This window comes from Mycolicibacterium parafortuitum (assembly GCF_002086815.1).
Lineage (GTDB): Bacteria > Actinomycetota > Actinomycetes > Mycobacteriales > Mycobacteriaceae > Mycobacterium > Mycobacterium parafortuitum.
In genome coordinates this window covers 1-88,985 of record NZ_MVID01000027.1, presented here as the reverse complement: position 1 = coordinate 88,985, position 88,985 = coordinate 1, and the positions used below count along the sequence as shown (strand labels likewise).

83 protein-coding genes and 1 pseudogene are annotated in these 88,985 nt (G+C 69.4%); 57 read left to right on the top strand and 27 right to left on the bottom strand.

Annotation, left to right across the window (positions count from 1 at the left end):
- Positions 1-106 precede the first annotated feature (106 nt).
- The gene (locus BST38_RS23625; RefSeq protein ID WP_133057259.1) at positions 107-832 is read right to left on the bottom strand and encodes a helix-turn-helix domain-containing protein; all 726 of its coding nucleotides are present in this window, start codon (positions 830-832) and stop codon (positions 107-109) included.
- An 854-nt stretch (positions 833-1,686) separates the two neighbouring features.
- On the opposite strand from BST38_RS23625, the gene BST38_RS23620 reads away from it, so the two are divergent.
- From BST38_RS23620 to BST38_RS23600, 5 genes are all read left to right on the top strand, one after another.
- The gene (locus tag BST38_RS23620; protein WP_165761638.1) at positions 1,687-2,940 is read left to right on the top strand and encodes an ABC transporter substrate-binding protein; all 1,254 of its coding nucleotides are present in this window, start codon (positions 1,687-1,689) and stop codon (positions 2,938-2,940) included.
- A 69-nt stretch (positions 2,941-3,009) separates the two neighbouring features.
- Positions 3,010-3,870 carry a branched-chain amino acid ABC transporter permease gene (locus BST38_RS23615; RefSeq protein ID WP_133057258.1) on the top strand — a complete coding sequence of 287 codons (861 nt, stop codon included), beginning with the start codon at positions 3,010-3,012 and terminating at the stop codon, positions 3,868-3,870.
- A complete protein-coding gene (locus tag BST38_RS23610) occupies positions 3,867-4,895 on the top strand; it encodes a branched-chain amino acid ABC transporter permease (RefSeq protein WP_083145918.1) in 1,029 nt (342 codons plus the stop codon). Before BST38_RS23615 ends, BST38_RS23610 begins: the two co-directional genes overlap by 4 nt.
- Positions 4,879-5,664 (top strand): ABC transporter ATP-binding protein, encoded by a 786-nt coding sequence (locus BST38_RS23605; protein ID WP_083145930.1) that lies wholly within the window; start codon positions 4,879-4,881, stop codon positions 5,662-5,664. The genes BST38_RS23610 and BST38_RS23605 overlap by 17 nt, the downstream gene beginning before the upstream one ends.
- Entirely contained in the window at positions 5,654-6,364 is a 711-nt protein-coding gene (locus BST38_RS23600; RefSeq protein WP_083145917.1) for an ABC transporter ATP-binding protein, read from the top strand. Before BST38_RS23605 ends, BST38_RS23600 begins: the two co-directional genes overlap by 11 nt.
- Before the next feature lie 87 nt (positions 6,365-6,451).
- On the opposite strand, the gene BST38_RS23595 is transcribed toward BST38_RS23600, so the two are convergent.
- Positions 6,452-7,294 (bottom strand): cupin domain-containing protein, encoded by an 843-nt coding sequence (locus BST38_RS23595; protein WP_133057257.1) that lies wholly within the window; start codon positions 7,292-7,294, stop codon positions 6,452-6,454.
- 328 nt (positions 7,295-7,622) lie between these two features.
- Between BST38_RS23595 and BST38_RS23590 the strand changes: the two genes are divergently transcribed.
- From BST38_RS23590 to BST38_RS23520, 15 genes are all read left to right on the top strand, one after another.
- A complete protein-coding gene (locus BST38_RS23590; RefSeq protein WP_083145929.1) occupies positions 7,623-9,617 on the top strand; it encodes an acetoacetate--CoA ligase in 1,995 nt (664 codons plus the stop codon).
- A complete protein-coding gene (locus BST38_RS23585; RefSeq protein ID WP_083145915.1) occupies positions 9,614-10,309 on the top strand; it encodes an HAD family hydrolase in 696 nt (231 codons plus the stop codon). Before BST38_RS23590 ends, BST38_RS23585 begins: the two co-directional genes overlap by 4 nt.
- Positions 10,310-10,587: 278 nt before the next feature.
- Complete coding sequence (locus BST38_RS23580; RefSeq protein ID WP_083145914.1) at positions 10,588-11,577, top strand: aromatic ring-hydroxylating dioxygenase subunit alpha; 990 nt, start codon at positions 10,588-10,590, stop codon at positions 11,575-11,577.
- Positions 11,578-11,824: 247 nt separating this feature from the next.
- Positions 11,825-12,493, top strand: a complete 669-nt coding sequence (locus BST38_RS23575; protein WP_165761637.1) for a cupin domain-containing protein — start codon at positions 11,825-11,827, stop codon at positions 12,491-12,493.
- A gap of 56 nt (positions 12,494-12,549) precedes the next feature.
- Complete coding sequence (locus BST38_RS23570) at positions 12,550-13,437, top strand: nitrilase-related carbon-nitrogen hydrolase (RefSeq protein WP_165761636.1); 888 nt, start codon at positions 12,550-12,552, stop codon at positions 13,435-13,437.
- The gene (locus BST38_RS23565; protein WP_083145911.1) at positions 13,434-14,300 is read left to right on the top strand and encodes an FAD binding domain-containing protein; all 867 of its coding nucleotides are present in this window, start codon (positions 13,434-13,436) and stop codon (positions 14,298-14,300) included. Before BST38_RS23570 ends, BST38_RS23565 begins: the two co-directional genes overlap by 4 nt.
- Entirely contained in the window at positions 14,297-16,738 is a 2,442-nt protein-coding gene (locus BST38_RS23560) for a xanthine dehydrogenase family protein molybdopterin-binding subunit (RefSeq protein ID WP_083145910.1), read from the top strand. Before BST38_RS23565 ends, BST38_RS23560 begins: the two co-directional genes overlap by 4 nt.
- Positions 16,739-16,746: 8 nt before the next feature.
- Complete coding sequence (locus BST38_RS23555) at positions 16,747-17,247, top strand: (2Fe-2S)-binding protein (RefSeq protein WP_083145909.1); 501 nt, start codon at positions 16,747-16,749, stop codon at positions 17,245-17,247.
- Positions 17,244-19,607: a xanthine dehydrogenase family protein molybdopterin-binding subunit gene (locus BST38_RS23550; RefSeq protein ID WP_083145908.1), complete on the top strand. Its 2,364-nt coding sequence runs from the start codon at positions 17,244-17,246 to the stop codon at positions 19,605-19,607. Before BST38_RS23555 ends, BST38_RS23550 begins: the two co-directional genes overlap by 4 nt.
- A gap of 43 nt (positions 19,608-19,650) precedes the next feature.
- Complete coding sequence (locus tag BST38_RS23545) at positions 19,651-20,478, top strand: cyclase family protein (RefSeq protein WP_083145907.1); 828 nt, start codon at positions 19,651-19,653, stop codon at positions 20,476-20,478.
- A 32-nt stretch (positions 20,479-20,510) separates the two neighbouring features.
- The gene (locus BST38_RS23540; protein ID WP_083145906.1) at positions 20,511-21,224 is read left to right on the top strand and encodes an SRPBCC family protein; all 714 of its coding nucleotides are present in this window, start codon (positions 20,511-20,513) and stop codon (positions 21,222-21,224) included.
- Positions 21,221-21,787 (top strand): carboxymuconolactone decarboxylase family protein, encoded by a 567-nt coding sequence (locus tag BST38_RS23535; protein ID WP_083145905.1) that lies wholly within the window; start codon positions 21,221-21,223, stop codon positions 21,785-21,787. The genes BST38_RS23540 and BST38_RS23535 overlap by 4 nt, the downstream gene beginning before the upstream one ends.
- Before the next feature lie 14 nt (positions 21,788-21,801).
- Positions 21,802-22,764, top strand: a complete 963-nt coding sequence (locus BST38_RS23530; protein ID WP_165761635.1) for a zinc-binding dehydrogenase — start codon at positions 21,802-21,804, stop codon at positions 22,762-22,764.
- Positions 22,761-23,717 carry a PDR/VanB family oxidoreductase gene (locus BST38_RS23525; protein WP_237160898.1) on the top strand — a complete coding sequence of 319 codons (957 nt, stop codon included), beginning with the start codon at positions 22,761-22,763 and terminating at the stop codon, positions 23,715-23,717. Before BST38_RS23530 ends, BST38_RS23525 begins: the two co-directional genes overlap by 4 nt.
- Positions 23,718-23,728: 11 nt before the next feature.
- Positions 23,729-24,244: a nitroreductase family protein gene (locus BST38_RS23520; protein ID WP_083145902.1), complete on the top strand. Its 516-nt coding sequence runs from the start codon at positions 23,729-23,731 to the stop codon at positions 24,242-24,244.
- A 9-nt stretch (positions 24,245-24,253) separates the two neighbouring features.
- Here the strand turns inward: BST38_RS23520 and BST38_RS23515 are convergent, their stop codons facing one another.
- The 14 genes from BST38_RS23515 to BST38_RS23455 form a co-directional block, all read right to left on the bottom strand.
- On the bottom strand, positions 24,254-26,335 hold the full coding sequence (locus BST38_RS23515; RefSeq protein ID WP_237160897.1) for an acyltransferase family protein: 2,082 nt from the start codon (positions 26,333-26,335) through the stop codon (positions 24,254-24,256).
- 140 nt (positions 26,336-26,475) lie between these two features.
- The gene (locus BST38_RS29450; protein WP_165761633.1) at positions 26,476-26,646 is read right to left on the bottom strand and encodes a hypothetical protein; all 171 of its coding nucleotides are present in this window, start codon (positions 26,644-26,646) and stop codon (positions 26,476-26,478) included.
- Between the two features lie 58 nt (positions 26,647-26,704).
- Entirely contained in the window at positions 26,705-27,784 is a 1,080-nt protein-coding gene (locus tag BST38_RS23510) for a sulfate/molybdate ABC transporter ATP-binding protein (protein ID WP_083145901.1), read from the bottom strand.
- Positions 27,785-27,794: 10 nt separating this feature from the next.
- The gene (locus tag BST38_RS23505) at positions 27,795-28,565 is read right to left on the bottom strand and encodes an ABC transporter permease (protein ID WP_083145900.1); all 771 of its coding nucleotides are present in this window, start codon (positions 28,563-28,565) and stop codon (positions 27,795-27,797) included.
- A 35-nt stretch (positions 28,566-28,600) separates the two neighbouring features.
- On the bottom strand, positions 28,601-29,374 hold the full coding sequence (gene modA, locus BST38_RS23500; protein ID WP_083145899.1) for a molybdate ABC transporter substrate-binding protein: 774 nt from the start codon (positions 29,372-29,374) through the stop codon (positions 28,601-28,603).
- Positions 29,371-29,811 (bottom strand): TOBE domain-containing protein, encoded by a 441-nt coding sequence (locus BST38_RS23495; RefSeq protein WP_083145898.1) that lies wholly within the window; start codon positions 29,809-29,811, stop codon positions 29,371-29,373. The genes modA and BST38_RS23495 overlap by 4 nt, the downstream gene beginning before the upstream one ends.
- A 60-nt stretch (positions 29,812-29,871) precedes the next feature.
- The gene (locus BST38_RS23490) at positions 29,872-31,038 is read right to left on the bottom strand and encodes a PP2C family protein-serine/threonine phosphatase (protein ID WP_110781896.1); all 1,167 of its coding nucleotides are present in this window, start codon (positions 31,036-31,038) and stop codon (positions 29,872-29,874) included.
- Complete coding sequence (locus BST38_RS23485; RefSeq protein ID WP_083145896.1) at positions 31,035-31,826, bottom strand: alpha/beta fold hydrolase; 792 nt, start codon at positions 31,824-31,826, stop codon at positions 31,035-31,037. The genes BST38_RS23490 and BST38_RS23485 overlap by 4 nt, the downstream gene beginning before the upstream one ends.
- Positions 31,827-31,865: 39 nt before the next feature.
- Positions 31,866-33,134 (bottom strand): DUF4032 domain-containing protein, encoded by a 1,269-nt coding sequence (locus tag BST38_RS23480; RefSeq protein ID WP_083145895.1) that lies wholly within the window; start codon positions 33,132-33,134, stop codon positions 31,866-31,868.
- A gap of 20 nt (positions 33,135-33,154) precedes the next feature.
- Positions 33,155-34,354 (bottom strand): ABC transporter ATP-binding protein, encoded by a 1,200-nt coding sequence (locus tag BST38_RS23475; RefSeq protein WP_083145894.1) that lies wholly within the window; start codon positions 34,352-34,354, stop codon positions 33,155-33,157.
- 4 nt (positions 34,355-34,358) lie between these two features.
- Positions 34,359-35,186 (bottom strand): carbohydrate ABC transporter permease, encoded by an 828-nt coding sequence (locus tag BST38_RS23470; RefSeq protein WP_083145893.1) that lies wholly within the window; start codon positions 35,184-35,186, stop codon positions 34,359-34,361.
- On the bottom strand, positions 35,183-36,115 hold the full coding sequence (locus BST38_RS23465; RefSeq protein WP_083145892.1) for a carbohydrate ABC transporter permease: 933 nt from the start codon (positions 36,113-36,115) through the stop codon (positions 35,183-35,185). Before BST38_RS23465 ends, BST38_RS23470 begins: the two co-directional genes overlap by 4 nt.
- A complete protein-coding gene (locus tag BST38_RS23460; RefSeq protein WP_237160896.1) occupies positions 36,112-37,464 on the bottom strand; it encodes an extracellular solute-binding protein in 1,353 nt (450 codons plus the stop codon). Before BST38_RS23460 ends, BST38_RS23465 begins: the two co-directional genes overlap by 4 nt.
- Positions 37,465-37,526: 62 nt before the next feature.
- Positions 37,527-38,576 (bottom strand): LacI family DNA-binding transcriptional regulator, encoded by a 1,050-nt coding sequence (locus tag BST38_RS23455; RefSeq protein ID WP_083145891.1) that lies wholly within the window; start codon positions 38,574-38,576, stop codon positions 37,527-37,529.
- Between the two features lie 113 nt (positions 38,577-38,689).
- On the opposite strand from BST38_RS23455, the gene BST38_RS23450 reads away from it, so the two are divergent.
- Positions 38,690-40,339 carry a glycoside hydrolase family 13 protein gene (locus BST38_RS23450; protein WP_083145890.1) on the top strand — a complete coding sequence of 550 codons (1,650 nt, stop codon included), beginning with the start codon at positions 38,690-38,692 and terminating at the stop codon, positions 40,337-40,339.
- Positions 40,340-40,388: 49 nt separating this feature from the next.
- Positions 40,389-41,378, top strand: a complete 990-nt coding sequence (locus BST38_RS23445) for an Acg family FMN-binding oxidoreductase (RefSeq protein ID WP_083145889.1) — start codon at positions 40,389-40,391, stop codon at positions 41,376-41,378.
- 11 nt (positions 41,379-41,389) lie between these two features.
- Here BST38_RS23445 and dosR read toward each other — a convergent pair whose 3' ends face one another.
- The 3 genes from dosR to BST38_RS23430 are packed head-to-tail and all read right to left on the bottom strand — an operon-like array spanning position 41,390 to position 43,878.
- Positions 41,390-42,028, bottom strand: a complete 639-nt coding sequence (gene dosR / locus BST38_RS23440; RefSeq protein ID WP_083145888.1) for a hypoxia response regulator transcription factor DosR/DevR — start codon at positions 42,026-42,028, stop codon at positions 41,390-41,392.
- A 39-nt stretch (positions 42,029-42,067) separates the two neighbouring features.
- Positions 42,068-42,892, bottom strand: a complete 825-nt coding sequence (locus BST38_RS23435) for a universal stress protein (protein WP_083145887.1) — start codon at positions 42,890-42,892, stop codon at positions 42,068-42,070.
- Positions 42,886-43,878: an Acg family FMN-binding oxidoreductase gene (locus tag BST38_RS23430; RefSeq protein WP_083145886.1), complete on the bottom strand. Its 993-nt coding sequence runs from the start codon at positions 43,876-43,878 to the stop codon at positions 42,886-42,888. The genes BST38_RS23435 and BST38_RS23430 overlap by 7 nt, the downstream gene beginning before the upstream one ends.
- 113 nt (positions 43,879-43,991) lie before the next feature.
- On the opposite strand from BST38_RS23430, the gene BST38_RS23425 reads away from it, so the two are divergent.
- Together BST38_RS23425 and BST38_RS29810 are read left to right on the top strand one after the other, a co-directional pair.
- Complete coding sequence (locus tag BST38_RS23425) at positions 43,992-45,704, top strand: GAF domain-containing sensor histidine kinase (RefSeq protein WP_083145885.1); 1,713 nt, start codon at positions 43,992-43,994, stop codon at positions 45,702-45,704.
- 310 nt (positions 45,705-46,014) lie between these two features.
- Entirely contained in the window at positions 46,015-49,665 is a 3,651-nt protein-coding gene (locus BST38_RS29810) for a hypothetical protein (protein ID WP_165761632.1), read from the top strand.
- 97 nt (positions 49,666-49,762) lie between these two features.
- Here the strand turns inward: BST38_RS29810 and BST38_RS23415 are convergent, their stop codons facing one another.
- Complete coding sequence (locus tag BST38_RS23415; protein WP_083145926.1) at positions 49,763-50,479, bottom strand: GAF and ANTAR domain-containing protein; 717 nt, start codon at positions 50,477-50,479, stop codon at positions 49,763-49,765.
- Between the two features lie 135 nt (positions 50,480-50,614).
- A complete protein-coding gene (locus BST38_RS23410) occupies positions 50,615-51,112 on the bottom strand; it encodes a DUF1990 domain-containing protein (RefSeq protein WP_083145883.1) in 498 nt (165 codons plus the stop codon).
- 37 nt (positions 51,113-51,149) lie between these two features.
- Here BST38_RS23410 and BST38_RS23405 point away from each other — a divergent pair, with 37 nt between their 5' ends.
- From BST38_RS23405 to pdxT, 12 genes are all read left to right on the top strand, one after another.
- Positions 51,150-52,010, top strand: a complete 861-nt coding sequence (locus BST38_RS23405; RefSeq protein ID WP_110781891.1) for an aldo/keto reductase — start codon at positions 51,150-51,152, stop codon at positions 52,008-52,010.
- A gap of 37 nt (positions 52,011-52,047) precedes the next feature.
- A complete protein-coding gene (locus BST38_RS23400; protein WP_083145925.1) occupies positions 52,048-52,683 on the top strand; it encodes a PaaI family thioesterase in 636 nt (211 codons plus the stop codon).
- Entirely contained in the window at positions 52,680-53,102 is a 423-nt protein-coding gene (locus tag BST38_RS23395; protein ID WP_083145881.1) for a TIGR02611 family protein, read from the top strand. Before BST38_RS23400 ends, BST38_RS23395 begins: the two co-directional genes overlap by 4 nt.
- Positions 53,103-53,174: 72 nt before the next feature.
- Entirely contained in the window at positions 53,175-55,244 is a 2,070-nt protein-coding gene (gene thrS, locus BST38_RS23390; RefSeq protein WP_083145880.1) for a threonine--tRNA ligase, read from the top strand.
- A gap of 1 nt (position 55,245) precedes the next feature.
- Positions 55,246-55,794 (top strand): ATP adenylyltransferase, encoded by a 549-nt coding sequence (locus BST38_RS23385; RefSeq protein ID WP_083145879.1) that lies wholly within the window; start codon positions 55,246-55,248, stop codon positions 55,792-55,794.
- Positions 55,791-56,462, top strand: a complete 672-nt coding sequence (pgsA, locus tag BST38_RS23380; RefSeq protein WP_083145878.1) for a phosphatidylinositol phosphate synthase — start codon at positions 55,791-55,793, stop codon at positions 56,460-56,462. The genes BST38_RS23385 and pgsA overlap by 4 nt, the downstream gene beginning before the upstream one ends.
- On the top strand, positions 56,459-57,415 hold the full coding sequence (locus BST38_RS23375; RefSeq protein WP_083145877.1) for a phosphatidylinositol mannoside acyltransferase: 957 nt from the start codon (positions 56,459-56,461) through the stop codon (positions 57,413-57,415). Before pgsA ends, BST38_RS23375 begins: the two co-directional genes overlap by 4 nt.
- A 31-nt stretch (positions 57,416-57,446) precedes the next feature.
- Positions 57,447-58,577, top strand: coding sequence for a glycosyltransferase family 4 protein (locus BST38_RS23370; RefSeq protein WP_083145876.1), 1,131 nt, complete (start codon positions 57,447-57,449; stop codon positions 58,575-58,577).
- An 11-nt stretch (positions 58,578-58,588) separates the two neighbouring features.
- Positions 58,589-59,617: an NUDIX hydrolase gene (locus tag BST38_RS23365; protein ID WP_420872570.1), complete on the top strand. Its 1,029-nt coding sequence runs from the start codon at positions 58,589-58,591 to the stop codon at positions 59,615-59,617.
- 65 nt (positions 59,618-59,682) lie between these two features.
- Positions 59,683-60,588 (top strand): pyridoxal 5'-phosphate synthase lyase subunit PdxS, encoded by a 906-nt coding sequence (gene pdxS, locus BST38_RS23360; protein WP_083145874.1) that lies wholly within the window; start codon positions 59,683-59,685, stop codon positions 60,586-60,588.
- 17 nt (positions 60,589-60,605) lie between these two features.
- Positions 60,606-61,454 (top strand): acyl-CoA thioesterase II, encoded by an 849-nt coding sequence (gene tesB, locus BST38_RS23355; RefSeq protein WP_083145873.1) that lies wholly within the window; start codon positions 60,606-60,608, stop codon positions 61,452-61,454.
- Positions 61,451-62,038: a pyridoxal 5'-phosphate synthase glutaminase subunit PdxT gene (gene pdxT, locus BST38_RS23350; protein WP_083145872.1), complete on the top strand. Its 588-nt coding sequence runs from the start codon at positions 61,451-61,453 to the stop codon at positions 62,036-62,038. The genes tesB and pdxT overlap by 4 nt, the downstream gene beginning before the upstream one ends.
- Before the next feature lie 6 nt (positions 62,039-62,044).
- On the opposite strand, the gene BST38_RS23345 is transcribed toward pdxT, so the two are convergent.
- A complete protein-coding gene (locus BST38_RS23345) occupies positions 62,045-63,256 on the bottom strand; it encodes an acyl-CoA dehydrogenase family protein (protein ID WP_083145871.1) in 1,212 nt (403 codons plus the stop codon).
- A gap of 212 nt (positions 63,257-63,468) precedes the next feature.
- Between BST38_RS23345 and BST38_RS23340 the strand changes: the two genes are divergently transcribed.
- Positions 63,469-64,224, top strand: coding sequence for a YebC/PmpR family DNA-binding transcriptional regulator (locus tag BST38_RS23340; RefSeq protein WP_083145870.1), 756 nt, complete (start codon positions 63,469-63,471; stop codon positions 64,222-64,224).
- Positions 64,225-64,233: 9 nt separating this feature from the next.
- Here the strand turns inward: BST38_RS23340 and BST38_RS23335 are convergent, their stop codons facing one another.
- On the bottom strand, positions 64,234-65,337 hold the full coding sequence (locus tag BST38_RS23335; protein ID WP_237160895.1) for a polyprenyl synthetase family protein: 1,104 nt from the start codon (positions 65,335-65,337) through the stop codon (positions 64,234-64,236).
- A 233-nt stretch (positions 65,338-65,570) separates the two neighbouring features.
- Here BST38_RS23335 and BST38_RS23330 point away from each other — a divergent pair, with 233 nt between their 5' ends.
- The 11 genes from BST38_RS23330 to BST38_RS23280 all read left to right on the top strand — a co-directional run bounded on the left by BST38_RS23330 (position 65,571) and on the right by BST38_RS23280 (position 75,675).
- Entirely contained in the window at positions 65,571-67,034 is a 1,464-nt protein-coding gene (locus BST38_RS23330) for an amino acid permease (protein WP_083145869.1), read from the top strand.
- A complete protein-coding gene (locus BST38_RS23325; protein ID WP_083145868.1) occupies positions 67,031-67,726 on the top strand; it encodes an SDR family NAD(P)-dependent oxidoreductase in 696 nt (231 codons plus the stop codon). Before BST38_RS23330 ends, BST38_RS23325 begins: the two co-directional genes overlap by 4 nt.
- A 2-nt stretch (positions 67,727-67,728) precedes the next feature.
- Positions 67,729-68,433, top strand: coding sequence for an SDR family NAD(P)-dependent oxidoreductase (locus BST38_RS23320; protein ID WP_083145867.1), 705 nt, complete (start codon positions 67,729-67,731; stop codon positions 68,431-68,433).
- Positions 68,434-68,446: 13 nt separating this feature from the next.
- On the top strand, positions 68,447-69,409 hold the full coding sequence (gene speB / locus BST38_RS23315; protein WP_083145866.1) for an agmatinase: 963 nt from the start codon (positions 68,447-68,449) through the stop codon (positions 69,407-69,409).
- Positions 69,406-70,311: a polysaccharide deacetylase family protein gene (locus tag BST38_RS23310; protein WP_083145865.1), complete on the top strand. Its 906-nt coding sequence runs from the start codon at positions 69,406-69,408 to the stop codon at positions 70,309-70,311. The genes speB and BST38_RS23310 overlap by 4 nt, the downstream gene beginning before the upstream one ends.
- Positions 70,308-71,351, top strand: a complete 1,044-nt coding sequence (locus tag BST38_RS23305; protein ID WP_083145864.1) for a Rieske 2Fe-2S domain-containing protein — start codon at positions 70,308-70,310, stop codon at positions 71,349-71,351. Before BST38_RS23310 ends, BST38_RS23305 begins: the two co-directional genes overlap by 4 nt.
- Entirely contained in the window at positions 71,348-72,292 is a 945-nt protein-coding gene (locus BST38_RS23300; RefSeq protein WP_083145863.1) for a PDR/VanB family oxidoreductase, read from the top strand. Before BST38_RS23305 ends, BST38_RS23300 begins: the two co-directional genes overlap by 4 nt.
- A gap of 56 nt (positions 72,293-72,348) precedes the next feature.
- The gene (locus tag BST38_RS23295) at positions 72,349-73,596 is read left to right on the top strand and encodes a PucR family transcriptional regulator (protein WP_083145862.1); all 1,248 of its coding nucleotides are present in this window, start codon (positions 72,349-72,351) and stop codon (positions 73,594-73,596) included.
- A gap of 188 nt (positions 73,597-73,784) precedes the next feature.
- Positions 73,785-74,018, top strand: a complete 234-nt coding sequence (locus BST38_RS23290) for an FmdB family zinc ribbon protein (RefSeq protein WP_237160894.1) — start codon at positions 73,785-73,787, stop codon at positions 74,016-74,018.
- A gap of 10 nt (positions 74,019-74,028) precedes the next feature.
- Positions 74,029-75,285 (top strand): formamidase, encoded by a 1,257-nt coding sequence (gene fmdA / locus BST38_RS23285; protein WP_083145861.1) that lies wholly within the window; start codon positions 74,029-74,031, stop codon positions 75,283-75,285.
- Positions 75,286-75,351: 66 nt separating this feature from the next.
- Entirely contained in the window at positions 75,352-75,675 is a 324-nt protein-coding gene (locus BST38_RS23280) for a hypothetical protein (protein ID WP_083145860.1), read from the top strand.
- Here BST38_RS23280 and BST38_RS23275 read toward each other — a convergent pair.
- The gene (locus tag BST38_RS23275) at positions 75,659-76,504 is read right to left on the bottom strand and encodes an alpha/beta fold hydrolase (protein ID WP_083145859.1); all 846 of its coding nucleotides are present in this window, start codon (positions 76,502-76,504) and stop codon (positions 75,659-75,661) included. The genes BST38_RS23280 and BST38_RS23275 overlap by 17 nt on opposite strands.
- Positions 76,505-76,566: 62 nt before the next feature.
- Here BST38_RS23275 and BST38_RS23270 point away from each other — a divergent pair, with 62 nt between their 5' ends.
- From BST38_RS23270 to BST38_RS23245, 6 genes are all read left to right on the top strand, one after another.
- Positions 76,567-77,178, top strand: coding sequence for a TetR/AcrR family transcriptional regulator (locus BST38_RS23270; RefSeq protein WP_083145923.1), 612 nt, complete (start codon positions 76,567-76,569; stop codon positions 77,176-77,178).
- A 72-nt stretch (positions 77,179-77,250) separates the two neighbouring features.
- On the top strand, positions 77,251-77,844 hold the full coding sequence (gene ruvC / locus BST38_RS23265; RefSeq protein WP_083145858.1) for a crossover junction endodeoxyribonuclease RuvC: 594 nt from the start codon (positions 77,251-77,253) through the stop codon (positions 77,842-77,844).
- Complete coding sequence (gene ruvA / locus BST38_RS23260) at positions 77,841-78,428, top strand: Holliday junction branch migration protein RuvA (RefSeq protein ID WP_083145857.1); 588 nt, start codon at positions 77,841-77,843, stop codon at positions 78,426-78,428. The genes ruvC and ruvA overlap by 4 nt, the downstream gene beginning before the upstream one ends.
- 4 nt (positions 78,429-78,432) lie before the next feature.
- Positions 78,433-79,500, top strand: a complete 1,068-nt coding sequence (gene ruvB / locus BST38_RS23255) for a Holliday junction branch migration DNA helicase RuvB (protein WP_083145856.1) — start codon at positions 78,433-78,435, stop codon at positions 79,498-79,500.
- 25 nt (positions 79,501-79,525) lie between these two features.
- On the top strand, positions 79,526-79,912 hold the full coding sequence (locus tag BST38_RS23250) for a DUF1304 domain-containing protein (protein WP_083145855.1): 387 nt from the start codon (positions 79,526-79,528) through the stop codon (positions 79,910-79,912).
- A gap of 72 nt (positions 79,913-79,984) precedes the next feature.
- Positions 79,985-80,638, top strand: a complete 654-nt coding sequence (locus BST38_RS23245; protein WP_083145854.1) for a hypothetical protein — start codon at positions 79,985-79,987, stop codon at positions 80,636-80,638.
- Between the two features lie 7 nt (positions 80,639-80,645).
- Here the strand turns inward: BST38_RS23245 and car are convergent, their stop codons facing one another.
- Positions 80,646-84,140 (bottom strand): carboxylic acid reductase, encoded by a 3,495-nt coding sequence (car, locus tag BST38_RS23240; RefSeq protein WP_083145853.1) that lies wholly within the window; start codon positions 84,138-84,140, stop codon positions 80,646-80,648.
- Between the two features lie 346 nt (positions 84,141-84,486).
- On the opposite strand from car, the gene BST38_RS23235 reads away from it, so the two are divergent.
- Complete coding sequence (locus BST38_RS23235) at positions 84,487-84,777, top strand: hypothetical protein (RefSeq protein ID WP_133057256.1); 291 nt, start codon at positions 84,487-84,489, stop codon at positions 84,775-84,777.
- Here the strand turns inward: BST38_RS23235 and BST38_RS23230 are convergent.
- The gene (locus BST38_RS23230; RefSeq protein WP_083145852.1) at positions 84,765-86,198 is read right to left on the bottom strand and encodes a gamma-aminobutyraldehyde dehydrogenase; all 1,434 of its coding nucleotides are present in this window, start codon (positions 86,196-86,198) and stop codon (positions 84,765-84,767) included. The genes BST38_RS23235 and BST38_RS23230 overlap by 13 nt on opposite strands.
- A gap of 14 nt (positions 86,199-86,212) precedes the next feature.
- Positions 86,213-87,556 carry a 4-aminobutyrate--2-oxoglutarate transaminase gene (gene gabT, locus BST38_RS23225; protein ID WP_083145851.1) on the bottom strand — a complete coding sequence of 448 codons (1,344 nt, stop codon included), beginning with the start codon at positions 87,554-87,556 and terminating at the stop codon, positions 86,213-86,215.
- 370 nt (positions 87,557-87,926) lie between these two features.
- Between gabT and yajC the strand changes: the two genes are divergently transcribed.
- Together yajC and BST38_RS23215 are read left to right on the top strand one after the other, a co-directional pair.
- Entirely contained in the window at positions 87,927-88,268 is a 342-nt protein-coding gene (yajC, locus tag BST38_RS23220) for a preprotein translocase subunit YajC (RefSeq protein ID WP_083145850.1), read from the top strand.
- 71 nt (positions 88,269-88,339) lie between these two features.
- Positions 88,340-88,985, top strand: a pseudogene (locus tag BST38_RS23215) (protein translocase subunit SecD); the annotation flags it as partial.

The following is an 88,985-nucleotide window of genomic DNA, read 5'->3' as shown; positions in this document are numbered from 1 at the left end:
CCTCGACCGGCTGGCCCTTGGCCCGCGAAATCACACCACGCACTGTCTGAGTCATCTCATACCTCTCCACTGAATGAAACGGGTTGGCCCGACCGGCATCCGGCGGTCAGTGGCCGTGACTGTTCGATACCGACACCTGCGCGATCAACAGCGCCTCCGCGGGTTCGGCGCCATCGTTGGCGAACCGATGCGGGCAGTCGGCGTCGAGCCGGATCGAATCGCCGGCGTCCAGGTCGTGGCGCGCGGTGCCACTCTGGACGGTCAGGCGCCCGGCTTGGACCACCACGATCTCCTGGCCCTCGTGCCGGACGAGTTCCGTGCCGGTGTGCGCTCCGACCGCGAGCTTCAACGCCGCCACTTCGAGGCCGTGCTTTCTGCTGCGCTGGATCACCCGCCGGGTGACCCCGGGCCCGAGGGTGAGTTCCTGTTGATCGGCATAGCGAACGAGCGACAGCTCCGGACCTTTGGCGGGATGGAAGAGGTCTCCGATTGCCACGTCGAGTGCCGAGGCCACCGCGACGAGCGAACCGACGGACACGCCGGTCTTGCCCCGTTCGAGCATCGACAACATCGATGCGCTCAAACCGGTCGCCGCTGCGATGTCCACGAGCGTGAGACCCGATTCCATCCGGATACGCCGGATCTCGGCACCCAGGCGACGGTTCGTCATTTCCGAGGCGGTCTGGATGTCGAGGAACGCGCTCTCGTCAGGCACGCTCATATGTCTCCCGCGCTGTTTACCGAGGCTGAATTTATCTAGCAGAGTTTCACTGTAGCTGAGAAGCTCTGGCGCTGTCGCCGTGTCCGGGCGAAGGCGCGGGCGAGGTTTCACGGACACTTCTGCGCTGCGATCCCGCCGACAAGATTCAATAGGACTGATGTCGATGCCCCCGCAGCCAGACACAAGGCGCCTTCAGTGGGAGTGCAGTCCTGCTACCCGCCGACCCGGGACTCGGATCCATCCGGCACGCCGCCGCGGGCCACTCGTCCGGCCTGACGGCCCCGGGCGGCCGGTGTCGGCCGTCCGGCGCAGTAGCCGGTGACAGACGGCCGCACTACCTTCAGTGCGACTCAATCCACCAGCCGGTCCGGCGTTGTGGGTCATCCCGGTCGGCAACCGAAGTCCCGGACCGGTCGGCACGGTTGCGGGTGTGGTGCGACCGACCGTGTCACCCCTGCGGGAGAAAACGGCGGGACGAGATTCGACGCTGCTTTGACAGCTGTTTCCAGTCGATTCCACCGGTATCGGGATCCGTGGGTCGCTGACCGGGCGAGTTGCGGATGTCCGACGAGGCACCCCGGTCATGCCGAAGCGGCCGGGACGTCCGCTCTGACGTAAAAAATGTGTAACCATTTCAGTTCGGATGAAGTTGGGCGCGCACGGTTCGCCGCGTGGCGATGCCCGCCCGTGCACGCCGCGAATGCGTGGCGTTCGATGTTCGGTGGGTGTCTGCGACCTGCTAAAACGGCTGGCCGACGCGCCGGGCGGGGAGCCTTGCGATCTGCGTCACACTGACCTATTCTTTCAACCGGCTTGAAGTTGCGGGTGTGCAGGTCGCGTTTTTCTCGGTTCGATTGATGCTCGAAATCCTGCGCGAGTTTCAATCACATTGTACGCTCAGCAACATCACAGCGGGCCCCGTTCGGTCCAGCCGTGTTCCACGAACCAGCGTCGGAGGTCATGAAGTGAAGTTGAAATCTTGCTGTCGCGTCATCGGAGTCGGGGCCGCGTTGAGCCTCGTCCTGACTTCCTGCGCCGACGGAGACGACCGCGGTAGCCAGTCCTCCGGCGGATCCTCCAGCGGTGACATCGTCTTCGGGCAGCTCATCGGTGTCACGGGCGACTACGCGCCGTTCACCCCGCCGGCGATCTCTGCCGCGAAGATCGCCGTCGACGAGATCAACGACGCGGGCGGCGTGATGGACCGCAAGGTCGTGCTCGTCACCGAGGACAACCGCTCGACCGTCGACGGAGCCGTCGCCGGCTTTTCGAAGCTGACCACCGTCGACAAGGCCATGGTCATGGGCAGCCTCGAATCGGACGGGCAGGTCGCGCTCTTCGACCAGATCCAGCAGCGCCAACTGCCCAACATCTGCTCCTCCTGCGGCACCACCTTCCTCGACGAGCGCGGCGGCAAGTTCTCCTTCCGTGTCACCGCGTCCGACAGCGACGCCGGCATCATCGTCGCCCAGGTGGCGCGCGATGCGGGGGTCAAGAAGCTCGCGATGATCGTGCAGAACACCGAAGGCGCCTCCGGCCCCGCCGAAGTCGCGACCGAGGCCTTCGAGAAGGCCGGCGGCACCGTGAACGCGGTGACCATCGAACCGGGCGCCTCGTCGTACAACAGCGAGGTGGCCAAGGCGCTCGAATCTCAGCCGGACGCACTGTATCTGGCTGCCGGCGTGGAGGCGGGAATCCCGATCCTGCGTGAGATCAACCGGCGCGGCTACGACATCCCGATCTATGTCTCACCGGATCTGATCACCGACGAGGTCGCCGCACTGCCCAACGCCGGGCAGCTCACCGCCGCGCTGACGGCGTTCGACGTCGACAGCCCTGCCTACAAGTCCTACGCGGAGCGGTTCCGCGCCGCGACCGGCGGAGACCCGGAACCCGGCATGTACGACGCGAACAACTACGACCAGTACGTGCTGTTCGCGCTGGCCATGGAGGCCGCACAGAGCACCAACGGTGCCGACGTGGCCGCCCGCATCGTCGACGTGGCCAGCGCACCGGGCAAGAAGGTGTACTCGTTCGCCGAGGGCAAGGAAGCTCTCGCCAACGGTGAGGACATCGACTTCGACGGCGCCTCAAGCACTCTCGACATGAACGAGTTCGGCAACCTGGAGTCGCCGATCCTCGCGGTCCTGAAGGTCAAGGACGGCGTTTGGACGCCGGGTGAGCAGGTCGAGGTCGATCCGGCGCTGCGCCCAGAATGACCACGGCGCCGGGGCGGTGCCCCCACCCCCAACCGCCCCGGCTCCGTCCACCCTTGGAAAGGTAATTCGTTGGACAACCTGCTATTTGGGTTACTGACCGGCAGCATGCTGGCGGTGGCGACATCGGGCTTCGCGCTGCTGCGCAACACCGAGCGCTTCCTGCACATCGCGCACGGACAGTTCATGGCCCTCGGCGCCCTGCTCGCGGTCGCGCTCGGCGAAGCCCTCGGGGTCGTCGGCGGCATCGCGGCGGCGATCGCGATCACCTCCGCACTGGCCGTCGTATCGGGCAAGGTGTTCTTCGACCCGGTGAAGCACCGGGGCGGGAACGTCCTGCTGTTCACCTCGGTGGGTCTGGCGTTCGTCACGTACGGCCTGATGATCGCCGTGTTCGGCACCGACCTCCGGGTCTTCTCGATCGAACTCGGCGCCGCGCGCCAGGTCGGGCCGTTCAACGTCGCGCCCGGCGAGATCGTGATGCTGATGGTGGCCGTCGTCGTGATCGGCGGGCTCTGGCTACTGCTCGGCCGCACGGGGGTGGGCCGCGACATCCGCGCGGTGGCGTCCAACCGGGAACTGGCCCAGATCCGGGGCGTGGCGATCGGCCGGGTGAGTACCACCGTGTGGGCGATCTCCGGTGCGCTGGCCGCCGTCGCCGGCATCATGACCGGCATCCTCGGCTCGGTGTCCACCGAATCCGGTTGGGGCTACATCCTTCTGGTCCTTGCCGCCGCCGTGCTCGGCGGCACCGGCAACATCCTCGGCGTCATCGCCGCCGCACTGGTGCTCGGCATCGTGATGGACATGAGCTCGCTGGTCATCGACACCGCCTACCGGCCGATCGTCGCGTTCGCGATCCTGATCGGCGTGCTGCTGATCCGCCCGCAGGGCCTGTTCTCGTTCCAGTCCCGTAAGGAGGCGGCGGCATGATCTCGATCGAGTTTCTCGTCACCATCGCGACCCTGGCCTTTGTGTTCGCGATGGCCGCCCAACTGCTGAACCTCGAAGCCGCCTGGGGCGGTATGTGGGATCTCGGCATCGCCGGGCTGATCGGGGTCGGCGCGTACTCCTACGTGCTGCTGACCACCTCGCCGGATGCGCTGGTGCCCGGGCTCGGGCTGGCGTGGCCGCTGGGCATGCTCGGCGCGGGGCTCATCACCGCCGCGATCGCGATCGTGATCGGCTGGCCCGCACTGCGGCTGCGCGGTGAGTACTTCCTGATCACCACCTTCGCGTTCGCGGAGATCCTGCGCCAGATCATCGTCATCCGGCGCGACATCACCGGCGGCACATTCGGCCTCACGACGATCGTCAGGCCGTTCGAGTTCGAGTTCACCATCGACGGCTATCCCTATGTGCGCCTGGCGATCACGGTGTTGCTGACCGCGGTGGTCTGGTTGATCTGCTCCAGGATCGCCACGTCGTCCTACGGCGCGACCCTGCGCGCCGCGCGGGACAACGAGCCGCTGGCGATGGCGATGGGCAAGAACATCAAGTCGCTGCGGCTGTCCACCTACGCGACCGTGGGCCTGATGTGCGGGCTGTTCGTCGGTCCGGCCTACTCGTGGATCCTGGGCGCCCTGGTGCCGTCGGTGTTCAGTTCGCACCTGACGTTCACCCTGTGGGCCGGATTGGTCATCGGCGGGCTGGGCAGCCGGTTCGGTCCCATCGTCGGCGCGCTGCTGCTGACCGGCGCCAGCGAGATGGTCCGGCTGGTCAGTGTGCCGCCGGAGCTGTCCAATCTGCACGCGGCGGCGCACCCGCTGCTGGTGGGTCTGCTGCTGATCGCGGTCCTGCGCTGGCGTCCCGACGGATTGCTCAGCGAGGGCGGGACATTCGCGCGGCTGCGGCGGCGCCACACCAGACCGGGTCCCGCTCCGGCCGCAGTACGGGCCGACGCGGCCGCAGTGTTCACACCGATTCTGACCGGGAGTGCGAATGACCAAAACGCCTGACCTTCAGGTCATCGGTGTCAACAAGACCTTCGGTGGTGTCCAGGCGCTGCGCGACGTCGACATCACGATCTCAAGCGCGGAGATCACCGCGCTGATCGGACCCAACGGCGCGGGCAAGACCACCCTGTTCAACGTGATCTCGGGGTTCGGCACGCCCTACACCGGGCGGGTCGTGTTCGGCGGCACCGAGCTGACCGGCCTGCCCGCCCACAAGGTCGCGCGCGCGGGACTGGTCCGTACGTTCCAGACACCGGTCGGCTTCGCCTCGATGACGGTGGTCGAGAACGTCGCGCTGGCGCTGACCGGAAACGCGCTGGATCACCCCTGGTCGCCGTTCGTGAGCTGGACGAAAGACCGCAAGCGTCGCCGGGAGGCACACGACGCGGCCTGGGCTCAACTCGAGCAGGCCGACGCCGCGCACCTCGGAGACCGTGCGATGAGCGATCTTTCGCCGGGAGACGCCAAACTCGTCGAGATCCTGCGTCAGCTCGCGCTCGCACCGCGCATGCTGCTGCTCGACGAGCCGGCCGCCGCGATGACGGTCAACCAGATCGAGGTGCTGTCCGGAATCATCCGGGGGATCGCGGCACGCGGCATCGGCGTCCTGGTCATCGATCACAATCTGAGCTTCGTGCTGGAACTGGCCGCCAAGGTGCACGTGCTGGAGACCGGTGCGGTGATCGCGTCGGGCACCCCCGAGCAGATCGGCAGCGATCCCAACGTCAAACGTATCTATCTCGGCGGAGCGGAGGAATCCGATGTTGCTTGAAACGGACGGATTGAGTACCGGGTACGGCCCGCTGACGGTGGTCCGCGACGCGACGCTGCGGGTCGCGGCGGGCGAAATCGTCGCGATCGTCGGGCCCAACGGTGCCGGCAAGTCCTCGCTGATGAAGTGCATCGCCCGGTCGCTGCCGGTGATGGGCGGCACCCTGCGATTCGACGGCAAGGACCTCGCGTCGGTGCCGCAGAACCACATCGCCGATCTCGGTATCGGCTATGTTCCCCAGCAGGGCAACGTGTTTCCCGAGCTCTCCGTGCAGGAGAACCTGCAGGTGTCGTGTCGCGGAAGTCTGTCCGAGGCACGCGCGACCACCAAAGAGGTGCTGGCGCAGTTCCCCCGGCTCAACGAGCGCATCAAGCAGGCGGCGGCGACGCTGTCCGGCGGTGAGCGGCAGATGCTCGCGATCGCCTGCGCGCTGGTGAGCTCGCCGTCGCTACTGATGCTCGACGAGCCGACCACCGGGCTCGCACCGCTGATCGTGCGCGAGCGTATCGCCGACATCCAGCGGCTGCGTGATCGTGGAGCGGGCGTGCTCTGGATCATCGAGGAGCACCCCCGGATCTGCCTGCCCGCGGTCGACCGGGTGCACTTCATGTCCGACGGCACACTCGCACCCGCCGTCGATGCGAGTGCGCTGCTCGAAGAAGGTGCACTCGAGGAGCTGTTCTTCGGCGTCGCGCACTGAGCCGGTACCCCGACAACGAAAGGGCCGCCCGTCGGAATTCGACGGGCGGCCCTAACGTGTCGTACGCGGGCTGTACTCGGCTGCCGCCTACCGTGCCAGGCCGGGCGCCGGAAGTGATGTCCCCGGCGGCAATTCGATCCCGTCCACATCGACACCCGCGGCGCGCAGCATGTCGACGTCGGCCGGGCACGGCCCGCCCACACTGACCACCCGCTCGCCGCGGTCAGCGGCCACCGCATGCCAGAAGCCGATCTCGATGTGGATGGTGTCGCCGGGCCCGAACTGCAGTTTCTCTCCGGTGGTGACGTTCTCGGCGGTGCCGTGGCCCTCCAGGATGTGGATGGTGTCCTCGGAGTAGGCGTGCACGTGTTCCCTGTTGCGCTCGCCGGGCTGCAGCACGACGTAGTTCATGTTGGCCGCCACGGCGCCGATCCCGAGCCACACCACCAGGCGGGCGTCCTGGGAGATGAACGGCACCAGCAGGCCGGGGGAGTCGCGATGATGCACCGAGATCTCGGGCCACACCTCCGCCGACTCGGACGCGACGACCGGTGCGCCGGTGATCGGCGACCCGGACGGGCACGGTCCGCCGACGATCCGCGTGCCTGCCAGCCCGCTCAAGCGGTACGGGGTTCCCGGGCGCACGTGCACCATGGATCCCTCGACGAGGTCCTGGGAACTGCTGTCGCTGCCATGGATGACGGCGCCGACGCCACCGACGACGTAATACGCGGCCTCGGAGGTGTGCGTGAGCTGCGTGGTTTCGCCGTCCTCGACGAACTGGACGTCATAGAGGCCCCGGCATTCGGCGCCCGCGCGCGGACCGACGATCTCGCGCCACGTTCCGCCGACGAGTAAGCCCTGGTCGGGACCCCATTGCTCGCGGGTGATGACCCTCATTCCCGCAGGTGCACTCTGCTGTTCAGCCACGGCGTAAGCGTAACATCGGTTTCAATAGGATCAAATAAGTTTCTGGAGTGCTGAACTTCACTGTGTTCGCCGTCCGCGCCGGCACCACCTCGCCGAGGGGCCCACGTCGAAAAGGTCAGTGTGCCTTGGTGGACGGTGTGCCGGTGCCGGCGGGAGCGGTCGCGCGCGGAAACCGCGCGGCGTGCCACCGCACCGCGGCATTGTCACGCCGAGCTTCGCCGGAGCCGGGCAGTTCGGTGCTACCGGGGGCCGCATCAGTTCATCTAGATTGAATCCTGTTTCATAGCACTTACTGCGACCGCGCCCGGCCATGAAGGAGAACGCCCCCATGGACTCGTCCAGCACTCCCGGATCGGAACCTGCGGTGCTCTGGCGTCCCGACCCTGACACGGTGCGCGACACCGCGCTGGTCCGCTTCACCCGGTGGGCCAACATGTGCCGTGACACCCAGATCACCGACGAGTTGGATTACGGCGCGTTGCACGCATGGTCGGTGCGTGATCCGGAGGGTTTCTGGTCCGCGGTCGCCGGCTTCTGCGAGGTCGTGTTCCACGATGCGCCGCAGCGCGCCCTCGGCGGCACGGAGATGCCCGGGGCGCAGTGGTTCCCCGGGGCCACCCTCAACTACGCCGAGCACGCGTTGACCGACGCGCCGGGCCGGCACGACTTCGACACCGCCGTCGAGTTCTCCCGCGAGGACGGAGTCGAACGCACGGTCAGCTACGGCGAACTGCGCGATCTGGTCGGGCGGGCCCGCGCCGGCCTGATCGCCGCAGGCGTCGGCCGCGGGGACCGGGTGGTGGCGCTGGCGCCGAACTGTGTCGAGACGCTGGTGATGTTCCTGGCGGCGGCTTCCCTCGGCGCGATCTGGTCGTCGTGCTCGCCGGACTTCGGCGCGCGTGCGGTTCTCGACCGGTTCGCCCAGATCGAACCCGCGGTGCTGCTCGCCGTGGACGGTTACTGCTACGGCGGCAAGAGGTTCGACATCCGGGACCGGCTTGACGCGTTGCGTGAGCAACTGCCGACGGTGCGCACCACGGTGCTGGTGCCCTACCTCGACCCCGCCGCCGAACTGGCCGGGGCGACGAGCTGGGCGGATTTCACCGCCGCGGCGGGCGCGCTGGAGTTCGATCCGGTGCCGTTCGACCACCCGCTGTGGGTGCTGTACTCGTCGGGCACCACAGGCCTGCCCAAGGGCATCGTCCAGGGGCATGGCGGAATCGTGGTCGAGCACCTCAAGGCGCTGCGTCTGCAGAATGATCTGGGACCCGGCGACCGGTTCTTCTGGTTCACCACCACCGGCTGGATGATGTGGAACTTCCTCGTCGGCGGACTGCTGGTCGGCGCGACGATCGTGCTCTACGACGGCAACCCCGGCCACCCGGACATGACGGTGCTGTGGGCGCTGGCCGAGAAGCACAAGGTGCGCCTGTTCGGGGTGTCGGCGCCGTTCGTCCACGCATGCATGGATGCCGGGATCAGCCCACGCCGCGACTTCGACCTGTCGGCCATGCGGGCGCTCGGCTCGACCGGTTCCCCGTTGTCGGTCAACGGGTTCCGGTGGATCGCCGAACACGTCGGGGAACACGTCCAGATCTCCTCGATCTCGGGCGGGACCGATGTGTGCACCGCGTTCCTCGGTGCGGCGCCGACCGTGCCGGTGTGGCTGGGCGAGCTGTCCTGTGCCGCGCTCGGCGCCGACGTGCGCTCCTTCGACGAGAACGGCGCCGATCTGCACGGTGAGGTGGGGGAGCTGGTGCTGACCCAGCCGATGCCGTCGATGCCGGTGATGTTCTGGAACGACCCCGACGGCGAGCGGCTGCGCGCGGCGTACTTCGAGGACTATCCGGGATACTGGCGGCACGGGGACTGGGTGATCGCCACAGAGCGCGGCTCGTACGTGATCCAGGGCCGCTCCGACTCGACTCTCAACCGCGGCGGGGTACGGATGGGGACCGCCGACTTCTACGCGGTGGTCGAGGGTTTCGCCGAGGTCGCGGACTCGCTGGTGATCGACACGACCGAACTCGGCGACGAGTCCGAGGGCGAACTGCTGTGCTTCGTGGTGCTCGCCGCCGACGCGGCGCTGCAGGCCGTCGAGCCGGCGCTGCGGACCGCGCTGCGGCGGGAACTGTCTCCGAGGCATGTACCGGACCGGTTCATCGAGATCACCGCGGTGCCGAAAACCCTCAGCGGTAAGAAGTGCGAGGTGCCGGTGAAGAAGATCCTCTCCGGCGTCGACCCCGAGAAGGCCGTCAGTCGCGAGGCCCTGCAGGACCCCGACGCGCTGGCCCCGTTCCTGGCGCTGGCGTCGGAGAGATGAGCGGGGGCGACCCCGGACTGCAGGCGGTTCTGTTCGACCTCGACGACACCCTGCTCGACCATCGCGGTGCGGCCGCGGACGCCTTGCGCGCGTGGGGCGTTCACGCTGGGCTCGCGATGCCCTACGGCGAGCTGGTCACGACCTGGCAGGTACTCGAGTGGCAGTACTACGACATGTATCAGCGCGGGCAGCTCAGCAGGACTGAACAGCGGCGGGCCAGGGTGCGGGCACTGCTGAGCCCGCGCGAGCTGACCGACGGCGCCGCCGACGCGCTGTTCGAGGCGTACTGGGGCTTCTACCGGGCGGCGTGGCGTCCGTTCCCCGACGCCGAGCACGCGGTGAGCCGTGCGCTGGAGGCCGGTCTACGGGTCGGGATCCTGACCAACGGCGACGCCCGTGACCAGCGACGCAAGGTCGAGGCCACCACGCTGGCCGGCTTCGCACTGCCGGTGTTCGCGTCGTCGGAGCTGCCCGGCGCCAAACCCGATCCCCGCGCGTTCGAGTTCTCCTGTCGTGCAATGGGTGTCAGCACCGGACAGTGCCTGATGGTGGGGGATTCGCTGGTCAACGACATCGAGGGGGCGCGGGCCGCGGGACTCCCGGCGGTGCTGCTGGACCGCTACGGTCCCGACCGGCCTGCGCCGACCGGGTACGCGATCGTGCGCGGGCTCGGTGAATTGCGCTTCGGATAGCTTGCGAGCCCCCGGCCGCTGGCATAAACTTCAAACTCGTTGAAGTATTGGGGGTGTTTCACCCCCTAGCTGCAGCTCAGCTGTAACCACACTGAAACTCGACACTGCTGATTCGGTGTTCTGCCGGAGGTGAAGTGATGCAGGGTGTCCCGCGTTCCGCGCTGTTCCGCCGGGGTCTGGTCGACGGCGGCGATTGGCGGTTGATACCGGGCGGCGGCCGCGTTCCGGCCGCGCGATGACCCGGCCCACCCCTTCTCTCGCCCACAGGAGTTCAGTCCATGTCACAGTCCGCGCTCGCCGGCTTCTGGCACCCGATCGCCACCGTCGACGACATCACCGACCAGCCGAAGCGTTTCACCCTGCTCGACGACTACGTCGTCGCCTTCCGCGATGAAGGCGGTGTCGCGGCATTCCGCGATCTCTGCGTCCATCGCGGCGCGGCCCTGTCGCTCGGCTGGGTCCGCAACGGCACGCTGGTGTGCCCGTACCACGGCTGGCAATACGACCGCTCGGGGGCGTGTGTGCGGATCCCGTCGCGCCCGGCCGATGCACCGATCCCGTCGACGGCCCGCGCGAAGGCCTATCGGGTGCAGGAGAAGTACGGTCTGGTCTGGGTGGCGATGGACGAGCCGCGCGCCGAGTTTCCGGCGTTCCCCGACGATGTCGACACCCCGTCGTGGAAGTACTTCCTGTCCTACCGAGAGGTGTGGAAGACCTCCGCGGCGCGCGCGGTCGAGAACTTCATGGACTTCTCCCACTTCCCCTACGTGCACGAGGGCCTGCTGGGCACCGAGGAGACCGCGGAGATCGCCCCGTACACGGTCGAGAAGCGCGACAACGGACTGCATTACTGGCTCGAACAGGAAGAGCCGAGCGATCTCTACGGGGCGGGCGGCACGCAGAAGGTCCGCTACGAGTACACGTTGGTGGTGCCGTTCACCATCCATCTCAAGAAGATCGAGATCGGCACCGGGCGGGAAACCGTCATCACGCAGTTCACGCTGCCGATGACCGAATCGACGACCGAGCTCTTCGTCGTGATCGCGCGTAACCACTCTCACGACGAGCCGGACAGCAAGTTCGGTGATTTCACCACCACGATCATGGAGCAGGACCGCACCATCGTGGAGAGTCAGCGGCCGGAGAAGCTCCCCGAATCCTTGCGTGAGGAACTACATATCAAGGTTCCCGATGCCGCCAGCCTGTTGTACCGGCAGCGGCTGGCTTCGCTGGCCAAGGTCGAGGCGTTCGGGCCGTACGGCGCGTGAGCCGGTCGGGCCCGTTCGCGGGCCCGAATTCGGGCTGGTCTCGCGGCGAAACCCGCCTGAGGCGGGGCCCGGCGACGGAATTTTTCCGTATTTTGCCTGCGTGACTTGCAGGCAATACCGGCTCTTTCACGTACGCTGAAACACGCTGAAACCGCCCGTTCTCGCCACGAAGCCCATCGGAGAGCCCATGACTCCTTCTCGATCCGCTGCACCGGCCGGCAGGCGCAGCGCCGCGGGGAACCCCGGCGTGCGAAAAGCGGGGAAGTCGGACAAACCGGCGGGCAAATCCGACCGGCCGGTCAAGCACAACGGGAACGGTGCCGCGGCGGGCGCGGCAGCGCCCGAGCGTGATTCCGACGCCGCCGAGCAGACGATGCTGCTCGTCGGGGCGCGGATCCGTGCGATGCGGTTGCGCCAGCAGTTGACGCTGCGCGACGTCGCCGAACGCACCGGGGTCAGCGTCTCGATGCTGAGCATGCTGGAGCGCGGCGTGTCCACCGCGTCGGTGGGCACCCTCGTCGCGGTCGCGTCGGCGCTCGGCGTGCACATGTACGACCTGTTCGCCCACAAGGACGGCGCCGACGGGTCGCCGGTGACCCGGTTGTCCGAGCAGACCGTGGTGCGGATGGGCGAGGGGACCACACGCCGCGTCGCCCACAACGACGCCGCGGCAGGGCTGGAGTTGGCGATCAACCAGTACGACATCGGCGGCGCCAGCGGGCCGTCGGCCACCCATCACGACGGACGCGAGTTCGGCGTGCTGATCTCCGGGCAGCTCACGGTCGAGCTCGACGGGCAGAGCCATGTGCTGGAGCCCGGCGACGTCATCGCCTATTCGTCGGATCGCCCGCACCGCATCGCCAACACCGGCGACGAGCCCGCGGTCGCGGTGTGGGTGAACCTCGACGACAACTGACGTGACTTTCAACTCCACTTAATGACTTCGACTGTATTGAATGTTACGCTCGCCGTGTGACGGATCGACGGACGCACTCACGGCGTGAGCAGGGCTCGCTCACGGTCGCGCTCGAACAGATCGATGTCGCCGTCGGCGCCGTCGAGGGCAATCGTGGCACCGCGCTGAACCGGGCGCGCGCCGCGTTCACCGGCGGCGCCGATCTGGTGGTGCTTCCGGAACTCGCGATCAGCGGCTACGTCGTCGACCGAGACCTCGCCGCCGAGGTCGCCGAACCGCTCGACGGTCCCACTGCGGCCCAGTTCATCGGTCTGGCAGGCGAATTCGACGGTTTGGTGACCTACGGGTTCTGCGAACGGGCGGGCACGGAGCTGTACAACACCGTCGTGGTCGTCGACGGATCGGGGCCGGTGCTGCACTACCGCAAGCTCCATCTGTTCGACCGGGAGAAGGATGTCTACACCCCGGGTGATCTCGGACTTCCGGTGGCGGACACGGCCTTCGGGCGCATCGGGGTGTGCATCTGCTACGACCTGCGCTTCGTCGAGGTGTTGCGCGCGCTGTCGCTGCGCGGCGCGGACCTGGTGCTGGCACCGGCGGCGTGGGTCGGCGGCTTCGACCGCACCGTACCGGTGACAGGTGGCACCAGACACGTGGATTCGGTTCTCGCGCAAGCGAATCTCGACCAGGTCGCGGTGGTCGCGGTGTCCCAGGTGGCCGGTGCCGCACGCGGTGGGCCCGCCACCCTCGGCGGCTCGGTGGCCTGTGACGCCTACGGTGAACTGCTCACCGGTCCGCTGTCGCGTACCGCGGCGGATTCGGCGACCGCCGTCATCGACATCGAGGCGGTCCGTGCCGCGCGAGTGCGCGGCGAGCGGATCCGTCCCCGCGACGACCGGCGTACTGACGTCTACGCCCTGAACTACGGAGGGGATGCCTGGTGAAACCGCGGTCCTTCACCTACCACGCGCCGACGGATCTGGAAGAGGCACTGGGCATCCTGGCCGCCGATCCCGACGACGCCAAGGTGCTCGCCGGCGGGCAGAGCCTGGTGCCGATGATGAATTTCCGGTTGGCCAGCCCCGCGCAGCTGGTCGACATCAACCGGGTGCCCGGGCTCGACGGAATCGAGACCGTCGGCGACCGTGTGGTGATCTCGACGCGGACCCGGCACATCAAGGTCCAGAACAACGCGGTGCCCGGCCCGCTGGGCTCGCTGCTGCGGCGGGCGGCCGCGCATGTCGGGCACCTGCCGATCCGCACCCGCGGCACGTTCGGCGGCTCCATCGCGCACTGCGACGCGGCGTCCGAGTGGTGTCTGGTCGCGTCGCTGCTGGACGCCGAGATGACCGCGGTGAGCCTGGCGCGCGGACAACGCACCATCGCCGCCGCCGACTTCTTCCAGTCGATCTTCACCACCGCGCTGGAACCCGACGAGATCCTGCTGTCGGTGTCGCTGCCCGCCCTCGATGACACCTGGCGCACGGGAATCGCCGAATTTGCCAGGCGGGCAGGCGATTTCGGTGTCGTGACCGCGACCGCGGCAGTCCGTGTCGTCGACGACGTGGTGACCGAGGCCCGGGTCAGCCTGGGCGGGGTCAGTGAGGTGCCGTTCCGCAGCGAGGCGGCGGAACGCACGCTGCTGGGCCGGCCGCTGACCGAGGAGGCGCTGGTGGCGGCCGCCGACGCCGCCGCCGAGGAGGTGGACCCGCCGAGCGACACGCACGGCGATGCCGCGTATCGCCGCGATCTGGTGCGTGCGCTGCTCCCGCGCGCACTCGGCGAGGCGACGACGGTCGGGGCATGATGGCCGCCCCCACCGAACCGGGCACCTGGACCGGGCGGGCCCTGCCGCGGCTGGAGGATCCCGCCATCGTGCGCGGCTGGGGTACCTACGTCGCCGACATCGCGTCCCGCAACGCCGGTTGCGCCTATGTGCGCTTTGTCCGCAGCACCGTGGCCTCGGGCCGCATCCTGTCGATCACCGCACCGCCTGGCGTCACGGTGTTCACCGGCCGCGACCTCGCGGACGTCGCGCCCATCGAGGCCGCGCTGCACCGCCCCGACTTCGTCGCGGTCGGTACCCCGATTCTGGCCACCGACGTCGTCCGCTTCGTCGGCGAGCCGGTCGCGTTCGTGGTCGCCGACAGCGATGCCGCCGCCGAGGACGCCGCCGAACTCGTCGACGTCGACATCGAGCCGCTGCCCGCGGTCCTGTCGGCGCCCGACGCGCTGGCCGAAGGCGCACCGCTGGTGCACGATTCGGTACCCGCCGATCACCAGAACGCACCGAACACGATGGTCGACGGCCGCGTCACCACACCCGGCGCAGCGGAGGCGTTCACCCGCGCCGACGCGATCGTGCCGGTGCGGGTCAGCTCCGGACGGCAGAGCGCGATGCCGCTGGAGGCCAGGGCGTCGCACGCGGCCTATGACCGCGCCGACGGTCGCATCACCCTGCATTCGACGCTGCAGATGCCGCACATCACGCGCACCGGCATCGCCGACTGCGTCGGAATGGCCGAAGACGATCTGCGGGTGGTCGCGCCCGACGTCGGCGGCGGATTCGGCGCGAAGATGACGCTGGCCCGCGAGGACGTCGCGCTGGTGTGGGCGGCCCGCACGCTGCGCCGCGACCTGGCCTGGATCGAGACCAGGGAGGAGAACTTCCTGGCGGCCTGGCACAGTCGCGAACAGGTCTACGACATCGAGGGCGCCTTCACCGCCGACGGTGAATTGCTGGCCCTGCGTGGCGATCTCATCTGCGACGTCGGAGCCTACTGCTGCTACCCGGTGACCTGGGCGGTGGAGCCGCTGATGGCACTGGCCGAACTGCCCGGACCGTACAAGGTGGCCGAGTACGACGTGCGCTCGCGCGCCGTCGCCACCAACAAATGCCCGATCGCCCCATACCGCGGCGTGTCGCGGCCGATGCAGGTGCTGGCCATGGAACGGCTGATGGACCGCGCCGCGGCGCACCTCGGCATCGACCGGGTCGAGATCCGGGACAAGAACCTGATCTCGGAGTTTCCGCACCGCGCCCCGACCGGGCTGGTCCTCGACGCGGCGTCGCACCGCGAGACGCTCGCCGAGGCGGCGCGCCTGGCCGACCTCGACGATTTCGCGGTGCGGCAGGAACAGGCCCGTAGGCAGGGTCGCTATCTCGGAATCGGGTTCTCCTGCTTCGCCGAACGCACCGGCTACGGCACACCCGCCTTCGCGGCGCGCTCGCAGCCGTTCGGCCTGGACCCGACCAAACCGGCGCCGGTCATCACTCCCGGCTTCGAACGCGTCATCCTGAACATGGACCCGTCCGGCGGCCTCACCCTGCGCATCGGCGCATCGCCGCACGGACAGGGGTTGAAAACGACACTGGCGCAGGTGGTCTGCGACGAGCTCGGGATGCGCCCGGACCAGGTCAGGGTGATCGCCAGCGATACCGACGCGACCCCGTACGGTTGGGGCAGCTACGCGAGCCGGGCGATGGTGATCGCCGGAGGCGCGTCGCTGATCGCGGCGCGCGAACTCGCCGAACGCATCCGCGGGCTGGCAGCCGACCGGCTCGGCGGCCTGCCCGACGACATCGTGCTGGAGGACGGGACGGCGCGGCTGCGCGGCGGCACGGAGGCGGTCGAGCTCGCCGTGATCGCCCGCGACACCTACCATTCCAGCCATCTGATCCCGGACAAGGGCCAGCCCGCGCTCGAAGCGGTCGGCACCTACGACCCGTCGGGCACCTTCGCCAACGCGTGTCACGTCGCCGAGGTCGAGGTCGACCCGCAGACCGGTCAGGTCCGGGTCACCCGGTTCCTCGTCGCCGAGGATGCCGGCAGGTTGATCAACCCGGCGATCGTCGACGGGCAGATCCACGGCGGCGTGGTCCAGGGCATCGCCAACGCACTGTTCGAGGAACTGATCTACGACGACCGCGGCGTGCTGGTGACGACCTCGCTGATGGACTTCCTGCCGCCGACGGCCGCCGAGGTCCCCGACATCGAGATCTCCCATCTGTACACGCTGTCCCCGGCGTCGCTGACCGGGGCCAAGGGCGTCGGCGAGGGCGGCACCATCGGTGCGCCTGCCGCCATCGCGAACGCGATCAGCGACGCCCTGAGTCCGCTCGGTGTCGGGGTGTTCCACCTGCCCGCGACCCCGCACCGGATCCGGTCGGCGATCCGAGAGGGTCGCGACATCCGACCGGCGCCCCATCCGTCCGATGCTGCCGTCCCGGCGCCCCAGCAGTAGGAGAGCACATGACGTCACTTCGCCTCTACGTCAACGGCGACCGCTACGACATCGACGTCGAACCGCGCCGGACGCTGGCCGATGCGCTGCGCGACGACTGCGGCCTGACCGGTACCCACCTGGGCTGCGAGCACGGCGTGTGCGGTGCGTGCACCGTGCTGCTGGACGGCCAGCCGATCCGCGCGTGCCTGATGTTCGCGGTGCAGGCCGAGGGTGCCTCGATCCGCACCGTCGAGGGACTGGCCCCCGACGACACCGCCCTGCATCCGGTGCAGCAGGCGTTCTGGGACAACCACGGGCTCCAATGTGGTTTCTGCACACCGGGATTCCTGACCCTGATCGCCGGCTACCTGGAGGAGCACCCCGACGCGGGCGAGGACGAGTTGCGCGACGTGCTGTCGTCGAACCTGTGCCGCTGCACCGGATACCAGAACATCCTCAAGTCCACGCTGTGCGCGCAGCGCGCGATGCGCGGTGACGAACCGGCCGACGCCGAGACCTCCGCATGATCGGGGCCCGCGCCAGGCGCATCGAGGATCCGGTGCTGCTCCGCGGGGCGGGCCGGTTCGCGGCCGACACCAGCCACAGCGGCGAACTGCACATGCGGGTGGTGAGATCGCCGATCGCGCACGGCCGCATCGTGTCGGTCGACGTGTCCGCGGCGCTGCTGCTCGACGGGGTCGTCGCGGCGTGGTCACACGAGGACATCTCCGGCCTGCCCGCGATCGCGTTCCGGCTCACCCCGCGCGACGAACTGCTGCCGTACCGCCAGCCCGTGCTGGCCCGGCGGTTCGTGCGTTACGTCGGCGAACCGGTCGCGGTGGTGTTCGCCACCTCGGCGTACCTGGCCGAGGACGCCGCCGAGCTCGTCGAACTCGACATCGAGGCGCTGCCCGCGCGCATCGACGCGGATCTGGACCCGATCACCTGGGTCGACGGCGAGCAGGCCAGCTGGGCCGCGGGAACGGGCGCGCAACTGGGCGAACAGGATTCCGAGGCGACGTGTTTCGTCGAGGAGTACGGCGACGTGGACGCCGCGTTCGCGGCCGCGGCGGCGCTGGTCGCGGCGGGCACACACCGCATCGTCGAGATGGACGCGCGAATCGGGCGGCACACGGGTGTGCCGATGGAATGCCGAGGTCTGGTGGCCCGGTTCGACGACGCCGACCAGCAGCTGGTCATCGACGGCGCGGCGAAGGTGCCGTTCTGGAACCGCGAGGCCATCGCGGCGATCACCGGGCTGCCGCCGCATCAGGTGGTGGTCCGCGAGACCCACGTCGGCGGCGGGTTCGGCCCCCGCGGCGAGCTCTATCCCGAGGACGTGCTGGTCGCCGTCGCGGCGATGCGATTGCGCAGGCCGGTCAAGTGGATCGAGGACCGTCAGGAACATCTCGTCGCCACCAATCACTCACGGGGACAGCACCATCGGCTGCGTGCCCTGGTGCGGGTCTCGGACGGGTGGATCGAGGCCATGGAGGCCGACTTCATCCTCGACCAGGGCGCCTACGTGCGCACCCACGGTGCCACCGTCGCGTCGCTGACCGCGTCGATGCTGCCCGGGCCGTACGTGATCCCGCACTTCCGGGCCACCGCGCACGTGCGCCTGACACACAAGACGCCGGCGGGCACCTACCGGTCGCCGGGTCGGTACGAGGGCACGTTCGCCCGCGAACGTCTGGTCGACAAGATCTGCAGGGAGCTCGGGCTCGACCCCGCCGAGATGCGCCGCAGCAACTTCATCCCGGCGGCGCAGATGCCCTACGAACGTCCCATCCAGGCGATGGGCACCCACCTGGTGCACGATTCGGGCGACTACGAGCTGCTGCTGGACAAGGTGGCAACGGAGTTCGATTTCGCAGGCATCCGCGCCGATGTCGAGAAGCGGCGCGCGGCAGGGGAACTCGTCGGCTTCGGATTCGGGTTCTTCGTCGAGAAGAGCGGTATCGGTCCGTTCGAGGGCGCCCGCGTCTCGGTCGACGTCAGCGGCAAGGTCACCATCAGCTGCGGCGCGTCCTCGGTGGGGCAGGGGGTCGACACCGTGCTCGCGCAGGTGGTCGCCGAGAGGCTGCGGATCCCGCACGACACGATCCGGGTGGTCCGGGGCCGCACCGACCAGTTCGAGTACGGTCGGGGAGCGTTCGCGACGCGGCTGGCGGTGATGGCCGGATCGGCGGCCAAACATGCCGCAGACGCTCTGGCCGACAAGGCCATCCGGGTGGCCGCCCACCACTTCAAGGTCAGCACGGAAGAGGTCGACATCGCCGACGGCGCGGTCGCCGTCGTGTCGGACCCGTCGCGGGTACTGACCTTCGGCGAGGTCGCCCGGCTGCTCGAACCCGTCAACGCGGGCGAGATGAAGGAGGACCCGGGGCTGTCGGCCGACGGCTGGTTCCGGTCCGACCACATGACCTACCCGTACGGCCTGCACGCCGCGGTGGTGTCGATCGACCGCGGCACCGGCAACCTGGCCGTGGAACGGTTCATCGTCGGTTACGACGTCGGTCGCGCGCTGAATCCGACTCTGGTGGAAGGCCAGATCGCCGGAGGCGTCGCCCAGGGGCTCGGGGGAGCGGTCTACGAGGAGTTCCTGTACGGCGAGGACGGCACCCCGCAGTGCACCACGTTCATGGACTATCTGATCCCGACACTGCTCGAGGTGCCCGACGTCGAGACGTTGATCACCGAGGACGCGCCGAGCCCGATCAACCCGCTCGGGGTCAAGGGCGCCGGCGAGGGCGGCACCACGGCCGTCGGCGCCGCGATCGCGTCGGCCGTCGACGACGCCCTGCGGATACCGGATTCCATTGTGTCGGTGCCGATCCGGCCGGATCTGGTGCGTCGTCTGGCGAAATCAATTTCAGTGACATAGAATCAACTTCAATACAGTTGATTCGGTTTGAGCGGAGAAATACATGCGCATCGTCGATCTGACCCATCCGTGGGGCCTGCACACCCCGGGCTGGGTGGGCTATCCGGGCAACAAGATGTACTACACCCAGAACCTGCAGACCAACCAGATCGTCTCGCAGCGCATCGAGGCCTCGCTGCACTCCGGCACCCACCTCGACGGCCCGATGCACGGCACCGACGGCGGTCTCGACATGGCCTCGCTGCCGCTGGACTACCTGATCCATCCGGGTGCGATCGTGGACGTCTCGGACGTGGTCAGCGACTGGGATCTGATCGAGCCCGAGCACATCACCTCCAAGGTCGAGGTGAAAAAGGGTGACATCCTGATCATCCACACCGGCTGGATCGACTACTACCAGGGCATGCCGAAGCAGGATCTGGTGCGCTACTTCACCATGCACCCGGGCGGCAGTGTGCGACTGGCCCGCTGGATGGCCGAGATGGAGATCCGTTGGTGGGGAATCGATGCCGGCTCGGGCGATCACCCGATGAACACCACGATCCGCAACATGCGCCCGGATCTGCTGAAGAAGTTCGAAGAGCACGTCGGCATGACGTACTCGGAGTTCTTCGGCGGTGAGTACGAATACACCCATCACCTGTCGGGTCGCGAGGTCAAGTCCGACATCTTCCCGATGCACCACCTGGCGTTCCAGGACGGCTGCATCCATGCCGAGAACGTCGGCGGCGACCTCAAGACGGTGCTGAACCAGCGCGCCATCATCGGTGCGTTCCCGTGGAAGATCGAGGGCGGCGAGGCCTGCCCGTGCCGCATCATGGCGTTCTTCGACTGCGGCGAGGACGAAGTCATCGAGGGTTTCGCGGGCTGAGCCCAGCCCCGGACCGATCAGGAAGGCCCCCAATGGCAATGCAGCTGAAGAACCAGTTCGAGATCGACGCCGACCTGGACCAGACCTGGAATCTGCTCACCGATCTGGAACGGATCATGCCCTGCATGCCGGGGGCCGCCCTGGACGGCGTGGACGGGGAGGACTTCCTCGGCAACGTCAAGATCAAGGTCGGTCCGATCGGCGCGCACTTCCGCGGGACAGCGCGGTTCCTGCAGAAGGACGACGCCACCTACAGCGCGGTGATCTCGGCGTCGGGCAAGGATCCCAAAGGGCAGGCGGCCGCGAACGCGAAACTGCATGCGTGGCTGGAGCCGGTCAGCCCGACGCGCACCCGGGTGCTGATCGACACCGACCTCGACATCAGCGGCCGGATGGCGCAATTCGGCCGCGGCGCGATCGCCGACGTGAGCAACCGGCTGATCGGGCAGTTCGTCTCCAACATCTCCGGTCTGCTGACCCAACCGGCGGCCCCGGCGGCGGGCGCGCCGCCGGTATCGGCGAACGGCACCGCGCCGTCGGCTCCGGCGTTCACGCCCGCGCCGGCCGGCGAGGCCAGCATGAACCCGATGGAGTTCATCCTGCCGATGGTCAAGGAACGCTACGGGCAGGCGTTGATCGGCGGAGTGCTCGGATTCGTGTTGAGCTGGTTGGTGTTCGGCCGCAAGGTGAACAAGACGCCGCGGTATCCCTACCTGCCTTACCCGTATCCGCAGGGTCCTCAGTGAGCCGGCGGCTGCACAATCTGACACCCGGTGAACTCACCGAAGCCCAGCGCGCCGTCTACGACGGCATCACCGGCGGTGACCGGCTCAAAGGCACCCAGCATTTTCCCGTTGTGGCGCAGGACGGTTCGCTGACCGGTCCGTTCGGCATCATGCTGCACGCCCCCGGTGTCGGCGACGTGCTGCAGCAGCTCGGCGCCGCGATCCGTTACCGCACCGGGCTGACGGCGCGGGTGCGCGAGATCGCGATCCTGCTGGTGGGTGCCGCGATGGGTTCGGAGTACGAGTGGTGGGCCCACGAACGGGTGGCGCGCGCGGTCGGTTTCACCGACGACGAACTTGAGCAGCTGTCGGCCGGGGGTTTCGACAGCCGCGATCAACAGGAGCAGGCCGCCGCGGATCTGTGCCGCACGCTGATCTCCGGTGCGGCCGTGGCCGACGACGACTACGCCCGCTATCGCGACGTTCTCGGCGTCGAGGCGGTCATCGAGCTGACCACCCTGGTCGGTTACTACCGGACCCTGGCGCAACTGATGGCGGTGTTCGACATCGGCATCCCCGAATGAATCGAGGAAAACCCATGGTGCGACAGGTGATTCTGGACGACACGCGGGCCGTGCGCATCCGCGAGACCGACCTTCCGCCCGCCGGTGAAGGCCAGGTGCGGGTGCGGGTGTCCCGTGCCGGCGTCAACTTCTGGGAAGTGATGCAGCGCCACGGCCGTGTCCCGCTGCCGGAACACCGGGTGCCTGGCCTCGAAGGCGTCGGCGTGGTCGACGAGGTCGGCGCAGGCGTCACCGGTCTGGCACCGGGCCAGCGTGTCGCATGGTCGAAGGTGCCCGGCAGCTATGCCGACGTCGTCGCGGGCCCCGCGGTCTCGTTCGTCGCGGTGCCGGACGCGGTGTCCGACGACACCGCCGCCGCGCTGCTGTTCCAGGGGCTCACCGCGCACTACCTGTGCCAGGACGCGTGGCAGGCCGGCCGCGGCGACACCGCGATCGTCACGGCCGCCGCGGGTGGCGTCGGTGTGCTGCTGACCCAGTTGCTGGTGGCCCGGGGTGTGCGGGTGATCGGGGTGGTGTCGAAACCGGAAAAGGCCGACACCGCCATCCGGGCCGGCGCCGCGACGGTGCTGACCTACAGCGACGACCTCACCGGTGAGGTCCGGGCGCTGGCCCCCAACGGTGCCGCGGTGGTCTACGACGCCGTCGGTGCCGGGGTCGCCGAACCGCTGCTGGGCACCCTGCGTCCGCGCGGGGCGATGGTGCTCTACGGCGCGGCATCCGGCCGGGAAGCCGACATCACCGCCGCGAACCTCGTCGCGGGCTCGTACTTCTTGACCCGTGCGGCGGGCCGGGACTACCTCGGCGAGCCGGCGGCCGTCGCCGAGCGCTCCGCGGTGCTGCTCGGCCTCGCCGCCCAGGGTGTGCTCAATCCCGTTGTCGGTGCCCAGTTCTCACTGAGCGAAGCAGGCGCCGCATGGGACGCGCTGGAATCCCGGTCCACGGTCGGCAAGCTGCTGCTGGCCCCGTCCGCCCCGTGAGCCGCCCCGCCGAGTTCGAGGCCGACGTCACGGTCGTGGACAAGGCCGCGCGGGCCGACGGCGTCGTCACGCTGACCTTGCGCAGGGCCGACGGGCAGCCACTGCCACGTTGGACGCCGGGTGCGCACGTCGACCTGATCCTCGACGGTGCGCCGACCCGGCAGTACTCGCTGTGCGGCGACGCCGACGACGAGGACACCTGGCGGCTGGGCATCCTGCGCGACCCCGACAGCCGCGGCGGCTCGCGGTACGTGCACGACAGCCTCGCCGTCGGCGACCCGGTGCGGATCCGGGGCCCGCGCAACAACTTCGAACTGGTCGAGGCACCGTCCTATCTGTTCATCGCCGGCGGGATCGGCATCACCCCGATCCTGCCGATGATCAGCGCGGCGCAGGCCGCCGGTGCGGACTGGAGGCTGGTCTACGGCGGGCGGCGGCGCGCCTCGATGGCCTTCCTCGACGAACTCGCGGGGTACGGCGACCGGGTGTCGGTGCACCCGCAGGACGAGACCGGTCTGCTGGATCTCGACGCGCTGCTGGCCGCGCCGAGACCCGGCACGCTGGTCTACTGCTGTGGCCCCGAGCCTCTGCTGGTGGCGGTCGAACAGCGTTGTGCGGCTTGGCCGTCGGGTGCACTACAGGTGGAGCGTTTCACCGCCCGGGCGGCGGCCGAACCTGTCCGGTCCGAGGCGTTCGAGGTGGAGCTTCGCTTGTCCGGCGTGACCCTGACGGTCCCTCCGGACCGGTCGATCCTCGACGTCGCCATCGACGCCGGCGTCGACCCGCTCTACTCCTGCGCGGAGGGTACCTGCGGCAGCTGTGAGACCGTGGTGCTCGACGGTGAGCCCGAGCATCGCGACTCGGTGCTGACCGCGGCGCAGCGCAGCGCCGGCGACTGCATGATGATCTGTGTATCGCGGTCGCGCACACCGCGGCTGGTGCTCGAACTGTAGAGGAGAGATCTGTGCAAACCTGGGATGCGGTCCGTGCCCGGCGCAACATACGGACCTACCGCGACGACCCGGTGGCCGAGGCCGACCTGCTCCGCATCGTCGAGGCGGGCTGGCGGGCGCCGTCGGCGAAGAACCGCCAGCCCTGGGATTTCGTGATCGTCACCGATCGCGCGCAACTGCAGGACCTCTCGACGGTGTGGCAGGGTGCCCGCCATATCGCGGCGGCACCCGCGGCCATCGCGATCGTGGCCCCGGAACCGCCCGACGAGCGCCGTCGCGTCGTCGACCAGTACGACCTGGGCCAGGCCACGATGGCGATGGCGATCACCGCCGCCGATCTCGGTATCGGCACCGCGCACTCGTCGGTGGGGGAGCAGGACAGGGCCAGGGCGATTCTCGGTGTGCCGGACGACCATTTCGTCGCATACCTGCTCGGTGTCGGCTATCCGGCCGACCGCCCGCTGAAGCCGATCAACAAACCCGACCGCAGGCCGTTCGACGAGGTGGTTCACCGCGGACGCTGGTGACCGCCCGCGTCACCACCACCCGGTGGCCGCGGCGATCTGGCGGCCGAGTTCCTCGGTCATCGTGCGCACATAGGTCGCCGAGAGGTGATGCGAGTCGTGGTAAACCAGGATGTTGCCCTCGGTGACCCGGCAGTGCTCGGCGTCGCACACCGCGTCGGTCATGTCCAGCGGGTGCAGCAACGGATAGTCCGCCGCGGCCTCCAGCGTCGGATTGATCTCCGACAGCGCCCAGGACCGGTCCACACCGCAGCTCACCGAGTCGCCGCCCCGGGACAGGCAGTCCGTCGGGTCCTTGAGCCAGCCGTTGCGGATCAGCCACGGGGTGTCCCGCATGCCGAGAATGCTGATCCCGTTGCTGGACAACGCATCCCACACGCCCAGGTAGCTCTCCGGTACCAGATCGCCGGGCCCGCTCACATTCGGCCGCGTCGTCGTGGTGAACACGTAGTCGGGGCGATCGGTGATCAGCTTCTCCATCGCGTGCTGGTTCCACTCGTGACACTGCGGATAGTCCTTGTCCGACAACGCGATCGTGGGCACCATCTCGGTGGTCAGCGGGCAACCCATCTTCAGGTAGGTGACCACCCGGAAACCGTGTTGCATGCCGAGGATGTCGAGCGCGGTGATCCAGTGTTCGGCGTGCGAGCCGCCGGCCAGGGCGATGGTCCGGGCGGCATCCGGATCGCCGTAGATGCAGTTGATCAGCTCCGCGGTGACGAAATCGCTGATGCAACCGTCCTTGGTGGTGGCCGGGATGTCGTCGGCGGCTTCCAGCACCGTCGGCCGGATGGGCAGTTCGGGCACCCGCATCTGGCCGGTCAGCGCACGCGCGCCCGGATAGTCGCGTTCGGGAAGCTTCGCGAGTTCGTCGCCGCTCGCGCGCTGCAGCACGACATGCTCGCGCCACCCGAACGACGTGACCGTCAGCGCGACGGCGAGCAGCACCACCGACGATCCGAGCGCGACCGTCGGACGGCGCATCCAGCCCCAGTCCCGGACGGCCCGCTCGGCCGGCTCGTCGACGTGCCGCAGCGGATTCTCGATGAGCCGGTAGGTCAGGTAGGCCAGGATCAGCGACACGGCCAGCACGCCGAGCCCGTCGAGGACGCCGACGTGGGGTTTGCCGGTGTGCACCAGCCAGAAGATCAGCAGCGGCCAATGCCACAGGTACAGCGAATAGGCCATCGCACCGAGCACCACGAGCGGGCGCGACCCCAACGCCCGCAGCACCGGCGATTCGGCCGCCGGCCGCCCGGCACCTGCCGCGATCACCAGCAGGGTCGCCCCGACAGGCACCAACGCCCACGGGCCGGGGAACTCCTGTGCGCCGTCGATCAGCACGCCACACGACAGGATCGCCGCGACGCCGACCACCGCGGCGACGGTGCGCAGCCACGTCGGCATGACCAGTCGGGAGAACACGAGCGCGGCAAGCACTCCGGCGAGCAGTTCCCAGGCCCGCGCGAAGCTGTCGTAGTACGCCGATGCCTGGTTCTGCCCGTGCGCGACGGTCGCGTACCAGAACGACGCGACGGTCAGCGCGGCGAACACCACGCCGAGCACGGCCTTCAGATGGGTGCCGACGAGCCGGCGCAGCACGAACGCCAGGCCGAGCGTGGCGGCCAGCATCGCGATGTAGAACTGCCCTTGCACCGACATCGACCACAGGTGTTGCAGCGAGCTGACGGCCTCGCCGGCCCTGGTGTAGTCGGCTGCCGCATCGGCGAGGTACCAGTTCTGGTAGTAGCCGAGGCTGGCCAGGCTCTGATCGGCGAACGACTCCCAGCGGGTCTCCGGCTGCAGCGTCACGGTCAACACCGCGGCGCCGCCGAGCACCACGATCAGCGCGGGTAACAACCGCCGCGCCAGCCGTCGCAGCATCGGCAGCGGCGACAGCGACGCCTCGGGCGACAGTGCCCGGTTGAGCACCATGCCGCCGAAGAAGTACCCGGACAGCACCAGGAAGACGTCCACCCCGCCGGAGACGCGGCCGAACCAGATGTGGAAGACCGCGACCAGTGCGATCGCGACCCCGCGCAATCCGTCGAGGTCATCGCGGCGGCGGCGGACAGTCGAGGTCGCAGTAGCCAACCCGCCCGACACCGTCACCGCCTCACTGATTCCAATCGACACACGCGCCGGGTCAGCGTCACCGGCCGATGTTGGGCAGTAATTTACCGATTCGGCCGCGATGTGCCTATTCGGCGGCGCCGCTGTGTCGGCGGGTGAGGCTAGCCGCCGACGTTGTCATGGGGTGCGACGACGAAGGACAGCCCGCCGTCCTCCCTGGTTCCGTGCTTCGGTTCGATCGGGGTTTCGCGTCCGCACACCGGGCAGGTGGCCGCCCGGTCCGGCGGCGGATCTCCCGGCAGTTCGCGGCCGCTGCCCGCACACTCGTGCATGGATGCTCCTCGGTCGTGGTTCGACGGTCCGGCAGCCGGGATACCCGCCGGGAGCGCTTCACCCACCCCCCGGCACGGCGGGATGCAACCCCACCTCCTGGGCCTTGACGACGAAATGGACCGTCTGACCGGGCGCGAGTTCGAGGTCGGCGGCCGCGGCGGCGGTGATGTCGGCCGCCGGCCCGGCGCCGCCGTCGGGCAGGTCGACGCTGCGCACCCGCACCAGTGCGCCGTGCATCTCGATCTCGGCGATCTGCACAGCGATCACGTTCCGGGGGCTCGCGTGCGGTGCGTCCAGGTGCACTGCGACCGCGTTCGGTGCGAACAGCGCGACCGCGGGCGCCCCGGCCTCGACGTCACCGGTCCCGTGGATGTGGGTGTTCCAGCTCGTCCGCAGCACCCCGGGCCCGACCACGGTGCCCGGGATCAGGTTGACGCCCGCGATGCGCGCGGCGAAACCGCTGCGCGGCGCGGTCAGCACCGCCCGCGCCGGGCCGTTCTCGACGATCCGGCCGTCCTCGACGACCACCACCCGGTCCGCGATGGCCAGCGCGTCGAGCAGGTCGTGGGTCACGATGACCGCCGCCCGTTCGCGCAGCACATCGCACAGCAGCCGGCGCAGCCCGGGCGCGGCGGCGACGTCGAGTGCCGCCATCGGTTCGTCCAGCAGGAGCAGCCGCGGTTCGGCGGCCAGGGCGCGGGCGACCGCGACCCGCTGCGCCTGCCCGCCCGACAGCTGGGCGGGCCTGCGGTCGGCCAGGTCGGCCGCGCCGACCGCGGCCAGCCAGCGTTGCGCGGTGGCCCGCGCATGCCTGCGGGACTGCCCGCGGCAGCGCGGGGCGTAGCCGACATTGGCGGATACCGACATGTGGGGGAACAGCATCGCCTGCTGGCCGAGCATCGCGACCCCGCGGGCATGCGGCGGGGTGAACACGCCGGTCGCGGTGTCGGTGACCACCCGTCCGGCCACCTCGACGCGCCCGTCGTCGGGGCGCAACAGACCCGCGACCAGCTGCAGCAGGGTGGACTTGCCCGCGCCGTTGGGCCCGAGCACGGCGACCACCTCACCGTCGTCGACGTGCAGGTCGAACTCGACGCCGCGCTGCTGCAGGCGGGCCCGCACCCGCGCCGCGCTCACAGGGCCCTCCTCATAGGGGCCCCGCCAGCCGCCTGCTCGCCGACGCGACCACGATCAGCGCGGCCACGACGATCAACAGCAGCGACAGCGCGACCGCGGCGTCGGCGTCGGTCTCGCGTTGCAGATAGATCTCCAGCGGAAGCGTCCTGGTGACCCCCTGCAACGATCCGGCGAACGTCAGCGTCGCGCCGAACTCGCCGAGGGACCGCGCGAACGCCAGCACCGCGCCCGAGATCAGGCCCGGCAGGACCAGCGGCAGGGTCACCGTCCTGAGCACGGTCGTCGGGCCGGCGCCGAGGGTCGCCGCGATGTGCTCGTAGCCGGCACCGGCCGAGCGCAGCGCGCCTTCGAGGCTGACCACCAGGAACGGCAGCGATACGAAGGACTGCGCGAGCACGACGGCGGTGGTCGAGAACGCGATCCGCAGCCCCAGCACGTCGAGCTCCCGCCCGAGCAGGCCCTGCCTGCCGAACGTGTAGAGCAGCGCGATGCCCCCGACGACCGGCGGCAGCACCAGCGGCAGCAGCACCAGGGCCCGCAACACCTTCTGGCCCGGGAACCGGCTCCGTGCCAGCACCAGCGCCATCGGGACACCGAGCGCCACGCACACCAGGGTGCTGATCGTCGCGGTCCTCACGCTGAGTAGCAGCGCCGCTCGCGACGACTCCGACGTGATCAGCGGGATGAACCGGGCCCAGTCGATCCGCAGCAGGATCGCCACCAGCGGCACGACGACGAACATCGCGCCGACCGCCGCGGGGAGGTAGATCCAGGTGGGCATTCCGACCCGGGTGGGGCCGCCGTGCCACGCAATCCTCACGGGGCCGCGAAACCCGCCGCGGCCAGCGCCTGCCGGCCCGCCGGGCCGGTCACCAGGTCGACGAACGCCTGTGCCGCCTCCGGGTCGGCCGCACCGGCCAGCGCGGCGATCGGATAGGTGTTCACCGCGCCCGCGGCTTCGGGGAACGCCACCGTCGTGACGCGGTCCCCGGCGGCCGCGGCGTCGGTCACATAGACCACCCCGGCGTCGGCCTGACCGGAGGTGACCTTGCCGAGCACATCGGTGACCGCGGATTCCTCACTCACCGGGGCGAGTTCGACCCCGGCGAGCTCTTCGACCTTTTCGGTCGCCGCCCCGCACGGCACCTGCGGCGCGCAGACCACCACCAGCGCCCCTGGCCGGGCGAGGTCGGCGAACGATGCGACGTTGCCGGGGTTCCCGGGCTGCGTCACGATGGTCAGGGTGTTCGCGGCGAAGTCGACGGGAACGCCGGATACCAGGCCGGCATCGACCACCTTGCCCATGTTGGCGGTGTCCGCCGAGGCGAACACATCGGCCGGGGCGCCCTGGCCGATCTGGGCGGCGAGGTCGGAGGAGCCGGCGAAGTTGAACGCGACCGTGGTTGTGGGGTGGTCGTTCTCGTATCGGGCCCCGAGTTCGGTGAACACCGTCTTCAGTGATGCGGCGGCGAACACCGTCAGGGTGCGGTGCTGCGATCCCGTCGGCTCCGATGCTGTCGGCTCCGAGGTCGCGCAGCCCGCCACGAGCAGGGCTGCCAGCGCAGTGGCGCCGAGCGGGCGCAGTCTCACGCGCCGGCCCCCGGGGTCTCGACGATCACCGTCGTCGCCTTGACCACCGCGACCGCGACCACCCCGGGTTCGAGCCCGAGTTGGCGCACGGATTCGGTGCTCATCAGCGACACGACGGTGAACGGACCGCACTGCATCTGCACCTCGCTCATCACGGTGTCGGCGGTGACCTTGGTGACCAGCCCGACGAGCCTGTTGCGCGCCGAACTTCCGCCGCCGAGGGGATCCGGTGGCGGTGAGGCGTGGTCGCGGGCGAAGTCGGCGAGGACTCGGCCGTCGATGACCTTGCGTCCCGACTCGTCCTTGAAGGAGGCCAGGCTCCCGCTGTCGATCCAGCGCCGCACGGTGTCGTCGCTGACACCGAGCAGCGCCGCGGCGTCTCTGACCTTGATCGCCGGCACAGATCGCCTCCCGTCTTGTCCGCATTTGCGGAGCATTCGGGTCAATCAAACCATGTCTGCGGAACACTGCGCCCGAAGCATCCGCAGCAGCGGATCTCAGCGCGGGACGCTCAGCGCGATCACCGCGGCGTCGTCCTCCAGCCCGGCGCCGAAGCTGTCCAGCAGACCGCGGATCGCGTGCACGAACGCGCCGGCGTCGGTGGGCGTGTGCGTGCGGGCGAAGTCCAGCAGCGCGTCATCGTCGTCGAAGCGCCGGGTGCGCCCCGTCCTGGCCTCGGTGAGGCCGTCGGTGTACATCACCAGCGTGTCCCCGGGGCGCAGCAGCACCGAGGTCGACACGAACCGCGGATTCCTGATCAGACCTACCGCCTGCCCGCCCTCGGTCGACAGGTAGCGCGCGGGACCGTCGGCCGGCAGCAGCAGTGCGGGCGGATGCCCGCCGGTGGCGATCTGAACCTCGAAACCGTTGGCCACCACGGTGATGACACCGAAGATCACCGTGCAGAACCGGGGGTCGTCGCTGTGGAACTCGTGACTGAGCACCGCGTCGAGGGTGTGCAGCACCGCGACCGGGTCGCGGTCGTTGACCGCCGCGGCGCGCAGGGTGTACCGGGTCAGCGACGTGACTGCGGCCGCGCCCGCCCCCTTGCCCGACACGTCGCCGAGGAACATGCCCCACCGGTCCTCGGCCATCGGGAACAGATCGTAGAAATCGCCGCCGACGTCGTCGGGTGAGGCGGTGTGGTAGTGCGCGGCCGCGGTCAGCCCGGAGGGCGGGGACAGGGTCGGCGGGATCAATGACCGCTGCAGGGTGGCGGCCAGCACCTGCGCGCGCTCGCGCTGAAGCTCCGCGCTGCGCCGCGCTTCGAGCAGTTCGCGTTCATACGAACGACGTTCGCGCGCATCCTGGACCGCGATCCGCAACGCGGTGACCGCACCGGCCGCATCGCGCTTGACGTTCGCGGTGACGAACACCGGCAGCCGCGTCCCGTCTGCGGTCAGCAGATCCGCGGTGACACCGTCGAGCGACCCGGTCATGTGCAGCACCGAGACGAAATGCGTCTCGTAGTTGATCCGGCTGCCCGCGCTGAGCAGGTCCGAGAACGCGCGGCCGGTGAGATCACCCGGGCGGTGTCCGACCCACGCCCCGAAAGTCCGGTTGCAGCAGACGATGTCGCCGTCGGGTGTGGTCAGCAACAGGCCGCACGGCGCGTCGTCGAAGAAGTCGTCGACCGGGTCGGGCGGGTTCGCGCTGTGCGTCACAGCGTCGAGGCGAAGTCCGTGATGGCGGCCGCCGTCGCCTGCGGCGCGCTCAGGTGCGGGCAGTGTCCGCTCGCGTCCAGCGTCACCAGGGTGCTTCCCGGGATCTGTTCATGGCAGAAGGCGCCGACCCCTCGCGGGGCCAGCGTGTCCCGGGCACACTCGACCACCACCGTCGGCACACCGACGCGCGCCAGATCCGCCCGGTTGTCGGACAGGAACGTGGTGCGCGCGAACGCCAGCGCCCGGGCCGGGTCGGTGCGGCAGAACGCATCTCCTAGTTCGGTTTCCAGTTCCGGACGCTCCGGGGTGCCCATGATCACCGGCGCCATGACACGCGACCAGCCGAGGTAATTGCTCTCGATGGACTCCAGCAGCTCGTCGATGTCCGGCCGGGAGAAACCGCCCCGATAGCCGTCGTCGTCGAGGTAGCGCGGCGACGGGGTCAGCAGCACCAGCCCGGCGAAGCGTTCCGGCTTCGCGGCCGCAGCCAGCACACCCATCATCGCGGCCACCGAGTGGCCGACGAACACGACGTCGGCCAATCCCAGCTCCTCGACGATGTCGTCCGCGTACTGCTGCAGGTCGGCGTACCGCTCGGCATCCCACGCGTCGGCGTCGGAGGACCCCGATCCGACGTGGTCGAACAGCACGACCCGGAATCTGTCGGTGAGCAATGGCACGACCAGCCGCCACAGGTTCTGGTCGCATCCGAAGCCGTGGGCCAGCATCACGGGACGTCCGTCCGGACGCCCGACCTCGCGGACGCTGTTCTTGGCGCGGACGTTCATGGTTGCGATGATCGCACCCCGCGTCGCCGGCCGATGACCCTAATCGTCATCGAGGTCGTCCAGCACCGAGAACGGCTGGGTCGGTTCCTCGACGACCACCAGTTGCGCGGCCGATTCGGACGGAACGCTCTTGCGTGCCAACGCCTGCAGCGCATGCTCGGTGCCCACGTCGCGCCCGGCTCGTTCGGACAGCAGCCAGCGCACCTCGAGCAGGTCGCAGTAGGCCTGGATCGGGGTGCCGGTCCGGCCGACAGCGGTGTGCGCGCGGTGCATCATCGGCGTCGCCACCTCCATCACCCACAGCTGGGCGGCCGTGCGCTCGTCGACGTCCTGCCCCGATTCCCGGCACAGCTGCGCCTGATACGCGTGCAGGTCGCCGAGCAGGATGCGGGCCTGCCCCTCGCCGACGTCGAGGCCGGTCAGCCGGCGCAGTTCGGTGGCGTGGAAACGGCGATCGCCGACCGCGACGTGCAGGCGCAGTTCGTCGGCGCCCGCGGCGACCGGCTCCATCGACACCTCGTCGACGGCGAAGCCGAGATCGTTGAGCCTGCGGATGGTGCCCTCGACGCGGTAGCGGTCGGAGAACCCGAACGTCGGTTTCGAGTGCAGCAGGTCCCACAGTTGGTTGTAGGTGGTGCGGATCTCCAGCGCCTCCTGGATGAAACCCGGCTGCAGATCCGGTCTGTCCAGCCGGGCCGCGATGTCGAGCAGTCCCGCGGCGACGTTCTCGACGGTGATGTCGATGTCGTGGGTGCGCTGCCCGTCGGACAGGGTGGGATGCACCTCGCTGGTCTCGGCGTCGACCAGGAACGCCTGCAGCACCTGCCCGTCGCGGACGAACAGCGTGTTGGCCAGCGAACAGTCGCCCCAGAACACCCCGTGCCGGTGTAGTTCGACGAGCATGGTGGCCATCGCGTCGTACAGCCGGGCCCGGTGCTTGGGCACATCGGGGGACAGCCGCATGAACAGCCGGCGGTACTGCCACGACCCGGCGAGGTAGCGGGTCAGCAGGATCGCGGTGTCGAACTCGGGCTGGAACACCAGTCCCGCGGGCAGCACGGCATTGAGGGACATCTCCTCGAGACGGCTGAGCACCCGATACTCCCGGGCGGCGATGCGCGGCGGGAGTTCCTTGAGCGCCCACAGCGCGCCGTCGGATTCGACGAACCGCACCAGGTGACGGCTGGGTCCGACCGCCAGATCACGCAGTGCGACGCCGGGGGCCGACCACTGCTCCAGTGGCCGGTCCCACGGCAGCGCGACGAGGCCGGGGTACGGGGCCCGCAGCCGTAATTCGGGAGCGGCCATCGGTGGAAGCCGCCGTCGGCTCAGCCGGCGGTCGCCGCGTGGCGCCCCTGCGACTGAGTGACCTTGGTCAGGTTGTCACCGGACTGCGGGTCGAACAGGTGCAACCGCTCCGAGTCCAGCCACAGCGTCGCCTTGTCGCCGGACCGCACCCGGCTCAGCGGGTCGAGCTCCACGCAGATCTGCGTGCGCAGCTGCTCGCTGTCGAGTTCGCTTGCCAGCTCGGCCAGTTGACCCGAGATCTCCGGGGTCGCCTCGAACGGCACGAATGCGTACTGCTCGTTGCCCAGCCATTCGGTCACGTCGATCTCCACCTCGAAGGTGACTCCGCGCGAAGCCTTGTCGCTGTCGACGAACTCGGCATCCTCGAACGCACCCGGCCGGATCCCGGCGATGTATACCTTCCCGTCCTCCACGGTGCCCCGCCACTCGTCGCGCAGTGGGACGGTCGTGAACGGCAATTCGATCTCGTTGCCCTTGATCCGCGCCGGCACGAAGTTCATCGGCGGGGAACCGATGAAGCCGGCCACGAACAGGTTGACCGGCTGGTCGTAGAGTTCGCGTGGACTCGCAACCTGTTGCAGCACACCCTTTTTCAGCACTGCGACCCGGTCGCCGAGGGTCATCGCCTCGGTCTGGTCGTGGGTGACGTAGACGGTCGTGACCCCGAGTTTGCGCTGCAGGCGCAGGATCTCGGTGCGCATCTGACCGCGCAGCTTGGCGTCGAGATTGGACAGCGGCTCGTCGAACAGGAACGCGTCGGCCTCACGCACGATCGCCCGGCCCATCGCGACGCGCTGGCGCTGGCCGCCGGACAGGTTGGCCGGCTTACGGTCCAGATGTTCCTCGAGTTCGAGCGTCTTCGCCGCCTCGGTGACCCGCGCGCGGATCTCCTCGTCGGAGAGCTTGCCCGCCAGCCGGAGCGGGAACGCGATGTTCTCGAACACCGTCAGGTGCGGGTACAGCGCGTAGTTCTGGAACACCATCGCCAGGTTGCGGTCGCGGGGCGCCATGTCGTTGACCCGCTTGTCGCCGATCAGCATGTCGCCGGAGGTGATGTCCTCCAGGCCGACGATCATCCGCAACAGCGTGGACTTGCCGCACCCGGACGGACCGACCAGGATCACGAACTCGCCGTCGGCGATCTCCAGGCTGACGTCGTTGACGGCCGGATAGCCGTCCCCGTACTTCTTGACGATATTGCGCATCGTGATTGCTGCCATGGGGTTATCCCTTCACTGCTCCGGAGGTGAGGCCGGCGACGATGCGCCGCTGGAAGATGAGGACCAGGATCACGACGGGGATCGTCACGATCACCGACGCGGCCATGATGTACGGGACGGGGGATTCGAAATACGACGCGCCCTGGAAGAACGCCAGCGCCGCCGGTACCGTGCGGGCGTTGTCGGTGGACGTCAACGAGATCGCGAACAGGAAGTCGTTCCAGCAGAAGAAGAACGTCAGGATCGCGGTGGTGAACACCCCCGGCGCCGCCAGCGGCACGATCACCTTCCGGAACGCCTGCCACTGGGTGGCGCCGTCGACCTGCGCGGCGTGCTCCATCTCCCACGGGATCTGACGGAAGAACGCCGACATCGTCCAGATCGACAGCGGCAGCGCGAACGTCAGGTACGGGATGATCAGGCCGAGCCACGTGTCGTAGATCCCGAGGCCGCGCCACATGTCGAACAGCGGGCCCACCAGAGCGGCCTGCGGGAACATCGCGATGCCCAGCGCCAGCGACAGCAACACCTTCTTGCCCGGGAACTCAAGGCGGGCAATGGCGTAGGCGGCGAACATCGCGATGATCACCGAGATCACGGTGGCGATGATCGCGATGCCGATCGAGTTGATCAGCGCCCGGGTGAACAGCGGGTTGCTGAAGATCACGCTGAAGTTGTCGAGGGTGAACTTGCTGGGCAGGAACGTCGGATTTCCCGACACGATGTCCGACGGCGGTTTGAACGCCAGGCTGATCATCCACAGCATCGGCACGAAGCTGTAGATGACGATGACGATGCCGGCGATCGTCCACCACTTGGTGTTCTTGGTCACTGGTCACCCCTGACTTGCGAGAGGTCGGTTTTGAAGACCTTGATGAATATCCACGCGATCGCGACGACGGACAGGAACAGCAGCACCGAGACCGCCGATCCCATACCGAGGTTCACCAGAGTGACGTTCTGGCGGTAGGCCAAGAACGAGATCGTCTCGGTGTTGTTGGCGCCCGCGGTCATCACGTACGGGTTGTCGAAGATGCGCCATGCGTCCAGCGTGCGGAACAGCAGCGCGACCATGATCGCGGCCTTCATGTTCGGCAGCGTGATCTTCCACAGCCGCTGCCACGCCGTGGCACCGTCGACCTTGGCGGCCTCCTGCATGTCCTCGGGGACCTGCACCAGGCCGGCGAGCAGCAGCAGCGAGATGAACGGTGTGGTCTTCCAGATCTCGGACAGGCAGATCACGAAGATCGCCGACCAGCGGTCGCCGAACCAGTCGAAGTCGGTCAGGTTCAGCCACTGGTTGACGAACCCGGAGTCGATGGCGAAGGCATAGCGCCAGATGAACGCCGAGACCACGGTGACGATGCCGTACGGGATCAGGATCGCCGTGCGCAGCGGCCCGCGGCCGCGCACGATGCGCAGCATCACGAACGCGAACCAGAACCCGAGGACCAACTCGATGGCCACGGTGACGACGGTGATCGCGAGCGTGGTGACGAAGTCGTTCCACCAGATCGGATCGGTGAGGATCACCAGGTAGTTGCTCAGCCCGACGAAGCTGCGGCCCTCGGGGTCGGTGAGCCGGAAGTTGTACAGCGACAACACCAGTGCGTAGCCCAGCGGGTACGCGGTGACGAGCAGCATCACCACATACGAGGGCAGCGTCAGGTAGATGCCGAGCTTGCGCTCGCCCTTCGCGCGTTCACTGACCGCGGGTTTACCGGGGTCCTTCTGGATGGGGGCATCAGCCAGGGCGGTCACAGCAGCCGCCTCCCCGCCAGCACGTCAGCCATGAATTGGTCTGTCCTTTCCGGAGTCTCGGAGGTCACCGAAGCGGGCGGGTGCCAGGTCTGCTGGATGGCCCCCGAGATGTCGGTGTAGAACGGGGTCGGCGGGCGCGGGCCGCCGTCACCGATGGATTCGCGGATCAGGTCGGCGTTGTCGTAGGTGGCCCGGATCTCCGGGTTGTCGTAGGACGCGGCGTACGGCGAGGGTTCGCTCTCGTCGAGCATGTACTGGGTCGCCTTCGGCTCGGCGTTGATGCACTCGACCAACGCGACCGCCTGCTCGGGGTACTTGGTGTAGGCGCCGATGCCGAGGTTGGCCCCGCCCAGCGGCGGCGCGCTCGGACGGTCCGCCGAGACCCGCGGATAGCGGGCCCAGCCGATGTCGTCGACGACCTCCTGCGGCAGCGTGCCCTCCTCGGCGGCGCTGCGGGCGGCGGCCAGCACGTAGGGCCAGTTGACCATGAACATGCCCTGCTCGGATTGGAAGTTGGCGCGCGCCTGTTCCTCTGACGCGTTGGACAGATCGGTCGGCGCGGCCGGGGACCGGCCGAGGTTGCCGACGATCTCGGCGGCCTTCAGCCCGGGCGGGGTGTTCAACGAGGGCTTGGCGTTGCGGCCGGCCTCCACGTCCTCCAGCAGCGCGCCGCCGCCGGAGAGCACCAGTGCGTTGATCAACACCGTGTAGCCCTCGTAGCGCTGCGCCTGCACGGCGATCTTCTTCTTCTGCCCCACAGCGGCTTTGAGCATCTCGTCCCACGTGAACGTCGGCGAGGTCGGGTCGACGCCGGCAGCCGCGGCGGCCGACTTGCGGTACCAGAGCAGCTGGGCGTTGGTCTTGTAGGGCGTGCCGTAGAGCGTGTCCTCCCAGATCCCGGTCTCGATCGGGGCGGGCAGCATCCCGGCGGTCAATCGCGCGGCCTCCTCGTCGGTGTAGGGGCGGAGGAAGCCGGCGTTGGCGAACTCGGCGGTGAACACCACGTCCATGCTGACCAGGTCGATCGACGAATCGCCGGCGGCGAGGCGGCGAACCATCTGCTCGCGCTGCGCGGTCGCGGTGCTCGGCAGCGACTCGATGCGGACCTGATAGGCCCCGCCGGACGCGTCGGCGCACTCCTGGGCGCGGGCGACCGAGCCACCGTTGTCGGGAAGGATGTACCAGGTCAGCGTCGGGGGACCACCCTGACTGCCACAGGCGGACAACAACGACGCCGCCACAAGGGGCGCACTGGCCAGCGCGATTGCGCGACGTCGTCGCCCGCGGGCGAACAGATTTCGTTTCATCACGTCCTCGTCTATGAAGTTGTGGTCTCCGATGAGGGCCACGGGCAGCACATTCGGTACCGTGAGAGTGTGTCACACCTCACAAGCTCGGTGGGGGAGCGGTCTCAGCGCGGCGGGGCAGTGGATCCTCGGATGACCAGTCGGGTGGGCAGGGTGGTCGCAGCGTTTACCCGCTGCGCGGACGCCGAAACGGTAGCCGCCCCGCCGAGTTGGGTCAGCACCGCCTGTGCGGCGATGCGGCCCTGATCGCGAACGGGTTGCGCGACGGTGGTCAGATCGTTGACGTCCGCGGACGGGTGATCGTCTACCCCGATCACCGAGATCTGGTGTGGGACAGCGACTCCCGCACGACGCAAGGTCCGCAGCGCACCGAGGGCGATCTCGTCGGAGTGGCAGAACACCGCGGTCGGCGGCTCGGTGCGGCTCAGCAACTCCTCCATGCCCCGGGAGCCGCCGTCGATGCTCCACTTCACCGTGACCACGGTGGGGTCGGCGAGCCCGGCCTCGCGCATCTGCCCGTGGAACCCGTCGATGCGGGCCTGGTCGGTCGCCCACGGGGTGTCGGTGTCGTCGGGGTCCGCCGGGCCGGCCTGGATCATCGCGATGTCGCGGTGGCCGATCCGCAGCAGGTGCCCGACGGCCTGTCTGGCCGCGAGTTCGTCGTCGATACCGATCCACACCCGCGCGCCGACGTCCCGGTGGCCACCGACGAACACCGCGGGCACCCCGAGCTGATCGATGCGGGTGCGCTCCCGGCTCGACAGCGGCAGGGACACCACGATGACCGCGTCGACCTTGCGGCGCAACGGCAATGCCTCGAAGAACCGGTGCCGCGCGGCCGGGTCCGGCAGCGTGCACAACACCAGATCGATGCCGACGGTGTCGAATTCGTCGGCGATCCCGGCCACGATCGTCGAGTAGAACCACGCGTCCACCCGGGGGACCACCACGCCGACGCGGCCGGTGGGTCCGCCGGACAGCCGCGACGCCTCCGGGGAGATCACGTAGGACAGCTCGCGCGCCGCGGACAGGATGCGGTCCCTGGTCGCCGGGGATACGCCCGGTTCGCCGCGCAGTGCGCGCGACACCGAGGCGATCGACACACCGCAGCGCGCCGCGACGTCGGTCATGTTGACCGTCTGCTTCGGGATCATCAGACGACGACAGTAACGTAATTATTTACGTGACGCGATCGACGATTGACACTTCGGCCTACAAGGCCGAGTCTGGTGCCGTAAACGTTTACGCATCCCGCCGAGGAGTTCCCGTGGCACCCGAGTCGTCGTGGTGGCAGACCGCCGTCGTCTACCAGGTCTACATCCGCAGCTTCGCCGACGGCGACGGTGACGGGATCGGCGACATCAAGGGTCTGGCGGTCCGGCTGCCGTATCTCGCCGCGCTCGGCGTCGACGCGATCTGGATCAACCCGTGGTATCCGTCCCCGATGGCCGACGCCGGCTACGACGTCGCCGACTACCGCGACATCGAACCGGCCTACGGCACCCTCGACGAGGCGCAGGCGCTGATCGCCGAGGCGCACGGGCTCGGCATCCGGGTGATCCTCGACATCGTGCCCAACCACACCTCCGACCGCCACGCGTGGTTCCGCGCGGCGCTCGAGGGTGACCCGGCGGCCGCCGAGCGCTATCACTTCCGTCCGGGCCGGGGCGCACACGGCGATCTGCCGCCCAACGACTGGCAGAGCGTGTTCGGCGGCCCCGCATGGACGCGGGTCGCGACGGGACCGCTGAAAGGCCAGTGGTACCTGCACCTGTTCGCCCCCGGTCAGCCGGACCTGAACTGGGACAACGGCGAGGTGCGGGACGAGTTCGAGGACATCCTGGCGTTCTGGTTCGACAGGGGTGTCGACGGGTTCCGCATCGACGTGGCCCACGGGTTGATCAAGGCGCCGGGCCTGCCGGATGGGGCGCAGGCCGACACCGCGCAGACCATGCTGCAGGTCGAGGGCGCACACCCGGCGTGGGATCAGGACGGCGTGCACGAGATCTACCGGGGCTGGCGCCGGGTCGCAGACCGGTACAGCCCGGAGCGGATCTTCATCGCCGAGGCGTGGGTGCCCAGCAACGAGCGGCTGGCCCGGTATCTGCGGCCCGACGAACTGCACACCGCGTTCCAGTTCGACTTCCTGCGCTCGCCATGGCGGGCCGACGCGCTGCGCTCGGTCATCGACGACGCGATCGGCTCCGCCGCGTCGGTCGGGGCACCGCCGACATGGGTGCTGTCCAACCACGACGTGACCCGGACGGTGACGCGGTTCTCCCGCAGCCAGCCCGAGCATCTGATCGAGACCGACTGGGAGCGCGCCCGCTGGGCCGGCGAGGAGCCGGATCACGCGCTGGGCCGCCGCCGTGCCCGCGCGGCCGCGCTGATCCAATTGGCGCTGCCGGGCACCGCATACGTGTACCAGGGTGAGGAACTGGCCCTTGAGGAGATCGAGGATCTCCCCGCCGAGGTGCGTCAGGACCCGACCTGGGCGCAGTCCGGATTCACCGATGTCGGGCGCGACGGCTGTCGTATCCCGCTGCCGTGGAACGACGACGACAGGACCTACGGGTTCGCGGCCGATCCGGCCGCGGTGACGTGGCTGCCGCAACCGGGACACTGGGCGCAGCACAGCGTCGAGGCGCAGGACCGCGATCCCGACTCGACGCTGAACCTGTACCGCGCCGCCCTGAAGCTGCGTCCCGCGCTGTGGCGCGACGCCGGTGAGGTCAAGTGGCTCGACGCGGGCGCGGGCGTGGCGGCGTTCGAACGCGGTGGGGCGCAGTGCTGGGTCAACACCGGCACCGAGTCGGTGGACCTCCCGGCCGGCACCTCGGTGGCGCTGGCGTCGTGGCCGGGCGTGGACACGGTGCTGCCGCCGGACACCGCGGTGTGGTTGCGCACCGCTGGATAGAGGTCTTTATGCCCTCAACAACGGGGCCGTCGCGGCGCACTCTGGGGGTATGAACGCCCACTTCCCGGACACCGAGACGCTGCGGTCGGCGCTGTCGCTGGCCAATCGCGCGCCGTCGGTGCACAACTCGCAGCCGTGGCAGTGGCGGCTGGGATCGCAGCGCGTGCATCTGTACGCGAACCGGGATCTGTTGCTGCCCCACACCGACCCCGACGCGCGTGACCTGATGCTCAGTTGCGGTGCGGCCCTGCATCACTGTGTGGTGGCGCTGTCGGCGCTGGGGTGGCAGCCCAAGGTGCACCGGTTGCCGAACCCGGCCGATCCGGACCATCTGGCTTCGCTGGAGCTGCGGCCCTATCCGGCAGCCGATCTCGACGTCACGCTGGCGGCCGCGATCCCGCGGCGGCGGACCGACCGCCGCTACTACAGCGCGTGGCCGGTCCCGAAAGGCGATATCGCGCTGATGGGTGCGCGCGCTGCCCGTGCCGGTGTCGCGCTGCGCCGCGTCGACGACCTCGCCGGCCTGACCCGGCTGGTCAACGAGGCCGCGTTCCAGCACCGGGCCGACCACGGCTATCTCGCCGAGTTGGCCACCTGGAGCGGGCGGTACGCCGCGACGGCCGGGGTGCCGGCCAAGAGCGTGCCTGCCGGTACAGCGGGGGCGGTCCCGGCCAGGGCGTTCGCCGGCGGGGTGCTGCATCAGACGCCGAACACCGCACCGGACGACGACAAGGCCGCGGTGCTGGCCCTGGGCACGGTGGGCGACGACCGCATGTCCTGGCTGCGGGCCGGTGAGGCGACCAGCGTGGTGCTGCTGACCGCGACCGCGCTGGGGTTGGCGAGCTGCCCGGTCACCGAGCCGCTGGAGGTCGCCGACACGCGGGAGGTGGTGCGGCGCGACGTGTTCGGCGCCGATGGGTATCCGCAGATGCTGCTGCGGGTCGGCTGGGCTCCGGTCAACGCCGATCCGCTGCCGTCGACACCGCGCCGTGATCTGGCGGAAGTCGTTACGGCACTGGACGGGTCGCCGCTTTTCTAGTCGCCGCTTTTCTAGTCGGAGTGACGGTCGAGCTTCGAGACGAACACGGCCGCCTGCGTCCGGCGTTCCATCCCGAGCTTGGCCAGCAGGCGCGATACGTAGTTCTTGACGGTCTTCTCGGCCAGGAACATCCGGGCCGCGATCTGCTTGTTGGTCAGCCCTTCACCGAGCAGGTCGAGCAGCACGCGCTCCTGTTCGGTCAACCCGGACAGCGGATCGGTGCGTTCGCCCTTGCCGCGCAACTTGGCCATCAATGCCGCCGCGGCCCGGTTGTCGAGCAGGGAGCGTCCGGCGCCGACCTCTTTGATCGCGCGGGCCAGCTCCATGCCCTTGATGTCCTTGACCACATAGCCGCTGGCGCCCGCCAGGATCGCATCCAGCATCGCCTCGTCGGAGGTGAAGGACGTCAGCATCAGGCAGCGCAGATCGGGCATCTGGGACAGCAGGTCCCGGCACAGTTCGATACCGTTGCCGTCGGGCAACCGCACGTCGAGCACCGCGACGTCCGGTTGCAGCACAGGGATGCGGGTCATCGCCTCGGCGACCGAACCGGCCTCGCCGACGACGTCGAGTTCGGGATCGCTGCCGAGCAGGTCGATCAGGCCACGCCGGACCACCTCATGGTCGTCTACCAGGAACACCTTCACCATGTCGCGACGTCCTGCTCTCCACTGCTCGGCACCGTTCGTTCACAGCGCGCGCGGCGCCTCGCACAACAGTATCGAGCAATCGGTGTCGCGCAGGGCGGTGTTGCCCGGCGCGCCGACAAGCGGCGTGACCCCGCCGGGGCGTTGCCGGCCCGCGACCAGCAGTTGCAGTGACGCGCCGTGGGCGGCGAGGTAGTCCAGGGTGTCGGCGCCGGTGGGTACCGCGCTGATGTCGAGATCCGGGTAGCGGCGCCGCCATTCGTCGAGCCGGCGTTCCCAGCGTGCCGCGGCGTCACCGTGCCTGCGGGCCGGGGTGAGGACCCGGACCGGGGCATGCCTGCGTCGCGCCTCGTCGAGCCCGCGCTGCAGCACGGTGTCGCTCGAAGCGGGGCCGGCGATCTCGATGACCACGGCACGGTCCGAGCAGCTGTGGGGCCGGTGTGCCCGCACGATCGCGACCGGGCAGTGCGCGGCCGCCGACAGCGCCGCGGCCGTCGAGCCGATCCTGCCCTGTGTCGAATGCCGGAGCCCGCGCGCCCCGACGCACAGCAGCGTCGCGCCGCCTGCCGCTTCCAGCAGCTTCTCGACGGGTCTGCCCTGCAGGATCTCCATCTCGATGGTCACCGGTTTCTCGGTGGACTCGACCGCGGTCAGCGCGTAGCGCATCGCGAGATCCGCGGTGGCCAGTCGCCGGGCCTGCTGCTGCGGGTCCACGTTCTGCTGGTCGTGTGTGTCGACGACGTAGACCAGTCGCAGCGTCAGGTTGTGGTCGGCTGCCTGGTCGACCGCCCACAGCGCGGCGTCGACCGCCGCGGGGGAGCCGTCGATGCCGACGACGATGCGGGGGGAGCCCGAAACGTTCAACATGGTGCACCTCTGCGTATTTCGAGCACTTCGGAGACCGGCCGGCGCGGGGTCGGCGGTGGGGCCGCGTCGAGCGCGGGGGCCCTGCCGACGCGGACGAGCACCTGCGGGATACCCGCGGTCGAGATCGCCGCCGCGACGACGTCGCGGCCCTCGGGGATCTCGGTGATGTGGGTGACGGTGCAGGTCGCCATCCCGGTCGCGGTCGCGTCCAGGAGCAGTGCAGACAGCGCCTCGCCGCACCGCAGTACGCTCTCGGCGGTGTCGTCGGCGGTGCACAGCACCACGATCCCGGCGCGGTCCACGGCGACGTGGTCGCGGCGCTCGGGCTGGCTGGTCACCGGGAACATGCGACCGACGCCCACCCGGTCACTCTCGGCGGCCGACACCAGTGCGCTCCGCGGTATCCCCCCGTCGGCTACGAAATCTGATGTCCACCAACGAAGTTCGGAATGATACTCGGTGTCGTAGAGGCGTAGCGCCTCGGCCAGATGGGAGGTCTCGGCCAGCAGGTCGCGTTGGTCTTCGGCGACGGTGTCGATCTGGACCGTCACATGTTCGCTCGGGCTGCCGAGGATGTCGTCGAATTCCTCGTCGTCGGGGGCGTTCAGCGGCAGTCGGTCGGTGCGGCGCAGCAGGATCGCGTCGGCGCGGCGGCGGTGCTCGGCGGAGACCTCCGGGGCGGGGGAGAACTCGATGCTGGCGATGTGGCGCGGGTCGGACGGTTCGGGCAGGCGCCGCACCGAGGTGGCCCATCCGGCGGCGGCCATCGCGACCCGGAAATGGTCGAGGACGGCACCGCAGCTGATCAGCGCCTCGCGTCCGGTGGAATCGGCCGCGCGGATCGTCCGGTCGGGATCGGCGTAGAGCTCGATGGTGGACTCGGTGGCGACCCACCGCCATGGCTGGCTGTTGTGCAGGGACGGTGCCCGGCATGCGATCGTCACCGCGTCGACGATCGTCGCGGTGGGGAGCTGCTGCTCGGGCATCCTGACCTCCGTCTGTTCGCTTCCGACGATCCTCTCCGAGGGCTTGCGCGCGACAGGGCCAATAGTCCTCAGTATGTCGCGGATCGCGCCGGTGGTTCGGGCACGATGGTGGCGTGACCCCTACCGATCCGCCCGACGCCGGCGACGGCACGACCCCGCTGCGGGACACTCTGTCGCAGCTGCGGCTGCGAGAACTGCTCACCGAGGTGCAGGACCGGGTCGAGCAGATCATCAAGGGCGGCGACCGGCTGGACGGACTGGTCGAGGCGATGTTGTCGGTGACCTCCGGGCTGGAGCTCGACGACACCCTGCGCACGATCGTGCACACCGCGATCGATCTGGTCGACGCGCGGTACGGCGCGCTCGGCGTGCGCGGCTACGAACACGAACTGGTCGAGTTCGTCTACGAGGGCATCGACGAGGCCACCCGCGAGCTGATCGGTCATCTCCCCGAGGGTCGCGGCGTGCTCGGTGTTCTGATCGACGACCCGAAACCGATTCGGCTGGAAGATATCTCGCGCCATCCCGCGTCGGTGGGGTTCCCGCCGAACCATCCACCGATGCGCACGTTCCTCGGTGTCCCGGTGCGCATCCGCGACGAGGTGTTCGGCAACCTATACCTGACCGACAAGATCGGTGGGCAGCCGTTCAGCGAGGACGACGAGGCGCTGGTGCAGGCGCTGGCCGCGGCGGCCGGTATCGCGATCGACAACGCCCGGCTCTACCAGCAGGCGAGGGCACGGGAATCCTGGATCGCGGCGACCCGCGACATCGGCACCGAGTTGCTGTCGGGGATCGACCCCGCCGGGGTGTTCCGGCGGGTGGCCGACGAGGTGCAGAAGCTCAGCGGCGCGGCGACCACGCTCGTCGCGATCGCCGGCGAACACGACGGGCCCGACGCCGAGGTGGCCGAGCTGTCCGTCGTCGCGACCGCCGGAGCGGCGCCGGCCGACCCGCTCGCGCCGATCGCGGTGTCCGGCACCGCGATCGGGGACGCGTTCGTCCGTCGGACGCCGGGTAAGTACTTCGGTCGCGACATCGGCACCGGCGCGGTGGTGGGCCCGGCGCTGGTCCTGCCGCTGCGCACCCCCGACACCGTCGCCGGGGTGTTGATCGCGCTGAGACCCGTTGGCGGGCAACCGTTCCGCGACGACGATCTGGACATGATGGCGGCGTTCGCCGACCAGGCGGCGCTGGCGTGGCAGCTGGCCAGCGCGCAGCACCGGATGCGGGAGCTGAGCATCCTGACCGACCGCGACCGCATCGCCCGTGATCTGCACGATCACGTGATCCAGCGGCTCTTCGCCGTCGGGCTGTCTCTGCAGGGCACCATCGCGCGGGCGCGGTCGGGGGAGGTGCAGCAGCGGCTGTCCGACTGCGTGGACGATCTGCAGGAGGTCATCCAGGAGATCCGCACCTCGATCTTCGACCTGCACGGCGGCTCGGCGGGGGTCACGCGGCTGCGACAGCGTCTCGATGAGGCGGTCAACGCGTTCCCCGGTTCCGGGGTGCGCACGTCGGTGCAGTACGTCGGCCCGCTGTCGGTGGTCGACGCGACGCTGGCCGACCACGCCGAGGCGGTGGTCCGCGAGGCGATCAGCAACGTCGTCCGGCACGCCGGCGCCGGCGCGGTCACCGTGACCGTCACCGTCGACGACGACCTGTCGATCGAGGTCACCGACAACGGCAGCGGGATGCCCGCCGATGTCACCGGCAGCGGATTGGTCAACCTTGCGCGCCGCGCCGACGAGGTCGGCGGCAGCTTCTCGGTGCGAAGCGCCGACGGCGGCGGGACGACGTTGTCGTGGCGCGCACCGCTGCCGTGACCCGCGCCGCTGCGGTGACCCGCGGCGGGCTTTTCTTCGCTGACCGGATGACCGCGCGCGATCTTCCCAGTTCGACGGCCCGAGCTCGGGGTGTGGTCGGCCGCGGGGGCCGGTGACGGGACCGCTTCTCCTTGGCAACGGTTGGATAACACCCCATCTGTCGCGTCGGCGAATCTGCGAATTGTCGGTTCAGTAAGCCCCAGTAACTACGCGCGTGTAATTCGCGGCTCGACCGCAGAAGGACTGGGAGCACATGTCTCGGACGAAAAAGAGCATCGTCGTTGTCATGATGGGCAGCGCGGGATTGTTCTTGAGCGCCCCCCTGATGGGTCCCGCGGCAAATGCGCAACCGGCCCGCGGCGGCGTGCCCTGCGTCGGGATCCTGCAGCAGATCGTGTCCCGCCCCGGCGAGATTCCGCAGGCACTGACCGATACCGCCCGTTCGCTGACCACCCCCGGTGAGCCCGCTCCGCCGGTGGTGAGGCCGCCTGCCGGAGGGCCGGTGTCGGCCGGGACGCCGCCGGTGCCGGGTCGGCCTCCGAGTTCGACGGTCGTCCCGTCGTCGGGTTCCACCCCGCCCGTCCCGCCGTCACCCGGAACTCCAGTGGTGACCAACTCCGGCGGCGGCACACCACCGGTTCCGCCGGTTCCCGGCGCTCCGGCCGGAACTCCGGTCGGCAACCCTGGCGTGCCCACCCCGCCGGTTCCGGGTGCGCCCGTGTTCGGTGACGGCGGCGCCGCGTTGCCGCCGCTTCCGCCGGCTCCCGCCGTTCCCGCCGGTGTGCCCGTCGGTGCCGGCGGCCCGCCCGCCCCACCGGTTCCCGGTGGCCCGGCCGCCGTGCCCGCGGGCGCCGCGCTGCCCGCTCCTCCCGCCGGCGCGCCCGGCGCCCCGGTGTTCGGTGAGGCCGGTGCGGTTGCGCCGGTTCCCGGTGGCCCCGAGGCCGGCGCCCCCGTGGGCGCCGGAGCAGGCGGTGGCGGCGGAGCCGGTGGCCCGGGTGTCGGCGGCGGTGCGCCGGTCGAGGGTGCCGCGGGCGCGGTGCCTCCGGGCGGTGCGCCGGTCGCCGCGGCTGCCGGTGAGGCGCTGCCGCCTGCCCCTGCTCCCGGTGCGCCGGTGTTCGGTGACGCCGGAATCGTGCCGCCGCCGGCCCCGCCCGTCCCCGGTCTGCCGGTCGACGGCCAGGGCGGCGTCCTGCCGCCCCCGGCTCCCGGTGCCCCAGGTGTTCCGGTGGTCGGCGACGGTGGTGTGGTGACCCCGCCCGCGCCGGGTGGGCCGGGTGTGCCGACTGTCGGTGACGGTGGTGTGGTGACGCCTCCGGGACCGGGCGCCCCAGGTGTTCCGGTGGTCGGCGACGGTGGTGTGGTGACCCCGCCCGCGCCGGGTGGGCCGGGTGTGCCGACTGTCGGTGACGGTGGTGTGGTGACGCCTCCGGGACCGGGCGCCCCAGGTGTTCCGGTGGTCGGCGACGGTGGTGTGGTGACCCCGCCCGCGCCGGGTGGGCCGGGTGTGCCGACCGTTGATGACGGTGGTGTGGTGACGCCTCCGGGACCGGGCGCTCCGGGCGCCCCCGTGAGCGACGAGGCCGGCGTGGTGCCGCCCGGTACGCCCGGCGCTCCGGGTGTGCCGACCGGTGGAGACGGGTCTGTGGTGACGCCTCCGGCACCGGGTGCCCCCGGCACCCCCACGGTCAACACGGTGGAGACGTTCTCGCCGCCGGCCCCGCCCGCCCCGGGAACCCCGTCGTCGAGTTCGATCGAGACGTTCTCACCGCCCGCGCCGCCGTCGCCGGGCACCGGGACGGACTCCGTGGTCGAGATCTCGACCCCGCCGCCGCCGAGTGTGCCGGGTATCCCGTCGGAGGGGTCGACGACCTACACGACCCCGCCGACCCCGGAGATCACGTTCAATCCGTCCAACGCGGGCATCGACATCGGCACCCCGCCGGCCCCGGGTGCCCCCGGCGCGCCGCTGGAGGCCAGCGCGAACTTCACCACCCCGGGCGTTCCCGGGGTACCGGGAACCCCGGTGACCTCCTCGGTCGACGTCGCGAACGAGGGCGCCATCGAGATTCCCGCGGCGCCGATCGAGCGCTCGATGACCATCACGACCCCGGGCACCCCGGGTGGGCCGGGCGCGCCGGTCGAGACCGCGGTCGACGTGGCGACCCCGGGTGCGCCGGGTGCCCCCGGCGCACCGGTGGAGACCGGCATCGAGATCCCGACGCCCGGTGCCCCGGGCACGCCGGGCACCCCGGCCGAGGGCGGGACCGACATCGTGCACCCCGGCGCTCCGGGTACTCCGGGTGCTCCGGTGGTGGGTGAGGCCGGTGCGTCGACGCCTCCTGCACCGGGCGTCCCCGGGGTGCCAGGTAGCGGAGACGGTGCTGTGGTGACGCCGCCGGCACCGGGTGGTCCCGGTGCGCCCGTGGTGGGTGAGGCGGGTGTGTCGACGCCTCCTGCGCCGGGTGTTCCTGGGGTGCCCGCTGGTGGTGACGGTGCTGTCGTGACCCCGCCGGCGCCGGGTGCTCCCGGTGTCCCGGTGGTGGGTGACGGTGCCGTGGTGACGCCGCCGGCGCCGGGTGTTCCCGGTGCTCCGGTGGTGGGTGAGGCCGGCGTCGCGACGCCGCCCGCTCCGGGTCTGCCCGGCGCCCCGATCGTCGACGAGGCAGGACTGGCCGCTCCTCCCGCGGCAGCGCCGGTGGGCGCGCCGCTGGATGCCGCCGCGGGTGCCGTGGCTCCCGGCGGTGTACCGGTGTTCGGTGAGGCCGGTGCGGTTGCGCCGGCGGGTGGTGCCGTGATCGAGGGTGCCGCGGGCGCAGGTGGTGGCGCGGGTGCCGGCGGTGGCGCCGGTGGTGCCGCCGGCGGTGCCGGCGGTGAGGGCGCTCCGCTCGCCGCGGCCGGTGGTGCCGCCGCGGGGGACGCAGGTCCGGCCGCCGCGGGAGTCCCGGCCGGTGGGCCGGGCGGTGCGCCCGCCCCGGGCGCACCGGTCTTCGGTGAGGCCGGTGCGGTGACGCCGCCGGCTCCCGGCGTCCCCGGGGGTGCGGGTGCGGTGCCCGCCGGTGTGGTGACGCCTCCGGCTCCGGGTGTTCCGGGCGGTGCGGGTGCGGTGCCTGCCGGTGTGGTGACGCCTCCGGCTCCGGGTGTTCCCGGTGGCGTCGATGCGGTGCCCGCCGGTGTGGTGACGCCTCCGGCCCCCGGTGTTCCGGGTGTGCCGGTGGTCGGTGACGCGGGTGCGGTGACGCCGCCGTTGCCGGGTGTTCCCGGTGGGGTGGACGCGGTGCCCGCGGGCGCCGGAACCCCGCCCGCCCCAGGCATTCCCGGTGCGCCGGTCTTCGGTGAGGCCGGTGTGGTGACCCCGCCGACCCCGGGTGTTCCCGGCGGCTCGACGACGGTTCCCGGCGGCGCGGGCACGCCCCCGACGCCGGCTCTGCCGCCCGGGTCGACCAACACCTACATCAACTACCCGGCGCCGCCGGTGCCGCCGACCCCGCCGAACTCGACGTCGGTCACGGCAGGCGCACCGGGCCAGCCGTTCCCCGGCACCGCGGGCAACACGCTGACCCTGTCGGATCTGCTGACGCCTCCGGGTCTGGCCCGGACCGTGCAGAACACCGCGTCGTCGGTGATGGGCATCGTGCCTCCGGGCACGCCGCCGGTGCCGGGCGGTTCCGGCGCGGTGAGCGTCTCGGTTCCCGGGGTCCCCAGCCCGATCGCGCCGCTGGCCGCGACGAGCCTGTCGAACCTGATCTCGCCGCCGTCGCTGACGATCCCGTCGATCCCAGGTCTGCCGGTCCCGCTGCCCAACGAGGTGCCGGTTCCGTCCGATCTGCTCTGTGTCGGCACGGATTGGTCGGCGTCGCAAGGGGATTCGGCCGCCACGCCGGGCAATGTCGAGATCCCGCGGCGCGTGACGACCGGCGGCGCACCGGCCGGCGACCGCCGCGACCGCTGGGACACCCAGTAGCGCGGCTCGGGACGACCCGACCCGGCGGCGTCTGAGACGGCGACCAACTCAGACGCTGCCGGGTCGGGCACCCGATGCGGTCGGTCGTCGGCGGGGCTCAGGCCCCGTCGGCGACGGGCGTCTGAGCCTGGGCGACCAGATCGGCGGCCACCTTGCCCAACGGGACATTGGAGTTCTGCGAGAGCTTGCGCAGCAGCTCGAACGCGCGCACCGCGTCGACCCGGTAGCGCTCCATGATCATGCCCTTGGCCTGACCGATCACATCGCGGCTGGCCAGGGCATTGCGGAACTGGTCCTCGCGGCGCGCCGAATTCCACGCGACCGAGGAGTGTGCGGCGAAGATCAAGCCCAGCGTGCGGGCCTCCTGGCTGAACGCGTCCGGTTCCTCGGAGTAGATGTTCAGCGCCCCGAGCGTCTCGTCGGCGATGAACAACTGGAACGCCATGATCGACCGGATCGGAGTCTCGGCGAGCGCGTCACGCCGGTAGTTCGGGAAACGAGTCTCGGTTTCCAGGTCGCGGACGTGGACCGTCTTCTCCTCCCACGCCGCGGTCAGGCACGGGCCTTCCAGGTGGCGCTGCTGGATCTTGTCCAGCAGCAGCGGCCAGTGATGAGTGGTGGCCGGGGTCTCGACACGTTTGGCACTGCGGGTCAACGTGATTCCGGCGTACATCGCGCCCGGGATCTCCATGGCCGCGTGCTCGGCCAGCTCGGCGACCACCGTGTCCGAATCGGCCTCGGGCCGGTTGTGCAGACCCTGGACCAGTTCGGCCACCCGCAGATGCGTGGCCTCCACATCGGCTCGATCGCTCACCGTCACCGTCCGATTCTTGCGTCAATAAGGGTCTACAGGCTACCGCTGGGCGCCGTCATCTACGTGCGCGTCGGAGACCTCCAGATTGTGACCGTCCGGGGCACGTGAACGCCAATCGCTGACCTGCGGCAGCGCTCACAACGCCCGCAGATAGCGGTCGGTGACCACACGCTGCACGAGCGAGGTCACCGGCGAACCCAGCCGGCTCCACCACGTCGCGTGCCGGGAGAACGCCGCCACCTCGGCGTGCACCTCCTCGGTGCCGGGGTCGAAGCGCACCAGGAACAACTCCTCGCCGCATTCGGCGTGCCCGGGCAGCGTGCCGTAGGCGAAACCGCGCCGGTGCTGCTCGTCGACGACATAGACCACCCGGCACGGTGCCACCACCGGTCCCAGGTGCACCAGCACGTCGGCGCCGACCTGTGCGGCCGGGGCGGTGGCCTCCACCCGAAGGCCCGCGCCGCGCAGCATGCCCCACCGCAGGCCCTCGGCCGCGGCCTGTTCGAAGCGGGTGCGCCCGCGCCCGATCACCGCGGACTTGCGCACGTGGTGGTATCCGGCGGGCAAGGCGCCCGCGGTCGCTCCGACCTCCCGGTACGTCAGCGATCGGGCGGAGAGGTCGGCAAGCTTCACGGTGTCAGCTTGTCACCAGCGGCGTACCGTCGCTGCGGTGACCTCCGCGACATCTGACACCCTCACCCTCGGCGGCGACCTGGCCGTCCACCGGCTCGGTTTCGGGGCGATGCGGATCACCGGAACCGGTGTCTGGGGCCCGCCGGCAGACCGCGACGAGTGTCTTCGCGTGCTGCGCCGCGCCGTCGAGCTCGGCGTCGATTTCATCGACACCGCGGACTCCTACGGTCCCTACATCTCCGAGGAACTGATCCGCGAGGCGCTCTACCCGTACGACGGCGTCGTCATCGCGACCAAGGCCGGACTGCTGCGGACCGCCCCGGACGTCTGGGAGCCCCTCGGGTTCCCGGCCTACCTGCGCCAGGAGTGCGAGATGAGCCTGCGCAGGCTCGGCGTCGACACCATCGACCTGTTCCAGTTGCACCGCATCGACGCGAAGTTCCCCCTCGAAGACCAGATCGGGGAGCTCGTCGCGCTGCAGCAGGAAGGCAAGATCCGTCACATCGGTGTCTCGGAGGTGACGGTCGAGCAGCTGGCCGCCGTGCGGGCGATCACCCCGGTCGCGTCGGTGCAGAACATGTTCAACCTGACGATGCGCGCCGCCGAACCGGTGCTCGACGTGTGCGAGGCCGACGGCATCGCGTTCATCCCGTGGTTCCCGCTGGCGGCCGGGCCGCTGGCCGCACCGGACGGTCCGCTGCAGCGCATCGCGGCCGAGCACGACGCCAGCCCGTCACAGCTCGCGCTGGCCTGGCTGCTCAAGCGGTCCCCGGTGATGGTGCCGATCCCGGGCACTTCGCGGGTCGCGCATCTGGAGGAGAACGTGGCCGCTGCGCGGATCGAACTCACCGATGCCGAGTTCGACACCTTGAGCGAAGCCGGTGCTGCCCAAGGGTGAGCAGGCCGGCCGCGCGGACACCCAATACGGTGGGCGGGTGAGCACCGACAATGCCGCCGCCGCCGACGTGCACCCGGGTGGGGGATTCAACCCGCCCGAGCCGACCAACCGTGGCGGACCGGACTACGGCAGGTTCGTCGAGGCGGTCCGCACACTGCAGGACCACGCCCGTGGCGCCGACGCCCCGGACGCCGTGATCACCGAGGCCGCCGACCTGATCGAGAAGGCTTGCGCGCTGTTGGCGCCGTACGACGCCGACGAATGGTCGTCGCCGTCGGGCCGGCGAATGGATCTGCCCAACCGCGGCAACATCCTGAGTCCGCCGATCGAGCTGCATGTGACCGACGACGGCCGCATCGCCGGCACCGCCCGGTTCCGCCGCTACCACCTCGGCCGCAACGGCGCCGCGCACGGCGGCGCGGTGGCGCACCTGTTCGACTCGCTGCTCGGCTTCACCGCGTTCAAGCTCAGCGGCAGCAAGGCCCAGCGCACCGCGTTCCTGCACGTCGACTACCGCAAGATCGCGCTGATCGGGGCGCCGCTTCAGGTCGAGGCCCGCATCGACGACATCGTCGACCGCAAGATCTTCGTCTCCGGACGACTCCTCGACGGTGAGCACGTCCTCGCCGACGCACACTCGCTGTTCGTGAAGCTCAAGCCCGGACAACCATGATCGACCGGCCCGGATTCGCCCGGCGGTGGGCGCGCTGGCGCGACCGCCTGCGCGCGCGGCGCACCGCCGATCTCGTGTACCGCACCGCCGTCGGAGTCGTCGGGCTGGCCGTCCTCGCCGTCGGCATCGTCGCCATCCCGTATCCGGGCCCGGGCTGGGCCATCGTGTTCGTCGGGCTGGCGATCCTGGCCACCGAGTTCGAATGGGCCAAGCGGTTGCTGCACTACGCGCGGCGGCGCTACGACGCGATGATGGACTGGTTCAAACGCCAGGGTCTGTGGGTGCAGCTGCTCGGGGCGCTGTTCACCTGTGCAGTGGTGGTGGGCACACTGTGGTTGCTGGGTGGGCTCGCTTTCGTGGGCAGGCTGTTCGGCATCGAGCACAGCTGGCTGGATAGCCCCATTGGTATCGGGGGCTGACCCGGAGCCCCGATAGCATGGTCGCGGTCGTTCGCGACCATGACCGGTGTACCGACAGTTTGGAGAGCCCCGATGAGCGCCCCAGCCCGCCCCGCCCCGGCAGCCCCGATCCGGGTCGCAGCCGGGACGACCGCCGGGCAGGCGGTGCGCGACGCCGGCTTGCCCTCGCGCGGCGCTTCCGACGCCGTCGTCGTGGTCAAGGACCCCGACGGCCGCCTACGGGATCTGTCCTGGGTGCCCGACGCCGACGTCGACGTGGTCCCGGTCGCCGCCGACACCGACGAGGGCCGCAGCGTGATCCGGCACTCCACCGCGCACGTGCTCGCGCAGGCGGTGCAGGAGATGTTCCCCGAGGCCAAGCTCGGCATCGGGCCGCCGATCACCGACGGCTTCTACTACGACTTCGACGTCGCCGAACCGTTCACTCCCGAGCACCTCGAGGCGCTCGAGAAGAGGATGCGCAAGATCGTCAAGGACGGCCAGCTCTTCGAGCGCCGGGTCTACGCGTCCAAGGACGAGGCCCGCCACGAACTGGCGAACGAGCCGTACAAGCTCGAGCTGATCGACGACAAGTCCGGAGCCGACGACCCCGAGGTCATGGAGGTCGGCGGCGACGAGCTCACCGCCTACGACAACCTGAACCCGCGCACCCGCGAGCGGGTGTGGGGCGACCTGTGCCGCGGACCGCACATCCCGACCACGCGGTTCATCCCGGCGTTCAAACTGACCCGCAGTTCGGCGGCGTACTGGCGCGGTGATCAGCGCAACGCCAGCCTGCAGCGCATCTACGGCACGGCATGGGAATCGCAGGAGGCCCTCGACCGTCACCTCGAGCTGATCGAGGAGGCGCAGCGCCGCGACCACCGCAAGCTCGGGGTGGAACTCGACCTGTTCAGCTTCCCCGACGAGTTGGGTTCGGGCCTACCGGTTTTCCATCCCAAGGGTGGAGTGGTGCGCCGCGAGTTGGAGGAGTACTCGCGCCGCAAGCACATCGAGGCCGGCTACGAGTTCGTCAACACCCCGCACATCACCAAAGAGCAGCTCTACATCACCTCGGGGCACTTGGAGTGGTACGCCGACGGCATGTACCCGCCGATGCACATCGACGCGGAGCTCAACGACGACGGCACGGTGCGCAAACCCGGCCAGGACTACTACCTGAAGCCGATGAACTGCCCGATGCACCATCTGATCTTCCGGTCGCGGGGCCGGTCCTACCGCGAACTTCCGTTGCGGCTCTTCGAGTTCGGCAGCGTGTACCGGTACGAGAAGTCCGGCGTGGTGCACGGCCTGACCCGGGTGCGCGGCATGACGCAAGACGATGCGCACATCTACTGCACGCGCGAGGAGATGCGCGACGAGCTGACCCGGCTGCTGCAGTTCGTGCTCGACCTGCTCGCGGACTACGGTCTCGACGACTACTACCTGGAGTTGTCGACCAAGGATCCGGACAAGTACGTCGGCTCCGACGAGATCTGGGACGAGGCCACCGAGACCCTGCGGGAGGTGGCCGAATCGTCGGGTCTGCAGCTGGTGCCCGATCCGGGCGGCGCGGCGTTCTACGGGCCGAAGATCTCGGTGCAGGTGCGTGACGCGCTGGGCCGCAACTGGCAGATGTCGACCATCCAGCTCGACTTCAACATGCCCGACCGCTTCGAGCTCGAATACACCGCGGCCGACGGAACCCGCAAGCGCCCCGTTTTGATCCACCGCGCGCTGTTCGGGTCGATCGAACGGTTCTTCGGAGTGCTCACCGAGCACTACGCGGGGGCGTTCCCGGCCTGGCTCGCGCCGGTTCAGGTGGTCGGGATCCCGGTGGCCGACAACCACATCCCGTATCTGGAGGACGTGGTCGGGCAGCTGCGGGCGGCGGGTCTGCGCGCCGAGGTCGACACCAGCGACGACCGGATGGCCAAGAAGATCGTCAACCACACCAACCAGAAGATCCCGTTCATGCTGCTCGCGGGCGACCGCGACGTCGAAGCGGGGGCCGTGTCGTTCCGGTTCGGCGACCGCACCCAGATCAACGGGGTGCCGCGCGAGGTGGCCGTCGAGGTGATCGCCGACTGGGTGCGACGCCGCGAGAACGCCGTGCCCACAGCCGAACTCGTCGACGTCGGCGATCGTGCAGAGCGGGGGTGACGTGGATCCGGAGGATACGATCGTAGACCGCGGCGTCGGCGATCCAGATCGTTTACAGCGGCTCTGGACGCCGCACCGGATGACCTACATCGTCGATGCGGTCAAGCCCGGATCGGCGGCCTCGTCGGAGCCGTTCACCGACATCCCGAACATGTCCGACGAGGACGGCCTGGTCGTCGCCCGCGGCGACCTGGTGTACGCGGTGCTCAACCTCTACCCGTACAACCCGGGGCACCTGATGGTGGTGCCGTACCGCCGTGTCGCCGAGCTGGAGAACCTCACCGAGGCCGAGAGCGCCGAACTGATGGCGTTCACGCAGAAGGCCATTCGCGTGATGAAGGCCGTCTCACGGCCGCACGGTTTCAACGTCGGCCTCAACCTCGGGACCTCCGCGGGCGGTTCGCTGTCGGAGCACCTGCACATGCACGTCGTGCCTCGCTGGGGCGGGGACGCCAACTTCATCACCGTGATCGGCGATTCCAAGGTCATCCCGCAGCTGCTGCGCGACACGCGGCTGCTCCTGGCGACCGAGTGGGAAAACCAGAAGTGAGCAACTTCTACCTGATGACCCGGGCGGCGTACACGAAGCTGTCGCGCCCGGTGGCCAAGGGTGCGCTGAAGGTGGGTTTGACCCCGGACAGCGTCACGATCCTGGGGACCGCGGGATCAGTGCTCGCCGCGCTGACCCTGTTCCCGATCGGGCAGCTGTGGTGGGGCGCGGTCGCGGTCTTCGTCTTCGTACTCGCCGACATGCTCGACGGCGCGATGGCGCGCGAGCGTGGCGGCGGCACCCGCTTCGGGGCGGTACTGGACGCGACGTGCGACCGGATCAGCGACGGTGCGGTGTTCTGCGGCCTGCTGTGGTGGGCGGCGTTTGGGCTGCACAGCCCCGAACTGGTCGTCGCCACCATGATCTGTCTGGTGTCGTCGCAGGTCATCTCGTACATCAAGGCGCGCGCGGAGGCCAGCGGCCTCTCCGGGGACGGCGGTCTGATCGAACGGCCCGAACGGCTGGTCATCGTGCTGACCGGCGCCGGCCTGTCCGGCTTCCCGCTGTTTCCGGTGCCGTGGCTGCTGCATGTCGCGATGTGGGTGCTCGCGGTGGCCAGCCTGGTGACCGTCGGCCAGCGGCTGCACAGCGTGCGGACATCCGAGGCGGCGATGGATCCGCTGGTGGTGCCCGATTCCGGCGCGAAGCCCGAAACCACGGAGCAATGACCGCGGACACCGGTGGGTCCGGGCACGGTGGCACGGGGCTGTTGTCGCTGCCGTCGGCACTGGCCGGTCAGCTCAGCGACCTCGGATACGCCGCCGGTTGGCGGCTGGTCCGGGCGGCGCCGGAGGTCGTCGCGCGCAACACGTTTCAGGCCGGGGCGCGGTGGGCATCGCGCAACGGCGGGCCCGAACAGTTGCGCAAGAACCTGGCGCGGGTGATCGGCACCACCCCGCAGCAGGTCCCGGCTTCGCTGATGCGGGCGTCGCTGGCGTCCTACGCGCGCTACTGGCGTGAGGCGTTCCGGCTGCCCGCGATGGACCACACCCGGCTGGGCGCCGAGCTGTGGGTCGAGGACATCGGCCTGGTGTGGGAGGCGCTCGAGCGCGGCCGAGGCGTGGTGCTGGCGCTGCCGCACAGCGGGAACTGGGACATGGCCGGGGTGTACCTGGTGCAGAACCACGGCCCGTTCGCGACCGTCGCCGAACGGCTCAAACCGGAGTCGCTGTACAACCGCTTCCTGGCCTACCGAGAGAGCCTCGGCTTCCGGGTGGTGCCCGCCACCGGCGGCGAGCGGCCCGCCTACGACGTGGTGCGCGACTGGCTCCTGGACAACGGCATCGTGTGCCTGATGGCCGATCGGGACCTGAGCCGGCGCGGTGTCGAGGTCGACTTCTTCGGCGAGCTCAGCCGCCTGCCCGCCGGGCCGGCGAAACTCGCGATCGAGACCGGGGCAGCGCTGTTCCCGGTGCACTGCTGGTTCGACGGCGACGGCTGGGGTTTCCAGGTCTACCCGGAGCTCGACACCGCGTCCGGCGACATCCCGGCGATCACCCAGGCGCTGGCCGACCGGTTCGCCGTCAACATCGCCGCCCACCCCGAGGACTGGCACATGATGCAGCCGCAGTGGGTGGCGGACCTGTCGGACGAGCGCAGGGCCCGCCTGGAGGGGACCTGATGAGCGCTTGCGCGAAGAAGCGACTGACCTGATGCGGATCGGCATGGTCTGCCCGTACTCGTTCGACGTGCCCGGCGGGGTGCAGTCGCACGTGCTGCAGCTCGCCGAGGTGATGCGCGCCGACGGTCACTACGTCAGCGTGCTCGCGCCGTCCTCGCCGGAGGCCGAGGGCACGCTGCCCGACTACGTGGTCTCCGGCGGCAGGGCGGTGCCGATCCCGTACAACGGCTCGGTGGCACGACTGCGGTTCGGCCCGGCCACCCACCGCCGGGTCAAGCGGTGGCTGCAGCAGGGCAGCTTCGACGTGCTGCATTTGCACGAGCCCAACGCCCCGAGCCTGTCGATGCTGGCGCTGAACATCGCCGAGGGCCCGATCGTCGCGACGTTCCACACGTCGACGACGAAATCGCTGACGCTGTCGGTGTTCGAGCCGATCCTGCGGCCGATGCACGAGAAGATCGTCGGCCGCATCGCGGTGTCCGACCTGGCGCGGCGCTGGCAGATGGAGGCCCTCGGCAGCGATGCCGTCGAGATCCCCAACGGGGTGGACGTCGGAAGTTTCGCGTCCGCACCGCTGCTGCCCGGCTATCCGCGTTCGGGGCGGACGGTGCTGTTCCTGGGCCGCTTCGACGAACCGCGCAAGGGGATGTCGGTGCTGCTCGGCGCGCTGCCGCCGGTGGTGCACGCATTCCCTGACGTCGAGATCCTCGTCGTGGGCCGCGGCGACGAGGACCAGTTGCGCGCCGACGCCGGCCCGCTGGCGCCGCATCTGCGCTTCCTCGGCCAGGTCGACGACGCCGCGAAGGCGTCGGCGATGCGCAGCGCCGACGTGTACGTCGCGCCCAACACCGGCGGCGAGAGCTTCGGCATCGTGCTCGTGGAGGCGATGGCCGCGGGCACGGCGGTGGTGGCCAGCGACCTGGATGCCTTCCGGCGGGTCCTCAAGGACGGCGAGGCGGGCAGATTGGTGGCGGTGGACGACTCCGGGGCCCTCGCCGAAGGGCTGGTCGAGATGCTCTCCGACGACGCCGCGCGCCGCGGCTACGTGGAACGCGCCCAGGTCGCGGTACAGCGGTACGACTGGTCGGTGGTCGCCAAGCAGATCCTGCGGGTGTATGAGACGGTCGCCGGCTCCGGCGTGAAGGTGCAGGTCGAATCGTGATCCCGTGGATCATGGCGGTCGTCATCGCCGTGGCGGTGGCGGCGGTGCTGCTGGTGCTGGGGTGGGCGTATCAGACCGCGACGCGGCTGGACCGGCTGCACGTGCGCTACGACCTGTCCTGGCAGGCGCTCGACGGCGCGCTGGCCCGCCGGGCAGTGGTGGCGCGCGCCGTGGCGGTGGAGGCCTACGGCGGTGGTCCGGAGGGTAAGCGGCTCGCGGCGTTGGCCGACGCCGCCGAGCGGGCCCCGCGGGCGTCTCGGGAGGTGGCCGAGAACGAGCTGTCGGCGGCGCTGGCGCGGGTGAACCCGTCGTCGTTGGCACCGGCACTGGTCGCCGAGTTGGCCGATGCCGAGGCGCGGGTGCTGCTGGCCCGCCGGTTCCACAACGACGCGGTGCGCGACACGCTGGCGTTGCGTGAGCGTCCACTGGTGCGCGTGCTGCGTCTGGGTGGAACTGCCGCCCTGCCAACCTATTTCGAGATCGCCGAGGGTGGCGAGGCGTCGGCGCGGGAGCCGGCGCCGGCGCGAAGGAGGACCTCGGCGCGCATCGTGCTGCTCGACGAGGGCGGTGCCGTGTTGTTGCTGTGCGGATCTGATCCGGCGGCGCTGGGTGGCACGTCACCACCGCCGCGGTGGTGGTTCACCATCGGTGGTGCGGCGCAGCTGGGGGAGTCCCTGGCGCAGGCGGCGGCGCGCGAACTCGAGGAGGAGACCGGGCTGGTGGTGTCCCCGCAGGTTCTCGTCGGCCCGGTGTGGCGCCGCGACGCGGTCATCCACTTCAACGGGTCGGTGATGCGCAGCGAGGAGCATTACTTCGTGCACCGCACCGGGCGGTTCGAACCGTCCGACGCGGGCCGCTCGGGGCTGGAGCGCACCTACATCCATGGCCACCGGTGGTGCGATGCGACAATGATCCAAAAGCTGGTCGCCGGCGGTGAGGCCGTGTACCCCCGGCAGTTGGGTGAGCTCCTCGACGAGGCCAACATGCTCGCCGACGCGCGGGGTGCGCATCTGCCCGAGCCGTTGCCGTCGATCAAATGATCTGCGGATCGAATTGATTTGCGGCCGGCTCTAGACTCGATCAGTAGCGATTAAAGGAGAATGCAGTGGAATCCGAAGGTGTGGGGACTCCCGCTCGCGGAACCGCCCGGGTCAAGCGCGGCATGGCAGAGATGCTCAAGGGCGGGGTCATCATGGACGTCGTCACGCCGGAGCAGGCGCGCATCGCCGAAGGTGCCGGCGCCGTCGCGGTGATGGCGCTCGAGCGCGTGCCCGCCGACATCCGGGCCCAGGGCGGGGTGTCGCGCATGAGCGACCCCGACATGATCGAGGGCATCATCGACGCCGTCACGATCCCGGTGATGGCCAAGGTGCGCATCGGGCACTTCGTCGAGGCTCAGATCCTGCAGAGCCTCGGGGTGGACTACATCGACGAGTCCGAGGTGCTGACCCCCGCGGACTACACCAACCACATCGACAAGTGGAAGTTCACCGTCCCGTTCGTCTGCGGTGCCACCAACCTGGGTGAGGCGCTGCGCCGCATCACCGAGGGCGCGGCGATGATCCGCTCCAAGGGCGAGGCCGGCACCGGGGATGTGTCCAACGCCACCACCCACATGCGCAAGATCGGCGGCGAGATCCGTCGGTTGTCCTCGCTGTCGGAGGACGAGTTGTACGTCGCGGCAAAGGAATTGCAGGCGCCCTACGATCTGGTCGTCGAGGTCGCCCAGGCCGGCAAGCTGCCGGTGACACTGTTCACCGCCGGCGGAATCGCGACCCCGGCCGACGCGGCGATGATGATGCAGCTCGGCGCCGAGGGCGTCTTCGTCGGCTCGGGCATCTTCAAGTCCGGCAACCCGGCCGAGCGGGCCGCGGCCATCGTCAAGGCCACCACCTTCTACGACGATCCCGACGTGCTGGCCAAGGTGTCGCGCGGGCTGGGCGAGGCGATGGTCGGCATCAACGTCGACGACATCCCGGTCCCGCACCGCCTGGCCGAGCGCGGCTGGTAGACCAGGCACCCTGACTAATGGCGATCGAAAAGATCCTCGATCTGGAGCAGATCGAGGTCAACATCTATCGGGGTGGCGTCTTCAGCCCCGAGTCGGGCTTCCTGCAGCGCACCTTCGGCGGGCACGTCGCCGGTCAGTCCCTGGTCTCCGCGGTGCGCACCGTCGACCCGAAGTTCCAGGTGCACTCCCTGCACGGCTACTTCCTGCGCGGCGGCGACGCCCGGTCTCCGACGGTCTACACCGTCGAGCGGATCCGCGACGGCGGATCGTTCTGCACCCGCCGGGTCAGCGCGATCCAGCACGGCGAGACCATCTTCTCGATGTCGGCGTCGTTCCAGACCGACCAGAGCGGTATCGAGCACCAGGACGCGATGCCGCACGCGGTGCCGCCCGACGACATCCCCGACTTCAAGTCGGTCAGCAAGGTGTTCGACGACGCCAGCTTCAAACAGTTCGACGAGTGGGACGTCCGGATCGTGCCGCGCGAGCGCCTCGGCGTGCGCGAGGGCAAGGCCTCCCAGCAGCAGGTGTGGTTCCGGCATCGTGATCCGCTGCCCGACGACCACGTGCTGCACATCTGCGCGCTCGCCTACATGAGTGACCTGACCCTGCTGGGCTCGGCCCAGGTCAATCACGTCGAGGAGCGCAAGCACCTGATGGTGGCTTCCCTGGACCACGCGATGTGGTTCATGCGGCCGTTCCGTGCCGACGAGTGGCTGCTCTACGACCAGTCGTCGCCGTCGGCGTGCGGGGGCCGCTCGCTGACCCAGGGCAAGATCTACAACCGCTACGGCGAGATGGTCGCCGCGGTGATGCAGGAGGGGCTGACCCGCTTCACCCGCGACTTCACGCCGCGCCAAGGGTGAACGCGCCGCGGGTCGGGGTGCTCGCGCTGCAGGGCGACACCCGCGAACATCTGGCAGCGCTGCGCGAGGCGGGCGCGGACGCGATCACGGTGCGCCGCGCGGCCGAGCTCGCGGCGGTGGACGGGCTGGTGATCCCCGGCGGCGAGTCGACGGCGATGAGCCATCTGTTGCGTGAATTCGATCTGCTGGAGCCTCTGCGGGCCCGGCTGGCCGGCGGGATGCCGGCCTACGGGTCGTGTGCGGGGATGATCCTGCTGGCCACCGAGATCGCCGACGCGGGTGTGCCCGGGCGCGAGGCGCTGCCGCTGCGCGGAATCGATATGACGGTGCGCCGCAACGCGTTCGGTCGTCAGGTGGACTCGTTCGAGGAGGACATCGAGTTCACCGGGCTCGACGGGCCGGTGCACGCGGTGTTCATCCGGGCGCCGTGGGTGGAGCGGGTCGGTCCGGATGTCGAGGTGCTGGCCCGGGCCGCCGGACATCCGGTCGCGGTGCGCCAGGGCAGGATGCTGGCCACGGCGTTCCATCCGGAGGTGACCGGCGACCGCCGGGTACACAAGCTGTTCGTCAGCTCGCTGGCGTAGCCACGCTCAGCGGATGGGCAGCCCGGTGATCGCGCGGGCCATCACCAGCCGCTGGATCTCGCTGGTGCCCTCGAAGATCGTGAAGATCTTCGCGTCGCGGTGCATCCGCTCGACGGGGTAGTCGCGGGTGTAGCCGTTGCCGCCGAGGATCTGGATGGCCTCGTCGGTCACGTGCACGGCGGTCTCGCTGGCGACGAGCTTGGCCATCGACCCCTCGGCGTTCTCGAAGGGTTTGCCGTTGCGGGCCATCCAGCCGGCCCGGTACACGAGCAGGCGGGCGGCGTCGATGCGCGCTTTCATGTCGGCCAGCTTGAACGCGACGGCCTGGAACTCGCCGATCTTGCGGCCGAACTGCTCGCGTTCCAGCGAGTAGTCCCGGGCGTACTCGTAGGCGGCCCGGGCCACGCCGACGGCCATCGCGCCGACAGTGGGGCGGGTGCGTTCGAACGTGGCCATCGCGGCCTGGCCTGCGGCCTTCTTGCCCTCGCGGACCCTGGCGATGCGGGCGTCGAACTTCTCCTTGCCGCCGATGATCATCCGGCCCGGGATGCGGACGTCCTCGAGCACCACCTCGGCGGTGTGCGAGGCGCGGATGCCGTGCTTGCGGAACTTCTGGCCCTGGCTCAGGCCCTTGGTGCCGGGCGGGATGATGAACGACGCCTGACCGCGCGCGCCCAGTTCCGGGTGCACCGACGCGACGACGACGTGCACGTTGGCGATGCCGCCGTTGGTCGCCCACGTCTTGGTGCCGTTGAGCACCCACTCGTCGGTCGCCTCGTCGTAGCGGGCGCGGGTCAGGATGGCGCCGACGTCGGAGCCCGCGCCGGGCTCGGAGGAACAGAACGCCGCGACCTTGGGTTCGTCGATGGTGCCGAACATCTGCGGCACCCATTCGCCGACCTGCTCCGGAGTGCCGTTGGCGGCCAGCGAGGCCGCCGCGAGGCCGGTTCCGAGGATCGCCAGCGCGATGCCGGCGTCACCCCAGAACATCTCCTCGAAGACGACGATCATGCCCAGGCCGGACGGTTCTGCGGCCTGCTCGGCGAACAGCTCCATCGAGTAGAGGCCGACTTTGGCGGCCTCCTGGATGACCGGCCACGGCGTCTCCTCCCGCTCGTCCCATTCGGCGGCGGCGGGGCGGACGACGTCGGCGGCGAACTCGTGCACCCACTTCTGGACGTCGACCAGGTCCGGGGACAGCTCGAGAGAGAAGGTCATGACAGGAGATCTTACTCCTGAGTAAGATAAGCTGCGCACCATTTGTGGCCCATGTAACACCGCTCACAGGGGGCGCCGGCGGTCTCCGAGCGGCGAATCCCGGCGATTTCGGGGTGAACACGTTCGGAATCCGGGCGAACGCCCACGTAGACTGATCGATCGGACTTTGATGTAGCACGCCCCGACGATCAGACGAAGAAGGTAGTACCTGCATGAGCGGCCATTCCAAGTGGGCCACCACCAAGCACAAGAAGGCCGTGATCGACGCGCGCCGCGGCAAGAACTTCGCCAAGCTGATCAAGAACATCGAGGTGGCGGCCAGGACCGGGGGCGGCGACCCCGGCGGAAACCCGACGCTCTACGACGCCATCCAGAAGGCCAAGAAGAACTCGGTCCCCAACGACAACATCGAGCGCGCGCGCAAGCGCGGCGCGGGTGAAGAGGCCGGCGGCGCCGACTGGCAGAACATCACCTACGAGGGCTACGGCCCCAACGGTGTCGCGATCCTCGTGGAGTGCCTCACCGACAACAAGAACCGTGCGGCCGGCGAGGTGCGCGTGGCGATGACCCGCAACGGCGGCAACATGGCCGATCCCGGCTCGGTGTCCTACCTGTTCACCCGCAAAGGTGTGGTCACGCTGGAAAAGAACGGCCTCACCGAGGACGACGTGCTGACCGCGGTGCTCGACGCCGGCGCCGAGGACGTCAACGACCTGGGGGAGAGCTTCGAGATCATCTCCGAGCCAACGGATCTCGTCGCTGTGCGGACCGCGCTGCAGGACGCCGGCATCGAGTACGACTCCGCAGAGGCGAGCTTCCAGCCGTCGGTGACGGTGCCCGTCGATCTCGACGGCGCGCGCAAGGTGCTCAAGCTGGTCGACGCTTTGGAGGACAGTGACGACGTGCAGAACGTCTTCACCAACCTCGACATCCCGGACGACGTCGCCGCACAGCTCGACGAGGACTGACCCGGGAGCTCACCTGGCGTCGGGCAGGAACGACAGGTCGGTGCATTCGGCGAGCATGCCGCTGAGCCCCGTGCACACCGCGGCGTCGGTGTGCGGGCGCAGTTCCTCGATCGCCCGACGCGCCGAGCCGACCAACTCGTCGATGTGGTCGTGGATGCGGGCCGCGGCGCCCGTCCGCATCATCACGCTCCGGACATCGGCGATGGCGATCTCGTCAGCGGTCTCGTCGCCGACGACCTCCGTCAGGATGGCCCGGTCGGCCGCGCCGGCGAGTTCGAGGGCGGCTCCCAGCAACTCGGTCGGTTTCCCGCCGCGGATGTCGTCGCCGACGCGCTTGCCGCTGTCGGCGGTCGTGCTGAACAGATCGGACAGGTCGTCGCGCAGCTGGAAGGCCCGGCCGACTGCGACGGCGTACCGCTGAAGGGCGTCCGGGGCCGCGCCGTGCGGTGTCCCGGCCAGCTCGAGGCCGAGGTGCACCGGTCGCAGCACGGTGTAGCTGCTGGTCTTGTACCGCTGGATCTTGCCGGCGGTGGCGGCGGCGTAGTCCCGGTCCGCCTGGGCCTGGAGCTCGAGGAACTGGCCGGCGAGTACCTCGACCCGCATGGCGGCGAACGCAGAGCGCACGCGCCGGCGTGCCTCGGGTGCCAGGGGCTCCACCGCGAGGTCGACGGTGTCGTGCACGGCAGACCACAACAGGTCCCCGACGAGAAGTGCCATGTGGTCGCCGAATTGTCGCGCGTCACCGGATCCCCGGCGGTCGCGGTGCCGGGCGGCCAGCGCGGCACGCACCGACGGTTGGCCGCGGCGGACGTCCGAATCGTCGATGACGTCGTCGTGCACCAGGATCGCGGCGTGCAGCAGTTCGACCGCCGCGGCCAGGTGCACCAGTGGTTCGGGGGATGCACCGGCCGGCGCCACCGCGCGCCACGCCCAGAACGCGAATCGGGGTCGCAGACGTTTACCGCCGGACTTCACCGCCGACAGGCACAGGTCCGCGAACGGTGCCAGGCCGGCGTCGACGCCTTTCAGCGGTGCCCCGACGGTCGAGGTCACGGCGGATTCCAGCCGCTCCTCCAGGGTTGCGAGGAACACCTTCACGGCGTCGTCGGTCACTTCGTCCTCGCTTTCTGAAGCCCCCCTTTCCGAGCATCCCGGCGCGGCGAGTGTATGGGCAGCGGTGCCGTCCGCGTGCGCCGGTTGGGCCACTCCCGGGGGAAACGCTGTAGATCCCTACACCCGGGCACCTGGCGACTGTGCGCCCAAACCGCGCTTGCCCGCTGAGGATGCCGGACGGTTGCCGTCGTGCACATACTTTCCTGAACTTGAGGCGGCGAAAGGGACACCAGATGGTGGAAAGTAGTGAAAATGGTTCGGCACCAACAGAACTGAAGCGTGAGTTCTCGTTGTGGTCGGCCTTCGCGTTCGCTTTCGCGTTCATCTCGCCGATCGTGGCGATGTACGGCATCTACGGGCTGTCGCTGGCGACAGCGGGCCCCGGCTTCTGGTGGACCTTCGTCATCGTCGGGACGGGACAGTTCATCGTCGCGCTGGCATTCGCGGAGCTGGTGTCACGGTGGCCGTTCGAAGGGTCGATCTACCAGTGGACCAAACGGCTCGCCGGAGAGGTGACCGGCTGGTTCGCCGGCTGGGTGTACATGTGGGCCCTGGTCATCATCATGGCCACGGTCGCCTACGGCGGCGCAGGCTTCCTGGCGGAGCTGGTCGGAATCGCCAGCCCGACCGCGGTGCAGCAGAGCATCATCGCGCTGTTGATCCTGCTGGCGGGTACCGCCGCGAACATCGCCGGCCGCGTCTTCCTGAAAACCCTGATGCTGGGCAGCATCATCGCCGAGATCGTGGCCTCGGTCGGGCTCGGCACCTACCTGCTGATCTTCCACCGCCACCACGGCCTCGACGTCATCGTGCAGGGGATCGACCTCAGCAGCGGATGGTCGTGGGCCTATCTTTCCGGACCGTTCCTGGCGGCCCTGGCGTTCACCAGCTGGTCGATCCTCGGCTTCGAAAGTGCTGGAGCGATCGCCGAAGAGGTCAAGGAGCCGCAGCGCAACGTCCCCAAAGCGATGCTGTTCTCGGTGTCGTTCATCGCCATCGTCATCGCCTACGCGTCGCTTGCGGTCACGCTGGCCGTGCCGGACTTCGACAAGATCACCTCCGGTGAGGTCTCCGATCCGGTCACCTACGTCCTCGGGACCGCGCTGGGCGAATCCTGGGTCAAGCCGATCCTGCTCGCCTTCGTGATCGGCTTCCTGGCGAGCTTCCTGGCCCTGCAGGCCTCGGCGTCGCGGGTCATCTGGGCCTTCGCCCGGGACAGGGTGCTGCCGGGCTCCCGGGTGCTGTCGAAACTGTCCAAGGCGGAAGCCCAGCCGGTCACCGCGATCCTGGTCACCACCGTGATCGGCGCCGTGGTCTATCTGATCTCGGCCACCGACGTCTACTCGGTGCTGGTCACCTTCACCGCCGGGGGTTACTACCTCGCCTTCCTGTTCCCGTTGGTCACGGGATTGGTTGCGCGCCTGCGTGGTACGTGGGTGCCGGGACCCTGGCATCTGGGTAAGCTCAGCCTCCCGGTGGCGCTGATGGCGGTCCTGTGGGCGGGATTCGCGTTCGTCAACATCGTCTGGCCCCGCACAGTGTCCGACGCGTGGTTCATCAACTGGGCGTTCTTCGTGGCGATGGGCGCGATCCTCGCACTGGGCCTTGTGATCGTGAAGGTCCGCAAGGTCGGCCAGCAGCCGCCGGGCGCACTGGACGGCGAACCGCGGTCGGCGTCGGAAGCCGAACTCGTATGAGCGCCCCGGTCGCCGTGGTGACCGGCGCCGGCAGCGGCATCGGTGCCGCCATCGCCGCCCGGCTCGCCGAATGCGGGTGGACCGTCGCATCGATCTCCCGCGAACCCGCGCCCGACACCGACATGTGGCTCACCGCCGACGTCGCCGACGAGCAGGCGGTGCTCGGGGCGGTGGCACAGATCGAGGCCGCCCTCGGGCAGATCGACGCCGCCGTGATCTGTGCGGGTCACTACGAGGAGATCCCGGCGCTGGACATCGATCCGGCGTCCTGGCAGCGGATGCTGAGGGTGCACGTCGGCGGGCTGGCCCACGTGTGCCGGGCGGTGCTGCCGCAGATGCAGTCCCGCAAACAGGGCCGGATCGTCGGGATCGCCTCCGAACGGGCCATCGGCGGGGGCAGCAACGACGCCCACTACGCCGCCGCCAAGGCTGCCGCGCTGTCGTTGTTGCGCAGCGTCGCCGCCGAGGTGGCGGCCGACGGCGTGATCGTCAACGCCGTGGCACCCGGGCCGTGTGACACGCCACTGCTGCCCGCCGATTCGTGGGAGCGCGCCGAGAAGTTCCTCGAGACGTTGCCCGCGCGTCGTATCGCCACGCCGGAAGAGGTGGCCGAACTGGTGCGGGCCCTGCTCGAAGAAGACCTCTTCCTGTGCGGAGAAGTCTTGTCGGTCAACAGCGGAACGGTGATCTGAGCATGGTCGAACAACAGCGCGTCCTGATCACGGGTGTGGACACCGAGCTCGGCGCGGCGGTGCGGGATCACTTTCGCGCGGGCGGCGCGAGCACCGTCGGCACCTGCGGATCGCCTGCCGGAACGTCGGCGGAGGCGCTGACGATCGTCGCCGACCCCGCCGACAGCACGGCCGTACGCGCCGCCGTCGCACAGGCTGCCGAGGCGATGGGTGGCCTCGACACGCTGGTCACCGCGCACGCGCTGCCCCACGTCGCCGCGCTCACCGCACAGTCCATGGACGACTTCTGGGCGCACGTCGATGCCACTCTCACCGGTACCTTCCTGTTCGCCCAGGCCACCGCCGAGCACATGCGCGACGCGGGCGACGGCGGACGGATGGTGCTGACGACCTCGCGCTGGCACGTCGGCGGGCCGGAATTGGCCGCGGTCGCCACGGCGGCGGGCGGCATCGCGGCCCTGACCAAATCGCTGACCCGCGACTTCGGTCGGTTCGGGATCGGCGTCAACGCCGTCGCCGTCGGCGCCGTGGAGTCCGAATGGGCGGTGTGCGACGTGGCCGGAGGCGCCGGCCTGCCTCCCGTCGGGCGTCGGGGCAGCGTCACCGAGGTGGCCCGGACCATCGGCCTGCTCTGCCAGCGCCGGCTGGGTGCGGCGGTCGGCCAGGTGGTCAACGTCGACGGTGGACTCTCTCGTAATCGCGTCTAGGAAAGGCACATTGATGAACAACGACACAGGACGTCCGCCGATCGTGGGCGCGGTCGACCCTCAGGTCCAACCGCGATACGCCGGGTGGACCACCTTCGCGCGGCTGCCCAGGCTCGAGGACGTGGCGCGCGCCGACGTCGTCGTCGTGGGCGTGCCGTTCGACAGCGCGGTCACCTACCGGCCTGGAGCGCGCTTCGGCCCCAACGCGATTCGCCAGGCCTCCCGGCTGATCCGCGGCTACAACCCGGAACTGGACATCAAACCCTTCGAGGTGTGCCAGTTCGCCGACGCCGGTGACATCGCGTGCAATCCGTTCGACATCGTCGCGGCCGTCGACCAGACCGCCGCGGAGCTGACCGCCCTGCTGGAGAACGGCACCCGGGCGGTGATCCTCGGCGGTGACCACTCGGTGGCGCTGCCGTCGCTGCGCGCCGTGCACGCCGTCCACGGTCCGGTGGCACTGGTGCACTTCGATGCCCACCTCGACACCTGGGACAGCTACTACGGCGCCGACATCACCCACGGGTCGCCGTTCCGGCGCGCCTTCGAGGAGGGGCTGCTGCTCGACAAGAGCCTGCACGTCGGGGTCCGCGGGTCCATCTACGACAAGCAGGATCTCGTCGACGACGCGAACTTCGGATTCTCCTGCATCACCTGTCGCGACATCGGCACGCTCGGCAGCGACGGAATCATCGACCGCATTCGCGAAAGGGTCGGTGATGCACCGGTATACGTGTCGGTCGATATCGACGTGCTCGACCCGGCCCATGCGCCGGGCACCGGGACGCCGGAGGCCGGCGGGATGACCAGCCGCGAACTCCTGGAGGTCGTGCGCGGCTTCGACGGGGTGAACCTGGTCGGCGTCGACGTCGTCGAGGTGTCACCGGCCTACGACCACGCCGAGATCACCGCCGTCGCGGCGGCCAACGTCACCTGGGAGTTCCTGTCCGTGTTCGGAAGAAAGGCACGCAAATGACCGCCCTGACCCCCGCGCAACCTGTGTCCTGGCCAAATGGGAAGCGCTGCGCCGTCGCGTTCACCTTCGACGTCGATGCCGAATCCCCGCTGCTGAGCACCGATTCCGCCTACGCCGACCGGATGGGCACGATGTCCCACCAGGCCTACGGCCCCCTGGTGGGAGTCCCGCGCCTGCTCGGCATCCTCGACGAGTTCTCGGTTCCCGGAACCTTTTTCGTCCCGGGGTACACCGCCGAGCGCCATCCTGAGGCCATCCGGTCCATCGCGCGTGCCGGTCACGAGATCGCCCACCACGGCTACCTGCACGAGTCCCTGGTCGGTGTCGACGAGGACACCGAGCGCGCGATCATGGAGCGCGGGCTGACGGCACTCGACGAGGTCGCCGGAGTCCGGCCGACGGGGTACCGCGCCCCGATGTGGGAGATGAACTGGCACACCCCGAAGGTGCTGGCGGACTTCGGCTTCACCTACGACTCGACGCTGATGGACTCCGACCATCCCTACGAGCTGGCCGTTGCCGGTGCGGGGTCTCTGGTGGAGCTGCCGGTCAGTTGGGCACTCGACGACTGGCTGCAGTATTGCTTCGTCCCGGACTTCTCCGGCACCGGGCTGATCGAGACGCCGGCCAAGGCGATGGAGCTGTGGCGAAGCGAACTCGACGCGATGCGCGACATCGGCGGTGCCTGGATTCTGACCAATCATCCGTTCCTCAGCGGCCGGCCCGGCCGGGCGGCGGCGCTGCGGGAGTTCATCGCCGAGGTGTGCGGCATGGACGACGTATGGGTGGCGGGAATGGCCGAGATCGCCGACCACGTGCGGACCCAGCAGCTGACACCGCGCACGTTGACCCGTCCCGACTTCGAACCCGTGACAGCCCCATCGACAGGAGAGCAACGATGAATCAGGATGCACTGACCCCCGGGAAACTGCGCGAGGCCTACCAGCACGTCTGGTTCGTGGTGGCACGGTCCGAAGACATCGACACCCCGCAGTCGGCCACGCTGTTGGACCACAACCTGGTGGTGTTCCGCGACTCGACCGGTACCGCGCGGGTCACCGACCGCCGGTGCATCCACCGCGGTGGCAATCTCGCCGACGGCAAGGTGGTCGGCGACAGCATCGCGTGTCCGTACCACGGCTGGGAGTTCGACGGCAGCACCGGTGTCTGCAACCGCATCCCGTCCCTGCCCGCGGACGGCCGCATCCCGCCCAAGGCCGCGATCAAGTCCTACCCGGTGATCGAGCGGTTCGAGCACGTGTGGACCTGCCTGGGCGACCCGGTCTTCGACATCCCCAACCCGCCGGAGATCGAGGGTCTCGAATTGTCTTGGCGTGCAGCAGAACCGATCCATGCCGAATGCGGGTTCATGGCCGCCACGGAGAACTTCCGCGACATGGCGCACTTCCCGTTCGTGCACGAACCGTCGATGGGTGATGTGGACCCGGTCGTCACCGACCTGGACGTCAAGCGCGAGGGTCGCGAGGTGTGGGCGTCCTACTTCTACCGCCAGGTGCCGGACTCGGACTTCTCCGACGTCGGTGACGCGTGGATGCACTATCACTCGTACGCGCCGGGTATGGCGACCATCCTGTACTACTTCGGTCCCGAGACCGGCAAGCGCTACCTCGTCGACTTTCCGTCGCCGGTCAGCTACGACAAGTGCATCATCTTCTGGGGTGTGGCCACCGACAAGGACTTCCGCGGCGGCAGCGTCGACGAGATCCTGGAGATCGAGACCAAGGTCTTCAACGAGGACACGCCCGTCCTGGAGGGTCTCGACCCCAAGGAGGTGCCGCTGGCCGGCCAGGCGGTCGAGGTTTCGGCGCCCGCGGACATCTACACGCTGAACTACCGCCGTGCGACGCAGTTCGCCGTGCAGACCATCCAGCAGGCCCGCGTCCCGGAGTCGGTGGCACCCAACGGCCACGTACCCCAATGAGGCTGCGCGTCACCCAACTGCGACTGGAAGCCGACGCCGTCATCTCCGTCGAGTTGCGCAGCCCGACCGGGGACCGGCTCCCGGACTGGAGCGCCGGGGCCCACATCCCCGTCACGCTCCCGTCGGGGACGGTGCGTCAGTACTCGCTGTGCGGGTCGCCCGGCGACCCGCACAGCTACACCATCGCGGTGCTGAAGGTCGACGACGGCCGGGGCGGCTCACGGGAAGTGCACGACCGGATACGCCTCGGTGACGTGCTGGAAGTGGGGGAGCCGCGAAACGATTTCGCGCTGGTCGACGCGCCGAGGTACCTGCTGCTGGCCGGGGGGATCGGGATCACCCCGATCCTGGCGATGGTCGAGGAGCTGCGGTCGCGACCGCAGCCACCGGCGGTGACGCTGCTCTACGGCGGGCGCAGTCGCACCGCGATGGCGTTCACCGACCGGCTCGCCGGCCTCGACGCGGTCGCCCTCCACCCCCAGGACGAGGTCGGGCTGCCCGACCTCGAGGGGGCATTCGCCGAGAGCCCGGCCGGCACCGCGGTGTACTGCTGCGGACCGCCGGCCATGCTGTCAGCGGTCCGGGAGATCGCGGCTCGCTATCCTGACCTGCCGCTACACATCGAACAGTTCACCGCGGCCACCCCCGCCGCGACGGCCGCCGCCGAGGACGGGGCGTTCGAGGTCGAACTCGCGCGCACCGGCGTCACCGTCACGGTGCCGGCGGACCAGAGCGTGCTCGACGCGGTACTCGCGGTGGCACCCGACACGCCCTTCTCCTGCACCAGCGGTTTCTGCGGAACATGTGAGACGAAGGTGCTCTCCGGTCGGGTCGACCATCGCGACGATCTCCTCAGCGACGACGAGCGGCGCGCCAACGCGTCGATGATGATCTGTGTCTCACGTGCCGAACGCGGAGCGAAGCTCACACTCGATCTGTGATGGAACCCGGCACCCGGCCGCTTAGACTTCGCTGACATGGCAGTACGAGCGTCGCGATGACCATCGGTGGTCAGGAGGTCGACGACGGCGTGACCGTGGCCGCGGGACCCCACAGCGGCACGGCCAGCATCGGGGAGATGCTCACCGAACCGAGTCTGCACGTCGAGATCGTCGTCCCGACCGCGGATCTGGCCCGGCCCATCAGGTTCGTCTATCCGACCGAGCTGGCCGACCCGTCCCCGTACCTGATGGGTGAGGAGCTCATCCTCAGTGTGGGCGTGCCCGTCCTCGGCCAGCCGGAGGCCGCGATCGACCGGTACGTGTCGATCCTCGCCGAGCGCCGGGTCACCGGCCTGGTGATCGGCATCGGCGATGTCTTCGACGATCTGCCGGCCCCGCTCGTCCAGTCGTGTACCAAGCGCCGGCTGCCCCTGCTGATACAGCGTCCCGGGGTGCCGTTTCGCCGCATCATCGACTGGGTCGACTCCCGGCGGGCGGCCGATCGGGACGTCGAGGCCGGTGAACGCGATCTCGGATCGATGCTGCGGTGGTTCATGGCCGGCACGCTGGGGGTGGGGCCGGTGGAGGCCGCGCTCGCCCGGCACGGCCTGAGCGGCGCGCCGGTGGCGGTCTGCGCGTTTCCCGCTGAACTCCACACCCGCGTGCACGCCCTGGTCGACCGTCACCGCGCGGCGGTGGCCCTGCTCGGCGAGCGCATCGTGGCGCTGTGCCCGCACACGCCGGAGTTCCAGGCCGAGTTGGCCGCTTCGGAGCTGGTCTGCGGCGTGGCGCTGGGCGCCGACCCACAGTCGATGGCGCGGGCGATCCCGGAAGCGCTGGAGGCGCTGCAGGAGGCGGCCAGACGCCGCCGGGTGGTGCACATCGACGAGATAGCCACGGTCGAAGGCCTGCTGGCGGCGGTCCCGAAGGTTCGGCTGGTGCCCTTCGTCCAGCGGCTGCTGGTGCCACTGGTCGAACACGACAAGACGGCCAATGCCTTTCTGGTGTCGTCTTTGGAAGCATTCCTGGCGCCGGGCAATGACATCTCAGCGGCGGCCAGCCAGCTCTACGTGCATGTCAACACCTTGCGCAACAGGCTGGCGAAGATCGCCGAGCTGACCGGGGCCAACCCCCTCGACGAGGGCGACCGCATCAATTTCCGGATCGCCCTGTGGGCGGCGCGCAATATGGGTATGGGGGAGCGGGCCCAGCCCGCGGGCGCTCGTCATGCCCCAAAAGTAGTCCAGGACAAGGGTTTTACCGGGCCAATGCGGCCTCCGCGTTCGCCCCACCGCGACGGGTGACGGCCTCCGCCCTGTAGCCGGATACACCACCGCACCCATTTCCTGTGGGGTTGTCCATCCGCCCCGCGCATACCGGTGACCCTGGGTAGGGTGGCTTTCACTCCCGCTCCACCCCTGCGACCGCCGAGGGAAATGCTTTGATCCTCTACGCATTTCGTTGTCGATCAGGCTGTGCCGTCATACAACAGATGCATCCGATGCAGAGCCGGCCCGACGAGATCACCTGCCCGACGTGTCAGGGGCGGGCCCGCCGGATGATCGCCGCTCCCAACCTGGGCCGTTCCGCAGGAACGGCGATGGCGTTGCACGACGCCACCCGAAGCACGGCCGACACTCCCGGGGTCGTCTCCGCACCGCCGCGGAAGGCGCCCGGGCGCAAGGTCACGACCAACCCACTGCACCGCAAACTCCCACGACCCTGAAGGGAAAACCATGCCGGACATCGTCTTTCCGCTCGACTCCACGAAAAAGTTCACCGAGCAGCAGAAGCTCGGCCACAACCGCTGGCACCCCGACATCCCGGCCGCCGTCACGGTCAAAAAGGGGGATTCGTTCCGGGTGCACTGCCGGGAGTGGTTCGACGGGGCGATCCACAACGACGACTCGGCCGAGGACATCCTCAACGCGCCGCTGACCACCGTCCACGTGCTGTCCGGTCCGATCGCGGTCGAGGGTGCCAAGCCCGGCGACCTGCTGATCGTGGACATCCTCGACGTGGGACCGATCCCGCAGGAGGATTCGGGTCCGCTCGCCGGCCAGGGCTGGGGCTACACCGGCATCTTCCCGACGCAGAACGGCGGCGGATTCCTCACCGAGCAGTTCCCCGATGCCTACAAGGCGATTTGGGATTTCTCCGGCCAGAAGGCCACCTCGCGCCACGTCCCGCATGTCGAGTTCACCGGCATCGTGCACCCCGGTCTGATGGGCACAGCGCCGTCGGCCGGTCTGCTGGCGACATGGAACACCCGCGAGGCCGCACTGATCGCCACCGACCCGGACCGGGTGCCGCCGCTGGCGCTGCCGCCCGAGCCGCAGGACGCGATCCTCGGCGCACTGACCGGCGACGCGTTCACCAAGGCCGCCGCCGAGGCCGCCCGCACCGCGCCGCCGCGCGAGAACGGCGGCAACCAGGACATCAAGAACCTGACCAAGGGCAGCCGGGTGTTCTACCCGGTGTTCGTCGACGGGGCGAACCTGTCGGTCGGAGACCTGCACTTCTCCCAGGGCGACGGTGAGATCACGTTCTGCGGCGCCATCGAGATGGGCGGGTTCATCGATCTGCGGGTCGACGTCATCCCCGGCGGGATGGAGACCTACGGCGTCACCGAGAACGCGATCTTCATGCCCGGCAACACCGACCCGCAGTACTCCGAATGGCTGGCCTTCTCCGGCACGTCGGTCACCCTCGACGGCGAACAGCGTTATCTGGACTCGCATCTGTCCTACCAGCGGGCGTGCCTGCACGCGATCGACTACCTGACGAAGTTCGGGTACAGCCCCGAGCAGGCCTACCTGCTGCTGGGCGCGGCGCCGATCGAAGGCCGGCTGTCGGGTGTCGTCGACATTCCGAACGCGTGTGCCACGGTGTACATCCCGACCGCGATCTTCGACTTCCCGGTGACGCCGTCGGCTGCCGGGCCGGTCACCATCGACCGGGGAATCGGGGCGCCGCGCGCGTCATTCGGCTGACATCCGGGCGGGTGTGCGGGGCATAATCCGTTCGACCGCCCCGCCGACCGAAAGATGCCACGCCCCATGAAGAGAGTCGTCGACGATGACGGTTGGACGTGGACGATCCGGCGCTGGTGGTGGCGGACGTTGCCGTGGGAGTCGGGCTTTGCGACGCTGGACGCGGTGTTCTTCCTGATCATGCTGCCGTTCATGCTGATGTGGCCGTTGTGGCTGGCGGCCAAGTGGCTGGGCGTGTCCTGGACGGTGCAGATCCTGCGCGAGGGCGAGAAGGTGGGCCGCGAGCGGGTGCGCGGATGGCGCAAGTCGGGGGAGCGCATCGCCGAACTCGCCGCCGAGGCCGAGGCCGGCACGCTGGCGCAGAGGTTGCAGCTCAGCGATTCGCAGTGACCGTCAGGAACTGGCCGATCGCATGGGCCGTGCGCTCGGGCTGGTCGAGCATCACCAGCACGTAGGCGTCGTCGATCTTCTGCAACCGGCCCTGGGGTAACAGGTCTGCGAGCCGCCGGCCGTGCTCGGCGGGCATCACGGGGTTGTCGCTCCACAGCACCAGCGCCGGCCGGTCGAACGCGGCGAGCCGCTCGGTGGCCCGGATCAGGTCCGTGCTGTCGAACCTTGTGCGGCAGTACTTGACCAGGTCGCGGCGCACCCCCGCCGAGGCGAGACCGCCCCGCGTCCACGAATCGACGATCGGTTGCGCGACATCGCGTTTCGCCATCATCCCGAAGATCAGGCGCCGGCGGCGCAACCATCCGATCCTGAGTTGGCGCAGCGCCAGCCGCACCGTGCCCGTGGTGCGGGAGGCCAACCAGGCGACCTTGCCGGGCAGGCCCGGTGGGAAGTTGTCGAACGCCTCCGACGGGCACACCACCAGCGCGCACACCCGGTGGTCGCGGCCGAGGTCGGTGAGGAACAGCGGCCCGCCCCAGTCGCTGACGACCAGCGTGACGTCGTCGAGGTCCAACGCGTCGAGGAAGTCGGCGACGACGCCGACCATGCCGCCCAGCGTCAGGTCCGCGTCGTCGCGCATCGGGACGCGGTGTCCACCCAGCGGCAGCACCGGCAGCAGGTAGCGGAACCCGGGCGGCAGGTGTGGCAGCGCGAGGTTCCACTGCGCGTCGTTCATCAGCAGGCCGTGCAGGAGGACCACCGGCCGACCGCTGGGGTCACCCTCCTCGCGGTACTCCAGAGCGCCTGCCGTGACCTGCACCGTCTTCATGGCGCCTCCAATAGAATGATCGTTCTAGAATGTATGCTCTAGCCTGACACGCGGAGGTGGGCATGGCAAGGTCGACGCGGGAATCGATCGTGACGGCGGCCGCGGAGCTGATGCGCCGCAAGGGCTACGCGGGGGTGAGCATGAAGGACCTCGCCGAGGCTGCGGGCGCGCCGATCGGCTCGCTGTATCACCATTTCCGCGGCGGGAAGGTGCAGATCGCCCGCGAGGCACTGGCCAACGCCGGCCTCGCCTACGGCCTGCTGATCCCCACGGTCGTCGACGGTTACACCGACCTCGGCGCCGCGATCGACGGCGTCTTCACCCAGGCGGCGCACGATATGGCCGATACCGGCTTCGCCAACATGTGCCCGGTGGCCAGCGTCGCCGGCGAGGTGGCCGACACGGTCGAGGAGTTGCGCTCGGCGACGTGCGACGTCTTCACCGCGTGGATCGACGGAGGGGCGGCATACTTCGCGTCCCGCGGACTCGACGAACCCCTGGCGCGTCAGGTCACGACGGCGCTGATCGCCGGGCTGGAGGGGGCGTTCCTGCTGGCCCGCGCGATGCGCGACGTCGCGCCACTACTGGCCACCGGCGCGACGATGGCTCCGCAGTACCGCGGGATCGCGCTCGCGCCCCGCACCGGAACGCGCGTCGCCGTCGACGCCCGCTGAGCGTGTCCTACCCGGCGCCGTCGGTCCCAGCCGTTAAGCTCTCGAACAAATGTTCACAAAGGAGGAGTCGGCGTGCGGGTGATGGGAGTCGATCCCGGGCTGACGCGGTGCGGGCTGTCGGTCATCGAGAGCGGGCGCGGCCGCCAGGTGACCGCGCTCGACGTCGACGTGGTGCGCACGCCGGCCGACCACCCGCTGGCGCACCGGCTCCTGGCGATCAGCGACGCCGTCGAGCACTGGCTCGACACGCACCGGCCCGACGTCCTCGCGGTCGAGCGGGTGTTCGCCAACCAGAACGCCAACACGGCGATGGGCACCGCTCAGGCGGGCGGGGTGATCGCGCTTGCGGCCGCGCGCCGCGACATCGATGTGCACTTCCACACGCCGAGCGAGGTGAAAGCCGCGGTGACCGGCAACGGCCGCGCCGACAAGGCCCAGGTCACCGAGATGGTCACCAGAATCCTTGCGCTGCAGCAGAAACCCACGCCGGCCGATGCCGCCGACGCGCTCGCGCTCGCGATCTGTCACTGCTGGCGCGCACCGATGATCTCGCGGATGGCCGCGGCCGAGGAACTGGCGGCCGAGCAGCGCCGCAAGTACCAGGCCACCCTGAAGGCTCACACGTTGAAAGCGGAGGCCCGCCGGAGTGCCCGGAGCGCACGGTGATCGCGTCGGTGCGCGGTGAGGTCACCGACATCGCGCTCGATCACGTCGTGATCGAGGCGGCCGGCGTCGGCTACAAGGTGATGGCCACCCCGGCCACGCTCGCGACGTTGCGCCGTGGCAGCGAGGCCAAGCTGATCACCGCGATGATCGTGCGAGAGGATTCGCAGACCCTCTACGGCTTTGCCGACACCGATGCCCGCGACCTGTTCCTGACCCTGCTCGGGGTCTCCGGGATCGGACCGAGCATCGCGCTGGGCGCGCTGGCCATGTATGACGGCCCGACGCTGCGCCAGGCGATCGGTGGCGGCGACGTCGCCGCTCTGACGCGAATCCCGAAGGTGGGCAAGAAGACCGCGGAGTTGCTGGTGCTCACGCTGCGGGACAAGGTCGGGTCGAGCACCGCCGCCGGATCGGCCGCGGTCGGCGGGCACGGTGTCCGTGGTCCGGTCGTCGAGGCGCTGATCGGGCTCGGCTTCGCGCAGAAGCAGGCCGAGGAGGCCACCGACAAGGTGCTGGCCGGCGATCCGGATGCCAGCACGTCCGCGACGCTGCGCGCGGCGCTGTCGATATTGGGGAAGAAGTAGGAGCGTGGGCCGTTTTCCAGGGGATTCGGCGGAGGAACCCGAAGAGCGCGAGGTGTCGCCGGCGCTGACCGTCGGCGAAGGCGACGTCGACGCCAGCCTGCGCCCGCGGTCGCTGGGCGAGTTCATCGGGCAACCGCGGGTGCGCGAGCAGTTGCAGCTGGTCCTCGAGGGTGCCAAGAACCGCGGCGGTACACCCGATCACATCCTGTTGTCCGGTCCGCCCGGGCTGGGCAAGACGTCGCTGGCGATGATCATCGCCGCCGAACTCGGTTCGTCCTTGCGGGTCACCTCGGGTCCGGCGCTGGAACGCGCCGGAGATCTGGCCGCGATGCTGTCGAACCTGATCGAGGGCGACGTGCTGTTCATCGACGAGATCCACCGCATCGCGCGGCCCGCCGAAGAGATGCTCTACCTGGCGATGGAGGACTTCCGGGTCGACGTCGTCGTCGGCAAAGGCCCAGGGGCGACGTCGATCCCGCTGGAGGTGGCGCCGTTCACCCTGGTCGGGGCGACCACCCGGTCAGGGGCGCTGACCGGCCCGCTGCGGGATCGTTTCGGCTTCACCGCCCACATGGATTTCTACGATCCCGCCGAGCTGGAGCGTGTGCTGGCCCGTTCGGCAGGCATCCTCGGCATCGAACTCGGCGCCGAGGCTGGTGCGGAGATCGCCCGTCGGTCCCGGGGCACGCCGCGCATCGCGAACCGGCTGTTGCGCCGCGTCCGCGACTACGCCGAGGTGCGCGCGGACGGGGTCATCACCCGCGACATCGCCAAGGCCGCACTGGAGGTCTACGACGTCGACGAACTCGGGCTCGACCGCCTCGACCGCGCGGTGTTGTTGGCGCTGACCCGCAGCTTCGGCGGCGGACCGGTCGGGGTGTCGACGCTCGCGGTGGCCGTCGGTGAGGAGGCGACCACCGTCGAGGAGGTGTGCGAGCCGTTCCTGGTGCGCGCCGGGATGATCGCGCGAACCCCGCGCGGCCGGGTCGCGACGGCGCTGGCATGGAAACATCTCGGGATGACCCCGCCGGCCGGGGCCGTGGGCCTCGGACAGACGGGCCTGTTCGACTGACAGTTCGACTGACAGAGGTGGGCACATGCTGACAGCGGGTCTGATCGTGGCGGTACTGGCCGCCGTCCTGCACGGCTACATCTTCGTGATGGAGTCGATGACCTGGACCTCCAGCCGCACCCGGGAGGTGTTCGGGATGACCGCCGAGGAGGCGGAGAGCACCCGGTTGCTGGCTTTCAACCAGGGGTTCTACAACCTGTTCCTCGGCATCGTCACGCTCATCGGTGTGGTCGCCGCGTTCAGCGGGGCGACCGCGGTCGGGCTCGCGCTGGTGTTCGCCGGTGTCGGATCGATGCTGGCCGCGGCGGTCGTGCTGGTCGTGTCGGCACGCGACAAGGCCCGCGCCGCGGTGTCCCAGGGACTGTTCCCGTTCCTCGCGATCGTGCTGCTCCTGCTCGCCCTCGCGGTCTAGCGTCCGGCCCCGGTCCCCGGGTTACCGGCGCCACAGTCTGGGTATGCGCTGGGTATCGACCGAGGAGGACCGATGGACGATACGACGACCCGGACTCGCCGGGGCACGATGCAGATTCCACGCAGCCGGGGCGCCGTCAGCGGCCTACTCATCGTGGCCCTGGGCGTCTGGGGTGCCTTGGTGCCGTTCGTGGGACCGTTCTTCGACTTCGCGTTCAGCCCGGACCGGCCGTGGGCGTGGACCACCGGGCGGGGCTGGCTGCAGGTGCTGCCCGGCCTGGTGGCAATCGTCGGCGGCCTGCTGCTGTTCGTTTCCCGTAACCGGGCTACCGCGATGCTCGGCAGCTGGATGGCGCTCGCCGCCGGCGCCTGGTTCGTCGTCGGACGCGCCGTGGCCGGACCGCTCGGTCTCGGCAGCGCGGGGGAGCCCGTCGCGGCCACCGAGGCGCAACGGGTGTGGCTGGAACTGACCTACTTCTCCGGGCTCGGCGCGCTGATCATCTTCCTGGCTGCGCTGGCCGCCGGCCGCTTGTCGGTGCGCACCGCCCGCGACATCGCCTACCGCGAAGCCCACCGGGATCCGCAGGCCGTCGCCGACCCGGCGCCCGTCGCGACCGACGCCCGGCCGTGGGAGAATTCCGATGCGGTGACCGAGCCCGTGCGCCGTCGCCGCCCGTCGCTGTTCGGGCGGCGACGCCGCGAGACGCACAACACGCTTCCGGTCTGAGCGTCCGCTACAGAATCCCGAGCAGCTCCAGGTCCGTCACGTACTTCACGATGATTTGCCGGCTCACGTGCGGGATGTCCTTGTCCGGGCCGATCTTCGCGTCCTGCACCGCCTTACGGAAATGTTCCGTCGGTGCGAGCGAACCCCGCAGTGGGGTTTCCGGGTGCTGGTAGTTGTGCAGCAGTGGCAACAGTGACGCCTGCCGCTGGCGTTCCGGCAGCGCGTTGATCGCCGCGGTGAACCGCTGCAACCAGGTGTCGTAGTCACCGACCCGGTGCACCGGGTAGCCGGACTCGATCAACCAGTCGACGTATTCGTCGAGCCCGATGCCGTCGTCATACGGATTCATCACGTGGTAGGTCTCGAATCCGGTCGGGGATTCGCTTGCCACGTCGGCCCCGAGCGTCGAGATCGCCTCGGCGATGAATTCGACCGGGAGACCGTCGTAATGGGCTCGTTGGCGGTGTCCAGCGGGGTCGAGCAGATAGAACGAATTCGGTGCGACACCGGTGGCGACCAGGCTGAGGATCAGCCGGGTGAACATGTCGGGCACGTTGAGCTGACCGGCATAGCTCGTGTCGGCCAGGATCATGTCGCAGCGGAACACCGCCACCGGCAGCCCACACAGGTCGTGGGCCTCCCGCAGCAGCACCTCACCGGCCCACTTGCTGTTGCCGTACCCGTTGGCGTACGTGTCGTCGACCTGCCGGGTCGGGCTGATCTCGCGGATGTCGCCGTCCTCGGTGAACCGGTCCGGTGCGACGCCCGCGCCGACCCCGATCGTGGAGACGTAGAGGTAGGGCTTCTGCCGGGTGGTCAGCGCCACGCGGATCAGTTCTGCGGTGCCGACCGCGTTCGGCCCGAACAGCTGGCTGTAGGGCAGCACATGGTTGACCAGCGCGGCGGGGTCGACGATGAGGTCGACGGTGTCGGCGAGGCGCTGCCAGGTGTCGCGGTCGAGCCCGAGGTCGGGTTCGCCCTTGTCGCCGGCGATGACCTGCAGGTGATCGGCGGCCAGCCGGCGGTAGTGCTCCGTCAGTGCCGGGTCGCCGCTGTCGAAGGTGCTGTCCAGCCGATCCCGCGCTGCGGCATCGTCTTTCGCGCGGACTAGACAGATCAGCGTGCCACCGACCAGCGCCAGTCGCTGCAGCCACTCCAGCGCCAGGTAGCGGCCCAGGAAGCCGGTCGCGCCGGTGAGCAGCACGGTCCGCACCTCCGGCCTCGGGCCGGGAATACCGGATGCCTGCGCCAGGGTCGTCGCGTCGAGGAACTTGTCCAGCGTCAGGTCGCGCGCGTGTACCTGGGATGCGTCGCGGCCGTGCACCGACGCGAAGGTGGGCCGCCCGGAGGCGGTTTCCCGCTCGGTGTCGATGAACGATGCCACGGCGGCCAGATCGGTGGCCGGGCTGACGATCACCCCGACCGGGACGTCGACGTCGAAGATGTCGTGCAGCAGGTTCGCGTAGGTCAGCGCGGACAGCGAATCCCCGCCGAGGTCGGTGAAGTGCGCATCGGACCGTAGATCCCCTGCGGCCGTGCCGAGCAGTGCGGCCGCGGCACGGCTCACCGTCTCCAGGGTCGGGCGCCGGGCACCGTCGCGCCGCAGTGCGCGCAACTCGTCTTCCTGTCCGTCGGCCAGTTCGGAGTACAGCGCCTCCAGGCGTGCCCCGTAGTGGTCCTTGAGTCGCGGCCGGGCCAGCTTGCGGATGCCGGTGAGCAGTCCGTTCTCCAGCGTGAACGGTGTGGTCTCGATCAGGAAGTCCCGCGGGATCTCATAGGACTGCAGATTCGCGGCCTTCGCGATGTCCTGGAGCGATTCTGCGACAACGCTTTTCACATCCCCGCCGGACAGTGCCGCCTCGGTCGGCACGACCACCGCCAGCAGGTAGGACCGGGCGCTGTTGCCGTACAGGAAGATCTGGCGGACGACGGGGCTGTCACCGAACACCGCTTCGAGCTTGGAGACGGTGACGAACTCGCCCTGCGACAGCTTGAGCACGTTGTTGCGCCGGTCCAGATAGGCCAGCTGATCGGGAGCGAGCTCGGCGACCACGTCTCCGGTGCGGTAGTACCCGTCCTCGTCGAACATCTCGGCGGTGATCTCCGGCCGCTTGTAGTACCCGGGGAACAGGGTGTCGGACTTGACGAGAAGCTCGCCGCGCGGATGCGGGCGGTCAGTGCGGAAGTATCCGAGATCCGGGACGTCGACGAGTTTGTAGTCGAGTACCGGCGGACGCTGCACCTGGCCGTCGACGAACACCGCGCCGGCCTCGGTCGAGCCGTAGCCGTCGGTCAGGTGCAGGTCGAGGAATTCCTCGACGAACGCGCGCAACTCCGGTGACAGCGGTGCCGATCCCGTCATCGCCAACAGGTAGCGGCCACCGAGCATGCGGTGCCGAAGCTCGGCGAACACCGCCTCCCGCTCGCCGGGGCGACGGTCGAGTTCCTTGGTGACCTCGGCGACGATCGTGTCCCAGATCCGCGGTACGAACGACAGCTGCGTCGGCCGGACCAGCGCCAGATCCTCCAGGAACGTCGAAAGATCGCTCCTGGCCGCGAAATACGCGGTGCCGCCGGAGCCGAGCGTGCCGTAGAGCAGCATGCGCCCCATCACGTGGCTCATCGGCATGAAGTTCAGGGTGATCGACGGGTGGCTACCGCGTTCGCCCCAGTTCATCCGGTTGGACGGCCGCCACGCGTTGGCCACCAGGCGCTCGGTGTACATCGCCCCTTTGGGCGCACCGGTGCTGCCCGAGGTGTAGATCAACAGCGACAGCGGGTCGGGGTCGGGGGATACGTACGTCGGCCCCGCGGGTTCGGCGGTGCCGGCGTCGATGAGCTCAGCCAGTGTCACCACACTGATCGGGCTGCCCGCGTTCTGGAGGCGCCGCCGTGCGGCGTCCAGCGCGTCGCGGTGGGCGTCGACGCGGGGCAGCAGGTCGAATACGACCAGGCGGCGCACCCAGGGCGCACCCAGCGCGAGTTCGACGGCGTCGTCGAGGTAGTCGACCGCGGAGAAGATCACCACCGGTTCGGTCTCGGCGAGGATCGGCGTCAGTGAGGTGACCGGCGCCGCGGTCTGCAGCGGGACCGCGACGGCGCCGCGTACCGGCTGGGCGATGTCGATGATCGCGTAGTCGACGCTGGTGAAACCGAGCACCGCGACACGGTCCCCGGGTGCCACCTCGGTCAGGGCCGCGGCGACGGCGTGCACGCGGCGTGACAGCTCGCCGTAGGTCAGCGTCTCGAATTCGGGCAGCAGCTCGGTGGTGGTCCGCCCGTCGAGCGGGTCGGTGACGTAGCGGACGGCGCGCTGTGCCAGCGCGGGACGGTCCGCGTAGCCGTCCAATACGGTCTGGATGACCTCGGGCAGCCGGATTCCGGGCTCTTCGATCGCTGCGGTGACGGCCGGTGACGGTGCCGCCGCGGCGAACTGGGGGTCGTGGGCGAGCAGATCGGCGGTGCGGCGTTCGAACCGCTGTTCACGGGTATCGGTAGACATTTCGCGTCCTCGAGAAAAGGCATTCGGATGAGGGACGGCGCGACGTTGCGTCTACCGCGAACTACGTTAGTCGAACTAAATGTATTCCGTGCTGAGGCCGTCGCGGGCTGCCAATCGACTGTGGGTGTGCTTCGCCCGCGCTGAAGGCCCAGGTTGGACGTCACACCTACCGTCGGCGCGTTACTCGCGCCACAATCCCGCGGCCGGACAGGCGATTTGGCGAAACCGCTGGCTAGCCTGGATTTTCGTGGAACCGCGACCATCGGCGATCGTCGATCTGTTCGCGGCGCGCATGTCGCGCTCACGGACGGACGCTCCCCGAAACGACGGGTCACGAGAAGAAGACGTGGCGGCTGTCGTTCTCGGTCCCCGACTGAGTGCGATGTGGGCCGCCGTCGGGGCGCCGGTGCGGGACTGGTGGCGGCTCTCGCGGTGGATCGAACGCCTCGACGACCCGGCCGTGCTCGAGGCGCTGGGCGCCTACTTCGACGTGCTGGTGGCGCAGCGTTGCGTGCGCCCCGGTGACGACCTGGTATCCGATCTGATCGACCACAATCTCGACGGCGGCGGTCTGACCGCCGACGAGATCCGGGTCGTCCTCGTCGATTTCGTCCGAGCGGCCGCTCAGCCCGTGTAGGCCATCACGTGCTTGATGCGGGTGTAGTCCTCCAGGCCGTACATCGACAGGTCTTTACCGTGGCCGGACGATTTGAACCCGCCGTGCGGCATCTCGGCGACCAGTGGGATGTGGGTGTTGATCCACACGCAGCCGAAGTCCAGCGCATTGGACACCCGCAGCGCACGTGACACATCCTTCGTCCACACCGAGGACGCCAGGCCGTATTCGACGCCGTTGGCGTATCCGATCGCCTGCTCCTCGTCGGTGAACGTCTGCACCGTGATCACCGGGCCGAAGATCTCCTGCTGGATCAGCCGGTCGTCCTGGCGCAATCCGCCGATCACCGTCGGCTCCACGTAGAAACCCTTGTCGCCCTGACGGTTTCCGCCGGCGGCGACGTCCGCGTGCGACGGCACGTCGGACAGGAAGGACAGCACCCGCTCCAGCTGGTTGGCGTTGTTGACCGGCGGCACCCAGGCGTCCTCGTCGTCGGCGGCACGCCCGAACGTCGTCGTGGCACCCTTGGCCTGCTCGGCCAGCGCGGCCGTGAGATCCGCGGCGATCGACGCCGACGCCAGCACCCGGGTGGCTGCCGTGCAGTCCTGGCCGGCGTTGAAGTATCCCGCCGTCGCGATGCCCTCCGCCGCGGCGGACAGGTCGGCGTCGTCGAACACGATCACCGGTGCCTTGCCGCCGAGTTCGAGATGGGTGCGCTTGAGGTTGCCGCCGGCGCTGACCGCGACGGCCTTGCCCGCGGCCACCGAACCGGTGATCGCGACCATCTCCGGGGTCGGGTGCGCGACGAGGTTGGCGCCGGTGACCCGGTCGCCGGTCACCACGTTGAGCACGCCCGCCGGAAAGTGCTTGGCGGCCAGCTCGGCCAGCATCACCGTGGTGACGGGGGTGGTGTCGCTCGGCTTGATCACCACGGTGTTGCCCGCGGCCAGCGCCGGGCAGATCTTCCAGATCGCCATCATCATCGGGTAGTTCCACGGTGCCACCTGGCCGATGACGCCGACGGGTTCGCGCCGGATCCACGACGTGTGGTCGGCCATGTACTCGCCGGCCGACTTGCCCTCCAGCACCCGGGCCGCCCCGGCGAAGAACCGGATCTGGTCCACCATCGGGGGGATCTCCTCGACGGCGGTGACATGGTTGGGCTTGCCGGTGTTGCGGCCCTCGGCCGCGACGAGCGCGTCGGCGTTGCGTTCCACCTCGTCGGCGAAGCCGAGCAGCGCCTTCTGCCGTTGCGACGGGGTGGTCTTCTTCCACTCCTTGAACGCGTCGGAGGCGGCCGCGTACGCGTTGTCGATGTCCTGCTCATTGGAGACCGGGGCGGTGCCGTACTTCTCGCCGGTGCTCGGGTCGATCAGCGGCATGGTCGCCCCGCTGGTCGAGTCGACGAGCTCGCCGCCGATGAAGTTCTTGACGGTGGTCATGGATCAGCTCCTTCTTACAGGTCGCGCAGGATCAGTTCGAGGATGTCGAGGCCTTCGAGCAGCAGTTCGTCGCTGATCGCCAGCGGCGGCAGGAAACGCAGCACGTTGCCGTACGTCCCGCACGTCAGCACGATCACACCGGCCTGGTGCGCGGCGGTGCTGAGCTTCTTGGCCAGCTCGGCGTCGGGTTCGGTGGTGCCCGGCTTGACCAGTTCGACGGCGATCATCGCGCCGCGCCCGCGCACGTCGCCGATGCGGTCGTTCTCGGCCTGCAGCCGGTGCAGCTTGTCCTTCATCAGCGACTCGATCTGCCCGGCGCGCGCGACCAAGTTCTCGGACTCGATGGTCTCGATGGTGGCCAGCGCCGCCGCACACGCCACCGGGTTACCGCCGTACGTTCCGCCGAGCCCGGACACGTGCGGGGCGTCCATGATCTCGGCGCGGCCGGTCACCGCCGACAGCGGCATGCCGCCGGCGATGCCCTTCGCCGTGACGATCAGGTCGGGCACGATGCGCTCGTGCTCGCAGGCGAACATCGCCCCGGTGCGCGCAAAGCCGGTCTGCACCTCGTCGGCGATGAACACGACGTCGTTGGCGCGACACCAGTCCAGCAGCGTCGGCAGGAAACCCTCGGCGGGAACGATGAAGCCGCCCTCACCCTGGATCGGTTCGATGATCACCGCGGCGAGGTTGTCCGCGCCGACCTGTTTGTCGATCACGGTGATCGCGCGGCGCGCCGCCAGCTCGCCGTCGGTGGCGATCTCCTTGCCGCCGAACTCGGCGTCGCGGAAGGGATACGACAGCGGCGCCCGGTAGACCTCCGGCGCGAACGGGCCGAACCCGTGCTTGTAGGGCATCGACTTCGCGGTCAGCGCCATCGTCAGGTTGGTGCGGCCGTGGTAGGCGTGGTCGAACGACACGACCGCCTGCTTGCGGGTGAAGGCGCGGGCGATCTTGACCGCGTTCTCCACCGCCTCGGATCCCGAGTTGAACAACGCCGAGCGCTTGTCGCCGTCGCCGGGGGTCAGCCGGTTCAGCGCCTCTGCCACCGCCACATATCCCTCGTACGGGGTGACCATGAAGCAGGTGTGGGTGAACTCGGCCGCTTGGGCGGCGACTGCCTCCACCACGAGCGGGGAGGCGTTGCCGACGGTCGTGACCGCGATGCCCGACCCGAGATCGATCAGCCGGTTGCCGTCGACGTCCTCGACGATGCCGCCGAACGCCCGTGCCGCGTAGACGGGCATCGTGGTCCCGACCCCGCGCGACACGGCGGCATTCTTGCGTTCGCTCAGCGCCGCGGAACGGGGCCCGGGGATTGCGGTGGCGAGGTGGCGGCTCTGTTCGAGAGCGCTCACAGGGAACCTCCTACGGACCCGTAGAGAATGGAGTTCGACGATTGCCGTGTGCGGTCCGAGCCTAGCCGCTTCGGCCACCGATCCGTAGATGGCCGTGGCAATTCATGTCGGAATCGTCACTACTGGCGCATGATGGCAACGAAATTCGTTGCGATATGGGCGTCCGGGTGTGCGCCGGGGCTCGCCCCACGGACCCCGGCCGCGGGGCGGTCCGGTCCGGAGTCGACCCGGGGGCATCGCCGGAACGTGCCGCAATGGCACACTGGATACCTGAGTCCTTCGGGACGGGCTTCCGCCGCGGGCGGTCAGGGAGCTCGCAGAGACAACATCGCCCCAAGAAGAATCTGAAACGTAGAGAGACGCTGTCGCCATGGATCTGGTCGTATTCCTGCCCCTGCTCATCATCATGGGCGCCTTCATGTACTTCGCATCCCGGCGGCAGAAGAAGGCGATGCAGGCCACGATCGACCTGCACAACTCGCTGCAGATCGGTGACCGCATCCACACCACGTCGGGCCTGCAGGGCACCATCACCGGCATCGGTGACGACTACGTCGACGTGGAGATCGCACCCGGTGTCGTCACCACCTGGATGAAGCTCGCGGTGCGTGACCGCATCGTCGACGACGTCGAGGACATCGACGCCGCCGGCACCGACCTGGAGTCGACCGGCACCGAGATCACGGATCGTCCGAACTTGAACAAAGACTGACGGCTGAAATCTCAGCGGCAGCACGTACTCTTTGCGGTGCTGACGACCTGATCTCGAGGAGACCCTGAAACGTGGCATCGTCTTCGACGGTTCACCCTGCCCGCTACCTGGGCCTGTTCCTGGTGTTGCTCATCGGCGCCTACCTGCTGGTGTTCCTCACCGGGGACAAGAAGCCCGACCCCAAGCTGGGCATCGACCTGCAAGGTGGCACGCGCGTCACCCTGACCGCGCGTACGCCTGACGGTTCGGAGCCGTCGCGCGATGCGCTGATCCAGGCCCAGCAGATCATCGGCGCCCGCGTCGACGGTCTCGGCGTGTCCGGGTCCGAGGTGATCATCGACGGCAACAACCTCGTGATCACGGTGCCCGGCGACGACACCAGCGAAGCCCGCAGCCTGGGCCAGACCGCCCGGCTGTACATCCGCCCGGTGGTCCACGCGATCCCGGCGGTCCAGCCGGGACAGGAGAACACCCAGCCCGACGGCCTCCTGCCGGGCGAGCTGCCTCCGGGCGCCGTCCCCGGCATGCCACCGGGGGCCATCCCCGGCATGCCGCCCGGGGCCATCCCGGGTATGCCTCCCGGCGCGATCCCGCAGATGCCCGCCGAAGGCCCCGAACCGGGTGCGCCCGGCGCACCGGTCGAACCCGTGGCGCCCGCACCGCAGCCGCGCCCGTTCCCGCAGCAGCCCGCCCCCGAGCCGACGCCTGCCCCCGAGC

Excerpts from the sequence above, each read along its gene's own strand:
- BST38_RS23610 (WP_083145918.1), top strand. The coding sequence starts at position 3,867 with ATGATCTCGATCGAGTTTCTCGTCACCATCGCGACCCTGGCCTTTGTG.
- BST38_RS23605 (WP_083145930.1), top strand. The coding sequence starts at position 4,879 with ATGACCAAAACGCCTGACCTTCAGGTCATCGGTGTCAACAAGACCTTC.
- BST38_RS23600 (WP_083145917.1), top strand. The coding sequence starts at position 5,654 with ATGTTGCTTGAAACGGACGGATTGAGTACCGGGTACGGCCCGCTGACG.
- BST38_RS23590 (WP_083145929.1), top strand. The coding sequence starts at position 7,623 with ATGGACTCGTCCAGCACTCCCGGATCGGAACCTGCGGTGCTCTGGCGT.
- BST38_RS23585 (WP_083145915.1), top strand. The coding sequence starts at position 9,614 with ATGAGCGGGGGCGACCCCGGACTGCAGGCGGTTCTGTTCGACCTCGAC.
- BST38_RS23580 (WP_083145914.1), top strand. The coding sequence starts at position 10,588 with ATGTCACAGTCCGCGCTCGCCGGCTTCTGGCACCCGATCGCCACCGTC.
- BST38_RS23560 (WP_083145910.1), top strand. The coding sequence starts at position 14,297 with ATGATGGCCGCCCCCACCGAACCGGGCACCTGGACCGGGCGGGCCCTG.
- BST38_RS23555 (WP_083145909.1), top strand. The coding sequence starts at position 16,747 with ATGACGTCACTTCGCCTCTACGTCAACGGCGACCGCTACGACATCGAC.
- BST38_RS23550 (WP_083145908.1), top strand. The coding sequence starts at position 17,244 with ATGATCGGGGCCCGCGCCAGGCGCATCGAGGATCCGGTGCTGCTCCGC.
- BST38_RS23545 (WP_083145907.1), top strand. The coding sequence starts at position 19,651 with ATGCGCATCGTCGATCTGACCCATCCGTGGGGCCTGCACACCCCGGGC.
- BST38_RS23540 (WP_083145906.1), top strand. The coding sequence starts at position 20,511 with ATGGCAATGCAGCTGAAGAACCAGTTCGAGATCGACGCCGACCTGGAC.
- BST38_RS23530 (WP_165761635.1), top strand. The coding sequence starts at position 21,802 with ATGGTGCGACAGGTGATTCTGGACGACACGCGGGCCGTGCGCATCCGC.
- BST38_RS29450 (WP_165761633.1), bottom strand. The coding sequence starts at position 26,646 with ATGCACGAGTGTGCGGGCAGCGGCCGCGAACTGCCGGGAGATCCGCCG.
- BST38_RS23505 (WP_083145900.1), bottom strand. The coding sequence starts at position 28,565 with ATGCCCACCTGGATCTACCTCCCCGCGGCGGTCGGCGCGATGTTCGTC.
- BST38_RS23495 (WP_083145898.1), bottom strand. The coding sequence starts at position 29,811 with ATGCTCCGCAAATGCGGACAAGACGGGAGGCGATCTGTGCCGGCGATC.
- BST38_RS23485 (WP_083145896.1), bottom strand. The coding sequence starts at position 31,826 with ATGAACGTCCGCGCCAAGAACAGCGTCCGCGAGGTCGGGCGTCCGGAC.
- BST38_RS23480 (WP_083145895.1), bottom strand. The coding sequence starts at position 33,134 with ATGGCCGCTCCCGAATTACGGCTGCGGGCCCCGTACCCCGGCCTCGTC.
- BST38_RS23475 (WP_083145894.1), bottom strand. The coding sequence starts at position 34,354 with ATGGCAGCAATCACGATGCGCAATATCGTCAAGAAGTACGGGGACGGC.
- BST38_RS23455 (WP_083145891.1), bottom strand. The coding sequence starts at position 38,576 with ATGATCCCGAAGCAGACGGTCAACATGACCGACGTCGCGGCGCGCTGC.
- BST38_RS23445 (WP_083145889.1), top strand. The coding sequence starts at position 40,389 with ATGAACGCCCACTTCCCGGACACCGAGACGCTGCGGTCGGCGCTGTCG.
- dosR (WP_083145888.1), bottom strand. The coding sequence starts at position 42,028 with ATGGTGAAGGTGTTCCTGGTAGACGACCATGAGGTGGTCCGGCGTGGC.
- BST38_RS23435 (WP_083145887.1), bottom strand. The coding sequence starts at position 42,892 with ATGTTGAACGTTTCGGGCTCCCCCCGCATCGTCGTCGGCATCGACGGC.
- BST38_RS23430 (WP_083145886.1), bottom strand. The coding sequence starts at position 43,878 with ATGCCCGAGCAGCAGCTCCCCACCGCGACGATCGTCGACGCGGTGACG.
- BST38_RS23395 (WP_083145881.1), top strand. The coding sequence starts at position 52,680 with ATGATCGACCGGCCCGGATTCGCCCGGCGGTGGGCGCGCTGGCGCGAC.
- thrS (WP_083145880.1), top strand. The coding sequence starts at position 53,175 with ATGAGCGCCCCAGCCCGCCCCGCCCCGGCAGCCCCGATCCGGGTCGCA.
- BST38_RS23375 (WP_083145877.1), top strand. The coding sequence starts at position 56,459 with ATGACCGCGGACACCGGTGGGTCCGGGCACGGTGGCACGGGGCTGTTG.
- BST38_RS23370 (WP_083145876.1), top strand. The coding sequence starts at position 57,447 with ATGCGGATCGGCATGGTCTGCCCGTACTCGTTCGACGTGCCCGGCGGG.
- BST38_RS23365 (WP_420872570.1), top strand. The coding sequence starts at position 58,589 with ATGGCGGTCGTCATCGCCGTGGCGGTGGCGGCGGTGCTGCTGGTGCTG.
- tesB (WP_083145873.1), top strand. The coding sequence starts at position 60,606 with ATGGCGATCGAAAAGATCCTCGATCTGGAGCAGATCGAGGTCAACATC.
- BST38_RS23345 (WP_083145871.1), bottom strand. The coding sequence starts at position 63,256 with ATGACCTTCTCTCTCGAGCTGTCCCCGGACCTGGTCGACGTCCAGAAG.
- BST38_RS23340 (WP_083145870.1), top strand. The coding sequence starts at position 63,469 with ATGAGCGGCCATTCCAAGTGGGCCACCACCAAGCACAAGAAGGCCGTG.
- BST38_RS23330 (WP_083145869.1), top strand. The coding sequence starts at position 65,571 with ATGGTGGAAAGTAGTGAAAATGGTTCGGCACCAACAGAACTGAAGCGT.
- BST38_RS23325 (WP_083145868.1), top strand. The coding sequence starts at position 67,031 with ATGAGCGCCCCGGTCGCCGTGGTGACCGGCGCCGGCAGCGGCATCGGT.
- BST38_RS23320 (WP_083145867.1), top strand. The coding sequence starts at position 67,729 with ATGGTCGAACAACAGCGCGTCCTGATCACGGGTGTGGACACCGAGCTC.
- speB (WP_083145866.1), top strand. The coding sequence starts at position 68,447 with ATGAACAACGACACAGGACGTCCGCCGATCGTGGGCGCGGTCGACCCT.
- BST38_RS23310 (WP_083145865.1), top strand. The coding sequence starts at position 69,406 with ATGACCGCCCTGACCCCCGCGCAACCTGTGTCCTGGCCAAATGGGAAG.
- BST38_RS23305 (WP_083145864.1), top strand. The coding sequence starts at position 70,308 with ATGAATCAGGATGCACTGACCCCCGGGAAACTGCGCGAGGCCTACCAG.
- BST38_RS23300 (WP_083145863.1), top strand. The coding sequence starts at position 71,348 with ATGAGGCTGCGCGTCACCCAACTGCGACTGGAAGCCGACGCCGTCATC.
- BST38_RS23295 (WP_083145862.1), top strand. The coding sequence starts at position 72,349 with ATGACCATCGGTGGTCAGGAGGTCGACGACGGCGTGACCGTGGCCGCG.
- BST38_RS23290 (WP_237160894.1), top strand. The coding sequence starts at position 73,785 with ATGCATCCGATGCAGAGCCGGCCCGACGAGATCACCTGCCCGACGTGT.
- fmdA (WP_083145861.1), top strand. The coding sequence starts at position 74,029 with ATGCCGGACATCGTCTTTCCGCTCGACTCCACGAAAAAGTTCACCGAG.
- BST38_RS23280 (WP_083145860.1), top strand. The coding sequence starts at position 75,352 with ATGAAGAGAGTCGTCGACGATGACGGTTGGACGTGGACGATCCGGCGC.
- BST38_RS23275 (WP_083145859.1), bottom strand. The coding sequence starts at position 76,504 with ATGAAGACGGTGCAGGTCACGGCAGGCGCTCTGGAGTACCGCGAGGAG.
- BST38_RS23270 (WP_083145923.1), top strand. The coding sequence starts at position 76,567 with ATGGCAAGGTCGACGCGGGAATCGATCGTGACGGCGGCCGCGGAGCTG.
- BST38_RS23250 (WP_083145855.1), top strand. The coding sequence starts at position 79,526 with ATGCTGACAGCGGGTCTGATCGTGGCGGTACTGGCCGCCGTCCTGCAC.
- BST38_RS23245 (WP_083145854.1), top strand. The coding sequence starts at position 79,985 with ATGGACGATACGACGACCCGGACTCGCCGGGGCACGATGCAGATTCCA.
- car (WP_083145853.1), bottom strand. The coding sequence starts at position 84,140 with ATGTCTACCGATACCCGTGAACAGCGGTTCGAACGCCGCACCGCCGAT.
- BST38_RS23230 (WP_083145852.1), bottom strand. The coding sequence starts at position 86,198 with ATGACCACCGTCAAGAACTTCATCGGCGGCGAGCTCGTCGACTCGACC.
- yajC (WP_083145850.1), top strand. The coding sequence starts at position 87,927 with ATGGATCTGGTCGTATTCCTGCCCCTGCTCATCATCATGGGCGCCTTC.